At 70.6% G+C, this 114,755-nt stretch carries 97 protein-coding genes, 1 other RNA gene and 5 pseudogenes (1 of these 103 only partly in view); 48 read left to right on the forward strand and 55 right to left on the reverse strand.

Annotation, left to right across the window (positions count from 1 at the left end; translation table 11 throughout):
- Positions 1–265 (forward strand): aldo/keto reductase (locus ACFVV1_RS15865; RefSeq protein ID WP_389989784.1); only part of this gene is annotated, 265 nt, incomplete at its 5' end.
- 63 nt (positions 266–328) lie between these two features.
- Here the strand turns inward: ACFVV1_RS15865 and ACFVV1_RS15870 are convergent.
- A complete protein-coding gene (locus ACFVV1_RS15870; protein ID WP_389989785.1) occupies positions 329–1,798 on the reverse strand; it encodes a PHB depolymerase family esterase in 1,470 nt (489 codons plus the stop codon).
- A 374-nt stretch (positions 1,799–2,172) separates the two neighbouring features.
- Between ACFVV1_RS15870 and ACFVV1_RS15875 the strand changes: the two genes are divergently transcribed.
- Together ACFVV1_RS15875 and ACFVV1_RS15880 are read left to right on the forward strand one after the other, a co-directional pair.
- Complete coding sequence (locus tag ACFVV1_RS15875; protein WP_389989786.1) at positions 2,173–3,015, forward strand: 3-hydroxybutyrate dehydrogenase; 843 nt, start codon at positions 2,173–2,175, stop codon at positions 3,013–3,015.
- A 30-nt stretch (positions 3,016–3,045) separates the two neighbouring features.
- Entirely contained in the window at positions 3,046–5,025 is a 1,980-nt protein-coding gene (locus ACFVV1_RS15880) for a helix-turn-helix domain-containing protein (RefSeq protein WP_389989787.1), read from the forward strand.
- Between the two features lie 131 nt (positions 5,026–5,156).
- On the opposite strand, the gene ACFVV1_RS15885 is transcribed toward ACFVV1_RS15880, so the two are convergent.
- From ACFVV1_RS15885 to ACFVV1_RS15920, 8 genes are all read right to left on the reverse strand, one after another.
- Entirely contained in the window at positions 5,157–6,059 is a 903-nt protein-coding gene (locus ACFVV1_RS15885; protein WP_389989788.1) for an alpha/beta hydrolase, read from the reverse strand.
- Positions 6,056–7,201, reverse strand: coding sequence for a branched-chain amino acid ABC transporter permease (locus ACFVV1_RS15890; RefSeq protein WP_389989789.1), 1,146 nt, complete (start codon positions 7,199–7,201; stop codon positions 6,056–6,058). The genes ACFVV1_RS15885 and ACFVV1_RS15890 overlap by 4 nt, the downstream gene beginning before the upstream one ends.
- Positions 7,198–8,085 carry a branched-chain amino acid ABC transporter permease gene (locus ACFVV1_RS15895; RefSeq protein WP_389989790.1) on the reverse strand — a complete coding sequence of 296 codons (888 nt, stop codon included), beginning with the start codon at positions 8,083–8,085 and terminating at the stop codon, positions 7,198–7,200. The genes ACFVV1_RS15890 and ACFVV1_RS15895 overlap by 4 nt, the downstream gene beginning before the upstream one ends.
- Positions 8,085–8,828 carry an ABC transporter ATP-binding protein gene (locus ACFVV1_RS15900; protein ID WP_389989791.1) on the reverse strand — a complete coding sequence of 248 codons (744 nt, stop codon included), beginning with the start codon at positions 8,826–8,828 and terminating at the stop codon, positions 8,085–8,087. Before ACFVV1_RS15900 ends, ACFVV1_RS15895 begins: the two co-directional genes overlap by 1 nt.
- A complete protein-coding gene (locus ACFVV1_RS15905) occupies positions 8,825–9,625 on the reverse strand; it encodes an ABC transporter ATP-binding protein (RefSeq protein WP_389989792.1) in 801 nt (266 codons plus the stop codon). Before ACFVV1_RS15905 ends, ACFVV1_RS15900 begins: the two co-directional genes overlap by 4 nt.
- Before the next feature lie 3 nt (positions 9,626–9,628).
- Positions 9,629–10,876: a substrate-binding domain-containing protein gene (locus tag ACFVV1_RS15910; RefSeq protein WP_389989793.1), complete on the reverse strand. Its 1,248-nt coding sequence runs from the start codon at positions 10,874–10,876 to the stop codon at positions 9,629–9,631.
- A 200-nt stretch (positions 10,877–11,076) separates the two neighbouring features.
- A complete protein-coding gene (locus ACFVV1_RS15915; RefSeq protein WP_389989794.1) occupies positions 11,077–11,427 on the reverse strand; it encodes a DUF4190 domain-containing protein in 351 nt (116 codons plus the stop codon).
- A gap of 123 nt (positions 11,428–11,550) precedes the next feature.
- Positions 11,551–12,159, reverse strand: a complete 609-nt coding sequence (locus tag ACFVV1_RS15920) for a TetR family transcriptional regulator (RefSeq protein ID WP_389989795.1) — start codon at positions 12,157–12,159, stop codon at positions 11,551–11,553.
- Between the two features lie 229 nt (positions 12,160–12,388).
- On the opposite strand from ACFVV1_RS15920, the gene ACFVV1_RS15925 reads away from it, so the two are divergent.
- The 7 genes from ACFVV1_RS15925 (at position 12,389) to ACFVV1_RS15955 (ending at position 18,342) form a co-directional block, all read left to right on the forward strand.
- Positions 12,389–13,735, forward strand: a complete 1,347-nt coding sequence (locus tag ACFVV1_RS15925) for a glycosyltransferase family 4 protein (protein ID WP_389989796.1) — start codon at positions 12,389–12,391, stop codon at positions 13,733–13,735.
- A 66-nt stretch (positions 13,736–13,801) separates the two neighbouring features.
- Positions 13,802–14,557, forward strand: a complete 756-nt coding sequence (locus ACFVV1_RS15930; RefSeq protein WP_389989797.1) for a class I SAM-dependent methyltransferase — start codon at positions 13,802–13,804, stop codon at positions 14,555–14,557.
- Positions 14,554–15,627, forward strand: a complete 1,074-nt coding sequence (locus ACFVV1_RS15935; protein WP_389989798.1) for a prenyltransferase — start codon at positions 14,554–14,556, stop codon at positions 15,625–15,627. Before ACFVV1_RS15930 ends, ACFVV1_RS15935 begins: the two co-directional genes overlap by 4 nt.
- A gap of 150 nt (positions 15,628–15,777) precedes the next feature.
- Complete coding sequence (locus ACFVV1_RS15940; protein WP_389989917.1) at positions 15,778–16,329, forward strand: hypothetical protein; 552 nt, start codon at positions 15,778–15,780, stop codon at positions 16,327–16,329.
- 41 nt (positions 16,330–16,370) lie between these two features.
- A complete protein-coding gene (locus ACFVV1_RS15945) occupies positions 16,371–16,571 on the forward strand; it encodes a hypothetical protein (protein WP_389989926.1) in 201 nt (66 codons plus the stop codon).
- A 114-nt stretch (positions 16,572–16,685) separates the two neighbouring features.
- The gene (locus ACFVV1_RS15950; protein WP_389989799.1) at positions 16,686–17,759 is read left to right on the forward strand and encodes a PHP domain-containing protein; all 1,074 of its coding nucleotides are present in this window, start codon (positions 16,686–16,688) and stop codon (positions 17,757–17,759) included.
- Positions 17,760–17,763: 4 nt separating this feature from the next.
- A complete protein-coding gene (locus tag ACFVV1_RS15955) occupies positions 17,764–18,342 on the forward strand; it encodes a VOC family protein (protein ID WP_389989800.1) in 579 nt (192 codons plus the stop codon).
- On the opposite strand, the gene ACFVV1_RS15960 is transcribed toward ACFVV1_RS15955, so the two are convergent.
- From ACFVV1_RS15960 to ACFVV1_RS15975, 4 genes are all read right to left on the reverse strand, one after another.
- A complete protein-coding gene (locus ACFVV1_RS15960) occupies positions 18,335–19,342 on the reverse strand; it encodes an LLM class F420-dependent oxidoreductase (protein WP_389989918.1) in 1,008 nt (335 codons plus the stop codon). The two genes, ACFVV1_RS15955 and ACFVV1_RS15960, sit on opposite strands and share 8 nt — an antisense overlap.
- Before the next feature lie 122 nt (positions 19,343–19,464).
- Positions 19,465–20,286 (reverse strand): hypothetical protein, encoded by an 822-nt coding sequence (locus ACFVV1_RS15965; protein WP_389989801.1) that lies wholly within the window; start codon positions 20,284–20,286, stop codon positions 19,465–19,467.
- 192 nt (positions 20,287–20,478) lie between these two features.
- On the reverse strand, positions 20,479–21,420 hold the full coding sequence (locus ACFVV1_RS15970) for an N-acetylmuramoyl-L-alanine amidase (RefSeq protein ID WP_389989802.1): 942 nt from the start codon (positions 21,418–21,420) through the stop codon (positions 20,479–20,481).
- 79 nt (positions 21,421–21,499) lie between these two features.
- On the reverse strand, positions 21,500–22,156 hold the full coding sequence (locus ACFVV1_RS15975) for a class I SAM-dependent methyltransferase (protein ID WP_389989803.1): 657 nt from the start codon (positions 22,154–22,156) through the stop codon (positions 21,500–21,502).
- Between the two features lie 279 nt (positions 22,157–22,435).
- Here ACFVV1_RS15975 and ACFVV1_RS15980 point away from each other — a divergent pair, with 279 nt between their 5' ends.
- Both ACFVV1_RS15980 and ACFVV1_RS15985 read left to right on the forward strand, forming a co-directional pair.
- Positions 22,436–22,798 (forward strand): DUF6281 family protein, encoded by a 363-nt coding sequence (locus ACFVV1_RS15980; protein WP_389989804.1) that lies wholly within the window; start codon positions 22,436–22,438, stop codon positions 22,796–22,798.
- A gap of 571 nt (positions 22,799–23,369) precedes the next feature.
- Positions 23,370–23,837, forward strand: a complete 468-nt coding sequence (locus tag ACFVV1_RS15985) for a DUF2690 domain-containing protein (protein ID WP_389989805.1) — start codon at positions 23,370–23,372, stop codon at positions 23,835–23,837.
- A gap of 254 nt (positions 23,838–24,091) precedes the next feature.
- Here the strand turns inward: ACFVV1_RS15985 and ACFVV1_RS15990 are convergent, their stop codons facing one another.
- Complete coding sequence (locus ACFVV1_RS15990) at positions 24,092–24,361, reverse strand: type II toxin-antitoxin system Phd/YefM family antitoxin (RefSeq protein WP_389989806.1); 270 nt, start codon at positions 24,359–24,361, stop codon at positions 24,092–24,094.
- 380 nt (positions 24,362–24,741) lie between these two features.
- Here ACFVV1_RS15990 and ACFVV1_RS15995 point away from each other — a divergent pair, with 380 nt between their 5' ends.
- On the forward strand, positions 24,742–25,674 hold the full coding sequence (locus ACFVV1_RS15995) for a UTP--glucose-1-phosphate uridylyltransferase (RefSeq protein WP_389989807.1): 933 nt from the start codon (positions 24,742–24,744) through the stop codon (positions 25,672–25,674).
- A gap of 227 nt (positions 25,675–25,901) precedes the next feature.
- Here ACFVV1_RS15995 and ACFVV1_RS16000 read toward each other — a convergent pair whose 3' ends face one another.
- Entirely contained in the window at positions 25,902–26,915 is a 1,014-nt protein-coding gene (locus ACFVV1_RS16000; protein ID WP_389989808.1) for an ArsR/SmtB family transcription factor, read from the reverse strand.
- A gap of 276 nt (positions 26,916–27,191) precedes the next feature.
- Here ACFVV1_RS16000 and ACFVV1_RS16005 point away from each other — a divergent pair, with 276 nt between their 5' ends.
- Positions 27,192–27,761 (forward strand): hypothetical protein, encoded by a 570-nt coding sequence (locus ACFVV1_RS16005; RefSeq protein WP_389989809.1) that lies wholly within the window; start codon positions 27,192–27,194, stop codon positions 27,759–27,761.
- A 151-nt stretch (positions 27,762–27,912) separates the two neighbouring features.
- Here ACFVV1_RS16005 and ACFVV1_RS16010 read toward each other — a convergent pair whose 3' ends face one another.
- From ACFVV1_RS16010 to ACFVV1_RS16020, 3 genes are read right to left on the reverse strand one after another with little or no spacing between them, the layout of a single operon-like run.
- The gene (locus tag ACFVV1_RS16010) at positions 27,913–29,241 is read right to left on the reverse strand and encodes a M20/M25/M40 family metallo-hydrolase (protein ID WP_389989810.1); all 1,329 of its coding nucleotides are present in this window, start codon (positions 29,239–29,241) and stop codon (positions 27,913–27,915) included.
- A complete protein-coding gene (locus ACFVV1_RS16015) occupies positions 29,238–30,629 on the reverse strand; it encodes a cytosine permease (RefSeq protein WP_389989811.1) in 1,392 nt (463 codons plus the stop codon). The genes ACFVV1_RS16010 and ACFVV1_RS16015 overlap by 4 nt, the downstream gene beginning before the upstream one ends.
- A complete protein-coding gene (locus ACFVV1_RS16020; RefSeq protein WP_389989812.1) occupies positions 30,629–31,582 on the reverse strand; it encodes a DUF1177 domain-containing protein in 954 nt (317 codons plus the stop codon). Before ACFVV1_RS16020 ends, ACFVV1_RS16015 begins: the two co-directional genes overlap by 1 nt.
- 154 nt (positions 31,583–31,736) lie before the next feature.
- Between ACFVV1_RS16020 and ACFVV1_RS16025 the strand changes: the two genes are divergently transcribed.
- Positions 31,737–32,567: an IclR family transcriptional regulator gene (locus ACFVV1_RS16025; RefSeq protein ID WP_389989813.1), complete on the forward strand. Its 831-nt coding sequence runs from the start codon at positions 31,737–31,739 to the stop codon at positions 32,565–32,567.
- A 29-nt stretch (positions 32,568–32,596) separates the two neighbouring features.
- Positions 32,597–33,325 (forward strand): dipeptidase PepE, encoded by a 729-nt coding sequence (pepE, locus tag ACFVV1_RS16030; protein WP_389989919.1) that lies wholly within the window; start codon positions 32,597–32,599, stop codon positions 33,323–33,325.
- Here the strand turns inward: pepE and ACFVV1_RS16035 are convergent.
- Positions 33,288–35,084 carry an MFS transporter gene (locus tag ACFVV1_RS16035; RefSeq protein ID WP_389989814.1) on the reverse strand — a complete coding sequence of 599 codons (1,797 nt, stop codon included), beginning with the start codon at positions 35,082–35,084 and terminating at the stop codon, positions 33,288–33,290. The genes pepE and ACFVV1_RS16035 overlap by 38 nt on opposite strands.
- A 259-nt stretch (positions 35,085–35,343) precedes the next feature.
- Between ACFVV1_RS16035 and ACFVV1_RS16040 the strand changes: the two genes are divergently transcribed.
- The 3 genes from ACFVV1_RS16040 (at position 35,344) to ACFVV1_RS16050 (ending at position 40,457) form a co-directional block, all read left to right on the forward strand.
- A complete protein-coding gene (locus ACFVV1_RS16040) occupies positions 35,344–37,632 on the forward strand; it encodes an acyl-CoA dehydrogenase (protein ID WP_389989815.1) in 2,289 nt (762 codons plus the stop codon).
- A gap of 107 nt (positions 37,633–37,739) precedes the next feature.
- Positions 37,740–38,936, forward strand: a complete 1,197-nt coding sequence (locus ACFVV1_RS16045) for a lipid-transfer protein (protein WP_389989920.1) — start codon at positions 37,740–37,742, stop codon at positions 38,934–38,936.
- A gap of 90 nt (positions 38,937–39,026) precedes the next feature.
- Entirely contained in the window at positions 39,027–40,457 is a 1,431-nt protein-coding gene (locus ACFVV1_RS16050; RefSeq protein ID WP_389989816.1) for an MFS transporter, read from the forward strand.
- Between the two features lie 61 nt (positions 40,458–40,518).
- Here ACFVV1_RS16050 and ACFVV1_RS16055 read toward each other — a convergent pair whose 3' ends face one another.
- Complete coding sequence (locus ACFVV1_RS16055) at positions 40,519–41,157, reverse strand: response regulator (protein ID WP_389989817.1); 639 nt, start codon at positions 41,155–41,157, stop codon at positions 40,519–40,521.
- A gap of 212 nt (positions 41,158–41,369) precedes the next feature.
- On the opposite strand from ACFVV1_RS16055, the pseudogene ACFVV1_RS16060 reads away from it, so the two are divergent.
- A pseudogene (locus ACFVV1_RS16060) lies at positions 41,370–41,641 on the forward strand (zinc ribbon domain-containing protein); the annotation flags it as partial.
- A 104-nt stretch (positions 41,642–41,745) separates the two neighbouring features.
- Here the strand turns inward: ACFVV1_RS16060 and ACFVV1_RS16065 are convergent.
- The 3 genes from ACFVV1_RS16065 to ACFVV1_RS16075 all read right to left on the reverse strand — a co-directional run bounded on the left by ACFVV1_RS16065 (position 41,746) and on the right by ACFVV1_RS16075 (position 44,785).
- Complete coding sequence (locus ACFVV1_RS16065) at positions 41,746–42,981, reverse strand: sensor histidine kinase (protein WP_389989921.1); 1,236 nt, start codon at positions 42,979–42,981, stop codon at positions 41,746–41,748.
- A gap of 83 nt (positions 42,982–43,064) precedes the next feature.
- On the reverse strand, positions 43,065–43,787 hold the full coding sequence (locus ACFVV1_RS16070) for an ABC transporter permease (protein ID WP_389989818.1): 723 nt from the start codon (positions 43,785–43,787) through the stop codon (positions 43,065–43,067).
- Positions 43,787–44,785 (reverse strand): ABC transporter ATP-binding protein, encoded by a 999-nt coding sequence (locus ACFVV1_RS16075; protein WP_389989819.1) that lies wholly within the window; start codon positions 44,783–44,785, stop codon positions 43,787–43,789. Before ACFVV1_RS16075 ends, ACFVV1_RS16070 begins: the two co-directional genes overlap by 1 nt.
- 276 nt (positions 44,786–45,061) lie before the next feature.
- On the opposite strand from ACFVV1_RS16075, the gene ACFVV1_RS16080 reads away from it, so the two are divergent.
- From ACFVV1_RS16080 to ACFVV1_RS16090, 3 genes are all read left to right on the forward strand, one after another.
- Positions 45,062–45,940 carry a MaoC/PaaZ C-terminal domain-containing protein gene (locus tag ACFVV1_RS16080; protein ID WP_389989820.1) on the forward strand — a complete coding sequence of 293 codons (879 nt, stop codon included), beginning with the start codon at positions 45,062–45,064 and terminating at the stop codon, positions 45,938–45,940.
- 43 nt (positions 45,941–45,983) lie between these two features.
- On the forward strand, positions 45,984–47,060 hold the full coding sequence (locus ACFVV1_RS16085) for a Zn-dependent alcohol dehydrogenase (RefSeq protein ID WP_389989821.1): 1,077 nt from the start codon (positions 45,984–45,986) through the stop codon (positions 47,058–47,060).
- A 61-nt stretch (positions 47,061–47,121) separates the two neighbouring features.
- Positions 47,122–48,075, forward strand: a complete 954-nt coding sequence (locus tag ACFVV1_RS16090; protein WP_389989822.1) for a 3-oxoacyl-ACP reductase — start codon at positions 47,122–47,124, stop codon at positions 48,073–48,075.
- Between the two features lie 374 nt (positions 48,076–48,449).
- Here ACFVV1_RS16090 and ACFVV1_RS16095 read toward each other — a convergent pair whose 3' ends face one another.
- Positions 48,450–49,712 carry a hypothetical protein gene (locus tag ACFVV1_RS16095; RefSeq protein WP_389989823.1) on the reverse strand — a complete coding sequence of 421 codons (1,263 nt, stop codon included), beginning with the start codon at positions 49,710–49,712 and terminating at the stop codon, positions 48,450–48,452.
- Between the two features lie 199 nt (positions 49,713–49,911).
- Between ACFVV1_RS16095 and ACFVV1_RS16100 the strand changes: the two genes are divergently transcribed.
- From ACFVV1_RS16100 to ACFVV1_RS16115, 4 genes are all read left to right on the forward strand, one after another.
- On the forward strand, positions 49,912–50,949 hold the full coding sequence (locus ACFVV1_RS16100) for an ABC transporter substrate-binding protein (RefSeq protein WP_389989824.1): 1,038 nt from the start codon (positions 49,912–49,914) through the stop codon (positions 50,947–50,949).
- A gap of 85 nt (positions 50,950–51,034) precedes the next feature.
- Positions 51,035–51,877 (forward strand): Nif3-like dinuclear metal center hexameric protein, encoded by an 843-nt coding sequence (locus ACFVV1_RS16105; RefSeq protein ID WP_389989825.1) that lies wholly within the window; start codon positions 51,035–51,037, stop codon positions 51,875–51,877.
- The gene (locus tag ACFVV1_RS16110) at positions 51,874–52,617 is read left to right on the forward strand and encodes a zinc ribbon domain-containing protein (RefSeq protein WP_389989922.1); all 744 of its coding nucleotides are present in this window, start codon (positions 51,874–51,876) and stop codon (positions 52,615–52,617) included. Before ACFVV1_RS16105 ends, ACFVV1_RS16110 begins: the two co-directional genes overlap by 4 nt.
- Positions 52,617–53,888, forward strand: coding sequence for a bifunctional RNase H/acid phosphatase (locus tag ACFVV1_RS16115; RefSeq protein WP_389989826.1), 1,272 nt, complete (start codon positions 52,617–52,619; stop codon positions 53,886–53,888). Before ACFVV1_RS16110 ends, ACFVV1_RS16115 begins: the two co-directional genes overlap by 1 nt.
- 97 nt (positions 53,889–53,985) lie before the next feature.
- Here ACFVV1_RS16115 and eda read toward each other — a convergent pair whose 3' ends face one another.
- Together eda and yaaA are read right to left on the reverse strand one after the other, a co-directional pair.
- Positions 53,986–54,606, reverse strand: a complete 621-nt coding sequence (gene eda / locus ACFVV1_RS16120; protein ID WP_389989827.1) for a bifunctional 4-hydroxy-2-oxoglutarate aldolase/2-dehydro-3-deoxy-phosphogluconate aldolase — start codon at positions 54,604–54,606, stop codon at positions 53,986–53,988.
- A gap of 95 nt (positions 54,607–54,701) precedes the next feature.
- The gene (gene yaaA, locus ACFVV1_RS16125; protein ID WP_389989828.1) at positions 54,702–55,502 is read right to left on the reverse strand and encodes a peroxide stress protein YaaA; all 801 of its coding nucleotides are present in this window, start codon (positions 55,500–55,502) and stop codon (positions 54,702–54,704) included.
- A 177-nt stretch (positions 55,503–55,679) separates the two neighbouring features.
- Between yaaA and ACFVV1_RS16130 the strand changes: the two genes are divergently transcribed.
- Entirely contained in the window at positions 55,680–57,122 is a 1,443-nt protein-coding gene (locus tag ACFVV1_RS16130) for an RNB domain-containing ribonuclease (RefSeq protein WP_389989829.1), read from the forward strand.
- Here ACFVV1_RS16130 and ACFVV1_RS16135 read toward each other — a convergent pair.
- Positions 57,067–57,894 carry a hypothetical protein gene (locus tag ACFVV1_RS16135; RefSeq protein ID WP_389989830.1) on the reverse strand — a complete coding sequence of 276 codons (828 nt, stop codon included), beginning with the start codon at positions 57,892–57,894 and terminating at the stop codon, positions 57,067–57,069. The genes ACFVV1_RS16130 and ACFVV1_RS16135 overlap by 56 nt on opposite strands.
- Before the next feature lie 32 nt (positions 57,895–57,926).
- A complete protein-coding gene (locus tag ACFVV1_RS16140) occupies positions 57,927–58,667 on the reverse strand; it encodes a MerR family transcriptional regulator (protein WP_389989831.1) in 741 nt (246 codons plus the stop codon).
- 179 nt (positions 58,668–58,846) lie between these two features.
- Between ACFVV1_RS16140 and ACFVV1_RS16145 the strand changes: the two genes are divergently transcribed.
- Positions 58,847–59,416, forward strand: coding sequence for a Uma2 family endonuclease (locus tag ACFVV1_RS16145; RefSeq protein WP_389989923.1), 570 nt, complete (start codon positions 58,847–58,849; stop codon positions 59,414–59,416).
- A 66-nt stretch (positions 59,417–59,482) separates the two neighbouring features.
- Positions 59,483–59,884, forward strand: an RNA gene (gene rnpB, locus ACFVV1_RS16150) — RNase P RNA component class A.
- Between the two features lie 391 nt (positions 59,885–60,275).
- Here rnpB and ACFVV1_RS16155 read toward each other — a convergent pair.
- On the reverse strand, positions 60,276–60,512 hold the full coding sequence (locus ACFVV1_RS16155) for a hypothetical protein (RefSeq protein ID WP_389989832.1): 237 nt from the start codon (positions 60,510–60,512) through the stop codon (positions 60,276–60,278).
- A 236-nt stretch (positions 60,513–60,748) separates the two neighbouring features.
- Between ACFVV1_RS16155 and ACFVV1_RS16160 the strand changes: the two genes are divergently transcribed.
- The 3 genes and pseudogenes from ACFVV1_RS16160 to ACFVV1_RS16170 form a co-directional block, all read left to right on the forward strand.
- Positions 60,749–61,309 carry a hemerythrin domain-containing protein gene (locus tag ACFVV1_RS16160; RefSeq protein WP_389989833.1) on the forward strand — a complete coding sequence of 187 codons (561 nt, stop codon included), beginning with the start codon at positions 60,749–60,751 and terminating at the stop codon, positions 61,307–61,309.
- A 307-nt stretch (positions 61,310–61,616) separates the two neighbouring features.
- On the forward strand, positions 61,617–62,516 hold the full coding sequence (locus ACFVV1_RS16165; protein WP_389989834.1) for a metallophosphoesterase family protein: 900 nt from the start codon (positions 61,617–61,619) through the stop codon (positions 62,514–62,516).
- Positions 62,517–62,526: 10 nt separating this feature from the next.
- A pseudogene (locus tag ACFVV1_RS16170) lies at positions 62,527–62,619 on the forward strand (glycosyltransferase family 2 protein); the annotation flags it as partial.
- 62 nt (positions 62,620–62,681) lie between these two features.
- On the opposite strand, the gene ACFVV1_RS16175 reads toward ACFVV1_RS16170, so the two are convergent.
- Entirely contained in the window at positions 62,682–63,344 is a 663-nt protein-coding gene (locus ACFVV1_RS16175; protein ID WP_389989835.1) for a ScbR family autoregulator-binding transcription factor, read from the reverse strand.
- Positions 63,345–63,477: 133 nt separating this feature from the next.
- On the opposite strand from ACFVV1_RS16175, the gene ACFVV1_RS16180 reads away from it, so the two are divergent.
- Both ACFVV1_RS16180 and ACFVV1_RS16185 read left to right on the forward strand, forming a co-directional pair.
- Positions 63,478–64,509: a ScbA/BarX family gamma-butyrolactone biosynthesis protein gene (locus ACFVV1_RS16180; RefSeq protein WP_389989836.1), complete on the forward strand. Its 1,032-nt coding sequence runs from the start codon at positions 63,478–63,480 to the stop codon at positions 64,507–64,509.
- A complete protein-coding gene (locus ACFVV1_RS16185) occupies positions 64,506–65,444 on the forward strand; it encodes an NAD-dependent epimerase/dehydratase family protein (RefSeq protein WP_389989837.1) in 939 nt (312 codons plus the stop codon). The genes ACFVV1_RS16180 and ACFVV1_RS16185 overlap by 4 nt, the downstream gene beginning before the upstream one ends.
- 36 nt (positions 65,445–65,480) lie before the next feature.
- On the opposite strand, the gene ACFVV1_RS16190 is transcribed toward ACFVV1_RS16185, so the two are convergent.
- Positions 65,481–66,392, reverse strand: coding sequence for a PhzF family phenazine biosynthesis protein (locus tag ACFVV1_RS16190; protein ID WP_389989838.1), 912 nt, complete (start codon positions 66,390–66,392; stop codon positions 65,481–65,483).
- A 149-nt stretch (positions 66,393–66,541) separates the two neighbouring features.
- Positions 66,542–67,315, reverse strand: coding sequence for an SDR family oxidoreductase (locus ACFVV1_RS16195; protein ID WP_389989839.1), 774 nt, complete (start codon positions 67,313–67,315; stop codon positions 66,542–66,544).
- Between the two features lie 263 nt (positions 67,316–67,578).
- On the opposite strand from ACFVV1_RS16195, the gene ACFVV1_RS16200 reads away from it, so the two are divergent.
- On the forward strand, positions 67,579–69,207 hold the full coding sequence (locus tag ACFVV1_RS16200) for an alkaline phosphatase D family protein (protein ID WP_389989840.1): 1,629 nt from the start codon (positions 67,579–67,581) through the stop codon (positions 69,205–69,207).
- Between the two features lie 26 nt (positions 69,208–69,233).
- Here the strand turns inward: ACFVV1_RS16200 and ACFVV1_RS16205 are convergent, their stop codons facing one another.
- Positions 69,234–70,238, reverse strand: a complete 1,005-nt coding sequence (locus ACFVV1_RS16205; protein WP_389989841.1) for a Gfo/Idh/MocA family protein — start codon at positions 70,236–70,238, stop codon at positions 69,234–69,236.
- A gap of 85 nt (positions 70,239–70,323) precedes the next feature.
- Here ACFVV1_RS16205 and ACFVV1_RS16210 point away from each other — a divergent pair, with 85 nt between their 5' ends.
- Positions 70,324–71,646, forward strand: coding sequence for a multidrug effflux MFS transporter (locus tag ACFVV1_RS16210; RefSeq protein ID WP_389989842.1), 1,323 nt, complete (start codon positions 70,324–70,326; stop codon positions 71,644–71,646).
- 42 nt (positions 71,647–71,688) lie between these two features.
- Here ACFVV1_RS16210 and ACFVV1_RS16215 read toward each other — a convergent pair whose 3' ends face one another.
- Together ACFVV1_RS16215 and ACFVV1_RS16220 are read right to left on the reverse strand one after the other, a co-directional pair.
- The gene (locus tag ACFVV1_RS16215; protein WP_389989843.1) at positions 71,689–71,811 is read right to left on the reverse strand and encodes a hypothetical protein; all 123 of its coding nucleotides are present in this window, start codon (positions 71,809–71,811) and stop codon (positions 71,689–71,691) included.
- 66 nt (positions 71,812–71,877) lie between these two features.
- On the reverse strand, positions 71,878–73,185 hold the full coding sequence (locus ACFVV1_RS16220; RefSeq protein WP_389989844.1) for a hypothetical protein: 1,308 nt from the start codon (positions 73,183–73,185) through the stop codon (positions 71,878–71,880).
- Positions 73,186–73,326: 141 nt separating this feature from the next.
- Here ACFVV1_RS16220 and ACFVV1_RS16225 point away from each other — a divergent pair, with 141 nt between their 5' ends.
- Entirely contained in the window at positions 73,327–74,337 is a 1,011-nt protein-coding gene (locus ACFVV1_RS16225) for a small ribosomal subunit Rsm22 family protein (protein WP_389989845.1), read from the forward strand.
- A 50-nt stretch (positions 74,338–74,387) separates the two neighbouring features.
- Here the strand turns inward: ACFVV1_RS16225 and ddaH are convergent, their stop codons facing one another.
- Positions 74,388–75,203 carry a dimethylargininase gene (gene ddaH, locus ACFVV1_RS16230; protein WP_389989846.1) on the reverse strand — a complete coding sequence of 272 codons (816 nt, stop codon included), beginning with the start codon at positions 75,201–75,203 and terminating at the stop codon, positions 74,388–74,390.
- Between the two features lie 476 nt (positions 75,204–75,679).
- Between ddaH and ACFVV1_RS16235 the strand changes: the two genes are divergently transcribed.
- Complete coding sequence (locus ACFVV1_RS16235; protein ID WP_389989847.1) at positions 75,680–76,426, forward strand: bifunctional DNA primase/polymerase; 747 nt, start codon at positions 75,680–75,682, stop codon at positions 76,424–76,426.
- Positions 76,427–76,472: 46 nt separating this feature from the next.
- Here the strand turns inward: ACFVV1_RS16235 and ACFVV1_RS16240 are convergent, their stop codons facing one another.
- The 7 genes and pseudogenes from ACFVV1_RS16240 to map all read right to left on the reverse strand — a co-directional run bounded on the left by ACFVV1_RS16240 (position 76,473) and on the right by map (position 83,707).
- Complete coding sequence (locus tag ACFVV1_RS16240; protein WP_389989848.1) at positions 76,473–77,405, reverse strand: hypothetical protein; 933 nt, start codon at positions 77,403–77,405, stop codon at positions 76,473–76,475.
- Positions 77,338–78,309: an iron uptake transporter permease EfeU gene (gene efeU / locus ACFVV1_RS16245; RefSeq protein ID WP_389989849.1), complete on the reverse strand. Its 972-nt coding sequence runs from the start codon at positions 78,307–78,309 to the stop codon at positions 77,338–77,340. Before efeU ends, ACFVV1_RS16240 begins: the two co-directional genes overlap by 68 nt.
- A gap of 30 nt (positions 78,310–78,339) precedes the next feature.
- Entirely contained in the window at positions 78,340–79,617 is a 1,278-nt protein-coding gene (efeB, locus tag ACFVV1_RS16250; RefSeq protein WP_389989850.1) for an iron uptake transporter deferrochelatase/peroxidase subunit, read from the reverse strand.
- A 20-nt stretch (positions 79,618–79,637) separates the two neighbouring features.
- Positions 79,638–80,774, reverse strand: a complete 1,137-nt coding sequence (efeO, locus tag ACFVV1_RS16255) for an iron uptake system protein EfeO (protein WP_389989851.1) — start codon at positions 80,772–80,774, stop codon at positions 79,638–79,640.
- A gap of 289 nt (positions 80,775–81,063) precedes the next feature.
- Positions 81,064–81,339: pseudogene (locus ACFVV1_RS16260) on the reverse strand (ABC transporter substrate-binding protein); the annotation flags it as partial.
- Between the two features lie 15 nt (positions 81,340–81,354).
- Positions 81,355–82,587 carry an MFS transporter gene (locus ACFVV1_RS16265; protein ID WP_389989852.1) on the reverse strand — a complete coding sequence of 411 codons (1,233 nt, stop codon included), beginning with the start codon at positions 82,585–82,587 and terminating at the stop codon, positions 81,355–81,357.
- Positions 82,588–82,849: 262 nt separating this feature from the next.
- Positions 82,850–83,707: a type I methionyl aminopeptidase gene (gene map / locus ACFVV1_RS16270; RefSeq protein WP_389989853.1), complete on the reverse strand. Its 858-nt coding sequence runs from the start codon at positions 83,705–83,707 to the stop codon at positions 82,850–82,852.
- A 58-nt stretch (positions 83,708–83,765) separates the two neighbouring features.
- On the opposite strand from map, the gene ACFVV1_RS16275 reads away from it, so the two are divergent.
- A complete protein-coding gene (locus ACFVV1_RS16275) occupies positions 83,766–83,996 on the forward strand; it encodes a hypothetical protein (protein ID WP_266745821.1) in 231 nt (76 codons plus the stop codon).
- Between the two features lie 43 nt (positions 83,997–84,039).
- Here the strand turns inward: ACFVV1_RS16275 and ACFVV1_RS16280 are convergent.
- Together ACFVV1_RS16280 and ACFVV1_RS16285 are read right to left on the reverse strand one after the other, a co-directional pair.
- A pseudogene (locus tag ACFVV1_RS16280) lies at positions 84,040–85,345 on the reverse strand (MFS transporter).
- A 119-nt stretch (positions 85,346–85,464) separates the two neighbouring features.
- Positions 85,465–86,067: a hypothetical protein gene (locus ACFVV1_RS16285; RefSeq protein ID WP_389989854.1), complete on the reverse strand. Its 603-nt coding sequence runs from the start codon at positions 86,065–86,067 to the stop codon at positions 85,465–85,467.
- 141 nt (positions 86,068–86,208) lie between these two features.
- Between ACFVV1_RS16285 and npdG the strand changes: the two genes are divergently transcribed.
- Positions 86,209–86,919 carry an NADPH-dependent F420 reductase gene (npdG, locus tag ACFVV1_RS16290; RefSeq protein ID WP_389989855.1) on the forward strand — a complete coding sequence of 237 codons (711 nt, stop codon included), beginning with the start codon at positions 86,209–86,211 and terminating at the stop codon, positions 86,917–86,919.
- 110 nt (positions 86,920–87,029) lie between these two features.
- Entirely contained in the window at positions 87,030–87,206 is a 177-nt protein-coding gene (locus tag ACFVV1_RS16295) for a hypothetical protein (protein WP_389989856.1), read from the forward strand.
- Positions 87,207–87,214: 8 nt separating this feature from the next.
- On the opposite strand, the gene ACFVV1_RS16300 is transcribed toward ACFVV1_RS16295, so the two are convergent.
- Positions 87,215–88,012, reverse strand: coding sequence for a site-2 protease family protein (locus ACFVV1_RS16300; protein WP_389989857.1), 798 nt, complete (start codon positions 88,010–88,012; stop codon positions 87,215–87,217).
- 304 nt (positions 88,013–88,316) lie between these two features.
- Between ACFVV1_RS16300 and ACFVV1_RS16305 the strand changes: the two genes are divergently transcribed.
- Positions 88,317–91,721, forward strand: a complete 3,405-nt coding sequence (locus ACFVV1_RS16305; RefSeq protein ID WP_389989858.1) for a BTAD domain-containing putative transcriptional regulator — start codon at positions 88,317–88,319, stop codon at positions 91,719–91,721.
- A 154-nt stretch (positions 91,722–91,875) separates the two neighbouring features.
- On the opposite strand, the gene ACFVV1_RS16310 is transcribed toward ACFVV1_RS16305, so the two are convergent.
- The 3 genes from ACFVV1_RS16310 to panB form a co-directional block, all read right to left on the reverse strand.
- Positions 91,876–92,724, reverse strand: a complete 849-nt coding sequence (locus tag ACFVV1_RS16310) for an ABC transporter permease (RefSeq protein WP_389989859.1) — start codon at positions 92,722–92,724, stop codon at positions 91,876–91,878.
- Positions 92,721–93,743, reverse strand: coding sequence for an ATP-binding cassette domain-containing protein (locus ACFVV1_RS16315; RefSeq protein WP_389989924.1), 1,023 nt, complete (start codon positions 93,741–93,743; stop codon positions 92,721–92,723). The genes ACFVV1_RS16310 and ACFVV1_RS16315 overlap by 4 nt, the downstream gene beginning before the upstream one ends.
- Positions 93,744–93,885: 142 nt before the next feature.
- Positions 93,886–94,773: a 3-methyl-2-oxobutanoate hydroxymethyltransferase gene (gene panB / locus ACFVV1_RS16320; RefSeq protein WP_389989860.1), complete on the reverse strand. Its 888-nt coding sequence runs from the start codon at positions 94,771–94,773 to the stop codon at positions 93,886–93,888.
- A 187-nt stretch (positions 94,774–94,960) separates the two neighbouring features.
- On the opposite strand from panB, the pseudogene ACFVV1_RS16325 reads away from it, so the two are divergent.
- The 5 genes and pseudogenes from ACFVV1_RS16325 (at position 94,961) to ACFVV1_RS16345 (ending at position 108,190) form a co-directional block, all read left to right on the forward strand.
- A pseudogene (locus ACFVV1_RS16325) lies at positions 94,961–95,470 on the forward strand (TetR-like C-terminal domain-containing protein).
- 268 nt (positions 95,471–95,738) lie between these two features.
- Positions 95,739–96,770 (forward strand): endonuclease/exonuclease/phosphatase family protein, encoded by a 1,032-nt coding sequence (locus ACFVV1_RS16330; RefSeq protein ID WP_389989861.1) that lies wholly within the window; start codon positions 95,739–95,741, stop codon positions 96,768–96,770.
- Between the two features lie 570 nt (positions 96,771–97,340).
- Positions 97,341–100,967: a LamG-like jellyroll fold domain-containing protein gene (locus tag ACFVV1_RS16335; RefSeq protein WP_389989862.1), complete on the forward strand. Its 3,627-nt coding sequence runs from the start codon at positions 97,341–97,343 to the stop codon at positions 100,965–100,967.
- Between the two features lie 198 nt (positions 100,968–101,165).
- Positions 101,166–107,723, forward strand: a complete 6,558-nt coding sequence (locus ACFVV1_RS16340) for an RHS repeat-associated core domain-containing protein (protein WP_389989863.1) — start codon at positions 101,166–101,168, stop codon at positions 107,721–107,723.
- A gap of 65 nt (positions 107,724–107,788) precedes the next feature.
- Entirely contained in the window at positions 107,789–108,190 is a 402-nt protein-coding gene (locus ACFVV1_RS16345; protein ID WP_389989864.1) for a hypothetical protein, read from the forward strand.
- Positions 108,191–108,866: 676 nt separating this feature from the next.
- On the opposite strand, the gene ACFVV1_RS16350 is transcribed toward ACFVV1_RS16345, so the two are convergent.
- The 6 genes from ACFVV1_RS16350 to ACFVV1_RS16375 all read right to left on the reverse strand — a co-directional run.
- On the reverse strand, positions 108,867–110,621 hold the full coding sequence (locus ACFVV1_RS16350) for an NAD+ synthase (RefSeq protein WP_389989865.1): 1,755 nt from the start codon (positions 110,619–110,621) through the stop codon (positions 108,867–108,869).
- A gap of 77 nt (positions 110,622–110,698) precedes the next feature.
- Entirely contained in the window at positions 110,699–112,438 is a 1,740-nt protein-coding gene (locus ACFVV1_RS16355) for a multicopper oxidase family protein (protein WP_389989866.1), read from the reverse strand.
- Between the two features lie 64 nt (positions 112,439–112,502).
- On the reverse strand, positions 112,503–112,670 hold the full coding sequence (locus tag ACFVV1_RS16360; protein ID WP_389989867.1) for a hypothetical protein: 168 nt from the start codon (positions 112,668–112,670) through the stop codon (positions 112,503–112,505).
- A gap of 138 nt (positions 112,671–112,808) precedes the next feature.
- Positions 112,809–113,237: a CBS domain-containing protein gene (locus ACFVV1_RS16365; protein WP_389989868.1), complete on the reverse strand. Its 429-nt coding sequence runs from the start codon at positions 113,235–113,237 to the stop codon at positions 112,809–112,811.
- A 127-nt stretch (positions 113,238–113,364) separates the two neighbouring features.
- Positions 113,365–114,081: a DUF305 domain-containing protein gene (locus tag ACFVV1_RS16370; RefSeq protein WP_389989869.1), complete on the reverse strand. Its 717-nt coding sequence runs from the start codon at positions 114,079–114,081 to the stop codon at positions 113,365–113,367.
- Positions 114,082–114,086: 5 nt separating this feature from the next.
- Positions 114,087–114,755 carry the 3' portion of a DUF3105 domain-containing protein gene (locus tag ACFVV1_RS16375; RefSeq protein ID WP_389989870.1) on the reverse strand. It continues 9 nt past the right edge of the window, so the window shows 669 of its 678 coding nt (coding positions 10–678); its start codon lies off the right edge, out of view; the stop codon is at positions 114,087–114,089.

A 114,755-nucleotide genomic window follows, 5' to 3' on the forward strand; every position in this document is an offset into this window, starting at 1 on the left:
ACCGCTACACCGGAGACCAGCCGAGCTGAGCTCGGACAGCAACTCCGAGGGGCCCATGTCCGGATCGCATGGGCCCCGCCGCACGAAGGGCGGGACGGCACGCGAGGTCAGCCCGCAGCAGGTGTGTCTGGCCCGGGAGTTGGCCAAGTCCCCGGTAGTCGTCCCGATCCCGGGGTCGTCCCGGTCGGCCACCATTCGTGACTCGGCGGCAGCGGCCGACCTGACGCTCACCGATGCGGAGTTCGCCGAGCTCGACGCGGCCTGAAGGGGGTCCCGAGAATTCTGTGCAGAGGCCGAACGAGTAGCCCCTCGACGGACCGGACGCCGCTCAGGCCGCGCACCCGCTGTCCGTGATCACGAAATAGCCCGCCGGTGACTCCCGCAGTGTGTGGGTGACGAAGACGTTGTACAGGCCCATGTTCTCGTTCGAGCCGTTCGCGTACGTGTATCCGCCCGTGGTGTGCGCCCTCCCCGCCGTGACGTGCGCGTAGTTGGTCGCCGTGAAGCACTGGGCGGGTGTGCCGCCGGTCGTGGTCGCCGTCACCTGGGGCGAGGTCGTGCCGGGTGCGCCCGATCCGTCGACCGCTGTCACCGTGTACCGGTAGGCCGTACCGGCGGTGAGGCCCGTGTCGGTGTACGTCGTGGAGGTGGGGGAGGCGACCTTCGTACCGTTGCGGTGGACCGTGTACGAGGCCGCGCCCGGGACCGCGTTCCAGGACAGCGAGGCGCTGTTCGCCGTGACGGCGGTGACCCGCAGGCCGGACGGGGCGGGGAGTTGGCCGCCGCCGCCCGGTGTGCCCTGGTCCAGGCCCCAGAAGACGCCCGTGTAGTACGTCGAGCAGATGGTGTTCAGGAAGTACGCCGCCGTGCTCCCGCACTGGTCGGTGCCCGAGCCGGGGCTCACGGCGAGGCCGTGGCCCATGCCGGAGATGGAGTACGTCTCCACGGCGGGCTTCCCGGTGGCGTCGTTGTAGATGCTGCGGGTCGTGTTTCCGGGGAGGGTGTCCGTGGACGACGGGGTCTGGCCGATGCCCCAGACGTCCGTCCACTGGTCGCGCAGGGCCGTGGCGTTGGCGGGGTGCACGGTGTAGTCGGAGGTGCCCTGCCAGATCGCCACCCGGGGCCAGGGACCGGAGTATCCGGGATAGGAACCGCGTACCTTGTCGCCCCACTGCGCGGGCGTCAGCTTCTGCGGGCCCGTCTGGCAGCCGGACGCGGCCGACTGGCTCGTCGCGCATTGGGCGGGCAGGCCCGAGGCCACGGAGCCGCCCGCGAACACGTCCGGGTACGCGGCCAGCAGGTCGGCCGTCATCCCGCCGCCCGCCGACAGGCCGGTGACGTACACCCGGCGGGCGTCCGAGCCGTACTGCTGCTTCGCGTGCTCCACCATCTGCACGATCGAGGCGGCCTCGCCCTTGCCCCTGGTGTCCTCGGCCGGGTCGAACCAGCCGAAGCAGGACAGGGCGTTGTTGGCCGACGTGGTCTGCGGGAAGACCACGGCGAAGCCCCACAGATCGGCGTACTTCGGCCAGCCCGAATTGGCGTAGTAGGCGTCGGCGGTCTGCGTACAGCCGTGCAGGGCGATCACCAGCGGCGCGTTCGCGGGCAGACCCGCGGGGGCGTACTCGTACATCTGCAGATTGCCCGGGTTGGTGCCGAAACCGGTGACCTGCTCCAGGCCACCGGCGGCAGCGGCCGGCCGCGCCGCTGCCACGGTGCTCAGCGTCGCCGCGACGAGCGCGAGAGCGGCCGTGGACGCGACGCGCCGGAGCAGGCGTTGCAGGATCGATGGGCGCACGGGTGCCTCCCTGTACGGAACTGTTGGGGCAGTGCCGGGTGTGTGCGTTTGTGGTGAGTGCGCGGCGGACGCTATGAGGCCGGGCCTCCCGCGCCCATGGGCCTCGCGGACACTCCACCGTCCCGGCTGTGTGCCGCGCCGCTCTTGCGCTGGTTGACATGGAGTGCGCTCCAACACGCAGACAACCGAGCAGCGGGCGGCGCTCGACGCGGCCCACTGACGGCCCCGGACCCGGCGCCCCGATCGCCCAGGACGCGGCCCCCGGCGCCCCCCGGCGAGGGCCCGCACCATGTACGCCGCCACCATGCCGACGTACGACGGTGTGTGCACCGACCCCGTGTGACGTGGGCTCCGGCCTCCTTACGGTGACGACCATGGAGACTCCTCAGAGCCCGGATCACGGGCCCGCCCCGCACGCCGTCCCGGCCACCGTCCCGCCACCGACCGCCGGTCCCTCGCCGTCGCCCACGGACCGGCTCCTCGCCGGACGCACCGCCCTGGTCACGGGGGCGGCGAGCGGAATCGGGCGGGCCTGCGCACAGGCCCTGGCCGCCGCGGGAGCCCACGTCCACGTGGTGGACAAGGCCGCCGACGCCGCCGAGGACCTGGCCCGGGCGATCGGCGGGACGGCGTGGGTCCTCGATCTCTCCGTCCCCGACGCGGTCGACACGCTGCCCGCCGACGCGGACATCGTGGTCAACAACGCCGGGCTCCAGCACGTCGCCCCCGTGCACGCGTTTCCGCCGGACCGCTTCGCGCTGATCCAGCGGGTCATGGTGGAGGCCCCGTTCCGCATCTTGCGCCGGACCCTGCCGGGCATGTACGAACGCGGCTGGGGGCGCGTGGTCAACATCTCGTCCGTCCACGGTCTGCGGGCCAGCCCCTACAAATCGGCCTATGTGACGGCCAAGCACGCACTGGAGGGACTCAGCAAGGTGGTCGCGCTCGAAGCGGCGGAGCACGGGGTGACGAGCAACTGCGTCAACCCCGGGTACGTACGCACGCCCCTGGTCGAGAACCAGATCGCGGACCAGGCCCTTGCGCACGGCATTTCCGAGGAGGAGGTCGTGAGCCGGATCATGCTGGAACGCAGCGCGATCAAGCGCCTGATCGAACCCGACGAGGTCGCCGAGGCCGTGCTGTGGCTCTGCGGGCCGCGTACCGGGCACATCACCGGCACCTCCCTCTCCATGGACGGCGGCTGGACCGCCAACTGATCCCCCGCCCCCTACGAACGCCGGTCGCCCATGTCTGAACCGTCCGCCTCCGCCGCGCCCCATCTGCGGCGCCTCCTCGATCTGCTGGCCGACGACGCCCCCGCCGAGGCGCTGGGCGCCGTCTCCTCACAGGCGCGGGCCTCCGGCGTGCCCGCGGGCGATCTGGCGGAGGTGGAGCGGGCCACCGCCACCGCCCTGCGGATCAGGGGCGCCCTGCGCCAGCACCGGCGCCGCGAGCTCCAGCTCACCGCGCTCTTCGACACGGCGGGCGACCTGGCCGCATCCCGCGACCTGGACGACGTGCTGAATGCGATCGTCCGCCGCGCCAGGATGCTGCTCGGCACGGACACGGCGTATCTCACGCTCCCCGACGAGGAGGCGGGGGACACCTATATGCGGGTCACCGACGGGTCGGTGTCGGTGTCCTTTCAGCGCCTGCGGCTTGAGCTGGGCGAAGGGCTCGGCGGTCTGGTGGCGCAGACCGCGAGCCCGTACGCGACCCCCGACTACCGCACCGACGACCGCTTCCACCACACCCGCAACATCGACTCCGCGGTGCTGGACGACGGGCTCGTCGCCATCCTGGGCGTGCCCCTGCTCCTGGGCTCCAGCCGCGGCGGTACGGGAAAGGTCATCGGCGTCCTCTTCGCCGCCGACCGCGCGCCCCGCGTCTTCAGCCCCGACGAGGTCGCCCTGCTCTGCTCGCTCGCCGCACACGCCGCGATCGCCATCGACACCGCCCGCGCACTCGCCGACACCCGGTCCGCCCTGGACGAACTCGCCGAGACGAACGCCGAGCTGGCCGAGGCCAACGCGGCCGTACGGGCCCACTCGGCGGCCATGCAACGGGCCGAGGAGTCCCACGACCGGCTGACCGACCTGGTGCTGCGCGGCCGCGACGTCAAGGACGTCGCCGCGGCGGTCGCGGGGCTGCTGGACTCCCCGCTCACCATCCACGACCCCGGCGGGCGGCCCCTGGCGGCCGTCCGGCCCGACGGTGCGGACTTCGCCGCCGACAGCATGGACGCCGGGTGGCTGGCCGAGACCGCCGAGGAGTCCCGTACGGGAGCCCGCGCCGTGCACCGCGACGGGCGGGTGATCTGCGCCGTCCTCGCCGGGCAGGAACTCTTGGCCGGCCTGGTCCTGCACCGCCGGGCACCGCTCGACGACTCCGACCGGCGGCTGTTCGAGCGGGCCTCGGTGGTCACGGGTCTCCTGCTGCTGTTGCGGCGCACGGTCGCCGAGACCGAGAACCGGGTCCGCGGGGAGCTGATCAGCGACCTGCTCACCGACGCGGACCGCGACCCGGCCGGGCTCGCCGAACGCGGCCGGCGCCTCGGCGTCGACCTCGACCGCCCGCATCTGCTGCTGGTGGCCGAGAGCGGCATCCGGGAGCGGCTGGCCCCTGCCGCGATGCGCTATCTGTTCGGCGGTGACATCCACGGGGTGAGTGCCGAACACGCCGGGAACGTCGTGCTGTTGATCGATGCCGGTGACCCCGGTCCGGCCGCCGGTGAAGCGGCGCGCGCGGCGGCGGCACAGCTCGGGCAGCTGATCCAGGCCCCCGTCACCGTCGCCGCCACCGGACCGGCCCGCGGCGCCCGGGAGCTGGCCTCCGCGTACGGGGAGGCCGCCCGCTGCCTGCGCGCCATGCGGGTCCTGGGGCGTACGGGGGAAGGCGCGTGCGTCGAGGAACTCGGCTTTCTGGGCGTCGTGTTGGGCAACGCCCAGGACGTCGACGGCTTCGTCTCGGCGACGCTGGGGCCCTTGCTGGATTACGACGCGCAGCGCGGCACCCATCTCGTGCGGACGCTCGGCGCCTATTTCGGGTCCGGGGGCAGCCTCATCCGAGCCAAGGACGAACTCCACGTGCACGTCAACACGGTGGTGCAGCGGCTGGACCGGGTGCAGGTGCTGCTGGGGCGCGACTGGAACGAGCCCGGGCGGGCGCTGGAGCTGCAACTCGCGTTGCGGCTACATGCGTTGGCGGGCGGGCGGGAGGGGCGGTAGGGGCCGTCCGGCCGCTTGGGGTCGGGTTCCGCTGCCCGTGTCCTCAAGCGCCGGACGGCTGAAAAGATGTCCTCAAGCGCCGGACGGGCTGCGAAGGTGTTCTCAAGCGCCGGACGGCTGAAAAGGTGTCCTCAGTTGTCGGACGGGCCGGAGGCGCCGGACATCGTCAGCAAGTGGCCCACGATCTCGTTGCCGCCCGCTTCTCCCGTCAGCAGCGTGTAATGGTTGACGTCCCGTACCGGTACCGGTGTCACCCCGGTGCCCCCGAGCTCGGCCGCCGCCAGGCGGGTCTCGTCGTACAGGCCCTGCTCCTCGTTCATCAGGCCCCGCTGCGCCCACAGCAGCGTCGCCGGGACCGGTAGCTTCCGTACCGCCGTCAGCACCTCCTCGTCGAAGAGGTTGATGCCGTCGGCGCGTACGGCCTCGATCCGGCAGCTGGAGTGCATGGCGGGTTCGTCCCCGGTCAGATCGCGCTGGATGTACGCGTCCACCTCGGCCGACCAGACATCCGCGAACGCGGGGTGCGCCTGCCAGAAGGAGCGGTACGCGGCCCGGTCCGGGAAGGTCATCGACAGCCGGTCCATGGCCGGGCCGATCACGGCGGTCAGCAGCTCGTCCGGGGAGAGATGCGTGGGGGCGGGGAAGCCGATGCCGCCGTCGACCAGCAGCAGCGGCCCGAACCGTTCCGGGTGGCGTACGGCGGCCAGCGCCGTCACGAACGCGCCCATCGAATGGCCCGCCAGCACCACCCGGCCCAGGCCCAGGGCCTCCGTCAGCGCGGCGACGTCATCGGCGTGCTGGGCGATCCCGTACGGTCCCGGCAGGGCGGAACTCCCGGCCCTGCCGCGCAGATCCGGGGCGATCAGGGTGACGCGGCCGGCCAGCAGCCGGGCCACCGGACCCCAGGACAGCGCGTTGGCCGTGATGCCGTGCAGGGCAATGACGACCGGGGCGTCCGGCTCTCGGGCCGGCCACCTCAGTACCGCCAACTCGCCGCCGTTCACAGGGACCTGAATCTCTTCGTACGGAATCACGGCTGTCCGTTCTCCTTCCGGGCACGCTTCGGGGGTGTTTCGTCGGCGGCGCCGCGGCGCGGCACCAGCCGGGACGGCAGCCGGGCCAGGCCGCCGGGCAGCAGGTGTACCACGGCCACGAACAGCACGCCGAGCAGGAACAGCGGCTGGGACAGGGGCACCCGCAGCACCGCGGGCAGCTCGGCGACCGCGCCCGACCCGGCCAGATCGCCGAGCCGGTGATCGGCCCAGGTGTAGAGGATGCCGCCGACCATCGGGCCCCAGCGGGTGCCGGATCCGCCCAGTACCACCATCACCAGCAGGGAGAGGGTGAAGTCGGAGGTGGTCGTCTGCGGGGTCGAGCCGCCGGTGAGCAGCAGGTGGACGAGGCCGCCCAGCGCGGCCAGCGCACCCGCCAGGACGAACGCCGTCAGCTTGAAGCCGTACGGCTTCAACCCCAGCACCTCCACCCGGCGTTCGTTCTCCTTGATGCCCTCCCAGACCCGTCCGGTGGGGGAGCGGACCGCCCAGTGGACGACGGCGAGGGTGAGGACCAGATAGGCGAGCGCCACCCAGTAGAGGTTCGCGGTGTGCTCGATGCCCACGAGCCCCGACGGCAGCAGGTCGGCGGGGGCGGCCCGGCCCTCCTCGCCGCCGGTGAGACCGCCGGGGTTGCGGGAGACCAGGATCGAGCCCGCCTGGGCGAAGGCCAGCGTCACCATGGAGAAGCCGATCCCGGTGACCCGCAGGCTCACCGACCCCAGCACCAGAGCGAGCGCGATCCCGGCACAGAGGCCGAGCAGCACGGACACGGCGAAGGGGAGGCCCGCCTCCAGCAGGAACAGATTGGTGGCGTAGCTGCCCGCGGCGAAGTAGAGCGCATGCCCGAAGGAGAGCAGCCCGGTGCGGCCGAGCAGCAGGTCGTAACCGGTTGCCAGCGCCCCGAACAGCAGGCAGGTGGCGAGGAGTTGGAGACTTCCCGGGCTGCCGAGCGGGCCGTCCAGGAGGCCCGGCAGCGGCAGTGCGCTGTACGGCGCGACCGCGAGGATCAGCAGGGCTGCGGCGGGCCACCAGCGGCGCAGCAGCCGGGCGGTGTTCCCGGGGGACGGTGCGACCGTGGGTCCGTCGCCGGTGCGGTCGTGTGTCTCGGTGACGGTGCTCACGCGAGCCTCCCGGTCAGTCCGCGCGGCCGGACGAGCAGCAGCGCGGCGAGCAGGGCGACGACGGCCAGGTCGCCGAGGCCCGCTGCGGTGTAGTAGTTGGCGAACTGCTGGACCAGGCCGATGACGACCGACGCGGCGGCGGCGCCGGTCACCGAGCCCATGCCTCCGGTGACGACCACGACGAACGCGAAGATCAGCAGCGAGGTGCCCTGGCGGGGGTCGACCGAGCCGAAGTACAGGCCGCCGAGTGCCCCGCCGAGCGCGGCGGCGCAGCCGCCGATCGCGAAGACGAGCGTGAACGCCCTGCGCACGTCGATGCCGAGGGCGGTGACCATCGCCCGGTCCTCGACCCCGGCCCGTACCACCAGACCGTGCCGGGTACGGCCGAGGAAGAGCCGCAGTGCCACGAGTACGACGACCGCCGCCGCGACCAGTACCAGCCGGTTGACCGGCACCCGTGCGCCGAGCAGCCCGAAGGTGCCGGACAGGGCCTCGGGACCCGGGAAGGTCCGGGCGTCCGAGCCCCAGATCCCCGACAGCAGGGCCGGGACGGCGAGCCCCACCCCGACCGTGGCGAGGACCTGCTCGCGGGGCCGGGTGTAGAGCGGGCGGACGACGGCGAGCTCCAGCAGCACGGCGGCCGCGGTGCCCACCGCCGTGCCGAACAGCACCGCGAGGACGAAGCCCGCACCGCCCGGGCCGGCGCCGGGCAGATTCCCGGACGCCGCCCACCAGGTGCCGTACGCGCCGATGGAGAGCAGCGCCCCGTGCGCGAAGTTGAGCACGTCCATCAGTCCGAAGATCAGTGAGAGTCCCGAGGCGATCAGGAAGTAGAGCGCTCCCAGACCGAGTCCGGTCATGGTGAGCAGGACGACGGTGGACATCAGGAATCCGCCTCCACGGGGTGCGTAGTGAGCGGGCCGTGGCCCACGCCGAGCAGCCTGCGTGCCGCCTCCGCGTCGCCCAGCAGTCCGGCGGCCGGTCCTTGATGGGCCGTCAGGCCGTCGGCGAGCACCGCGCAGTGCTCGGCCAGGCGGCGTACGACGGCGAGGTTCTGCTCCACGAGCAGTACCGGCACCGCCTCGGCGGCCCGCTCCAGCACCTGGGCGACCTCGGTGACCACCTTGGGCGCCAGGCCCTTGGTGGGTTCGTCGGCGATGATCAGCCGGTTGCCGTTGAGAAGCGTGCGGCCGATGGCCACCATCTGCTGCTGCCCGCCGGACAGTGTCCCGGCCAACTGCCGCTCCCGGTGCTTGAGTTCGGGGAAAAGCTCATGGACGAGCGGATACGCGGGCTCGCCCGCGCCGCGCCGTTCCGCCAGGCGCAGATTCTCCGCGACGGTCAGTCCGGCGAAGATCCCCCGGTCCTCGGGGGCGTATCCGATGCCCAGCCGCACCACGGTGTGGGTGGGCATCGATACGGTCTCCTCGCCGTCCAGCCGCACGCTGCCGGTGCGCGGGACAAGGCCGAGGATGCCCCGTACGGTCGTGGTCTTCCCGGCGCCGTTGCGGCCGAGGAGCGCGGTCACCCCGTGCGGGGCGACGTCCAGGTCCACGCCGTGCAGGATGTGCCGGCCGCCGATCAGGACCCGCAGGTCCCGCACGGCGAGCAGAGGTTCTGTCGTCACAGCCCCTCCCCGAGGTAGGCCTGTTGCACGGTCGGGTCGGCCGTCACCGCGTCGGGGGTGTCCAGCGCCAGCAGCCGGCCGTGGTGCATCACGGCGAGCCGGTCGGCCAGGCCCAGCAGGACGTCCATGTGGTGCTCGACCATCAGGACGGTGCGCCCCTCGTCCCGGTGCAGGGTGCGGATCAGTTCGGTCAGCGCGGGCACCTCCTCCGCGCTCACCCCGGCCATCGGCTCGTCCAGCAGCATCAGCCGCGGCTCGCCCACCAGCAGCACCGCCAGCTCCAGCTTCCGCTTCTCGCCGTGCGACAGCTCGGACGCCGTCGCCCGGGCCCGGTGGCCGAGACCGGTGCGCTCCAGTACGCCGTCCACCTCGGCGGTGTACGGGGAGGCGCGCCGCCACAGCCGGTAGGAACCGCTCCCGGCCGCCTGCGCGGCGAGCCGGACGTGGTCGGCCACGGTCATCCCCGGCCAGAGACTGGACGTCTGGAACGTGCGGCCGATGCCGCGCCGCGCCCGTGCGTGCGCGGGGCGGTCCGTCATGTCCGTACCGTCGAGCGCGATCGTGCCCGACGTGGCCATGGTCAGCCCGCTGATCAGGTTGAACAGGGAAGTCTTGCCGGCTCCGTTGGGGCCGATGAAGGCGAGGAACTCGCCCTCGTGGACGCTCAGTGTGACGTCCTCGACGATCGTCGCTCCGCCGACACTCCAGCCGAGCCCCTCCAGTTGAAGCACCGGTGCGGTGGTCCGCGTCCTGTCCGGGCGCTCCGCGGTGGTGTCCGGTATGCCCGGTACGGCCATCGGTCAGCCCGCCGAGGGCTTGGCGGGCGGCGCCACCTCGTCCATCGGCTCGGTGCTCACCAGCTCCGGCACGGCACTTGGGCCCTTCCCCTTGAGCTTCGCGACGAACATCGGCTGCACCAGCGCGTGGTCCTCGGCACGGACCTGCTCCTTGCCCTTCACCCCGTCGAAGCTCCAGCCCTCCAGGGCCTTCACCATGGCGGCGGAATCGGTGGCGCCGCCCTCCTCGACGGCGCGCACGACCATCTGCGCCGCGGTGAAGCCGTCGGGGGTGAACAGGTCCGGAGTGCCGCCGGCCTCGGTGACGGAGTCGATCATGGACTTCTCCACGGCGTTGCCGCCGCCCGCGCCCGGGAAGTAGTGCGCCAGGAACGACACCTTGGAGCCGGCGTTCCCGAAGACCGGGTACGAGGCGGTTCCGGCGAGCCCCGTGACGACCTTGCTCGCCCCCAGCACGCCCTGCTGGTCCAGCGCCGTCCACAGCGCCGGTGCGGTGGAGCCGGCCCAGGCCACGAAGACGAGATCGGGCCCGCCCGCCTTGACCTGCCGGGCGAACGGGGTCAGGTCCGTGGCGCTGGGCGGAGCCAGTACGGAACCCACCTTCGCGCCCTTGGCGCCGAGGACGGCCTTCACCGCGGCGACGTTCGCCTGGCCGAAGGTGGAGTCCTGGGCCAGCACCGTGACCTTCTTGCCCTTGGCCTCGCCGAGCATCGCCCCGGCGGTGAGGATGTCCTGGTAGGACTGTCGGCCCGAGCGGAACGTGTAGTCGTTGATCCCGGTCACGGCGTCGGTGGCGGCCGGGCCGCTGATGTACAGCACCTTGTTCTGGGCGGCGAGCGGCGCCATCTGGAGGGCCACCCCGGAATCGGTGGTGCCGGCCAGCACCTTGTAGCCCTTGCCGATCAGGTTCTTGGCCGCGGCGACCGCCTTGCCCGGGTCGCCCGCGTCGTCCTGCTCGGTGACCTCGATACGGTGCCCGGCGACCTTGCCGGTGCCCTTCGTCGCGTAGTCCAGGCCCGCCATGAACCCGTCGCGGTACTGCTTCCCGTAGTCCGCGAGCAGCCCCGTACGGGAGTAGACCAGGCCCACCTTCACGCTCTGGTCCTTCGCGCCCTTCCCGGACGCGGAATCGTCCTCGCCGGCCTTTCCGGCGGCGGTGCACCCGGCCAGCAGGAGGCCGGCCGAGGCGAGCGTGACGACGGTGGCGAGGGATCTGTGGTGACGGACGGTGCCTGTGGCTCTGCGACGCATGATGACCGGCTCCTCGGCGTGTACCTGTGATGTCGACGAACCGTATGAACACCGTGCCGCCGTCGACATGGTGCAGGGCACCTCACCTGACGCCGGGCGCATGTGGGGGCCGCACATGGGCCGGGGCCGGGGATCGCGTCGTCCGGCCCCCGGGCCGCCCACGGCGCCGACGCGTCGGGGCCGTGGGCGGTGATGGCCCGTCACATGGCGGAGATCCCCTGCACGGTGGCCACGATCACGCCGAGGGCGGCGAACGCGATGCCGATGATGCCCATGACCATGCCGGCGGTGGCCATGCCGCGGCCGGCGCCCTCGCCCCGGTCGGCCATGCGCCGGGCCGAGATGCCGAGGCACAGCGCGATGATCGGCGGAATGATCGGGATCAGCAGCAGCCCGACGATGCCGAGCACCATCGAGGCCGTCGCCTTGCCGCTGGGCAGCGGGGTGCCGCCGGGGTACCCGTAGCCGGCCGGGGGCTGTACGCCGTAACCCGGTCCGCCCGGGACCTGTGTCCCCATCGCGCCGCCCGTACTGCCTGACTGGTCAGTCATGTCTTCCTCTCCATCGGTGCATGGTCATGACCATGTTAAGGAGAGGTTTGTGGCGCTTTCGAACAGGACGGTGAGAGATGTGTGATGAAAGGTCCTGGATCCGCCGCCGGGGCCGGACGGGTCCTACGCGTCCCGGGGTGCCGTCACGTCGATCAGCCGGCACACCGTCTCGATGTCTATCTTCACCTGGGCGATCGACGCCCGCCCCGACAGCCAGGTGATCAGCGCAGAGTGCCAGGTGTGCTCGATGACCCGGACCGCGGACAGCTGCTCCGGCGTCGGATGCTCCAGGCCCATCGCGTCCAGGATGATCGTCGTCGTGATCCGGGAGACGGTGTCCACCTCCGGGCTGACACTGCGGTCCGCGAAGGTCAGCGCCCGCACCATCGCGTCCGCCAGATGCGGTTCGCGCTGAAGCGCGCGGAACGTCCGCATCAGGGTTTCGGCGACCCGCTGTGCCGCGTCGTCCCCGGCCGGCGGGCGTTTGTGCAGCGTCGCGTGCAGGTGCTGGAGCTGGTCCTGCATGGTGGCGACCAGCAGATGGATCTTGGACGGGAAATAGCGGTACAGCGTGCCCAGGGCGACCTCGGCGGCCTCCGCGACCTCACGCATCTGCACCGCCTCGAACCCGCCCCGGCCGGCGAGCTGGGCGCTGGCGTGCAGGATGCGACGGCGACGGGCTTCCTGTCGTTCCGTCAGGGGCGGCGATGCCTGCTTGGCTTCCGCTGTCATGTGTCCCCATCCATGGCTTCTGTTCACAACCGGAGGGAGGCGCTCGGTCTCCCGGCGGCGCACAGCATGCCAGGGTGCCGGTCGTGGCGCGAATCACCCGGTCCGGCCGTTGCACCGACGCTACCTGCCGGTAGATTCGTAGCTCATTGAACGATCCAGTCTGAAACTTGTTCTAGATTAGCGTGAGCGGTTACGCTCCGGCGAACACGCAGTGAGAAGGGGGCCGAGTGTGACCGCTGAGGCCATAGAGACGGGCCCCCGCACGGGCAGCGACGCGTCGGGCAGCCCCGACGACCGTCCGTTGCGCATCGCACTCCTCACCTACAAGGGCAATCCTTTCTGCGGCGGCCAGGGCGTCTACGTACGCCACCTCGGCCGCGAGCTCGCCCGCCTCGGCCACAGCGTCGAGGTGATCGGCGCCCAGCCCTATCCGGTGCTCGACGAGGGCGTCCCGCTCACCGAGCTGCCGAGCCTGGACCTCTACCGCCAGCCCGACCCGTTCCGCACCCCGAAGCGTGCCGAGTACCGGGACTGGATCGACGCCGCCGAGGTCGCCACCATGTGGGCCGGCGGCTTCCCGGAACCGCTCACCTTCAGCCTCCGCGCCCGACGCCATCTCGCGGCCCGTCGCGGCGAGTTCGACGTCATCCACGACAACCAGACCCTCGGCTACGGCCTGTTGGCGGATCTCGGGGCCCCACTCGTCACCACGATCCACCACCCCATCACGGTCGACCGGCAGTTGGACCTGGACGCCGCCGCGACCCGCCGCCGACGCGCCTCCATACGCCGCTGGTACGCCTTCACCCGCATGCAGAAGCGCGTCGCGCGCCGGCTGCCCTCGGTGCTCACCGTCTCCGGCTCCTCCCAGCAGGAGATCGTCGACCATCTCGGGGTGCGCCAGGACCGTATCCACGTCGTGCACATCGGCGCGGACACCGACCTCTGGTCGCCCGACCCGTCGGTCGCCGAGATCCCCGGACGGATCGTCACCACCTCCAGCGCCGACGTTCCGCTCAAGGGCCTCGTCCACCTCGTCGAGGCGCTCGCCAAGCTCCGTACGGAGAACCCGCGGGCGCACCTCGTGGTCGTCGGCAAACGGGCCGAGGACGGACCGGTCGCGCAGGCCATCGAGCGGCACGGACTCCAGGACGCCGTCGAGTTCGTCAAGGGCATCAGCGACACCGAACTCGTCGACCTGGTGCGCGGCGCCCAGATCGCCTGCGTCCCCTCGCTGTACGAGGGCTTCTCGCTGCCGGCCGCCGAGGCCATGGCCACCGGCACGCCGGTCGTCGCCACCACCGGCGGCGCGATCCCCGAGGTCGCGGGCCCGGACGGCGAGACCTGCCTGGCCGTGCCGCCCGCCGACTCCGGGGCCCTGGCCGACGCGCTCGCCCGGCTGCTCGGCGACCCGGAACTGCGCGTCCGGCTCGGCGCGGCGGGCCGCGCCCGGGTGCTGTCCCGGTTCACCTGGAAGCAGGCCGCGATCGGTACCGCCGCCCTCTATCGCGAGGCGATCGCCGCCCGCGCGGCCACCACGCGCGCGGCCACCACGCGCTCCGGCGGCCGTCGTTGACACCGCCGTCCTCCCCCGTCGTCGTCTCCGCCAACTGATCCCCCTCGACCGCGAAAGCAGGCATTCGTGCTGACCGTGGACTTCACCCGCTTCCCGCTCGCCGCAGGTGACCGGGTGCTCGACCTGGGCTGCGGCGCCGGACGCCACGCCTTCGAGTGCTACCGGCGCGGCGCCCAGGTCGTGGCCCTCGACCGGAACGGCGAGGAGATCCGCGAGGTCGCGAAGTGGTTCGCCGCGATGAAGGAGGCCGGAGAGGCCCCCGAGGGCGCCACCGCCACCGCGATGGAGGGCGACGCGCTCAACCTGCCGTTCCCCGACGAGTCCTTCGACGTCGTGATCATCTCCGAGGTGATGGAGCACATTCCCGACGACAAGGGCGTGCTCGCCGAGATGGTCCGGGTCCTCAGGCCCGGCGGCCGGATCGCGATCACCGTGCCGCGCTACGGCCCCGAGAAGATCTGCTGGGCGCTCTCCGACGCCTACCACGAGGTCGAGGGCGGCCACATCCGCATCTACAAGGCCGACGAACTGCTCGGCAAGATCCGGGGCGCCGGCCTCAAGCCGTACGGCACCCACCACGCCCACGCCCTGCACGCGCCGTACTGGTGGCTCAAGTGCGCGTTCGGCGTCGACAACGACAAAGCGGTCCCGGTCCGCGCGTACCACAAGCTGCTCGTCTGGGACATCATGAAGAAGCCGATGGCCACCCGGGTCGCCGAGCAGCTGCTCAACCCCGTCGTCGGCAAGAGCTTCGTGGCGTACGCGACCAAGCCGCACCTGCCCGCGGCCGCCGCCGAGGACCTCTCCAGGGCCGAGGCGTGACCACTCCCGAGCAGACCGAACACCTCGTACTGCCCGGAGTCCTCACCGCCGAGCAGGCCACCGAGACCGTCGCCGCCCTCCTCGCCGCGCAGTGCGACGACGGTGCGCTGCCCTGGTTCCGCGGCCACCACCTCGACCCGTGGGACCACACCGAGGCCGCCATGGCCCTCGACGCCGCGGGCGAGCATGCCGCCGCGGAACGGGCGTACGAGTGGCTGGCCCGGCACCAGAACGAGGACGGCTCCTGGTACGCCGCCTACCACGACGGCGACCCGGAACGGCCGACCGACCGCGGGCTGGAGACCAACTTCTGCGCGTACGTGGCCGTCGGCGTCTGGCACCACTACCTCGCCACCGGCGACGACGCGTTCGTCGACCGGATGTGGCCGACCGTCTTCGCCGCCGTCGAATTCGTGCTGCGGCTCCAGCAGCCCGGCGGGCAGATCGGCTGGAAGCGCGAAGCCGACGGAACCCCCGTCGACGACGCGCTGCTGACCGGCTGCTCCTCCATCCACCAGGCGCTGCGCTGCGCACTCGCCCTCGCCGAACGACGCGAAGAGCCGCAGCCCGACTGGGAGTTGGCGACGGGCGCGCTGGCCCACGCGATCCGCAGTCACCCGGAACGCTTCCTCGACAAGAGCCGCTACTCCATGGACTGGTACTACCCGGTCCTCGGCGGCGCGCTCACCGGAGCGGCCGCCAAGGAGCGGATCGAGGAGGGCTGGGACCGCTTCGTGGTCCCCGGCCTCGGGGTGCGCTGCGTACTGCCCAACCCCTGGGTGACCGGCGGCGAGAGCTGCGAATTCGCCCTGACGCTCTGGGTGATGGGTGAGTCCGACCGGGCGCTGGAGATCCTCCAGTCCATCCAGCACCTGCGCGCCGAAGGCGGCATGTACTGGACGGGGTACGTCTTCGAGGGCAACCGGGCGTTCTGGCCGGAGGAGCTCACCACCTGGACCGCCGGCTCGCTGCTGCTCGCCGTGGCCGCGCTCGGCGGCGACGAGGCGACCACCGCCGTCTTCAGTGGCGAACACCTGCCGCACGGACTGGCACCGGACTGCTGCGGCTAGACCATGCCCCCGGGGTACCCGGACGGCGGCCCCGAGTGGCATACCGCTCGGGGCCGGGCGAGCCTTACCGAGAGTGCCGGTGTCCGTCACTCACCGTAGAGGTCGTCGTGATGTGTCCGGCCAGGGAGGCCCGCCGTGCCCAGTTCCGCCGTGACCGGTTCCGTACCGCTCCGCCGTCTGCTCGCCCCGCTGCTGCTGTCCTGCGCCGTACTGGTGAGCGCCACCGCGTGCGGCGGCGGTGAGAAGAACGGCGCGAGCAGCTCCGCGTCCCCGAGCGTCACGTCCTCGGCCCAGGCGCAGAAGTTCGCCAAGACCCGGTTCGTCGCCAACGCGGGGCTTGCGGCCGGTGCGACGTACCAGTGGATCGTGAAGCCGTACCGCGCGGGCACGTTCAGGAAGGGCGCGGACGGGCGGACGTTCGCCCTCGTCAAGGCCGGACTCGCGGGCGGCTTCGTCTACAGCCGGCTGAAGGCCGCGGCGGTCAACGCCAAGGGTGATCCGCTGCTGTCGAAGGCGGTCGCGCCGCTCACGGCGGGCATCGAATCGCTCAAGGGGCTCGGCAGCAAACTCCGCAAGGGAGAGGCGGGCGCAGGCGACATCGGCGCGTTCGAGAGCGTGATCAACAACATCAAGGACGCGGGTAGGAGCGCGGGCGCCGAGGTCAAGGACAAGGTGCCCACCACCTCGCAACTCGGCGGATGATCGATGGGGTCCCGGCTCTTGACCGAACCGGGGTGCGTGTCATGAGCGCACTCCGACACGACCGCCAGGACGGCTTCGCCCGGCGGCGCGCCCATGAGAAGGCGACCGTGGCGCTGCGGGGCCCGCTCACCGACGTCATGCTGGTCTTCGACCGGCGCCTCCCGGCGGACAGCGACCGGGTCGAGGTGCTGGGGGACGCGGAGCTGCTGGACCTCTGGCTGGAGCGCGCCGCGTTCGGCTGAGCCCCACCGGCTGCCGTGCGGGCGCCGGTCTCCCGTCCGCTGTGCGGGCGCGGCGGTGCTGAGCCAAGCTGGAATGGACAGCCCGTGTGTCCGGCGGCCCCCGTGGAGGTGCCGATGGAGCCAGTCCGCGCCCTGAAACGGATCGCCTTTCTGCTGGAACGCGGCGGGGCCGACACCTACCGCGTCCAGGCGTTCCGTACGGCCGCCGGCGCCGTCGCGGCGATGGCGGACGGCGAGACCGCACAGCGGGTGGCGGACGGCTCGCTGGAGTCGGTCGGGGGCATCGGGCCGAAGACCGCGCAGGTGATCCGCGAGGCGGTGGCCGGAGAAGTGCCCGGCTACCTGCAACGGCTGGAGGAGGAGACCGGCCCGCTCCCCGAGGGCGGCGAGCGCCTCCACGCCCTGCTGCGCGGCGACTGCCATCTCCACTCCGACTGGTCGGACGGCGGCAGCCCGATCGAGGAGATGGGCCGCACCGCGGTGGAACTGGGCCATGAGTGGGCGGTCCTCACCGACCACTCGCCCCGGCTGACCGTGGCGAACGGGCTCTCCCCGGAGCGGCTGCGCCACCAACTGGAGGTGATCGCCGAGCTCAACGCGGGCTGGGCGCCGTTCCGGCTGCTCACCGGCATCGAGTGCGACATCCTCCCCGACGGCTCCCTCGACCAGGAGGAGGAGCTGCTGGAGGAGCTGGACGTCGTGGTGGTCTCCGCACACTCCAAGCTGCGGATGGACCCCGCGCCGATGACCAGACGTCTGCTCGCGGCCGTACGCCATCCGCGGGCGAACATCCTCGGACACTGCACCGGGCGGCTGATCACCGGCCGGGGCCGCCCGGAATCACGCTTCGACGCGGACGAGGTCTTCGCCGCGTGCGCGGAGGCGGGCACGGCGGTCGAGATCAACAGCCGGCCCGAACGGCTCGACCCGCCCCGCCGGCTCCTGCGCCGCGCCGTCGACGCGGGCACCCTGTTCGCCATCGACACCGACGCCCACGCGCCGGGACAGCTCGACTGGCAGATCCACGGCTGCGCCCGCGCCGAGGAGTGCCACGTACCGGCGGAACGCGTCGTCACCACATGGCCGGCCGGCGAACTGCTGGCCTGGTCGAGCGGGGGCACGACCCCGGAGCGGGCCCGCTCCGGGGCGGACGGGGCGGTCGGCGCAGCCCCGGGACAGGAGCGGTGAAGCCATGACGGCCACAAGCGTGCGAGGCATCGACCACATCGGGGTCACCGTCCCTGATCTGGAGACCGCGACCCTCTTCCTCGTCCGGGCGTTCGGCGCCGAGGTGCTGTACGACGCCCTGCGCCGCCACGACGGGCCGCTCGGCGGACGGGACGTCGAGCGGCGGCTCGGCGTCCCCGCGGGCACCCAGCAGCTGGCGATCCGGATGCTGGCCCTCCCCGGCGACGGCCCGGGCATCGAGCTGTTCGAGTTCGAGGGCCCCAGCCGGGAACCCCCGGTGCTGCCCTGCGACTTCGGCTGGCAGCACGTGGCGCTCTACGCCGACGACCTGGACACGGCCGTACGGAACTGCGTCGAAGCGGGCGCCTCGCTGCTCGCCGAGGCACAGCCGCTGCCGGGCCCCGAGGCGGGGGAGCGCAACCGGTTCGCGTATCTGCGCACCCCGTGGGGCAGCACCCTGGAACTCCTGACCTACCCCGACCCCCAGCCCTGGGAGCGCACCGCCACACGACGACGCGTACGCCCCACCCCGGTCGCCACCCGGACCTGGCCGACGGACCCGGCCAGACCGGGTGCTAGCTGAGCTCCGCCAGGACCCGCAGGGTGTGCGGGTCCGGCGCCGTCACCAGCAGATCGGTCACCGGCCCCTTGCGCCACAACTCCAGCCGCTCCGCGATGCGTTGACGCGGACCGACGAGCGAGATCTCATCGGCGAACGCATCCGGCACGGCCAGCACCGCCTCCTCCTTGCGCCCTTCGAGGAAGAGCCGCTGGATCCGCCGCGCCTCCTCCTCGAAACCCATCCGCGCCATCAGATCGGCATGGAAGTTACGGGCCGCGTGCCCCATACCCCCGATGTAGAAGCCGAGCATCGCCTTCACCGGCAGCAGCCCCTCGGCCACATCGTCACAGACCCGCGCCCGCACCATCGGCGCGATCATGAATCCGTCGGGCAGGTCCGTGAGCGACGCCTCGTACACCTCGGTGCGCAGCGGCGACCAGTACAACGGCAGCCAGCCGTCGGCGATCCGCGTCGTCTGCGCGATGTTCTTCGGCCCCTCCGCCCCGAGCAGCACGGGCAGCCGGGCCCGCAGCGGATGGGTGATCGGCTTCAGCGGCTTGCCCAGACCGGTGCCGTCCGGACCGTTGTACGGATGCGAGTGGAAGCGCCCGTCCAGCTCCACGGGGGCCTCGCGGCCGAGCACCTGGCGGATGACGTCGACGTACTCGCGGGTCGCGGTCAGCGGGCTCCCCGGGAACGGCCGCCCGTACCAGCCCTCCACCACCTGTGGCCCGGACAGCCCCAGGCCGAGCATCATCCGGCCGCCGGAGAGATGGTCGAGGGTGAGGGCGTGCATGGCGGTCGCGGTCGGGGTACGCGCCGCCATCTGCGCGATGCCGGTGCCCAGCCGGATACGGGAGGTGTGCGCGGCGATCCAGGTCAGCGGGGTGAACGCGTCGGAGCCCCAGGCCTCCGCCGTCCACACCGACGCGTACCCCAGCGCCTCCGCCTCCTGGGCGAGCTCCAGATGGGCGGGGTCCGGGCCGCGGCCCCAGTAGCCGAGCGCGAGTCCGAGCCGCATTCCGCTGCCTCCCAGCACTTCTGACGCTACGTCAGTCATCTGATGCACGGACGGAGAGTACGACAGCGGCCCCCCGCCCGGAAGGGGCGAGAGGCCGCTGTTCGTACCGCCGGCGCGTGGACTCAGCCGCGCTGGATGCCCGTGGTGTCCTGGAGCACACCGCGACGGCCGTCCTGCGTCTGGGCGATGAGCGCCGAACCGCGCTGCTCCACCGCGAGGTACCAGGTGCCGGGCGCCAGTTCGGCGATCGGCGACGGCGAACCGTCCTCCCCGTACAGCGGGCGGGCCACCGGCACCGCGAACCAGAACGGCGTGAAGTCACCGGCCGGCGCACCGGCCGCCGGAGTCGCCTGGGCGTTCTGCGGCTCCGGCTGACCGGGCTGCGGCTGCGCACCGTACGGCTGCTGCTGACCCGGCTGCGCACCGTACGGCTGCTGCTGGGCGCCGGGGTAGCCATACCCCTGGCCCGGCTGCGGCTGACCGCCGTACGGCGGCTGCACGGCCTGCGGACGCGGGGCGCCCATCAGCGGCGCCTTGAGCGCGGGGACCAGCGGGGTGGCGACCGCGCCGCCCGCGAGCACGATGGCCGCGAGCAGGCCGAGGATCATGCCGGCGCCCGCGTCACTGGCGTCGATCGTCGTCCAGAACGCCGTCCACAGCGCGAAGACACAGAACGCGGCCCCGAACTGACCGAGATCGAGGCCGACGACCTTGCGGCTCGGCATGGAACGGCCCACAACGACCAGCGCCCCACCGATGATTCCGGCCAGGAAGACGCTCATGAGGACCCCGAGTGCGTCCCAGGCGTTCGGAGCGTTGTAGCTGGAGCAGTTGAGGCGCGCAGGGCAGTCGAAGCCGGAGAGGTCGAGGAAAGAGGCGACGAACAGCACCACCGCTGCTCCGATCACCACGCCGTCGCCTCGAGTGAGGGAGCGGATATTCACGTGAAGGTCCTTAGTCGGTCGTCTCGTCGGGGCGGTCTTCGCTGCCGCCTGTACGGGTACGGCGGGCACGGCACGAAGCGCGGGAGCGGCTCCCCATCGTACGGATGAATCTATCGTCTGACCGGGCGGGTCGTGCCCCTGCCCGAACGCTGGACGCACTTCCCCCCAATTTCGCCTCAGAACTACCGCGTTCTACCCCTTCAGGTAGCTACTGATGCCATCGGCAATGCCCTGCGCCGCCTTCTGGCGCCAGCCCTCGTTGGTGAGCAGGGCGGCATCCTTCGGATCACGCATATTGCCGCATTCGATGAACACTTTGGGCACGGTCGACAAATTCAGTCCGCCCAGATCCTTGCGGATGTCCAACCCGCTATTGGCGCCGACGTAATTGGAAGGCGCACTTCCGGTATCGCGGACGAAGAGACCGGCGATCCGGGTGCCGAGATCGCGCGACGGTTCGACGATCTTCGAAGTGTCCGCCTTCCCGCCCCGTACCAGCCCGGGAAGGATCACATGGAAGCCGCGGTTGCCGACCGCGGAACCGTCCGCGTGCACCGAGACCACCGCGTCGGCCTCGGCCTCGTTGCCGATCCGGGCACGCTCGTCGACACAGGGCCCGTACGGGCGGTCGTTGTCCTGCGTCAGCACGACGTTCGCGCCCTGCGCCCGCAGGAGCGTGCGCAGCCGGTGCGACACGTCGAGGGTGAACCGGGCTTCCGCGTAACCGGAGTTGGTCGACGTCCCGGTGGTGTCGCACTCCTTGTACGTGGTGCCGATGTCCACCTGGCGGTTGATCTCGCGGGTGTGCAGATGATTGTTCGGGTTGTGCCCGGGGTCGATGACGACGGTCTTCCCGGACAGCGGCCCGGTGGCCCGGCCGCCCGTGGACTTCGAGGGCTTCGCGGACGGGCCGGGGGAGGCGGACGTCCTCCCCGGCGCCGGAGCGCTCTTCGACGGCGAGGCCGACGGCGGCGCGGCGGAGGTACCACTGCCGCCCTGCCGGGGCCGGGCCTGCGCCCCGCCGCCGGCATCGCCCGCGCCGCAGCCCACGGCGGTCAGGCACACGGCTGCGAGCGCGGCGGCGAGCAGGGGCCGGCGGCGCTGGGTGGGGGGAACGCTCTCGTCGTACGGCACCCCGCGATGCTATCGGGGCGCCTTCGGCCGACCGGCCCGGACGCCCGCACCCGTGCCCGTGCCCCGTACCCGACCCGGCTCAGATCCCCGTTCCGGTACGCCGCAGCACCCGCAGCGAGTCCGTCACCGAGACCTCGGCGAACGCGCCGGAGGCCAGCGCCCGCAGATAGACCCGGTACGGGGCCTGGCCCCCGTGCGCGGGGTCCGGGAACACATCGTGGATCACCAGCAGCCCGCCCTCCGCGACATGCGGCGCCCAGCCCTCGTAATCACCGCTCGCATGCTCGTCGGTGTGACCGCCGTCGATGAAGACGAGACCGAGCTTCCCGCCCCACACGGCCGCGACCTGCACAGACCGTCCGACCAGTGCCACGACATGGTCTTCGAGACCTGCCGCGTGCAGGGTCCTGCGGAACGTCGGCAGCGTGTCCATCCGGCCGACCTCCGGATCCACCACGGTCGGGTCGTGGTACTCCCAGCCGGGCTGCTGCTCCTCGCTGCCACGATGATGGTCGACGGTGAGAGCCGTCACACCGGCCGCCCGCGCGGCGTCGGCGAGCAGGATGGTGGAGCGCCCGCAGTACGTCCCGACCTCAAGGACCGGCAGCCCCAGCGCGGCGGCCTCGACGGCGGCCCGGTACAGCGCGAGCCCCTCGACCACCGGCATGAAGCCCTTGGCGGCCCGGAAGGCGGCGAGAATCTCGGGCTCGGGCTCGACGACGGACTCGGCGGGCACGGGTTCCTCCTGGTGGGGACGGTTCTACGGGGCACGCGTTCGACGGCGCCCCATCGTGCCGTACGCCCCCGCCGACGGTATCGGCGGGGCGTCCTGGACGACGTGGAGGCGGCCGGTGGCTTCGGGGCGTGGGTGTGCTGGAGGAGCGGGAGACGGTCGCCCGGGTGCGGGCGGAGGAGCAAGGGAACCTGATCCGGGTTGCTGACGTCTACTGGGCGCGAAGGTGGTCGACCTGCCTGGGCAGGTTGCTCTTCGCCGCATCTACCGAGGGGGTAACGGATGAGTCCGACCGGACGAACCGCGGGCGCGCTGTTGGCGGCGGCCATGGTGATGTCAGCAGCCGCGTGCACGGCCGAAAGCGGTAGCGGTGGGGAGGAAACGGCTTCCTGCGTCAACCGGGTCACCTATCAGGACCGATCGTATCTGGACGTGGCGAACATGGACTTCACGGTCGGGAAGAAGCTCGGCGTTGCCACCAAACCACCCTGTGACGACACCGGCGGCCAGGACACGAACGCGGAGCCGGCCACGACGGAGACCGCCTACGAGGTGGACGGCATCTCTCCCGAGGCGGCCATCGCCATCGGGGACACACCCGAGGAAGCCACGTTCTTCGCCGCTTACGACTTCACCCACGATTGAGTTCAGGGTGTGCTGGAGCCCGTCGCGGGCTTTGGGACCGCACCGTCCGTCCGGACACGCTTCCGTCGGAAGCCGCTTCTCCCCATCGTGACGTCCTGCGCAGTGAGGTGGTGCTCACCGCCCTGGGACCCGCGTGCGCCGGCGCCTACTCGTTCTGGCGGCCGACTACCCAGTGGAGCAGGAACTGCACTTGGACGGCTGCGGCCTGACGGTCGTTCCCAGCTTCTTCGGGATTCACCGCTTGATAACGCCGGCCGGCCCCGAATTACCGCCCGTCTTGGTCTCCCCGGTCGCCCGCGGGCCGCTGTGGGCCCCGCAGAGCACGACCGGCGCCCCTGGTGGCCGCCGAGCGAGTGGGCTCCGCCGTGCTGCACACCCGCACTTCCCTGGGAACGGCCCTCATGCACGAGGGCTGAGCATCAACCAACCGGCGTTGCATGGGGTTTGCGCCGGGACGCAAAGGCTTCATCTCGGATAGGGGCTCGTCGTAGCGTCGGTGACCAAGCGGTTCCACCGGGGCGACGCGACGTCTCACAGGAACCATCGACACGCGAAAACAGGGGGAAGCACGATGCGTCTTACCAGAGCCACCTTCTCCGCGGCTGTACTTGCCACGGGACTCGTCTTCGCTGCCCTGCCCGCAACAGCCCATGCGGCATCTGCGGCTCCGCAGGGCGGCTGTTGGGGTTCCAGCTGCACGGGCAAAGACCCCGCTGCGTACTGCGCCGGGGACGCGTATACCGTTCACAGCGCCAGAATCGGCCAGACCGCCGGAGTCATCGAACTGCGCTACTCACCCTCGTGTGAGGCGGCTTGGGCCCGCATCACCGGGAAGAGGGACATCTATAACGCGGGCGCCCCCAAGGCGAAGGTCATCCGCAACGACGGCCGTACGTACTCTTGCGAGTACAGCCACACCAACGGGAACCAGACGAGCTGCTACACCAACATGGTCAACGACCACAACTTCACCTCTTACGCCTGGGGTTGGTTCGACAACGGTATCGTGGCCTACTCGGCACGGACCGCCTCCTACTAGCCGCTCCAGCACCGGTGGCAACGCGAGCCCGCCTTCCCAAGCGCACAGCCGGGGAGGGCGGGCTCGTTCCGTTGCCTAACGACTTGCCTCCCAATTGTTCGCGGGGTCGGCCGTGACATGACGACAGCAGCGCGGGTTCTTCAGCTGTTGACAAGAAGAGGGCAGGCGCTGATGCCACCTCGGCAGGGAGCTCCTCAGTCTCCACCCATCTGCGAAGAATCACGATGTCGGTGCCGAGCAGTCCCTGTTCGTACTCAGCGGGCATACGGGTCGTCCGGCGTCTGCTCGGCGGTGGCGTCCTGATCCGCCCGGAAGGCGTCCAGCGAGATATTGGAAGCGGTGCGGGACATGGCGGTGAACTTGCCGCGCGGGACGAACCGCCTGCGTCGGCGCAGCGGGATCAACTCGCCGATGCGGTGTCCGTCCCGCGTGACGGTGAAGGCCTGCCCGCCCTGGACGGCGTCCATGATTTCTTTGGACCTGTTACGCAGGTCGCGTTGCGTGATCTCCTGCTGCGCTGTCACGGCATCCACGGTAGGCGAGGTGCTAGGAAGTGCCACCAGATGGCACACCGGGACCTACGTGGGTGAGCCCGGGGCGGGGCGTCTGGAAGGGCTGCGAGCTGTGTACTTCTCAGCCTGCGAGCCCGTGCAGGAAGTCGGCGTGCACGCTCGGATTGTGGCTGAGGACCACGGAGTGGTGTGGGAGCGTCGTCGGCCGATCGGAACCTCGTGGCGGTCCTCGGCACGGCCGGCCGCCGTCCATGTCCCGGCCGGCCGGCCGAACGCGGCGACCGACGGACACGGCACGAACGGTTGTCGGCCCTCCGCGGCCGGGCGCATTGGTAGCGTCGGAGGATGCCGTGCCGGCCGGCACGGTGTGCCGTTCGACCGAGAGAGACCTGATGCCCCCGAGGATTCGCAGGGCTGTGATCCCCGCCGCCGGACTCGGCTCGCGGCTCCTGCCCCTGACCAAGGCCACCCCGAAGGAAATGCTGCCGGTCGGCGACAAGCCGGTGATCGAGCACACCGTGCGCGAACTGGTGGCGTCCGGCATCACGGACATCACCATCGTCGTCTCCGGTGGCAAGTCCCTGATTCAGGACCACTTCCGGCCCAACCCCGCCCTGGCCGAGCAGTTGCGCGCCGATGGCAAGACCGCCCATGCCGATGCCGTGGAGGAGGTCGCCGAACTGGCCCGCCAAGGGCACATCACCTACCTCGACCAGCACGGCCCGTACGGCAACGGCACCCCGGTGCTGAACGCGGCCCGCAATTTCGGCGACGAACCCATGTTGGTGCTCTGGCCGGACGACGTGTTCGTGGCCGACGTGCCCCGCGCCCAGCAGCTGATCCGCGCATATGAGGTGACCAACTGTCCGGTACTGGCCCTGATGCCGATGGACCCCGCCGACTCCCAGCGCTACGGCGTACCCGTGGTCAAGGAGGACCTGGACGACGGCCTGCTGCGCATCACCGGCCTGGTCGAAAAGCCCGAATCGGTCGACGCCCCCTCGGCGTATGCGGCCATCGGCGGCTACGTCATCACCCCCGGCATCATCGACGAACTGCGCGAGCAGACCAACCGCTGGTACGAGCACCGTGAAGGCGAGGTCTACCTGACGGACGCCATCAACGCCTACGCCGCATGCCGTGCGGTGTACGGGCAGGTCATCTCCGGTCGCTGGTACGACACCGGCAACCCGGCGGACTACCTCGTCGCCCAGATGGCTTTCGCCCTCGCGCACCCCGAGTACGGGCCCATCCTGCGCCGGCTCGCCCGCGAACTCGGCGATGGCGACCACCCCGTATCCGGTACGGACACCACCACGAGCTGATCAGCTTCGGTCTACATGCGTTCGCTGGGAGGCGGACAGCCTGCCTCCATGGTTTCGGGCGAGGGGGCCGAGGACATCGGCACGGATCTTGATGGTCAAGGTCGGCTTCCTGCACCGGGACTTCCATCCTGGCGACGTCCTTGCGGGAGGGGCCTTTGGTCGAAGATCGCGCCGCCCATCTCTACCGAGCCCGAGACGGTTCCGGTCGGCCCGGTCGGAACGCTCGTTCAGGGAGACTGCCCTTCCAGTAACGCGGTGCCCAGGGGAGTACGGGTGTGGAGTACGGATTGGCCGGAGCGTCGACTGGCGACGAGGCCGGCCTCGCGAAGGGCCGCCGCGTGGCGGCTGGCTGTGGGCAGCGAAAGGTGTAGTGCTTCCGCCAGCTGTGAGGTGTTCATGGCGCTGTCGAGCACATCGAGCGCGGCGGCCCGGCCCGTACCGATCAGACGGTCCAGGGCGGGGCGACCGGCCGGCCGGCCAGGCATGGTGTGCGGAGTCCGGGCGTGCCAGCCCAGTTGGCGGGTGACCGGATAACCGAGCGTCAGCGGCCGGTCCTTGGCCACGCTCGCCGTCGTTTGGAGGCTGAAGAAGGACGGAAGCAGCATCAGCGGCCGGCCGTCGACGTGGAAGCTGATGTCCTTGGGCAGGGAACAGTGCATGCTCAGCGTGTCCTCACGCCAGTCCAGATGCTGCGGCGGGTAGCTGCTGATCAGACCTTCCACGCCGCTCTCCGCAAGGACATTCGCACGCAGCTCACGCTCTGCTGCGAACGCCTCCTGAAGGGGGCCGGTGTAGGGAGCGACGGCGATACTGTGATAGCGGCTCAGTAGATCACCGAGCCGCTTCATCATGTTCGGATCGCCGTCGGCGACGTTGCGACACCAGTCCGGAAGGCGTTTTGTGCCATGCCGCATCACATTCATCTGAGCCTGCAGGGTGCTGCGCGGTGTCGACATGAGCAGGTCCAGGCCCGTTTCCAGCTCGACGGGTTCGTCCCCGGGGACGAGGAAGTCCGGCGAGTAGTTGTTGAGGGGATACAGGCAGGTCAGAGCGTGGACGGCGTCGGTCAGTCCTGCTTGAGCGAGGGCTCTGCGGACGGTCTGGCGCCATGGGGCGAAGTGCAAAGCCGCCTCGCCGCTCTGCAGCGCGAGAAGGCTGAAGTAGATCTCCCAGAGCGGATGAGGCCGCGGCGCCACGCGTAGTCGGGTCAGGTCCTGGTTCGTGAGATGGAACCGCAGCAACAGTGCCCTCCCTCGTCTAGCTCTGCGCTGAAGACGAAGGCATAGGTTCGCCCGGTTCCCGGTGGACCTTTGCAGCAGCAGGAAAAGGTTGGCGGCACCGCTTCGAGAGCGCCCATCATCACAGCGTCGGGAGCCGCTAGCCTCGCCCGGGCGGCTCCCAAGCGACACAGGCGAGAACGCGTGAGAAAGCACGTGAGCAGCGGCATTGCCGCAGTAGCCCAAGAGCACCGTGATGCGCACGCACGCTCACGGACCGGAAGACAACGGGGGGATTTCATGAGGAAGTACCGCACGGCCAGGATCAGTTCTGCTTCGCTGCTCCTCGCGGCGGGCGCGCTCGGGGCGACCGGCCTGCCGGCCGCCGCTGACACGGCCCCGTCCGGGGCCGAGCAGACCCGCACCGCCGCCGGGAAGTCGCAGGCCGCCAAGGGGTTCTGCACTTCTCCCTCCGTCTGGGAGATCTTCCTTGACACTGGCAAATGGAGGCATCACAAGGGCCGGTCCACCATCCTCATGACCGGGGCCCGCTTCGACGAGGAGGCCAAGGGCTGGGCCGAAGACATCGCGACGGGCGACAGGGTCGAGGTCCAGCGCAGCTACATGACGTTCGAGATGAAGCGCAAGCATTGGTATCCCTCAAAGGAAACGATCGAGGCGGGCGGCGGCTACCGGAGCTGCGGCAAGAAGGCGAGCTGGTCGGACGCGAACCTGCGTGACTCGATGGTGACGCCCACCGTGCAGTTGCAGATCCCGGGCACGGGCAGGAGCTACGCCGTGCGTTCCTGCGTCTTCCCCGTAGAGGGGGGCAAGAAGGGCTGCACGAAGTGGTACGTAGACCACAAGTAATCGCTGCGGCCTCTCGGGCCGGTGCTCGTAGTCGCGCACCGGGCGGCGGTACAGCATCAAGATGCCGTACGCCCCCGCCGACGGCATCGGCGGGGGCGTACGTGGGGTGAGCCCGGGTCGGGGCGTCCCCGGCGGGGCTGCGACGTGGAGGTCAGCAGCTCTGCCAGAGCCGGGTCATGACGCGGACGCCGAAGCGCAGGCCCTCCAGCGGGACGCGTTCGTCCACGCCGTGGAAGAGGCGGCCGTAGTCCAGGTCGTGCGGGAGCTTGAGGCCCTTGAAGCCGAAGCAGCGGATGCCGAGGTGGGTGAAGGCCTTGGCGTCGGTGCCGCCGGGGTTGCAGTACGGGACCGGGTGGCCGTCCGGGTCCTCGGCGCGTACGGCCTCGCACATGGCGTCGACCAGCGGGCCGTCGAACGTCGTCTCCAGCGCGATGTCGTGGTTGACCCACTCGCGGGTGACCGAGGGGAGGAGGAGCTCGTCGATCGTGTCGATCAACTCCTGCTCGTGGCCCGGGAGGAAGCGGCCGTCCACCCGGGCGGTCGCCTTTCCGGGGATGACGTTGGTCTGGTAACCGGCGTCGAACATGGTGGGGTTCGCCGAGTTGCGGAGCACCACCTGCATGAAGTCGGAGACCGGGCCCAGCCGGGCGAGGCTGCCCTCGATGTCGTTCTCGTCGAACTCGACACCGTAGAGGCGGGCCGCCTCTACGAGCAGGGCGCGGACCGGTGCGATCAGGCGGATCGGGAAGGTCGCGCGGCCGATGCGGGTCAGCGACTCGGCGAGGTCGGTGACGGCGTTCTCGTCGTTGGGGGACGAGCCGTGGCCGGCCCGGCCGGTGGCGGTGAGCTCCATCCAGGCCATGCCGCGCTGGGCGTTCTCGATCGGGTAGAGGCGACGGGTGTCGTCGAGGGCGAAGGAGAAGCCGCCGCCCTCGCCGATCGCCTCGGTGACCCCGGCGAAGAGCTCCGGGCGGTGCTCGACCAGCCAGTGGGCGCCGAACTTCCCGCCCGCCTCCTCGTCGGCGAGGAAGGCGAGGACCAGATCGCGCGACGGCCTGGTGCCGGTACGGGCGAAGTGGCGGGCGGTGGCCAGCACGACGGCCACGGTGTCCTTCATGTCGATCGCGCCGCGGCCCCAGAGGTAGCCGTCCCGGATCTCGCCGGAGAACGGCGGGACCTGCCACTCGGAGGCGTCGGCGGGGACCACGTCCAGATGGCCGTGGACGAGGAGGGCGCCGCGCTCCGGGTCGCTGCCCGCGATCCGGGCGATGACATTGGCGCGGCCCGGCGCGGACTCGACCAGTTCCGAGTCGATGCCCGCCTCGGCGAGTCGGCCCACCACCCACTCGGCGCTCGCGCGCTCGTCGCTGGTGGGGTTGGAGGTGTCGAACCTGATCAGTTCGGCGCAGAGTTCGATGACCTCGTCCTGGGCCTCGTCGGAGGCCGGGACGAAGGAGGTGGTGGGGTCGGGGGTGGTCATGCTGCTCCCACAGGGGTTGTCGCGCGGGCGGCGGGGGCGGCGGCGTCGTCCTCGTCGTCCAGGGTGGAGGTGCCGTACGGCTTCACCCAGCCCAGCAGGCCGAGGACGCTGTACAGGATGAAGGCGGTGGCCAGCGAGTTCAGGGCCGGGATACCGCCGTCGTAGAACTTGCCGACGCAGAACGCCGCGATCCAGATGGCGATGGACATCGGCACCCAGGTCGGCGAGGACTTCGGCAGCGTCTCGGACTCCCGGGTGTCGTCCAGCGGCTTGCGCATCCGCTTCACGACCCAGTACTCGGCCACGATGATGCCGCCGATCGGCGGGATCGCGACGCCGAGGACGGAGAGGAACTCGGTGAAGTGGGTCATGATCCCGACCGCGGACAGGACCGTGCCCGCGATGCCGAGGACGATTGTGACAGCGCCGCGGTGCAGCCGCTTGCCGAAGACGACCTGGAAGAAGTTGACGACGCCGAGCGAGGAGCCGTACAGGTTCCAGTCGTTGATCTTCGCGGTGGACATCAGGACGACGACGACGCCGAAGGCACCGGAGGTGGAGAGCACGATGTGCGAGACCTCGTTGCTCTTGACCAGGTGGCCCAGGAGCACACCGGTCATGCCGACGATGTACTCGGAGAGGATCATCGACGAGGCGCTCTGCAGGAAGACGTGCGAGCCCTTCCGGTTGTACCGGGTCATCTCCGGGGCCACGATCGCACCGGTCATGAAACCGCCCGCGATGGCGGTGGCCGCGACGGCGAGCGGAATCGTCTCGCCAGGGGCCGGCGAATGGATCAGGTCGCCGAGGGAGTGGTCCTTCAGCGTCGAGACGATCGACCAGGCGACCATCGCGAAGAAGAGCGGGGTCACGATCTTGGCGAAGACGGCCATGTACTTGAAGCCGAAGATCACCAGGGCGGTGATGGCGATGCCCGCCAGTACGCACCACATCCAGGACGGGCCGCCGACCAGCGCCGAGACGCTGTTGCCGAAGATCGTGTTCTGGACGCCGAACCAGCCGACGAGGCTGACCGCGATGACGAAGCTGACCAGCGCGGAGCCGTTGCGGCCGAAGCCGACCCAGCGGGTCAGCATCGGGGTCGCCAGACCCTCGCGCATTCCGGCCAGACCGATCGCGAAGATCACGATCTCCAGGATCACCGCGCCGAGCGTGAAGGCGAGGAAGGCGTCCCCGAAGGTCATGCCGACACCGATGGTGGCGCCGAGGGTGAACTGCGAGATCGAGCCGGACTGGGCCAGCCACTGGAGCAGCATGGACCAGAATCCGAAGCGCTTGTCGCGCGGGACGCGGGAGAGCGCGTAGTCGTCGCTGCCGATGCTCTTGGCCTCGGGGGCCACGGCCTCGGCCTGCGGGGCGGCTGCCATCAGGACTCCTGGGGGGTACGGCCGAAGGTCTGCAGGTGAGCCAGCGACCCGTAGCGGTTGACGAGGTTGCCGAACTCCACCGCGTCGTGGAAGTCCAGGTGGCCGCTGCCGTAGGCCTTGGCGACCTCCACGGCGTAGCGGGCGGCGGACGCGATGTCGCTCTCGTGGCTCGCGCCCGTACCGCAGCCCGGCACCGCGGCGGCCGAGGTGATGGCCAGGCCGACGACCGGGGCGGCCGTCGCGGTGGAGGGCTGCAGGATCGAATTGATGTGGTGTGCACCGTTACCGTACGGGGTGATGTCCTGCGTGGTCACCGGGTACGTGACCAACGGCTCACCCGTCACCACGGCCAGCAGCTCGCCGAGCTGCTCGCTGACCCGGAGCACCCAGCCCTCCTTGACGGTGGGCGACAAGGCGAGGCCCTTGTGATTGATGATTCGGTTGCCCTTGGTGGTGTCGATGGAGAGCACGGCCTCCATCTCGCCGGTCACCTCGTGGCGGTTCATGGTGGCGATGTCCACGGGCGAGCCCATGAACGGCACCGGGTCGTGCGGCTCGGTCGGCGCGTTCGGGCAGATGTGGGTGGCGACGACGACGTCACCGGGCAGCACATCGCCGCGGCGGCGCATGTCGAGCAGCTTCGCGGCGGTGGCGAGGGCGGAGACCGCGCCGTCGGCGTCGGAGACCATGCCGGTCACCCCGGGCCGGGCGCCGATGCCGCCGAGCCGGCCCACCACGCCCAGTGTGCGGGCGCCGCCCCCGGACGTACGCCCTTGGGCGCCCGGGATGCGGACCATCACGAAGTCCGTCGAGCCCTGCTCGCCGGCGACCGTGGTGACCTGCGCGGACGAACCCTCGGCACCGCTGACGGAGTCGAGGTACTCGGCGACCGTCTTGCCATTGACCTGGGGATCGTCCAGCAGATCGACGATGTCCAGCACGTACTTCAACATGGGGCCCTACTTTCTCGCTCATCCGGGCACCCGGGCCGAGGCGCTCGAGGGGGGAAGCGCGGGGCGGGGTGCTGAGGCAACATTCGGGATCCGATAGCGTTGAACGCAACTGTTTCCCGTTATTTGCAATTCAGGTCTGAATGGTGAGATGACGATGGCGGACTTCGATCTGGACCGGCGCACCCCCGCCGGCGCCCTGCAAACCGTCGACCGGGCGCTCCTCGTGCTGCTCGCCTTCGAGCGGACCCGGCCCGACTGGGGCGTCACCGAGGTCGCCGAGGAGTTCGGCTGGGACACCTCGGTGGCCCAGCGGCTGCTCGCCACCCTGGCCGGGCGCGGCTTCCTGGTCTCCGACCCGGCCACCCGCCGCTACCGCATCGGCCCCGCCGTGCTGCGCCTGGGCAGGCTCTGGGAGCGTTCCGGATCGCTGGAGCTGCTGGCCGGGCCGGTGCTGGAGGAGCTGCGCCGGGTCACCGGCGACACCGTCCTGTTCTGTCTGCCGGACAGCTTCCACATGCGGTGCGTCGCCGCGGAGGAGGGGGAGGCCGGGCCGCTGCGCTACTACCCCCTGGTCGGCGAGCTCTACCCGGCGCACGCCGGGGCGACGAGTAAGTCGTACTACGCGTATCTGCCCGACGAGCAGCGCCACCGGCTCTTCCGGGGCCGCCCGATGGCCCGCTTCACCGACCGGACCGTCACCGACCCGGACCGGCTGGAGGAGGAGTTCCTCAAGGTCCGCGCCCAGGGATACGCCTGGACGGTCGGCGAGTACGACACCGGCATCGCGACCGTCGCCGTACCGGTCTTCCTCGGGCGCGAACCGTACGGGAGCCTCAGCCTCGGCGGGGCCGAAGAGCTCTTCCGCGGAGCTCCGGAGGACCGGCTCGACGCCCTGCGCCACGCGGCCCAGCTGCTGGAGAAGCGTCTCACCCAGCCTCCGCAGCGCCCGAAGCCGCGCGCCCGCCGCTCCCGCACCACCACCTGATGATCCAGAACAGAACCAAGAGGAACCCCGTGAATCTGCTGCTGCTCTCCAACTCCACCCAGTACGGCCGCGGTTATCTGGAACACGCCCTCGACACCGTCACCGCGTTCCTGCCCGCCGGTGCCCGGCTGGCCTTCGTGCCGTACGCGCTCGCCGACTACACCGCGTACACCGCACGCGTCCGCGATGCCCTCGCGCCGTCCGGCATCACCGTCCGCGGGGTCCACGAGAACGCCGACCCGGTCGCCGAACTCGCCGCGTCCGAAGCCGTGTTCATCGGCGGCGGCAACTCCTTCCGGCTGCTGAGCGCCCTGTACCGGACCGGTCTGCGGGACGCCGTGACCGAAGCGGTGCGGGGCGGACTTCCGTACATGGGAGCCAGCGCCGGTACGAACATGGCTGCGCCCACCCTCCGTACCACCAACGACATGCCCATCGTGCAGCCGCCGTCCTTCGAGACGCTCGGCCTCGTCCCGTTCCAGATCAACCCGCACTATCTGGACCCGGACCCGGAGAGCACCCACAAGGGCGAGACCCGCGAGGAGCGGCTCACCGAGTTCCTGGAGGAGAACGACGTGCCGGTCCTCGGCCTGCGCGAAGGGTCATGGCTGCGGGTCAACGGCCGCCAGGCCCGGGTGCAGGGCGCCCGCCCCGCCCGGCTGTTCACCCGCGGCGCGCGGCCGCAGGAGCTGCCGGCCGGGTCGGACGTCTCTCATCTGCTCACGACGACACCGCGGTTCGACGCTCCGGTGCGCTGACCGCCAGCACCAGATCGGCGTCGACCGGCAGCCCGCTGCCGGGGTAGGCCGCGGGGTAGGCGCGCGGCGCGTATCCGGCGGCCGATCCGGCCAGCACGTAGGCGCCGCCGGACGGGGCGGCCAGCATGTAGTGGCCGTCCTCGTCCGCCACGGTGAGCCCGGCCTGCCGGCCCCGGCGGTCGATCAGCGTGACGTTGGCGCGGGCCACCGGCGTACCGTCCGCGTCCAGCACCCGGCCGCGGAAGCCGCCCGAACCGGTGACGGGGCGGGACGGGGAGAGTGCGGGGGCCGACGCGTCGTCCTCGCTGCTCGCCAGCAGCGCCGGGCGCATCGCCTCGCGCTGCGACGGCAGGAACGCGGCCAGCACCAGCCCGACCACCACCGCGCCCGTCGCGATCCCGAACGAGATGCGGAACCCCTCCATCGACGGCAGCGGCACCCCGCCCGTCCGCACCGAGGTGTTCGCCAGCACCATGCCGATCACGGCGCTCGACACCGACGTACCGATCGACCGCATCAGGGTGTTCAGGCCGTTGGCCGCACCGGTCTCGGACGGATCGACGGCCCCGGTGATCAGCGCGGGCAGCGAGGAGTACGCGAGTCCGATACCGGCCCCGAGCACCACCGCGATCACCACGGTCTGCCAGGCGGCACTCATCAGCCCGAGCCCCGCCCCGTAACCGATCGCCATGATCAGCATGCCGAGCATCAGCGACACCTTGGGGCCCCGGCGGGCGGACAGCCGGGCGTACAGCGGGGCGACGAACATCATCGTCAGACCGAGCGGCGCCACGCACAGCCCCGCGACCACCATCGACCGGCCGAGTCCGTACCCCGTCGACGCCGGCAGCTGGAGCAGCTGCGGCAGGACCAGCGAGACGGCGTAGAACGCGACCCCGACCATGATCGAGGCGAGGTTGGTGAGCAGCACCACGCGCCGGGCGGTGGTCCGCAGATCGACCAGCGGCGCCGGGCTGCGCAGCTCGAAGAGGCCCCAGAGGACGAGAATCACCAGGGCGGCGGCGATCAGACCGAGCGTGGTTCCCGAGGTCCAGCCCCAGTCACTGCCCTTGGTGATGGGCAGCAGCAGACAGACCAGCCCGAGCGAGAGCCCGAGTGCGCCGGTGAGGTCGAAACGGCCGGGGGCGCGCAGTGTGGTCTCGGGGACGACGAGGACGGTGAGCGCCATCGACAGCACACCGAGACCGGCCGCGCCGAAGAACAGGGTGTGCCAGTCGGAGTGCTGGGCGACCAGCGCGGCGGCGGGCAGCGCGAGTCCGCCGCCCACCCCGATCGACGAACTCATCAGCGCCATCGCCGAGCCGAGCTTCTCGCGCGGCAGCTCGTCACGCATGATGCCGATGCCCAGCGGGATGGCGCCCATGGCGAAGCCCTGGAGCGCGCGCCCCACGATCATGACGACGAGATCGTCGGTGAACGCGCATATCAGTGAACCGATCACCATCACGGCGAGACTGGCGAGCAGCATCTTCCGCTTGCCGTAGAGATCGCCGAGCCGCCCCATGATCGGTGTCGCGACGGCCCCCGCCAGCAGGGTCGCGGTCATCACCCAGGTGGCGTTGGACGGATCGGTGCGCAGAAGGGCGGGCAGATCCTTGATGACGGGGACGAGCAGGGTCTGCATCACCGCGACGGTGATGCCCGCGAAGGCGAGCACGGGGACGACCCCGCCGCCCGCCTTGCGCGGCCGCGGATCGGGGAGTTCCCCGGCGTGCTGTCCGTTCGTCGTCTGTGGCATACGTGTGGCCTCCGGGCGGCGTGATCGAGGGTCTGAAAGGGCGTGCGGATGAGGCGGCGGGCAGCACCGACCGCCAAGTGCGTGCACGGTGAAACCTTTCGCATGTCCGAGGTATTCCGGTGAACGAGGTACGAACGGGGGCACAACCGCGCACTCGGCCCGGAGCGAGTGGCGATCCGACCGCTATCTGACCTTCCGTCAGAATGGAACGTGTTCTACTCTTGCGCCGTTCCAGTGGCTGCGACCGGCGAGGATCCGCATGGGCATCGGAATCACCGAAGAGCAGAGGGAGTTGGCGCAGGCCGTACGGGGGTGGCTGGCGCGCGCCGTACCGCCGGAGGAGATACGCAAGCTCCTCGACACGGACGCCCCCGGGACCCCCGGCGTGCGCCCCGGGTACTGGGACGGGCTCGCCGAACAGGGTCTCCTCGCCATCCATCTGCCCGAGGAGTACGGGGGCGGGGGCGGCCAACTCCTCGATCTGGCCGTGGTCCTGGAGGAGGCGGGCCGGGCCGCGCTTCCCGGCCCGTATCTCGCGAGCGTCCTCGCCTCCGCCGTACTGCACGCGGCGGGCGCGGGCGAACCGACGAGAGAACCGGCAGGCGAACCGGCAAGCGAACCGGTACGTGAACCGGCAAGCGAACCGGTACGTGAACCGGCAGGCGAACCGGTACGTGAACCGGTGCGTGATCTGGTTCGCGGCCTCGCCGCCGGCGCACGCATCGGCGCCGTCGCGCTCGGCCCCGGCACCCTCACCGCCGTCGAGCACGGCGACGGCCATCTGCTCGACGGCACCGCCCCGCCCGTCCTCTCCGGCGCCGGCGCCGACCTCCTCCTGCTCTCCGCCGAATCGGCCACCGGCACCCTCTGGTTCGCCGTCGACGCCGACGCCGAAGGGCTGACCGCCCGCCCGCACCGCAGCGCCGACCCGACCCGCCCCACGGCCGAGATCCGCGCCGAGGGCGTACTCGTCCCCGCGGAACGCGTCGTACGGACCGACACCGCGCGCGTCCGCGACCTCGCCGCCGTCCTCTTCTCCGCCGAGGCGTGCGGAACCGCGGCCAAGGCGCTGCACACCGCAGCCGAACACGCCAAGGTCCGCGAGCAGTTCGGCCGCCCCATCGGGCAGTTCCAGGGCATCAAGCACCTCTGCGCCGACATGCTCGTACGGGTCGAGCGGGCCCGCGCGCTGGTGTGGGACGCGGCCCGCGCCGCCGAAGGGGAGGAGGCCCCGGACGTACGCTCCATGGTCGCCGCCCTCGCCGCGGCGGACGCCCTCGACGCCGCGTACGGCTGCGCCAAGGACTGCATCCAGATCCTCGGCGGCATCGGCTTCACCTGGGAGCACGACGCCCACCTGTATCTGCGCCGGGCCCTGGTGGCCCGGCAGTTGCTGGGGGCCGGTGACGCCCACCGGCTGCGGGCGGTCCGGCTGGCCGAGGGCGGCGCGCGCCGCGAACTCGCCCTCGAACTTCCCGCCGGGGCCGCGGCGTACCGGGCCGAGGCGCGCGAGGCCGTAGCCGTCGCCCGCGGCCTCGGCCCGAAGGCCGCCCGCCGCGCGCTCGCGCCGACCGGCTACGCCGCGCCGTACCTCCCCGCCCCCTACGGACTGGGCGCCGGACCTGTTCAACAACTCGCCGTACAACAGGAGTTGAAGGAACAGGGTATAAAGCTGAGCGATCTCGGGATCGCCACCTGGGTCGTCCCCTCGCTCATCGCCCACGGCACGGCAGCGCAGCAGGACCGCTATCTGCTGCCCACCCTGCGCGGCGAGCTCCTCTGGTGCCAGCTGTTCTCCGAGCCCGGCGCGGGCTCCGACCTCGCCTCGCTCCGGACGAGGGCGGAGCGGACCGACGAAGGCTGGCGGATCAACGGACAGAAGGTGTGGACGAGTGCCGCCCAGTGGGCCGACCACGGAATCCTGCTGGCCAGGACCGACCCGGACGCCCCCAAGCACCGGGGGATCGGCTACTTCCTCGTCGACATGAAGAACACCGAGGGCATCGACATCCGCCCGCTGAAGGAGATCACCGGCGACTCCCTCTTCAACGAGGTGTACTTCGACGACGTCCTGCTGCCCGCCGACGCCGTCGTCGGCGAGATCGACGACGGCTGGCGGGTCGCCCGCAACACTCTCGGCAACGAACGCGTCCACATGGCCGACCAGATGACCTTCGACACCGGCCTGGAGGCCCTGATCGCACGCTCCGGCGAACTCGACGGCACGTACCGGGCCCGGATCGGAGCACTCGCGGCCGAGGCCCACGCTCTCGCCTGCATCGGACTGCGGACCACCCTGCAACAGGTCTCGGGACTCGAACCGGGCGCGGGAGCCTCCGTACGCAAGCTCGTCCAGACCATCCACCAGCAGAAGGTCGCCGAACTGACCCTCGAACTCCTCGGCCCGGCCGGCGCGGTCGGCGAAGGGGCGGGGGAGCGGGCCCTGCACGGCTTCCTGATGTCCCGCTGTCTGACCATCGCGGGCGGCACCACCCAGGTTCAGCTCAATGTCGTCGCCGAGCGCATCCTCGGTCTCCCGCGCGATTGAACGGAAGGGACTTGCCCATGAAGCCCATGAAGTCTGTGAGGCCGACGAAGCCAACGAAGCCGACGAAGCCAACGAAGCCGACGAAGACGATGAAACCGATGAAGCTCATGAAGGCGTACATCGTCGGTGTCGGAATGACGAAGTTCGAGAAGCCCGAGACCCGCGACTGGCAGTACTGGGACATGGCGAAGGAGGCCGGGACGGCGGCGCTCGCCGATGCCTCCCTCGCGTACGAGCAGATCCAGCAGGCCGTCGTCGGCTACTGCTTCCAGGCATCCACCGCCGGCCAGCGTGCCGTGTACGAACTCGGACTGACCGGAGTGCCCGTCTACAACGTCAACAACAACTGCGCCACCGGCTCCACCGCGCTGATGACGGCCCGGCAGTTCGTCGAGGGCGGCGGCAGCGACTGCGTCCTCGCGCTCGGCTTCGAGAAGATGACGCGCGGCGCGCTCGGCGGCGGTGGTGCCGACGGCGGTGCGTCGGACTTCAGGACATCGCCGGTGGCCCGGCACTACGGGATCATGGCCGCCGCCCACGGTTTCGAGATGAGCCCGCCCACCGCCCAGATATTCGGCAACGCGGCCCGCGAGCACATGGAACGCTACGGGACGACCGAGGCGCAGCTCGCCGCGGTCGGCGCCAAGAACCACCGGCACTCGGTGAACAACCCGTACGCCCAGTTCCAGGACCCGTACACGGTCGAGGAGATCCTCGCCGCGAAGACCATCCACCGCCCGCTGACCAAACTCCAGTGCTCACCCACCTCCGACGGGGCGGCCGCCGCCGTCGTCGTATCGGAACGCTTCGTCGAGGAGCATGGTCTGGGCGACCGGGCCGTCGAGATCGTCGCCCAGGCCATGACCACCGACACCGGCGACTCCTTCGCCTCCGGTGCCTGCGTCGACGCCGTGGGACAGCCGATGTCACGCGCCGCCGCCCGGCAGGTGTACGAGGCCTCGGGGCTGTCGGCCGCCGACCTCGACGTCATCGAGCTGCACGACTGCTTCTCCATCAACGAACTCCTCACCTACGAGGCGCTCGGCCTGTGCGGCGAGGGGGAGTCCGGCAAGCTCGTCGAGTCGGGGGCCACCACGTACGGCGGCCGGTGGGTGGTCAACCCGTCCGGCGGGCTGATCTCCAAGGGACACCCGCTCGGCGCCACCGGAATCGCCCAGGCCGCGGAACTGACCTGGCAGCTCAGGGGCCAGGCGCAGGGCCGGCAGGTGAAGGACGCCCGGGTCGGCCTCGCGCACAACATCGGGCTCGGCGGGGCGGCGGTGGTGACGTTGCTGCGGCGTTAGCGGGGAGCTCGACGCGCGTCGTGCTACGTCGCCGGACCGGGCCCGGGTCGGCCCGAATACCGATGTACGGGGCGCAGGGCGGCTGCGAGTATGACGGTCATGGTTGACCTGACGACGCCCGTACCCCTGCAACAACGGCACAGGACCCGCACCTGGGCGGCGGTGCTCGCCGCCTGTGTCGGACAGTTCCTCGTCGTGCTCGATGTATCCGTCGTCAATGTCGCCCTGCCGTCCATGCGTTCCGACCTCGGGATGACCGCGGCCGGACTGCAATGGGTACTCAACGCCTACTCGATCGCGTTCGCCGGATTCATGCTGCTCGGCGGGCGTGCCGCCGACATCTACGGCCGCAAGCGGATGTTCCTCATAGGCCTCGGCCTGTTCACCGCGGCCTCCCTGGCCGGCGGCCTCGCCCAGGAGGGCTGGCAGTTGCTGGCCGCCCGCGCCGCGCAGGGGCTCGGTGCCGCCGTGCTCGCCCCCGCCACCCTCACCCTTCTCACCACCGCCGTTCCCGAGGGCCCGGCCAGGACGAAGGCGATCGGCACCTGGATGGCCGTCGGCGCGGGCGGCGGAGCGGCCGGCGGGCTGATCGGCGGGGCGCTCACCGATCTGCTGTCCTGGCGCTGGGTCCTGCTGATCAATGTGCCGGTCGGTGTGCTCGTCCTGACCGGCGCGGCGGTCTGGCTCGCCGAGGGCCGGGCGGGCGACCGGCGGCGGATCGACTTCGTCGGCGCGGTCCTCGTCACGGCGGGCCTCGCGTCCGTCGCGTACGGCATCGTGCAGACCGAGGAGTCGGGCTGGACCGCGGCGGCGACCCTGGTGCCGCTGCTCGGCGGGGTGGCCCTGCTGGGCGTCTTCGTGGCGGTGGAGGCCCGGACGGCGGAGCCGCTGATGCCGCTCAGGGTGCTCGGGTCGCGGGCGGTGACGTCGGCCAACGCGGCGATGTTCTTGATCGGTTCGGCGACGTTCTCGATGTGGTATTTCATGACCGTGTACGCCCAGAGCGTGCTGGGCTACACCCCGCTGGAGGCCGGACTCGCCCTGATGCCCACGTCGTTGGCCGTCGTCCTCGGCTCGAAGTGTGCGCCCCGCGTGATGTCCGTGACCGGCGCGAAGAACCTGGCCCTCATCGGTACGGTGATCGCCGCCGCGGGCTTCGGCTGGCAGTCCACGATGGGCGCCGACGGTTCGTATCTCACTTCGGTCTGCCTGCCCGGCGTCCTGATGATGGCCGGTACGGGTCTGGCGGCGACTCCGCTCGCCTCGCTGGCCATCACCGGCGCGGCCCCCGGCGAAGCCGGTCTGGTCTCCGGCCTCGTCAATACCTCCCGCACGATGGGCGGTGCGCTCGGTCTGGCCGCGCTCTCCACCGTCGCGGCGGCACGCACTGCGGGCGGCACCGGACCGGAGGAGCTCACGGTCGGGTACGCGCTGGCGTTCCGGACGGCCGGCACGGTACTGCTGGGCGGACTGCTGCTGATGGCGCTGTGGCTGCCGCGCCACCGGTCGGTTCAGCGCTGAGGGGTATGGGGCCGGTCAGGGGCCGGTACGCGCGCAGCGTCGGCCGGTGAGGGAGCCGCCCTCAGAGCCACCCCTGCTGCCGCGCCGCCCGGACCGCCTCCATGCGGTTGCGGGTGCCCGTCTTCCCGATGGCCGACGACAGATAGTTCCGCACCGTCGACTCGGACAGATGCAGCTTCGCCGCGATGTCGGCGACCGTCGCCCCGTCCACGGAGGCGTTCAGCGCGTCCCGTTCCCGCGCGGTCAGCGGACTCGGCCCGGCGCTGAGCGCTGCGGCGGCCAGCACCGGGTCGATCACCGTCTCGCCCCTGAGCACCCGGCGGATCGCGGTGGCGAGTTCCTCGACGGGACCGTCCTTGACCAGGAACCCCGCGGCCCCGGCCTCCATGGCCCGGCGCAGATAGCCGGGCCGGCCGAACGTGGTGAGGATCAGCACCCGGCAGTCCGGCACCTCCTCGCGCAGTTCGGCGGCGGCGTCCAGACCGCTGCGGCCCGGGAGTTCGATGTCCAGCAGTGCCACATCGGGGCGGGACAGCAGGGCGGCGTTCACGATCTCGTCCCCGGCGGCCACCTGCGCGACGACCTCGATGTCCGGCTCCAGACCGAGCAGCAGGGCCAGCGCACCGCGCATCATGCCCTGGTCCTCGGCGAGGAGGACACGTACACACTTCGAGGGCCGCCCGCCGGGCATGTCTGTCATACGGTCAGCGTCTCAGACCGGGCACCCGCGCGAGCGTCCGCCACGTCCCGGCAGCCGGGCCACCCGACGGCGACTCGTCCTGCCGCCGCCCGCGTGATCCGTACCAGCTGCTCTTCGGACTTCTCTCACCAGTACATGAGGTCCACCACGCAGGAGCAGTGCGGATCACTGCCGTCCACGGCCATCCGCTCCTCCTCCGTGATCAAGGACGGATCGCGGTCGACCGTTTCTTCCCCTCCTCCAAGCTGTGCTTTGTCTGCGGCACCTTGCAGGACAAGATGCCGCTGCACGTCCGTACCTGGACGTGTGCCTGCGGTACGACCCACGACCGGGACGTGAACGCCGCACGCAACCTGCTGGCCGCCGGACGGGCGGTGTCGGCCTGTGGAGCTGGTGCAAGACCTCAACGGAGAACTCCCGGCGGACGGGCCGGACGAGGCCGCTTCCGGCGATGAAACAGGAAGTCTCACGGCGCGAGCCGTAAGAATCTCCCTCCTTCAGGAGGGAGAGCGTCAAGAGGTGAAGAGGCGTGTCTTCTTGGGGAGAAGCACACGAACGGACTGCGCCGCACGGTGTTCCAGGTCCGGTTCACCATTCTCGCCGGAGAGACAGGTCCGTGGCATCGCCGGAAGCGGCCTCGTCCGGCCCGTCCGCCGGGAGTTCCGCCGTGAGGACGAAGCCGCCCTGCGGCCCCGGGCCCGCCCGCAGCGAGCCGCCCGTCGCGGCGAGGCGCTCGGTGAGGCCGGTCAGTCCGGTGCCGCCGATGCCGGGCGTGGCCGGTGCGTCGGGGTCGGGGCCGTGGCCGTCGTCCGTGACCGTCAGCCGGACCCGTTCGGCGTTGCCGTCGACCACGAACGAGCAGGTGGTGGCGTGGGAGTGGCGTACGACGTTGGTGACGGCCTCCCGCACCACCCAGCCCAGCAGCGCCTCCGTCTGCGGGGCGAGCGGCGGTCCCGAGCGGCGGAGCACCGGCTCGATCCCGGCGGCGGTCAGCGCGGACCGGGCCCGGTCCAGTTCGGTCGCGAGGCTCCCCTCCCGGTAGCCGGTGACGGCCTCCCGGATCTCGGTGAGGGCCTGGCGGCCGACGGACTCGATGTCGGCGACCTGGGTGAGCGCCGCGTCCATGTCGCGCGGCGCGAGCCGGCGCGCGGCCTCCGACTTGACCACGATCACGGAGAGGGTGTGGCCCAGCAGGTCGTGCAGATCCCGGGAGAACCGCAGCCGCTCCTTCTCGACGGCGGTACGGGCCAACTCCTGCCGGGTGGTCCGCAGTTCCATCACGGTCTCCGCGAGGGTGAGGATCGCGGCCGTCACCGCACCCGAGATGAACGTGCCGTAGCCGATGGTCCACGGGTCCGAGCCGCCGTTGCCGCGCCACACCGCGACGAGGGTGGCGACCACGGCCAGCGAGAGCAGACCGGCGGCGAGCTGCCGGTGGCGCAGGACGGTGCCGCAGGCCAGCGAGAGCAGCGGGAAGAACAGCAGCCAACTGCCGCCGTAGCCGATCGCCAGCGCGAACGTCACGGTGGCCGTTGCGGCGAGCAGCCAGTACGTGACCGGGCTTTCGCGCTTCTTCTTGTCGAAGCCGCGGAACACCACGGAGATGTAGAGGGAGTTGAAGGTGAGCAGCCCGAGGCCGCCGAGCCAGGGGTTGGCGGCCTCTCCCTGGAAGAGGTTGGAGAAGGCGCCCATGCCCATCAGCAGCCAGGGCAGCAGGGTGTACGGTCCGGGCGGTCCCGGGCGCTGGTCGCGGCGACACCTGCGCCGGTCCCGCCACCTACCCGCGCGGGCACCCGTCCCCGGGTCCGTCCGCTTCCTGGGCATGTCCACTTCTGTCACACAGCCCTCTCCTGTCGCACAGTCCCTTCCTGTCACCCAGCCCACTCCTGGCACACGGTCCTCTCCTGTCAGACGGTCTTCGCGGACCGACGGTACGAGATCACGGCGTACGTACCGAACAGCAGGAGCCATGCGCAGAGAACCGCGATCGTTCCGGTGCCGGGCGCGTGCCCGTCGGTGGTCGCCCAGCCCAGGTCCGCGAACCGGTTGGCGGGGGTGAACCTGCCGATGGAGCGCAGCCATTCGGGCAGCAGCTCCAGCGGGAACCACAGCCCGCCGACGATCGCGAAGCCCATCAGGCAGGCCACGTTGACCACCCCGGTGCCCTGCGGGGTGAGCCGGTAGCCGTTGCCGAGGCCGAGCAGCGTGAACGGCAGCGCGCCGATCCACAGCAGCAGCGCCAGCGCGATCCACTGCCAGGCGTCCAGCCGTACCCCGTTGAGCAGTCCACCGGCCAGCAGCACCGTCAGGATCGTCGGCAGGACGGTCACCGAACCGCTGATGGCCCGCCCCACGACCGCCTGTGAAGGCGCGAGCGGGGTGACCCGCAGCTGCTGGAGCCAGCCGAGCGTCTTGTCGGAGGCGACCCCCGTACCGATCGACATGGCGGAGCCCAGTGCCCCGTACGCGGCCATGCCGACCATCGAGGCGGTCTTCCAGCCGTCGACGCCGTCGCCCCCGCCGATGTTGGTGAAGAGCAGGTACATCATCACCGGCATCCCGGTCCCGAAGATCAGGAAGAAACCGTCGCGCAGGGTCCGGCGGATTTCGAGCACGATGTAGCGGTACATCACACGGTCTCCTCTTCGGATTCGGACTCGGATTCGGAACCGGAGCCGGACTCGTACTCGGACTCGGACTCGGTTACGGGTACTGCGGTGGCCGGTGAGGTCAGGGAGAGGAACGCGTCCTCCAGCGTGGCCCGGGAGACCTGGAGGTCACGGATCGCGCCCAGCCGGGCCAGCTCCATGACGGTGGCGTCCGAGTCGTCCGTGTGCAGCAGCGCCCGGTCCCCGGACACCTCGACGGTCACGACCCCGGGCAGCAGCTCCAGGCCCCCGGCCGGCCGGCCCGCCAGGTCGAAGGAGACGAGACTGCTGCCGGCCGAGCCCCTGATCGTGTCGCCGCTGCCGTCCGCGACGACCCGCCCCCGGTCGACGACGACGATCCGGTCGGCGTTCTCGTCGGCCTCCTCCAGGTAGTGGGTGGAGAAGAGGACGGTGTTGCCGCGCCGGGCGTAGGCCCGCATCGAGTCCCAGAACGTCCGGCGCGCCTCCACGTCCAGAGCGGCGGTCGGCTCGTCCAGGACGATCAGCTCCGGGTTGCCTGCCAGCGCGACGGCGAAGCGGACGCGCTGGGTCTGGCCGCCGGAGAGCTTGTCGATGCGCCGGTTCGCGTACGCGGAGACGCCCGCCAGGGAGAGCGCCTCGGCCACCGGCATCGGCCGCGGGTAGGTCGAGGCGACGAAGGCGATCAGCTCGCGGACGGTCACCCGCTGGATGGGCCGCCCGTCCTGGAGCATCGCGCCGACCAGACCGGCCCGGACCGCCTGCCCAGCGGTCCGGCCCAGCACCCGCACACGGCCGGAGTCCGGCTCGTTCAGCCCCAGCAGAAGGCCGATGGCCGTGGACTTGCCCGCGCCGTTGCGGCCGAGCAGGGCCACGGTCTCGCCGCGGCCGATGGACAGATCGATCCCGTCCACGGCCCGTACGGTCCGCCCCGCCCTGCCGAAGGTCTTGACCACCGCGGTGAGGACCACCGCGTCCGGACTCCCCGTTGTCTGCTTCATGACCACGACGCTACGGAGGGTGCCCGGCACCCCGGCAGAGGCGTGTGTACGGACTTCGCCATGACATATGTCATGGCCGGGGGTCCGACCCAACACCTGATCTGACGCCACGTCAGCAACGGTCTTCACAACGGCTGGGTGCTGCGTTATACATGGGGTCATCGGCTAGAACGCGTTCTAGAACGGGCGTGGCGGCCGGTCCCGCACGACCTCGGTGCGGCCGACGGTGCGGACGGCCGCGCCGAGGTCTTCCCACCATCAAGGAGCAGCTTCCCCATGCCCATTGATGCCGAAAAGGCTGTCGCCGCCGAACCCCGGTCCACCCGGATCAGCTGGGACCACAAGGACGTCCAGCTCTACCACCTGGGGATCGGCGCGGGCGCCGATCCGGACCGGGCCGACCCGGCCACCGACCCCGGAGAGCTGCGCTACACCCTGGAGTCCCGGCTCCAGGTGCTGCCCTCCTTCGCCACCGTCGCGGGTGCGGGTGCGGGCGTGGGTGCCGTCGGCGGCCTCTCCTCGCCGGGCATCGACGTCGACCTCGCCGACGTCCTGCACGGCGCGCAGAGCGTACGGGTGCACCGGCCGATCCCCGTGAAGGGCAGCGCCGTACAGACCTCGAAGGTCGCCGCGGTGTACGACAAGGGCAAGGCGGCCGTACTGGTGCTGCGTACCGACGCCGCCGACGACGAGGGCCCGCTGTGGACCAGCGACGCCCAGATCTTCGTCCGGGGCGAGGGCGGTTTCGGGGGTGAACGCGGCCCGTCCGAGCGGATGGTCCATCCCGCCGTCGCGCCCAACCACATCGTGGAGCGTCCGATCCGCCCGGACCAGGCGCTGCTGTACCGCCTCTCCGGGGACTGGAACCCGCTCCACGCCGACCCCGAGTTCGCCGGGCTCGCCGGCTTCGACCGGCCGATCCTGCACGGGCTGTGCACCTACGGCATGACACTCAAGGCCGTCACCGACACGGTGCTCGGTGGCGATGTGACCCGTATCCGCTCCTACCGCACCCGGTTCACCGGGGTCGTCTTCCCCGGCGAGACCCTCCGCATCGAGATGTGGACCGGCGGGAACGAGGTACGGGTCGAGGTGAGAGCCGTGGAACGGGACAACGCCATGGTCCTCGGTGACACCTTCGTCGAACACTCCTGAACCAACTCCAAGAGGTCCACAGGCCCATGAGGGGAGCCGCACCATGCGCGCAGCCGTACTGCACGAGATCGGTCAGGACAAACTGGAAGTCCTCGACGACGTCGAGGCGGTGGGCTTCGGCCCCGGCAAGGCCAGGCTCCGCATCCGGGCCACCGGACTGTGTCACTCCGACGTCTCCGCGATGAGCGGCGTGCTGCCGCAGCCCGCCCCGTTCATCCCGGGGCACGAGGGCGCGGGCGAGGTCCTGGACGTCGGCGACGGCGTCACCGGGCTGAGCCCGGGGGACCGGGTGCTGGTCTGCTGGCTGCCCGCGTGCGGGGCGTGTCCGTCCTGCAAACGCGGCCAGACCCAGCTCTGCCTGGCCGGTTTCATGAACGCGGGCACGCCCAACTTCAAGCGCCCCGGCGGCGATGTCTTCGGCTTCGCGGGCACCGGCACCTTCACCGAGGAGGTCGTCGTCGGCGCGGGCTGCGCCGTGCCGATCCCCGACGACGTGCCGTTCGAGATCGCCGCGCTGATCGGCTGCGGGGTGACCACCGGGCTCGGCGCGGCCATCAACACCGCGCAGGTGGAGGCCGGTTCGTCGGTCGCCGTGATCGGCTGCGGCGGGGTCGGCATTTCCACCATCCAGGGCGCCAGGGTGCAGGGCGCCGCGCAGATCGTGGCCGTGGACCCGGTCGCGTCCCGGCGCGAGGCGGCCCTGCGGTTCGGTGCGACGGAGGCGGTCTCGCCCGATGAACTCGCCGACGCCAAGCAGCGGATCACCGCGGGCGAGGGCTTCGACTACGTCTTCGAGGTCGTCGGCAAGTCGGCCACCGCCCGCACGGCGTACGAGAACACCCGGCGCGGCGGCACCCTCTGCGTCGTCGGCGCGGGCGCCATGGACGACAACTTCCAGGTCAACATGTTCGAGCTGTTCTTCGACGAGAAGCGGATCCTGCCCTCCATGTACGGGGGAGGGGACGTGCTCCGCTCGTACGAACGGGCCATCGCGCTCTGGCGGGCCGGCCGCATCGACCTCGAATCGATGATCACCCACCGGGTGCGGCTCGACGGCATCAACGACGCCCTCGACCAGATGAGGACCGGCGAGTCGCTGCGCACCTGCATCGAACTCTGACGGCCTCACCCGTGCCCCCTGATCCCTCCTGTGATCCCTCCTGAGAGGCTCCGAGATTCCGATGTCACTTCCCCTGTCGCGTCCCCTGGACGGCATGTCCGCGATCGTCACGGGCGCGGGCCGCGGCCTCGGACGCGCCGAAGCGCTGGAACTGGCGGGGCTCGGCGCGTCCGTCGTCGTCAACGACTACGGGCAGCCGGGCCGCGACGGCTCCGGCGAGGCGTCCGCGACCCCCGCCGAGGAGGTCGCCGCGGAGATCCGGGCGGCGGGCGGCCGGGCGGTCGCGCACCTCGGCGACGTCTCCGACCACGAGCAGGCCCGCGGCCTGGTGCAGCTGGCCGTCGACACGTACGGAAAGCTCGACATCCTGGTCAACAACGCGGGCATCCTGCGCGACCGGATGGTGTTCTCGATGACCGAGGACGAATGGGACTCCGTCATCAAGGTCCACCTCAAGGGCCACTTCAACACCACCCACTTCGCCGCGTCCCACTGGCGCGCCCGCTCCAAGGAGTCCGGCGGCCCGGTCTACGGCCGGATCGTCAACACCTCCTCCGAGGCGTTCCTGGCCGGCTCGGCGGGCCAGCCGAACTACGCGGCGGCCAAGGGCGGCATCGTCGGCCTCACCACCTCCACGGCCCTGGCCCTGGCCAAGTACGGCGTGACCGCCAACGCCATCTGCCCACGGGCCCGCACCCGGATGACCGAGGACGTCTTCGCCGGCTTCCAGGAACCGGCGGACGGACGGCTCGACGCGCTCGCCCCCGAGCACGTCTCGCCGCTGGTCGGCTACCTGGCCTCCCCGGCGGCCGCCAAGGTCAACGGGCAACTGCTCGTCGTGCACGGCGGGATGGTCGCGATCGTCGAACGCCCCAGGGTGGCGGCGAAGTTCGACTCGTCGAAGGAGACGTTCTCCTTCGACGAACTGGACGAGCTGATCTCCCCTTACTACGAGGACCGCCCGCCGAACGAGACGTTCGCCGCGGCAGAGGTGCTCGGCCTGAAACGGGGCTGACCGCAAGGGACACGGGTGGGCCCCGGCAGCCGACCGGCTGCCGGGGCCCACCCGTCCCTCGTCGATGTTCCGCGCGGTCAGGCCGCCCGGTTGTCCCCTTCGTGGGGGCGTCGGTGACGGCCGTGCGGCTGTGCTGCCGTGTCGTCCGTCGCGACACCCCCTCGGTGCTTTCCGGAGCCACCGGCTTCGGCCCGTTCCGCGTCCGCCCCCGGCGGACGCGTCTGGGTCGTGTCGGTTCGGGCTTCAGACATGTGGGAAGTCACCCCGTTGTGATCGCTTACGTGTGTGTCACCAGGGCCGATCACGCCACCGCAACACGGCACGGTCACCAACGGCGACCGCGGAGAACGGCTGCGCAGCCCAGGCCCAGGATTTTAGCCAGGCACCACGCGCCCCATGAGAGGCGCCTGCCCCAGCGGAATCGGCTTGCACACCGGAAGAGGCGCAGCGGCAGCGGACGGTTGCATACCGCTTTCCGCGGCCGGATCCGCCGACGGCCGCGCACCGCGTTCCCCGTCCACCGGTGCCTCCAGCAGTGCCACCCCGCACGCCACGTTCTCGTTGGCGTACGGAAGTCTGAGTACGCCGTCCCGGGTCCACACCCCGCGACCGGCCTGCCACCCCTCGGGGGCGGCGAGTTGATACAAGCGGCGCCCCGCCGGCCGCCACACCCCGAGCCAGCTGCCCGCCGCCCCGTCGATCCGCAGGGCCACCGCACAGCTCTCCGGCATCAGCATCTGCCCCGGCTGTACGGCGAACGGCGTCACCGCGACATCCGCCGGGCGCAGACACTCCGGGAAACGCACCGGCAGACAGCTGCCCAGCACCCCCCACCCGAGCCGGTCGTGCCCCGGCGCGTCCGAGCGGATCAGCAGCAGACCGCTGTCCACGTCGGCGAGCAGCAGCCGGTCGTCGCTCCCCGGCGCGATCTGCAGCAGCGGTGTCACCTCGCCGCCCCGCTCCAGGTCCACGGCGACCGCCTTGACCGGCCCCCCACCCGGCAGCTCCCGGTCCAGGGCCAGCAGCCGCCCCGCCCGGTCCAGCCAGACCCCGCCGGAGCAGCGCCCCGGCACCTCGGCGACCTGCTCAGGACCGAAGGCGCCGCCCGCCACCAGCCAGACGGCGGTGGAGCGCGCACCGACCGACAGGGCGTACGCGCATCGGCCGTCCGGCGACGGCGGCAGCAGGGTCAGATCCGCGCATCCGACGGCGCCGAGCGGCAGTTCACCGGTGCCGGGGCCGGTCGGATAGAGCAACGAGAACGCATGCCGGTCCGCGACCCGGCGCCGGATCAGTACGCGTCCGTCGGCCAGCGGCAGCACGTCCGAGTCCGGCTCCTCCGGCTGGTCGAGGGGGAGCGGCACGGCGTACGGCTCGTGCCCGTCGAGCGTCCAGCGCTCCACGAACCACGCCTGCCCGCCCTCGTCCGACGGCTCGCCCGCCACGCCGATGTCGCGGCGGGCGAGCCGGGCCGCGTACGAACCGTCCGCCGCGATCGTGAAGACGGGCGGGGCGAGGGCCGCCCGGTCCGGGGCACCCGGTTCGCCCGGCGCATCCGGCTCGTAGCCCCCCAGGACCGCGTCTCCGGCATCCCCGGCCGCCCCCACGGTCTCGTTCGCGATAGCGCAGGCAGTCATCGACTGGTCACCTCCGGCAACCGAAGCTAGTTTTCGCACTTCCTGCCGAACAACACGAGACCGGTCGCTTCACACATAAGGATGGTGATGCCTGGATTCGCCTGAGATCGAGGGGGTGCCTGTGCTGGACATGAAAGCGGATGGGTAAGGTTAGGCAGTCCTAAGCAGTCTTGGTGTGACCTTCGATCTGGAGCAAGTGATGTCCCTTCGTCGCCGCGGTACCGCCGCAGTCGGCCTGGCAGCGGCCGCCGCCCTTTCCCTCTCGGCCTGCGGGAGCGATGACGCAGGCTCGGGCGGCTCGGCCAAGTCCGGCGGCGACAAGAAGGCGGCCGTCGCGACGGGCGGCAAGGACTTCGGCGACGCCGCGAAGAAGACGGCGGCGTACGGGACGGACGCCGAGGCCGGCCAGTTCCCCCGTACCCTCACCCACGCCATGGGCAAGACGGAGATCAAGTCCGCCCCCGAGCGCGTCGTCGTGCTGGACGTCGGCGAGTTCGACAACGTCGTCTCGCTGGGTGTGAAGCCGGTCGGCTACGCCCCCTCCGAGGGCGACGCGGCCATCCCCTCGTACCTGAAGAAGGACGCGGGCAACCCCAAGAACGTCGGCACGATCAACAACCTCAATCTCGAAGCCATCGCCGGCCTGAAGCCCGACCTGATCCTCGGCAGCCAGCTCCGCGCCGCCGACAAGTACGACGCCCTCTCCAAGATCGCGCCGACCGTGTTCTCCATCCGCCCGGGCTTCACCTGGAAGGAGAACTACCTCCTCAACGCGGCGGCGCTGGACAAGACCGCCAAGGCGAAGAGCGAGCTGGACGCCTACGAGGTGAAGGCGAAGAAGCTCGGCGAGGACATCGGCCCGGACAAGCCGACCATCTCCATGGTCCGCTACCTCCCGGACCGGATCCGCCTCTACGCCAAGGCGTCCTTCATCGGCACCATCCTTGAGGACGTCGGCCTGCCGCGGCCCAAGAACCAGCAGATCGACGACCTCGCCGCGGAGATCAGCCCGGAGAAGATCGACGAGGCCGACGCCGACTGGATCTTCACCGGCGTCTACGGCGACGTGAAGGCCACCAAGCGCGACACCACCCAGTCCAACCCGCTGTGGAAGAACCTCAAGGCGGTCAAGGACGGCCGGGCCAAGGACGTCTCCGACGAGACCTGGTACCTCGGCCTCGGTGTCACGGCCGCGAATCTGGTCCTCGACGACCTCCGCGCCGACCTCGTGAAGTAACGATTCATTCGCACGCCGTGGCTCGTCCCTACGGGTCGCGGAAGCCATGGGCGACGGGGCACGAAGGGCAGGTAGCCTTTTCCTTGTGCCCCGTCTGTCCGAAGTCCTCTCCGAGCTCGACGCTCTCTGGCCGCCCGAGCGGGCCGAGGGCTGGGACGCGGTCGGTACCGTCTGCGGAGACCCCGCCTCGCACGTCGACCGGGTCCTCTTCGCCGTCGACCCCGTCCACGAGATCGTCGACGAGGCGCTCGGACTCGGCGCCCAGCTGGTCGTCACCCACCACCCGCTCTATCTGCGGGGTACGACGACGGTCGCGGCCGACACCTTCAAGGGCCGGGTCGTGCACACCCTCATCAGGCACGACGTCGCGCTGCACGTCGCCCACACCAACGCCGACACCGCCGACCCGGGCGTCTCCGACGCCCTCGCCGGTGCGCTCGACCTACGCGTCGAGGGGCCCCTCGTCCCGGATCCCACCGACCCCAAGGGCCGTCGCGGCCTCGGCCGGATCTGTGCGCTCGACCATCCCGAGAACCTGGCCGACTTCGCCGCCCGCGCCGCCGCCCGGCTGCCCGCCACCGCGCAGGGCATCCGGCTCGCGGGCGACCCCGCGGCGACGGTGCGCACCGTCGCGGTCAGCGGCGGCTCCGGCGACAGCCTCTTCGACGCGGTGCGCGCCGCGGGCGTCGACGCCTTCCTCACCGCCGACCTGCGCCACCACCCGGCCTCCGAAGCCATCCAGCACTCCCCGCTGGGCCTGATCGACGCCGCGCACTGGGCCACCGAGTGGCCCTGGTGCGAACAGGCCGCAGCGCAGCTCGACGCGATTTCCGACCGCCACGGATGGGGCCTGCGGGTTCATGTCTCGAAGCAGGTCACCGACCCCTGGACCACCACCACCCACCACTCTTCTGGAGCCCCCAACTGAACGCCGCGCACGCCGACCAGATCCGACTCCTCGATGTCCAGGCTCTCGACGTTCGTCTGTCGCAGCTTGCGCACCGCCGCAAGTCGCTGCCCGAGCACGCCGAGATCGACTCGCTCACCAGCGACCTCGCGCAGCTGCGCGACCTGCTGGTCGCCTCGCAGACGGAGGAGAGCGACACCGCCCGCGAGCAGACCAAGGCGGAGCAGGACGTCGACCAGGTGCGCCAGCGCGCCGCCCGTGACCAGCAGCGCCTCGACTCGGGTGCGGTCACCTCGCCGAAGGACCTGGAGAGCCTCCAGCGCGAGATCGCCTCGCTGGCCAAGCGCCAGGGCGACCTGGAGGACGTCGTCCTCGAAGTGATGGAGCGCCGCGAGTCCGCTCAGGAACGCGTCACCGAGCTGTCCGACCGGGTCTCCGCGGTCCAGGCCAAGGCCGACGACGCGATCGCCCGTCGCGACGCCGCGACCAAGGAGCTCGACGAGGAGGCCGCGACCGTCACCAGGGAGCGCGAGCTCGTCGCCGGTTCCGTCCCCGCGGACCTGCTGAAGCTGTACGACAAGCTCCGCGTCCAGCAGGGCGGGGTCGGTGCGGCCCGCCTCTACCAGCGCCGCTGCGAGGGCTGCCGTCTCGAACTGAACATCACCGAGGTCAACGATGTGAAGGCGGCCTCCCCGGACACCGTCCTGCGCTGCGAGAACTGCCGCCGCATCCTGGTCCGTACGGCGGAGTCGGGCCTGTAATGACCCAGCCGCGCCAGCTCGTCATCGAGGCCGACGGCGGTTCCCGGGGCAACCCCGGGCCCGCCGGTTACGGTGCGGTCGTCATCGACCCGGTGACGGGGGAGACCCTTGCCGAGGCCGCCGAGTACATCGGCGTCGCGACGAACAACGTCGCCGAGTACAAGGGCCTCATCGCCGGCCTGAAGGCGGCGAAGGCGCTGCTGCCGGACGCCTCGGCGGACGGCGCGCTCCGGGTGCGGGTCCGGATGGACTCCAAGCTGGTCGTGGAACAGATGTCGGGCCGCTGGAAGATCAAGCACCCCGACATGAAGCCGCTCGCGGCGGAGGCCGCCAGGATCCTGCCGGCCTCCGTCGTCACGTACGAGTGGATCCCGCGCGAGCAGAACAAGCACGCGGACCGGCTCGCCAACGAGGCGATGGACGCGGGCAAGCGCGGCAGGCAGTGGGAGCCGTCGTCGTCGACGGCCGCCCTCGACACCCCCCGTCCCTCGACGACCGCCGTCCTGCCGCCGGTGTCCGGCCCGCCCGGTGACGCGGCGGCGGGCGCGGCGAAGGCCCGCGCGGCGATGTCCGCCCGCCCGGGAGCGGGTACGGGCACGGCATCCACGGCCGCGCCCCAGGTGGGCTGGGCCGCGGCGCCCGATCTCGGGGCGCCCGCCACCTTCGTACTGCTCCGGCACGGCGAGACGGCCCTCACCCCCGAGAAGCGTTTCTCGGGCAGTGGCGGCAGCGACCCCGAACTCTCGGCGACCGGCCGTGACCAGGCCGAACGCATCGCCCGGTCGCTGGCCGCCCGTGGCACGATCGAGGAGATCGTCAGCTCCCCGCTGCGCCGTTGCCGCGAAACGGCGGCCGCGGTGGCGGCCCGGCTGGGTCTGGAGGTCCGGATCGAGGACGGCCTGCGCGAGACGGACTTCGGCGCCTGGGAGGGGCTGACGTTCGCCGAGGTGCGCGAGCGTTACGGCCCCGACCTGGACGCCTGGCTCGCCTCGGCGAAGGCGGCCCCCACCGGCGGCGGCGAGAGCTTCGCCGAGGTCGCCCGCCGCGTCGCGGCCACCCGCGACCGCCTCACCGCCCGCTACGCGGGCCGCACGGTTCTCCTGGTCACCCATGTGACGCCGATCAAGACCCTGGTCCGGCTGGCGCTCGGCGCCCCGCCGGAAGCCATGTTCCGGATGGAACTCTCGGCGGCCTCGGTGTCCGCGGTCGCGTACTACTCGGACGGGAACGTGTCACTCAGGCTGCTGAATGACACGTCGCATCTGAGGTAGGGGGCGACACCGGGGGCCCGGAACCGCCGCGTCCGGCAGTTGACGGACAGCTCGTCATGCCTGGGCCCCCTGCCACCTGCCGCCCGTCCCTGCCCCGTCAGCCGCGCAGCGCCGCGGCCTCGCGCGCCAGCCGCTCCACCCGCGCCCAGTCCTTTGCCGCCACCGCGTCCGCCGGGACCATCCAACTGCCGCCCACGCAGCCGACGTTGGGCAGAGCCAGGTAGGACGGTGCGGACGCGAGGGAGATACCGCCCGTCGGGCAGAACCGGGCCTGCGGCAGCGGCGAGGAGAGCGCCTTCAGATACGCCGTGCCGCCCGCCGCCTCGGCCGGGAAGAACTTCATCTCGGTGACCCCGCGCTCCAGCAGCGCCACCACCTCGGACGTCGTCGAGACGCCCGGCAGGAACGGCACCCCCGATGCCTTCATCGCGTCCAGCAGCGTCTCCGTCCAGCCGGGGCTCACCAGGAACCGGGCGCCCGCGGCGACGGTGTCGGACACGTTCCGCACGGAGATCACCGTGCCCGCGCCGACCACCGCGTCCGGCACCTCGGCCGCGATCGCCCTGATCGCGTCCAGTGCCGCGGCGGTGCGCAGCGTCACCTCGATGGCCGGGAGCCCGCCCGCGACCAGGGCCCGGGCGAGCGGCACCGCGTCGGCGGCATCCTCCAGGACGACAACGGGCACGACGGGAGCAAGGTCCAGCACAGAGGAGGTCATGCGCTCATCTTGCCGCGCGCACAACACGATACGCAACGACCGTTGCGTATGTTGCAACGCACTGTGGTGTGCTGCGACGGATCGAATCCTCCGGCTCAGTGGATCTCGGTCACCACGACATCCAGCGACCACGCCCGCCCGGCCCGCGCGGGGGCCTCGGCCTCCACCACGTACCCGAGCTCCCGCAAGGTCTCCACCAGCTCCGCGGGCCCCTTCGGCCGGGCGCCCGCCAGCAGCAGATCGCGGACCATCCGCCCCTTCGTCGCCTTGTTGAAGTGGCTGACCACGGAACGTTTCTCGACCCCGTCCACCATCTGGGCATGCAGCACCCGCACGCTCGCCGTGCGCTCCGCCACCTCACCCTTCGGCTTCCAGGCCGCGGTGTACGCGGACGACCGCAGGTCCAGGACCAGCCCGTCCCCGGCCGCCTCCGGCAAGGCCGCCGCCATCGGGCCGCGCCAGTACGCCCCGAGCGCGCCCAGCCCCGGCAGCTTCACTCCCATCGAGCAGCGGTACGAAGGAATCCGGTCGCCCACCCGCACGGCGCCCCACAGCCCGGAGAAGACCAGCAACGACTTTCCGGCCCGCCGCCTGGCCGCCGCGTCCAGCGAAGCCAGATCCAGGGCGTCGTACAGCACTCCCGTGTAGATCTCCCCGGCCGGACGCGTCCCCGCCGTCCGCAGCTCGACGTTCTTCGCGATCTCGCCGCGCAGCCCCTCGCTCAGCCCGAGTACCTCACGAGCCTTCTCCTCGTCCGCCGTGCACAGCTCGACCAGCTCGTCGAGGACCGCGGCCCGCGCCGCGGTCAGCCCCGGCAGCGACAGCGACTCCGCCTTCAGGGGTGCTCCGCGCCCCGACGCGGCCTTTCCTTCGGAGGGCGGCAACAGCACGAGCACGGCGGTTCTCCTTCGTACGTACGCACAGGCAGACGGGCCGAGAAGGCCCGCGCACCAGCGTACGGGGGCCACCGGCACCGCACCGGGGCCGTCCCGGCGGACCGGGGCCGGACAGCAGCCCCACGTCCTGCCGCCACCCGGGATGCCGCCCGGCCCGCCCCGCCATACGCTCGGTGCATGCCCCGCCGCCATCTCCACATGACCGGGCCGGCCGACACCCCGCTGAGGGCGGCCCTGCGCAAGCTGCGCACCGAACTCGGCGTGCCCGACGGCTTCCCGCCCGATGTCCTCGCCGAGGCGGCACAGGCGGCGAGCACCCCGGCGGTGTCGGCCCACAGGGACGCGACGGACCTGCCGTTCTTCACCATCGACCCGCCCGCGTCGACCGACCTCGACCAGGCCATGCACCTCGAACGCCGCCGCCACGGCTTCCGTGTGCACTACGCCATCGCCGACGTCGCCGCCTTCGTACGCCCCGGCGGCGCACTCGACACCGAGGCCCACCGCCGGGTGACGACCCTCTACTTCCCCGACGGGCAGGTGCCGCTCCACCCCACCTCGCTCTCCCAGGACGCGGCCAGCCTCCTCCCCGGCCGGACCCGCCCCGCCCTGCTCTGGCAGATCGACCTCGACGCCGAGGGCGGCACCGTCGCCACCTCGGTACGCCGGGCCCTCGTCCGCAGCCGCGCCAAACTCGACTACGCGGGCGTCCAGCGGCAGATCGAAACGGGCACCGCCGAAGAGCCCCTGGCCCTGCTCCGGGACATCGGACGGCTCCGCGAGGAACAGGAGGTCGCCCGCGGCGGAATCTCCCTCAACGTGCCCGAGCAGGAGATCGTCGCGCGCGACGGCACGTACGGCCTGGACTACCGCGCCCCGCTGCCCGCCGACGGCTGGAACGCCCAGATCTCCCTGCTGACCGGCATGGCCGCCGCCCACCTCATGACGCAGACCGGCACCGGCATCCTGCGGACCCTCCCGGTCGCCCCGGACGGCGCCGTGGCCCGGCTCCGGCGCTCGGCCGAGGCGCTGCACATCGACTGGCCGCACCATGTCCCGTACGCCGAGGTCGTCCGCTCCCTCGACCCGAGGAGGACCACCCACGCCGCGTTCCTCCAGGAGTGCACCACCCTCCTGCGCGGCGCCGGCTACACCGTCTTCGCACACGGCGAACTCCCCACCCCCGCCGTCCACGCCGCCGTCGCCGACCTCTACACCCACTGCACCGCCCCGCTGCGCCGCCTCGTCGACCGGTACGCGGCCGAACTGTGCGTCGCCGCCGTCGCGGAACAGGACCCGCCCGAATGGGTCCTCGCCGCGCTGCCCGGCCTGCCGAAGGAGATGGCGGACGGAACCAGGCGCGCCAACACGGTGGAACGCGAATGCGTCGACGTGGTCGAGGCCGCGCTCCTCACGGACCGGATCGGTGAGGTCTTCGACGCGTACGTGATCGACGTGTCGGAGCAGGAGCCGACCACGGGCACCGTCCGCATCGACGACCCGGCCGTCGTCGCCCGCGTCGAGGGCGGCACGGCGAAGCTCCCCCTGGGGGAGCGACTGCCGGTCAGGCTCGCCCGGGCGGATCCTGGCTCGGCGAAGGTCCTCTTCGCCCCCGCGTGAGCGCGGCCACGACGGCACCCGGATCATCCGCGTGGAACCGCACCGTCCGCGCCCGCCCGCGCTTCCCGAGCGGCCGCACGAAGCCCACCGGAGAAACCAGCTCCACCGTCACCGTCGTCTGGCCGCCCACGACGAGGTCCAGCACCCCGTCCGCCCCCGCCCGCGCCCACCCGCCCTCCGGATATCGCCGCTCGACCCGCACCCCGGCGACCGCCCCGGCCGGAACCCGCAGGTCGAACAGGGCGCCGTAGCGAATCCGCAACGACCCGTCGGCGTCCACCACATGCGGCCTGGTCACACACGCGGCATGGAGGGCGAGCACCAGGACCACCCCGTACACATCGATGACGAGCAGCACCATGTGCACGACCGGCCACGGGACCAGCAGCGCCAGCATCACCGTCTCGACCAGAGCGACGAAGGCCAGGCCGTACATCATCGCGGTCTGCGGCCCGGTGTACGGGAAGGCAAGGGCGCCCTCCGGCACGGCATGACGCCGCCGCAGCACCCACAACCCGAGACTGTGCAGACCGCGCACCTCATGCGCGAGGAGGCGGCGCACCTTCTCGGGCACGACGGTACGGAGCGCCGCGCCCATCGCCTCCCGCCGCCCGGCACCCGCGCGCCGGCCCACGAGCCAGAGCCGCCACAGGACCACCCCCTCGAACCCGAGCGCGGCGACCACCAGGGCCTCGGCACCGAGCAGAACCGCACCCGGTATCCGGACCCCCGCCGGCAGGCAGCCGCCCAGACCCAACTCGACAGCCGGCACAGCCCCCACGGCATACCGCGCAATCCGCACCCTCATCCTGTTCCCCTCTCCGCCACGCGTGCCGTCAGGGCCGCCATCACCCGGCGCACCACCTCGGCCTGCGCGGGCGCGTAGTCGTCGAGCAGTGCCTGACCGAACCCCGTCAGGACCGGCCCGCCGGGGATGGCCGCCAGCACCTCGTCCGGCACGGCGGCGGCCAGATCGGCGGCGAGCGGAGCGACCCGCGGATCGTCCACGGGCGCCGCAGCCAATGCGTCCAGCCGCTCGTACAGCGCGTGCACGGCCGGGTCCTCGGCCAGGGGCCGCAGCGCGGCGTAGACCTCACTGCCGACACCCGTCGTGTCCAGCAGCACCAGGTGCTCGCGGTCCTTGGCGGCCATCGGGGAGCCGGTGGCCGGAGCCGTGCCCAGCAGTTCGGCCAGCGCGGGCGACACGGGCTCATCGGCGCTCACCGGGCCGTCCAGCAACCGGGCCAGCCGACGCCGCCGCTCCCGGATCTCGTTCTCCTTCCGGGCCAGATCCGCATCCAACTCGACGAGCACTTCGACGAGTTCGTGCCCGGCGTCATCGGCGAGGACGTCCCGTACCTCGTCCAGACCGAGCCCGAGCTCGGTGAGCCGCCGGATCCGGGCCAGCACCACGGCGTCGCGCACGCTGTAGGCGCGGTAGCCGTTGGCCCGGCGCCCGGGCTCGGGAAGCAGCCCGATGTGGTGGTAGTGCCGGATCGCCCGCGAGGTGACCCCGACGAGCGCGGCGATCTCTCCGATGCGCATGAGTCCAGTAGAAACGTTGACGCAACGGCAGGGTCAAGCGCTCATCGCACCCGTCCGCATCCGACAACTCCGCACCCCCCTGTGCCACGATCGAGGGAAGTACTCCCATCTCACGGACGGCGGATCCATCGATGTCCCAATCTGGCGAGCGACCGAGGAAGGGGGGTGACATGACTGCCATGGCACACGAACCGCTCACGCAGGCGGACGTCCTGCTGGAGGGCTTCCTGGCGCTGGATACGCCGGAGGGCTTCCGGGCCGAGCTGATCGAGGGGGAGATTGTCGTGACGCCGCCGCCGGACGGGGACCACGAGGACTACATCAGCCTGATTCTGAAACAAGTGATCAGGCTCGCCCGGACCGACATGGACTTTTCCGGGAACAAGGGGCTGAGGCTGACGAGTGGCGGACGCTGTCCCAAGAACCACGTCATTCCCGACGGCACCTTCGCCCCCACCGAACTGCGTCTGTACCGGGGAGCCGAACCCTGGATGCCGTGTGAGGGGGTGGCCCTCGTCGTCGAGGTGACCTCGACCAAGCCCCGGGCCGACCGCACGGACAAGCGCCACTGCTACGCCCGCGGACCCATCCCGCTCTACCTCCTGGTCGACCGTGAGCAGTCCTCGGTGACGCTGTTCAGCGAGCCGGAAGGCGACGACTACCGCCAGCACTGCACGATCCCGTTCGGCAAGCCGCTCACCCTTCCGGCTCCCTTCGCCTTCGATCTGGAGACCGAGGAATTCATCTGAGCCCGCCCGTCCGACGGCCCCGTCCGGCGCCCTCGGCCAGGCGGGTAGCATGGTCGGCACGGCAGACGAGCCGGGCGGACGGCCGCGTGGGGATCTTCGGATCTCCCCGAGGAACGTCCGGGCTCCACAGGGCAGGGTGATGGCTAACGGCCACCCGGGGTGACCCGCGGGACAGTGCCACAGAAAACAGACCGCCGGGGACTTCGGTCCTCGGTAAGGGTGAAACGGTGGTGTAAGAGACCACCAGCGCCTGAGGTGACTCGGGCGGCTAGGTAAACCCCACCCGGAGCAAGGTCAAGAGGGGCCGTCGCGAGACGGCCCTGCGCGAATGTTCGAGGGCGGCCCGCCCGAGTTCGCGGGTAGACCGCACGAGGCCGGCAGCAATGCCGGTCCTAGATGGATGGCCGTCTCCCCGGCCGCCGCGAGGCGACCGGGCGACAGAACCCGGCGTACAGCCCGACTCGTCTGCCGCCATCTGCGGATTGCTCTTCGAAAGGGCCTCTGACCTGCGTCGGAGGCCCTTTCTGGTCTTTCAGCAGCTTGCTGCTTCAGGTGACGAAAAGTCCCTCAGGAGTCCCTCGTGCGGCCACCTGCAAACGCGGCTTCGGCTACCACGTCATAGCGCGCCGCTACCGGCTGATCCAGCCCCTCGGCTCCGCGGCATGGGACGGGTCCGGAAGGCGTACGACGGACGGCTCGTCGAGCCGGAGCCTCCCGTGGAACCGCCGCTCCCGCTGCCGCCGCTCGTGGAACTGGAGCCCCGGTGCTGGACCGCCGCACCGGCACCACCACCCCGTACCCGTCCACCTCGTCCGGCGCCATCACGCGGGCCGGCTCGTACTCCGACGCGGGACGGCTCTCAGCGCAGCCGCCAGTGAAATTTTCCGCCGCCCACCCACCGGATCACTTCCGGGTCGTCGAGATCGTGGACCGTGATGCCCGCGACCGCGGCGACGGAAAGCACGTCCGTCATCGATGTTGCCTCGGCGACGACCTCCCCGTCGATCTCCACAAGACGGAAGGGCGGATCACCGGGCTGCACTTTCAGCACAGTGATCCGAGGCGTTGAGACACGGGGGCTCGCACTTTCGGTCATGCCTGGATGTTCCACGTCGACGTCGGCAGTATGCCCGGCGGCAGGGCCGCACGGTCCTAGATCACTCGGCTGAGCGAAGACGGCGCCCCCGCGCGCCCCGGGCGCGGATGGGCCGGAGAGGTGAGTGCGGGGTCTGTCGTCGCGTGCTCAGCGCAGGATGTCCGTCCCCGACCTGTTGGGTGGTGCCCGCACCCCGCGCCGCGGGACAACGAACCCGACCCGAGAAAGGGACTGTCATGGCACACGGCGGCAACGTGATCGCTGAGTTCACGGCTGATCATCGTGAGCTGGAGGAGATCTTCGCCCGGATCGAGGCGCAACCGGTCGATCACCCGCAGCGGCGTGTGCTGGCGAACCGGCTGACGGCGGAGCTGGTGCGGCACTCGGTGGCCGAGGAGATGCACCTCTATCCGGCGGTTCGCGAACACGTCCGCGACGGGGAGGGGCTGGCCGACAAGGAACTCGCCGAACACGTCAAGATCGAGCGGCTGCTCAGGGACCTCGAAGAGCTGCACGTCCATGATCCGCGGTTCAACGACATCGTCGCGAAGCTGAGACTGGAGGTCGCTTCCCACGTACGGGAGGAGGAAAAGGAACTGTTCCCGAAGCTCGCGGCGTCCTGTTCCCCCGAGAAGCTGGACGAGCTGGGCCGGCTGGCCCGCCACGCCAAGCAAACCCTCACCCGTCCGCACCCCACCGTCCCGGACATCCCGCCGGCCCATGAGCTGCTCGTGCCCGGCGCAGGACTGGTGGACCGGGTACGTGACCTGGTGCACGGCCGCAGAACCACGGACTGACCGACGGGACGAAGGTCCTCGTCGTGGGCCGGCAGCCCCAGCCGCCGCAACCGATGGAAGTGACCGCCGGCCTTCCCGGAGCCGACACGTACCTTCACAGACGCGGAGCACTTGCCGGCGTCCGCCGCCTGATCCAGGAGTCCGCAGAGCGACAGGGCCTCCCCACGGCCGACCCGCGCCGGAGTCGACTGCCGCAGTAGCCACCGCAGGACGTGCACGGTGCGCACCCGTTCCGAGCGGAGGCTGATGTGCCGGGCCCGGTCATGGGGCACCATCTTGTCCAGTCACTCCTCGGGAAAGGTCCTCCATGTCCGATCGCGCCTATGGAAACCGTGGGTCTCTGCTCGCGGTGAGCGACCTTCACGTCGGGATGGCGGACAACCGCCGCATCATCGAGTCGCTGCGCCCCGGTTCGGACGAGGACTGGCTCATCGTCGCCGGTGATGTCGCGGAGCAGATCGAGGACGTGGAGTGGGCACTGCGACTGCTCGCGGGCCGTTGGTCCCGCGTCATCTGGACCCCCGGGAACCACGAACTGTGGACGACCAAGGACGACCCGGTCCAACTGCGGGGCCAGGAACGGTACGAGCGTCTGGTCGAGCTGTGCCGGAAACTCGGGGTGTCCACCCCGCAGGACCCGTACCCGCTGTGGCCCGGTCCCGAAGGACCGGTGGCCGTCGCGCCCGTGTTCCTGCTGTACGACTACAGCTTCCGGGCCCCGGGCACGACGACCAAGGAGGAGTCCCTGGCGTACGCGTACGAGACGGGGGTGGTGTGCACCGACGAGTTCCTGCTGCACCCCGACCCGTACCCGAGCCGTGACGCCTGGTGCCGGGCGCGGGTGGCGGAGACGGAGCGGCGCCTCGCCGCACACGATCCGGAGATTCCGCTGGTCATCGCCGGTCACTGGCCCCTGGTCCGGGAACCGATGGCCGTCCTGACGTATCCCGAGTTCGCCCAGTGGTGCGGTACGGAGCTCACCGCCGACTGGCACCGGCGCTTCAATGTGGCGGCCATGGTCTACGGCCATCTGCACATTCCCCGTACGACCTGGTACGACGGGGTGCGCTTCGAGGAGGTCTCCATCGGCTACCCCAGGGAATGGCACAAGCGGGGCCACCCCAAGGGGCTGCTGCGGCGGATCCTGCCGTCCGACGGGGACGGCAGCACCGGGCCGGTGCCCGCCGGCGATGGCTCAGCACGTTGATCACGTCATCGAGGGAGTGCGGACGCGGTGCGGTCCGCGCAAGCCGATGAAGTGGCGCACGGTGTGGCGGACGAGCCGGTCGGGCCGTCCGCCGATCCTCTGAACGGCTGCCGCCCGGAGCCCAGTCGTCTGCCCGGTGGTCGGGGCGCGGCCCCGTCCCGCCGGTCAGCGGGGTGCGCCGGCCTGGCTGGGGACCGATTCGAGAGTGCCGAACAGACGCTTGCCCCGGTCCTCGGCCATGTCGAGAGTGGCCAGCACGGACGGGGTCGAGATGCTCGGCAGTACGTAGTGCAGAAGTACCGAGATCCGTCGGCCCAAGTCCTCCCGCTTGCACAGGGCTTGGGACATCACCTGAATGCCGGAGAAGGAGCCTGCCAGCATTTCGGCGGTCTCGCGGGGGTCGACGTGAGGCAGCAGTTCGCCCTGGTTCTTCGCGGCGACCAGCAGGTGTTCGAGCCGGTCTATCCAGGCACGGAACGGGGTGCCCCGGTCGAGTCCTTCCACCGCCTGGTCCATGGCCAGTCCGACGCTGGCACGTACCAGCGGCTCATGGCGGAGCCGGTGGGCGAGCAGCATGCCCTGATCGACGAGCTCCTGAAGCTTCGTCAGTTGAGGAGGGAGCGGATCGCTGTCCAGCTGTACATCCATCACCCCGAGTGCCAGGTCTTCCTTGGAGGTGAAATGGAAGTAGAGCGCACCTTTTGTCACGCCGGCCCGCGCAAGGATTTCGCTGATGGTGGCACTGCTGTAGCCGCGTTCATCGAAAACGGCGGCGGCCGCCACCAGGATCGACCGTCGAGTCTGGATCGCGCGCGCCTGCTGTGCCATCAGCTACGAGTCTCTCTCGGTCGTGGCGTGGTCAGCGCCACTGGGATATGGCTGGATAGGAAAACCGGACTGTCAGTATCTTACTGCGGGGGCGGCCTGCCCTCCCGGTATGGATCCTCTGGGAGGAACTTTCATGGTTCAGCTCACCTCGCACAGCGCTTCGGCCGCCGTCGAAGGCGTCGGGGCCGCAGATTTAACCGAATGCTCCGGAGCCGGCGGTACGGCGCCGGAGGGAAGACAGCCGGAGGCGGACTTCCTGGGACAGCTGGTCCACCGGACCGACGCCGAGGACATCTTTCCCACCGGCTGGACCCGGCAGACCGAGACCCAGTTCTCGGTATCGGCCCGTTGGCCGCAGACGCACCGCTTCTTCGCGCCGGTATCGGGCCGTCACCAGGATCCGCTGCTGATCGCGGAGACCATGCGGCAGACGACGATGCTCCTGGGCCATGCGGCGTTCGGTGTCCCGATGGGCGATCAGTTCGTGATGTGGGAGCTGGCATACGTCTCCGAGCCCGACCAGCTGCTCCTGGGCGAGGGGCCCTGGGACATCACGGTGGATGTGTCCTGCTCCCGGATCCGGCGGGGCGCCCGGAGCATCAACTCCATGCATGTCGAGCTGCTCCTGCACCGCCTCGGCACCGTCCTCGCCAGCGGCGGCGGCCGGATCAGCTGCACCTCGGCCAAGGCGTACCGCAGGGTGCGGGACGGGCGGCAGGACATGATCGGCGCCCCGATACCCCTCCTGCCCGCCGTCGCACCGGCCGTGGTGGGCAGGACCGATGAACGCGACGTCGTACTGGCGCCGGGCCCGCGGCACAACGTCTGGCGGCTGCGGCTCGACACCCGGCATCCGACGCTGTTCGCCCGGCCCAACGACCATGTGCCGGGCATTCTGCTGCTGGAGGCGGCCCGTCAGGCGGCCTTCGCCGTCACCCCCGGCCATGGCTTCCTCCCCACGTCGGTGAAGACCGACTTCCTCCAGTACGTGGAACTCGACCGCCCCTGCTGGATCGAGGCCCGGCCCGTCCCGGCCGGCGACCCCGCGACGACCGGGGTGCACGTCTGTGCGACACAGGACGACCGGCCGGTCTTCGCCTGCACCCTGGAATCCCCGGGCCCACAGCAGGACGCGGCGAACGAACGGCAGGCCGGACAGTCATGACACCGCGCGTACTCATCACCGGCACGACCGGCTTCATCGGCAGCCACGTGGTGGCCGCGGCCCGGACCACCCCGGGCCTCCGGCTGCGCCTGATGACCCACCGGACCGCCCTCCCCGCATCCGCCGGACCACCCGGCGCCGAGACGGTGTACGGGGACCTCGCCGACCCGGCGACGCTGCGCGGCAGCTGCGAGGGCATCGACGCGCTGATCCACTGCGCCTCCTGGCTCGGCGGCGACGAACCGACCGCGCGGTCCGTGAATGATCAAGGTACTCGGGCTCTGACCGAAGAGGCGGCCCGCTGCGGGGTCACCCGCATCGTGTACCTGAGCACGGCATCCGTCTACGGCCGGGGCCCGTTCACCGGGCTGCGGCCCGGACAGGCCGAGCCCGCCCCGGCCTCGGCCACCAGCCTGACCCGCGCCGCCGCCGAGCAGCACATCCTCGCGGCCGGTGGCGTCGTCGTGCGCCCGCACCTCGTGTACGGGGCCGGAGACCGCTGGGCCGTGCCCGGGCTGGTCGGTCTGCTCCGGCAGCTCTCGGCCGTGCCGGCCGGGTGCGGGGCGCGGCACTCGATGATCGACGTACAGGCGCTGGGGCGGGCGCTGCTGAGCGCGGCGCTGTCCCCGAAGGAACCGGCCGGGGTCTACCACGTCAACCACCCCGAACCGGTGAGCTCTTCGCAGCTGCTGTCCACCGTCGTCGACGAGCTGCGGCTGCCCTGGGGAGGAACCGGCATCGACGTGGACGCGGCCCGTGCGCGGCTCGCCGGAGTGCCGTACGCGCTGCACCACCTCGGCATGCTCGCCGTGGACCACTGGTTCACCGACGAACGGGTCGGCCAGGACTTCGACTGGGAGCCGGGCGACGGCTTCACGACCGCCTTCGCCCGGCACGCCCCGTGGTACCGCCGGCACCTCGGCCTGAGCCCCTGACGGCCCCGGCCGCCGGCCGCCCCCGGCGCCGTCGCGTCAGGCCTCGATCCGGGTACCCGTACCGCTCACCCGGACCCGGGCATCGCCCGCCCGGAACTCGACCGTGAGTGTGCCGGGGCGGCCCAAGTCCTCGCCCTGGTGGAGGGTGAGGACGGCGGTGTCCGGGACGAGGCCCAGCGCGCGCAGATAGGCGCCGAAGGCGGCCGCCGCCGCGCCCGTGGCGGGGTCCTCCACCACGCCGCCGACCGGGAACGGGTCGCGGACGTGGAAGACGGCCGGCGATGCCCGCCACACCAGTTGCAGGGTGGTCAGGTCCAGCCGGTGCATCAGGGCTTCGAGGCGCGCGAAGTCGTAACCGAGGTCGGCGAGTCGCTCTCGGGTCGCGGCGGCCAGCACGAGGTGGCGGGCGCCCGCGTACGCGATCCGGGGCGGCAGGGCCGGGTCGAGATCGCCGGCCGGCCAGTCCAGGGCGGCCAGCGCCTCCGCCAGGTCGTCCGGGGCGATGTCCGTCACGTTCGGTTCGACGCTGGTGAGCGTGGCGCGGAGCTCGCCGCCCTCCCGGGTGACGGTGACCGGGACCGTACCCGCGCGGGTGCTGAACACCAGATCCCCGGGGCCGTCGCGCTCGGCGAGCGCGACGGCCGTCGCCACGGTGGCGTGGCCGCAGAACGGGACTTCGGCCTTCGGGCTGAAGTAGCGGATCGTGTACCCGCGGGCGGCCGACGGCCCTTCGCCGCCCGGCAGCTCACCACCCGGCCGTTCTTCGGCCGGCTCGGTCCGTCCGGTCAGGAACGCCGATTCGCTGTATCCCAGCTCCGCCGCGACGGCGAGCATCGCCGCGTCGTCGAGACCGGACGCGTCAAGGACGACACCGGCCGGATTGCCGCCCTCCGGGTCGGCGGAGAAGGCGGTGTAACGCAGGATCCCGGTACCTGAATTCTGGCTCATGCCGCAGGTCAACCCTGCCGCGGGCCGGGGCATTCCCCGCGAGGCCGGATTCCCGGCCCGGCCGGATTCACGGAGGCGCGCAAGTCGGCCGTGCCGTGGTCGTTCGGGCGGCAACCGCCCACGCCGGCTGCCGGTTCGGGACGTACCCGTCAGCCGCGCCCCACGTACGGCATCGCCGTCGCCAGGACCGTCGCGAACTGCATGTTCGCCTCCAGGGGCAGCTCCGCCATGTGGAGCACCGTCCGGGCCACATCCGCGGCCGCCATCACCGGCTCCACCGCCAGCCGGCCATCGGCCTGAAGGACGCCCGTCCGCATCTGTTCGGTCATGTCCGTGGCCGCGTTGCCGATGTCGATCTGCCCGCAGGCGATCCGGTACGGACGGCCGTCCAGCGACAGCGACTTCGTCAGGCCCGTCATGGCGTGCTTGGTCGTGGTGTAGGCGACCGAGTGCGGGCGCGGCGCGTGGGCGGAGATCGAGCCGTTGTTGATGATCCGGCCGCCCTGCGGGTCCTGTTCCTTCATCAGCCGGTATGCCGCCTGCGCGCACAGGAACGCGCCCGTCACGTTCACGTCCACCACCGAGCGCCAGTCCTCCACCGAGAGGTCCTCGACGGGCACGGAACGCGGGCCGAACGTACCCGCGTTGTTGAAGAGCAGGTCCAGGCGGCCGAAGCACTCCCGTACCGAGGAGAAGAGCGCGTCCACGTCCCCGGGGCGTGAGACATCGGCGGGGACGGTGATCACCCGGGCGCTCTCCCCGGCCAGCGCGGCGGTCACGGCGAGGGGTTCCGGGCGTCGGCCCGCGAGCGCCACCGACCAGCCCGCGCCGGTCAGGGCGAGCGCCACCGCACGGCCGATCCCGGAGCCCGCGCCCGTCACGACCGCCGCCTTCGAGTCGGAATTCAACAGTTTGTTGCTCATGGGGCCGCAGCGTACGCCTTCCCGTCCGGCAGGGCGCGTGGGGTCGCACGGGGTCAAGAGGGCGTATGCGGCGGCGGGTTCACGTCACGGAGGGCCAGTCTTGATGATCATGGTCTTCGTCGCGTATGCGCACTTTGCCGTGGGCATCCATTCCCGCTGTACTCCTCATCCGTGCGACGCCCGAGCGACGCGAACACGACAGCCGCTCGATGCGCCGGCCCGGTGCACTGCCGCGAGTACACCACCAGTCAGGGGAGGGACAGATGACGCACTCATCGCACCAGCAGGAGCTGCGCGACGCCGCCAGGTACCTCGGACGCCGCCGCTTCCTCACCGTCACCGGCGCCGCCGCCGCGCTCGCCTTCTCGGTCAACCTGCCGGCTGCGGGCACCGCGAGCGCCGCCGAGCTGGACGCCCGGAAGATCGGCGAAGACCCGTTCACCCTCGGCGTCGCCTCCGGCGACCCGCTGCCCGACTCGGTCCTGCTGTGGACGAGACTCGCGCCCCGCCCGTACGAGAGCGGCAGCGGACTGCCCCGGGCCCGGGTCCAGGTTCGCTGGGAACTCGCCCGCGACGAGCGCTTCTCCCGCATCGTCCGGCGCGGATCGGCCACCGCCCACCCGGAGTTCGACCACAGCGTCCACGCCGAGATCAAGGGCCTCGAAGCGGACCGCGTCTTCTACTACCGCTTCCGCACCGGGAACTGGACCAGCCCCACCGGCCGGACCCGCACCGCGCCCGCCCGGGGTGCCCGCAACAGCGCGCTGAGCCTGGCCGCCGTCTCCTGCCAGGCCTACCACGACGGCTACTTCACCGCGTACAAGCACCTCGCCCAGGAAGACGTCGACGTCGTCTTCCACCTCGGTGACTACCTCTACGAGTACGCCGTCAGCGCGACCGGCGGAGCCCGTAACGACACCAGTCGCACGCTCCCCGCCCACTTCAACCGGGAGACGGTCACGCTGGAGGACTACCGGCTGCGCTACGGCCTCTACAAGTCCGACCCCGACCTGCGCGCCGCCCACGCCGCGCACCCCTTTGTCGTCACCTGGGACGACCACGAGACCGAGAACAACTACGCGGGCGAGACCCCCGAGAACGACGTACCGCCGGAGGAATTCCTGCTGCGGCGCGCCGCCGCGTACCGGGCGTACTGGGAGAACCAGCCGCTGCGCACCCCGCAGCGGCCGGCCGGCCCGGACATGAAGCTCTACCGGCGCCTGCACTTCGGCCGCCTCGCCCAGTTCGACATCCTCGACACCCGCCAGTACCGCAGCGACCAGGCGTACGGCGACGGCTGGCAGAGGCCCGGACCGAAGTCCGAGGACCCCTCGCGCACCCTCACCGGAGCCACCCAGGAGCGCTGGCTGCTCGACGGCTGGCGCGCCTCGTACGCCACCTGGAACGTCGTACCGCAGCAGGTCACCTTCGCCCAGCGGCGCGACGTCCCCACCGACGCCTTCAAGCTCTCGATGGACGCCTGGGACGGCTACCCCGCCTCCCGGGACCGGGTCCTGAAGGGAGCCGAGGCCGCCGGGATCGACAACCTGATGGTGCTGACCGGCGATGTGCACGTCGGCTACGGCTTCGACCTGAAGCGGGACTTCGACGACCCGGCCTCCCGCACCGTCGGCACGGAGATCGTCGCCACCTCCGTCACCAGCGGCAAGAACGGCTCGGACAAGCCGGCCAGCTGGAACAACCAGATGCAGGCCAACCCGCACATGAAGTTCTTCAACGGCCGTCGGGGATACGCCGTCATCACGCTGGGCGCGCAGCGGGCGCGCGCCGACTACCGGACGGTGTCCGCCGTCACCACGCCCGGCGCGCCCCTCGCGACGGCCGGATCGTTCGTCACGGAGGTGGGGAACCAGGGCCTCACGCCCGCGTAAGGCCCCGCCCCACGGACGGGCGCCGGTCAGCCGAGGTCGTCGGCCGGGTAACGGACGCCGATGCGGTCACGTACCGCGTCGAGCGTCCGCATCACGGCGAGGGAACCGTCCAGCGGCACCAGCGGCGACTCCGTCTCGCCCGCCCGCAGCGCCCGCGCCACCTCGGCCTGCTCGAACTGCATCCCGCGCAGCCCCTCGCCCGCCGCCCCCGCGGTGAACTCCTCCGGGTCGCGCCCCGGCCGGTGCAGCACGAACCGCTCCGGGTAGAAGAAGCCGTGCGGGAAGTCGATCCGCCCCTTCGTCCCGGTGACCGTCGCGGTCACCGGGGTGTCCCCGACGAGCGAACAGTTCAGCAGCGCCGAGGCGCCCGCCCCCGACCAGCTCAGCAGCATGGCCGTGTTCAGGTCGACGCCTTCCGGGGAGAGCAGCGCGTCGGCCTGCACCCGGTCCGGCTCGCCCAGCAGCAACTGCGCGAACGACACCGGATAGACCCCGAGGTCCAGCAGCGCGCCGCCGCCCAGCGCCGGATCGCGCAGCCGGTGCTCGGGACCGAAGTCGCCCGCGAACCCGAAGTCGGCCTGCACGGTGCGGATATCGCCGATGGCGCCGTCCCGCACCAGCTCCGTCATGCGCCGGACGACCGGGTTGCAGTACGTCCACATGGCCTCCATCAGGAAGAGGCCGCGGTCCCGGGCGAGCTTCACCAGCTCTTCCGCCTCCCGCGCGTTGAGCGTGAACGCCTTCTCGCACAGCACGTGCTTTCCGGCCTCCAGACAGAGCGCGGCCGCCTCCCGGTGCGCCGAGTGCGGCGTCGCCACGTACACCACATCGACCTCGTCGTCGGCGGCGAGCTCCGCCCAGCTGCCGTACGCCCGGGGTATCCCGAACCGCTGCGCGAACGCCTTCGCCGAGGCATCCGTACGGGAGGCGACGGCCACCACCTCCGCGTCCGGCATCGCCCGCAGATCCTCGGTGAACGTCGCGGCGATACCGCCGGTCGCCAGCACTCCCCAACGCACTGCCCTGCTCATGCCTGTCATGCCTGCTCCCCAATGGTCTCGACCAGTCCGGCAGAGCTGAGAGCATAGATGCGGATTCAACGACATGGAGATGAGAATGCCGGAGAGCGGCGCAAGCCGGGCCCAGCAGGAACGTACACACATACCGACCACCGGGACCGGGACCGAGGAGCCCGCCGCCACCGGCACACCTCCCGGAAACCCGGCCGCCACCGAAGCGGCCCGGCGCACCGGACTCCTCGTCACTCTGGTTCTCGGCGGCCTCACCGCACTGCCGCCGCTCTCCATGGACATGTACCTCCCGGCGCTTCCCGCGGTCACCGAGTCCCTGCACGCCCCCGCCGCGACCGTCCAGCTCACCCTCACCGCCTGCCTCACCGGCATGGCGCTCGGCCAGGTCGTCGTCGGACCGATGAGCGACCGGTGGGGGAGACGCCGGCCGCTGCTCCTCGGCATGATCATCTACGTCGTCGCCACCGCGATCTGCGTCTTCGCCCCCACCGCGGAACTCCTCATCGGCTTCCGTCTCCTGCAGGGCCTGGCCGGTGCGGCGGGGATCGTCATCGCCCGCGCCGTGGTGCGCGACATGTACGACGGCATGGAGATGGCCAGGTTCTTCTCCACGCTGATGCTGATCTCCGGCGTCGCACCGATCGTCGCGCCGCTGATCGGCGGACAGGTGCTGCGGTTCACCGACTGGCGGGGGATCTTCGCCGTCCTCACCGTCGTCGGCGTGCTGCTCACCCTGATCGTCTGGAGGTGGCTGCACGAGACCCTGCCGCCGCAGGACCGGCACACCGGCGGCGTCGGCGACGCGCTGCGCACCATGCGCGGGCTGCTCGCCGACCGGGTCTTCACCGGCTACATGATCGCGGGCAGCCTCGCCTTCGCCGCCCTCTTCGCGTACGTGAGCGCCTCGCCGTTCGTCGTGCAGGAGATCTACGGGGCCTCGCCGCAGACCTTCAGCCTGCTCTTCGGCATCAACTCGGTCGGCCTGATCATCGTGGGCCAGATCAACGGCAAGGTGCTGGTCGGCCGGATCAGCCTGGACAAGGCGCTCGCCTTCGGCCTCTCGGTCATCGTGCTGGCCGCGGCCGCGCTGCTGCTGATGACGACCGGGGTCTTCGGGGACGTGGGCCTGGTCCCGGTCGCGGCCGGGCTCTTCGTGCTGATGTCCGCGATGGGGCTCGCGATGCCGAACACGAACGCGCAGGCCCTGATGCGTACGAAGCACGCCGCCGGGTCCGCGTCCGCGCTGATCGGCACGTCGTCGTTCCTGATCGGCGCCGTCGCCTCGCCGCTCGTCGGGATCGCGGGCGAGGGGACGGCCGTGCCGATGGCCGTCGTCCAACTGGTGTGCGCGGTGGGCGCGATGGCCTGCTTCCTGGGGCTGTGCAGGCCCTGGCGGCGGACGTCGTGAACCGGGTTCTGCGACGGGGGGACGCCGGGACCCGGGGCCGGTTCAGCCCCAGGTCCTGCCGCTGATCAGGTCCGGCCCGAACCAGCGGGAGACGACGGCGGCGAGCGCCGGTACCGGGCCCGCTCCCGACGCGTGTTCGAAGGTGTGGACCGCACAGGTCCGCACCGGGTGCACCGGCCCGCCGGGGTACCCGCAGTCGTCCGCGGACAGCGGCCGGTGCTGCGGGCATTCCTAGTGCGCGCTCGGGTAGCCGATCAGATGCGGGCGGTCCTTCTCGTCCGTCCAGCGGAACAGGCCGACGCCGCCCGACGTCACCGCGCCCGGAATCCGCTGGTTCGACGGCAGGGCGCCCGTCGTGCCGCTCCTGACCGCCACCGCGACGGGAGTGCCGCCGCCGGCCAGCACGTCCGCCGCGTTGCGTGCGTTCGCCGCGCCGTACGCGATGCCCTCGTCGTTCACCGACGCCAGCGTCAGCGGCTTCGTGCCGTCCGCCCCCTCGAAGCAGAAGCCCCGCTTCGTCAGCAGGTCGAAGGCGAGCGGCCCGGCCACCAGGAAGTTGCCCGAGGGCGCGGCGACGAGCTGCGGGTACTGGCCGGGCTTTATCGCGGGCTTGCTGCACTCCACCGAGGCGAGCGGCTTGCCCGTCTCCAGATCGTGCACCGTCCACAGGTCATGGGTGGTGGCGCGCTTCGCGCCCTTGGCGAGCTGCCACTTCGCCAGTATCAGGCCCGGGAGCACCGACGTCGGAATCCCGCTGAGCCGGTCGGTGCCCTTGGGCGCGACATCGCGGCTGAACCAGCCGCCCTGCACCCAGAACTCCTTGGCCCCGCTGACCAGCAGGCCCTTCTGCGTCAGCCCGCGGACCTCGGTGAGCTGCTTGCAGGTCGTGCAGCCCTTCGGGTACTTGAGCGCGGGGGCGGTGACCTGCGACACCCGGCCGGTCATCGGGTCGACGACCGCACTGTTCGTCCGGCCGTCACTGATGAGGATGCCGGGGCCGGTGGCGGAGACCGTGGGCACGGAGCTCCACGGCACCTCGACACGCCGCCGGGAGCCGTCCTGCACGTCGTAGAAGTCCAGCGAGACGATCGTGTCGGCGGGGGTCAGCGCGTTCTCGCCGACCTTTCCGTACGACCACGTCACGTAGTACTCGTGGTCGTCCACGGTGACCAGGAGGAGCCTGGGGAAGTGCCGCGCCGACGGGGGCCGCCAGCTCTCCCCGTGCCAGCCGGCCTCCCCGGTCTCCGAGTCGATGGTCCGCAGCTGGTACCTGGTGTCCGAGACCCGCACGAGGTAGGCGAGACCGCCCGTCGTCCGGGACAGCGCGTAGTCGGGCGAGGTGCCGATGAGCTCCCAGCCGCGCTTCGTGGCGAACACGGAGGGGACGGTGAGCCGGGTCACCGGGACCGAGGCCTTCTCCGCCTGCTTCTTCGGCTTGCCGGCGCTCTTCTCACCGCCCGCGCAGGTGGCCAGCAGAAGGAGCATGGCCAGCACGAGCACTCCGCCGACCAGAACCAGGCGCACGATCTTCTGTCTCATGGCTTCCCTCGATGGGCGATCCCGACCTCGCGGCGGTCAGCGTAGCAACTGGCGCAAGGGTCACGGCAGTTCACCTGCCCTGCTGTTCGCCGCCGGTGCCGGGCCGGAAGCGGGCGGGCAGCTTCCGCCTACAATTTTCCGGTGAACGCCACCCTCCCCACCGCGGAAGCCCTGCGCACGGCGCTGGCCGGACTGCTCGACGGGCTGCCGCGCAAGCAGGCCGCCCAGGCCGTCGACCGGCTCATCGCCAACTACCGGGGGGCCACCCCCACGGACGCCCCGGTGCTCCGCGACCGTTCCGACGTCGCCGCCTACGCCGCGTACCGGATGCCCGCGACCTTCGAAGCGGTACGGTCCGCCCTCGCCGCGCTCCAGGACGCCGCCCCGGACTGGGTGCCCGCCACGCACACCGACATCGGCGGCGGCACCGGAGCGGCGAGCTGGGCCGTGGCCGGGGCCTGGGAGGGGCCGCGGACGACCGTCCTGGACTGGGCCGAGCCCGCTCTCGCCCTGGGCCGCGAGCTGGCCGGGATCTCCGGCATCCCCGCCCTGCGCGCCGCCGAGTGGCGCCGGGCCCGGATCGGCGCGGGCCTCGAACTCGCGCCCACGGACCTGATCACCGTCTCCTACGTACTCAACGAGCTGACGGCGGACGTCCGTGCCGCGCTCGTCGACACCGCGGCGGCCGCCGCACAGGCGGTCGTGGTCGTCGAGCCCGGCACCCCCGACGGCTACGCCCGGATCATCGAGGCCCGCGACCGGCTGATCGCCGCCGGGCTGAAGGTCGCCGCGCCCTGCCCGCACAGCGACGCCTGCCCCATCGAGCCGGGCACGGACTGGTGCCACTTCTCGGCCCGGGTCAGCCGCTCCTCGCTGCACCGGCAGGTCAAGGGCGGCTCGTTGCCGTACGAGGACGAGAAGTTCAGCTACGTCGTGGCGACCCGCTTCGACACGGAGCCCGTCCGGGCGCGCGTCACCCGCAAGCCGCAGATCCGCAAGGGGCAGGTGCTGCTCGACCTGTGCACCCGTGACGAGGCCCTGCGGCGCTCCACGGTCACCAAGCGGCACGGCGAGCTGTACCGGGCCGCCCGGGACATCGCGTGGGGCGACGAGTGGCCGCCGCCCCACCCGCCGAGTCCGCCCGGGGACTGAGGACCGAGGACGGAGGACGGAGGACGGAGCGGCAGCCGGCCGGGCCGCCGCTATCCGCGCAGCTCCTGTGTGCAGCACTTCACACTGCCGCCGCCCTTCAGCAGCTCACCCAGATCCATCGGCACCGGCTCGAAGCCACGCGCCCGCAACGGATCGAACAGCCCCGTGGCGGCCTGCGGCAGCAGCACATGGAGCCCGTCGCTCACCGCGTTCAGACCGAGCGCCGCGGCGTCCGCCTCCCCGGCGATCAGCGCGTCGGGGAAGAGCCGCGCCAGCACCGACCGGCTCCCCGGCGAGAACGCCCCCGGGTAGTACATGATCTCGTCGCCCGCCTCGTCGAGCACGGACAGGGCCGTGTCCAGGTGGTAGTAGCGCGGGTCGACCAGATCGAGCCCGATCACCGGGCGCCCGAAGAACTCCTGCGCCTCGTCGTGCGAGAGCGGGCTGGACCGGAAGCCCCGCCCGGCCAGGAGGTACGACGCGGTGACGGCGAAGTCGCCCTCGCCCTCGTTGACGTGGTCCGGCTCATGGATCTCGGTGAAGCCGTTGGCCCGGAACCACTCGCGATGGGCCCCGGCCTCCGCGTACCGCTCCCGGTACGCGAACCGGGCACCCAGCACCCGGCCGTCGATGACGGTGGCGCCGTTGGCGGCGAAGACCATGTCGGGCAGCTCGGGCCGGGGCGTGAGCAGCTCCACGGTGTGCCCGAGGGCGCGGTAGCGGTCCCGCAGGTCCTCCCACTGGGCCTGGGCCAGGGGGAGATCCACGGGCTTGCCGGGGTCCATCCAGGGGTTGATGGAGTACGTCACCCTGAAGTGGGCCGGAGCGCACATCAGGTAACGGCGGGGTGTGGCTTCACGAGGCAATGAAGGCTCCTCACGAATGCGGGCAGGGGTGGCCTGCGGGGGGGCTTCGCACGGGTGTGTGCGTGAGCCCATGGTCCGCTCTCCGGGGTCGGTTGCGCAGTGATCCGATCGGGTGGTTCCACACGGTGATGAGCCGAGGCACATCGACGCGTGTCACTGCTGGATCGACCGGCATGGCGGAGAGCCGCCACCTGACCCCCAGCCGTCGCAGCGAGCGCTCGCGCCGCGCGATCCACGACCGTGGCGCCCGCCCGGCCCTCGACGCCGCTGTCCGGGCCACCGTCGACGAGCCGACCGGCCCCGCCTTCGAGGCACCGCCCCCCGCAGTCCTGAGACGCACCCCTCATTTCATGACAAGAAGTGGCATAGTGCCCAGCTCGTGGCGCTGTCTCGCGTACCCCGCTTCGGGACTCCGGCCACCCGAGGCGCAGGATGGTGGGACCATGGGCAGGGGCAACGTAGAGGTAAGGGGATAGATGGGCGCCGATTTCGGCCGTTATCGCGGCTCAGAGAGCAAATTTTCCCAATGGCTTCGCCGCCGACCCAAACCGCAGCAGAGCGAGGTCGACGACACCGCCCGGGAGGCGCTGCTCCTGGCTGTCGCCGAAGCCGGAATGCCGATCGCGCCCGCCGCCCATCCGGTCGGCTTCCGATGTTCGTGCGAACGCATCGGTTGTCCCACCCCCGCCCGGCACCCCATCTCCTTCGCCTGGCAGACGCAGTCCACCACCGACCGCGCCCAGATCGAGCGCTGGGCCCGCAGCCAGCCGCAGGCCAACTTCATCACCGCGACCGGCATGATCCACGACGTTCTCGACGTGCCGCTGTCCGCGGGCGGCCAGGCACTGGAGCGGCTCCTCGCCGCGGGCATCGACGTCGGCCCCGTCGCCCGGTCCGGCGACGCCCGGATGCTCTTCTTCACCGCCACCCGCGGTACGCCCGAGGACGAGGACGAGTGGTGGCCGTGCGAGCTGGACTGCCACCCCGAGACCATGGACGAGCATCCGGGACTGCGGTGGCACTGCCGCGGCAGCTACGTACTCCTGCCGCCGGCCAGGCTTCCCGGTGAGCTGGACGTGCGGTGGGTGCGGGGGCCGGAGAACCCGCTGCCCGATCCGCTGACACTGCTGGAGACGCTCACCGACGCGTGCGCGCAGTACGCGGACGCGTCGGACCAGAGCGATCTCGACCACGATTCGGTGGCGTGGCCGCTGAGCCGTTGAACCGGTGACGGGTGACGGGGCAGCTCGGTGAGTCCGGCCGCCCCGGTCACGAGCCCTTGGCCGCCGTCAGGCCCGGCAGCCGGTTCAGCACGACCACCTTGCCGTCCTTCACGCCCTTCTTCGGGACGTACACCAGCTGGCTGGAGATCCGCTCCTTGGTGAGGGTGGACTTCATCTCGCCGGTCATCAGCGCCTCCACATCCGGGTTGAGCGGCGGACGCAGCCCCGCCGCCGCCGTCTGCCGTTCGAAGTGCTTGCTGCTGAAGAAGACCAGCGCCCCGCCGTCCTCCGTCGCCAGGCCGAGCGGCGCGAACGTACCGCTGTCCAGCGGCCGGTCGATGTACTGGTACGAGAAGCCCGCCCGCCGGGTCGTGCGGCGCGCCTCCCGCCAGCCCGACGTGGCGCTGCTGGGAGCGAAGACGTCCGGGGCGCCCTTCTGCAGGTAGTCCGTGTACCGGGTGCTCAAGTCCTCCGGTGCCACGGCCAGTTCCGCGCTGTCCGCGGCCACCGGCTCGGCGCTGCCGCCGCCGTCCTTCGCGAGGGCGGGCAGCATGGACGGTGCGACGACCGACAGATAGGCGGTCTTCCACCCCGCGCCGGGCCCGGACTTGACGAAGACGAGCAGCCAGCGGGTGTCCAGCTTTCCGCCGTCCTCGTCGCGGTTGGAGTCGGTGTCCGCGAGGAACCAGCGCGGCCAGCCGGCCTTCTTCGGGATGACGTACCGGGCGTCGGCCAGCTCCAGCGGCCGGTGATTCGCGTTGCCGTCCGGATTGTTCTTCTGCCGTGCCTTCAGCCCGGCCTGGTTGATCGCGCCGAGCGGGCCGGTGACCCGGTCCGCGTCCAGAGCCGGGTCGTAGGCCTTGTCCGCCGCGTTGTACGCGGTGGTGAAGTCCTTCAGGGCCTGTGCGGCCTCAGACCTGGTTGCCGCCGGCACCACTTCCAGCTCGCCGTGCACCGTCACGCACCCGCTCGCCGTCATGGACAGCACCGTCGCCGTCGCGAGCCCCGTCGCCAGCCGAATCGGCCTCAGACTTCTCATCCGCTGCTTTCCGCGCCTTCTGATCCGTCGTCCTCTCTGACCGTCCGAACCCTACCGGGGCGAGGAACAGCGCGAGAGTGGGGATCAGGTACAGCGCCCACACCGTGATCTGGAGAACGGTCGGGTCGGGCTGGAAGTTGAACGTGCCCTTCAGCAGCGTGCCGTACCAGCTGTCCGGCGGAATCGTGGCGCTGATGTCGAACGCCTGGTTGTGGATGCCGCCCAGGAACTCGGCCTCCTGCAGGTCGTGGACGCCGTACGCGAGCACACCCGCGGCGACGACCACCAGCATCCCGCCGGTCCAGGTGAAGAACTTCGACAGGTTGATCTTCAGCGCACCCCGGTAGAACAGCCAGCCCAGGACGACGGCGGCCGCGATCCCGAGGAACGCACCGATCATCGGGTGCCAGCCGTCGTCCGCCGCGTGCACCGCACGCCACACGAACAGCGAGGTCTCCAGGCCCTCCCGGCCCACCGCGAGGAGTGCCGTGGCGACCAGCGCGCCGGTCCCCATCGCGAGTGCCGCGTCGAGCTTCCCGTGCAGCTCCGTCTTCAGATGCCGCGCGGTGCGCCGCATCCAGAACACCATCCAGGTGACCAGACCGACCGAGACGATCGACAGCGAACCGCCGAGCGCCTCCTGGGCCTTGAACGTCATCTCCTGCGAGCCGAATTCGAGGCCGGCGCCGAACGCCAGGCTGACGACGATCGCGATACCGACACCGATCCAGATCGGCACCAGTTTGTTCTTGTTGCCGGTCTTCACCAGATAGGCGATGAGGATGCAGACGACCAGGCTGGCCTCAAGGCCCTCGCGCAGGCCGATCAGGAAGTTGCTGAACACGTTTCGGTTCTCCTTTTCTGCTTCGGCCCGTTACGAGAACAGCGCCCGGCCCCACCAGTCGTCCTTGTCACGGACGCCCGGCGGGACGGCGAAGTGCGCCGAACCCACGTGCTGGATGTACTCGTTGAGTGCGTCGTGCGCCGCGAGGCGGCGCTGCAGCGGAATGAATGCCTTGCGGACATCGCGCTGGTAGGCGAGGAAGAACAGCCCGGCGTCGAGCCGGCCGAGACCGTCCGTGCCGTCGGTGAAGGAGTAGCCGCGGCGCAGGATCGTCGCGCCGCCGTTGCTGTCCGGGTGGGCGAGCCGCACATGCGCGGTCGGCAGCATCGCCTTCAGGAACGGTTCGTCGCGCTCCTTGGACTTGCCGACCGCGGCGCCCTCGCCCTTGTCGCGGCCGAAGACGTCCTCCTGCTCCTGGAGCGGGGCGCGGTCCCAGGTCTCGATGTGCATCCGGATGCGCCGGGCCACCAGGTACGAACCCCCGGTCATCCAGCCCGCGTTGTCCTTCTCGCCCACCCACACGTGCTTGTCCAGGGCGGCGGTGTCGGTGCCGGAGATGTTCCGGGTGCCGTCCTTGAAGCCCATCATGTTGCGCGGGGTCTGGGCGTCGGGCGTCGTCGAGGACGTCTTGCCGAAGCCCAGCTGGGACCAGCGGATCGCGGTGCGGCCCATGCCGATCCTGGCCAGGTTGCGGATGGCGTGCACCGCGACCTGCGGGTCGTCCGCGCAGGCCTGGACGCAGAGGTCGCCGCCGCTGCGGGCCGCGTCGAGGTTGTCGCCGGGGAACTTCGGCAGATCGACGAGCGCCTCGGGACGCTTGTCCTCCAGGCCGAAGCGGCCCTTGGCGAAGAGCGAGGGGCCGAAGCCGATGGTGAGTGTGAGCCGGGACGGCTTGAGCCCCAGTGCCTCACCCGTGTCGTCCGGCGGGGCCTCGGCGAGACCGCCGTACGCGCCGTCGCCTACCGCGTGACCGGCCGTCATCCGCTCGGCCGCCCGGGTCCACTCCTTGAGCAGCAAGACCAGTTCGGCGCGGTCCTTCGTCGTCACGTCGAACGCGGCGAAGTGCAGCCTGTCCTGTACGGCGGTGGCGATACCGGCCTGGTGCGCACCGTGGAACGGCACGGCCGCCCCGCTGTCCGCGGCCGGCACCGGGTCGCTCCCCGGACGCACCGCGGCGACCGCGCCTCCGCCCGCGACGGCGCCGAGCGCCAGCCCGGCACCGCCCCAGCCGAGCAGCGCCCGGCGGGACGGGGCGGGGCCGCCGGAGGCCGCCGCGGTTTCGGTGGTGTCCTGCTTCTGATCGGACATGACCGGTCCCTCCCCGCCCGTTACTTCGTCACCGCGGCGGCGAGCCGGGACAGCGGCTCGGCCAGCGCGTTGACCGCGTCCGACAGCTCCTTGCGGTCGGCCTTGCCGACCTTCTCGTACGAGGTGAACTCGTAGGAGCTCTTGTCCTTGCGGTACTTGTCCAGCAGCGTGTTCAGCGCCGCGAACTGCTTGTCCAGGGACGCCGTCAGCGCCGGGTCGTTCTTCGAGGCGACCGGCTTCAGCAGCTCGTAGGACTTCTCCGCGCCCTCGACGTTGCCCTTGAAGTCGATCAGGTCGGTGTGGCTGTAGCGCTCCTCCTCGCCGGTGACCTTGCCGGTCGCGACCTCGTCGAGGAGTTCCTTGGCACCGTTGGCCATCGAGGTCGGGGTGATGTCCGCCGTGCCGACCCGCTTCTGCCAGTCGAGCAGGTCCTTGTAGAGGACCGGCGCGAGGGCCTTCTCCTCGGCGCCGAGCTTCTTGTCGTGCCACAGCGCCTTCTCGAGGCGGTGCCAGCCGGTCCACTTCTGATCGCCCTCCAGGCCGTCCTCGCGGAGGTCGACCTTCGGGTCGATGTCACCGAACGACTCGGCGACCGGCTCGGTGCGCTCCCAGCCGAGCCGGGAGTCCGCGTAGATCTTCTTGGCGGCCTCGATGTCACCGGCTGCGACGGCGTCCGTGAACTTCTTGGCCTTCGGCAGCGTCTCGTCGGCCTGGGCCTGGACGTAGGTGCGGTACTCGGCGACGGCCTTGTCCATCTCGGGGCTGCGCTTGGCCGCGTTGCCGCCGGTGACCTCGATCTTCTGCCGGATGCCGTGGCCCTTCATGCCGGGCTTGCAGGCGATCTCGTACGAACCGGCCTTGATCTCGGCCGTGATGGTGGCCTTGGTGCCGGGCCCGATGTTCTCGCGCTCGGCGACGATGCGGTCGTCCGGGAACAGGACGTAGACCTCGGTGACCTTCGAGCCCTTGTTCTGCACGGCCATTTCGACATGACCGGCGGGCAGCTTCTTCTTCGAGACCTCGCAGGAGTCGTCCTTCGCGACGATCTGCAGGGCCCCTTCGCCCTTGCCGTCGCTCTTCTGTGCGCAGCCCGTGACGGCGGTCAGGGCTGCCACCGTGGCGGCAGCGGTGACGACGGAGAAACGAACGGCTCGCATACGGGCTCCACAGAAGATGAAGGAGAAGCAGAGAACTGGACAAAGACGGTCGGACGAAGGCAGGTGAGGCAGACCTAACTTAACCGAGGCTTACCTGACCGGTACCCACCCGTGCAGTGATTCACCTCTCATCTCGGCGGTGTGGGGACGGGGTGATCACGAATTTCCCATGGGGGCCCCAGGGGAAGGTCAAGTAACGGTCAAGTCTCTCTCGCCGGAACGACGAGGGAGGCTCGCGGATCCGGGGCGGCTGTGGTGGCCGGCCGGGTGCGTTCCTCGTACGAGGTGGTCACTTGGCAGCCCCGTCCATCGGGTAGAGCTGCGCGATCAGTTCGCTCAGCCACCCGGTCCGTGCACGGCCCGTGGTTCAGCAGTACGCCGTCGTCGATGTGGAGACCATCCGCCGGTCCGTCCCGGCCGGGGTTTCGGCGACGCCCGGGATCTTCACCGGGCGGTCGACGCCGCCCACCGATTCGAGCCCCTTGCCCTTCACCAGGGTGGCGTCGGGGGCGGCCTTGGTGAGGGCCTCGCTGGTGATGGCGGTGAAGTTCTTCTTCAGCCCGGACCCCGGCGGCCCGCCTCACGCCTCCTCCCCAGGCGTGAGGTTCAAGAAGGGCGGTGACATCAGCGTCATGAGGCCCCCCGCGGCGAGTACGGCGGCGCACACCATCGCCGCGGTGAAGGCACTCCTGATGTCGGCGAGTTGACCCAGAAGGTTCATGGTGAGCACCAGCGCGAGGCTCTGCACCAGAGTGATGACCGCCTGGACCCTGGAGAGGTGGGTCTCCGGGCTCGCCCCCAGCATCAGCGGACCGAGATGAGTGACGAAGACGCCGAGGCCGATGCCGAAGAGGACCGCCGCCGCCACCGCCAGGTATGCCTGGTGCGCGGCAGCGAGCGAGGCGACTCCGAGCGCCATCGGTGCGACGCTCAGCGCGGCGGCCCGGCCCGGATGCCGCAATGCACCCCAGCGTGCCACCATCAGCGCGATGGTCAGGGCGCCGAGCGCCTGACCGCCCAGAACGAATCCGGCGGCCTGAGCGCCCCACTCGTTCTCACGCGCGATGAGGGGGACGAGCAGGGAGGTGACAGGTATCGCGAAGCCCGCGACCATACCGGTGAGGAGCAGCGCAGGACGAAGCACCGGGTGGCGGAGCGAGAAGGACACGCCCTGGGCTGCCTCGCGCAGGATGTTCGTCCGTTCGGGAGACTGTCCGACATCGAAACGCGGGCGAATGAGCAGCACCACCACAACGGCGAAGACGAAGGTGAGGCCGTCGAACAGGGCTGCGGCGCCCAAGCCGCCGAGGGTGACCAGCGCGCCGCCGAGTGAACCGCCGACCAGTGAGATCAGTTGGGTACCGCTCTGGTTGAGACCGACCGCACGGTCGAGACCGTCCCTTCCCACCAGTCGTCTGGGCATCGAGCCCGACACCGGCAGGTAGAAGGCGTCGATCGTGCCTATGACCACTCCTGCCGCCAGGAGCAGCCAGAGCGGCGAGCCCATGAAGAAGGCCGCCACCGCCACAAGCACTGCCATCACGAGCATCGCCGAGTCGCCGGCGATCAGGATGCGCCGTGCGGACAGCCGGTCGGCAACTGCCCCGCCCACCAGAAGCAGCAGTGTCCGCGGAAGCGTCACGGCGGTCAGCACCAGCCCCGCAGCCCCACCACCGTGTGCAGTGGCTGCCCACCCCAGCGCGAAGAACATCGCGGCATCGCCAAGTTGGGAAGTGAGCGCCCCACTCAACCAGAATAGATAGTCTTTCGGCAGCTTTGCGCGTGTCTGCATACGGTCATCGAAGGTGGTCACGCGGCGCACAGTAGCGGCGCTGACCCGGCAGCGCCTCAAGGTTGATCTTGGTGGTGGGCGGAGTGTCAGTCGGGGCACTGGCCGACCGGGAGAACCGGCCCTCCTGCCGACCTGAGCGGGAACACCTCGCCCAACTCCCGGAACACCGCCGGGTTCCGCCTCCGTGCGGCGCGACGGGGGAGCAGCGAGGGAGCACGCGCAAGCGGCCGCCCGGAGGCGGCCGCTTGCGGAGGGAGCTGTCTGCGTGGCCACGGGAGCGTGGTTACGGGAGCGTCAGGATCTCGGCGCCCGTCTCCGTCACCACCAGCGTGTGCTCGAACTGGGCGGTGCGCCTGCGGTCCTTCGTCACCACGGTCCAGCCGTCGTCCCACATGTCGTACTCATGGGTGCCCAGCGTCAGCATCGGCTCGATGGTGAACGTCATGCCGGGCTGCATCACGGTGGTCGCGTGCGGGCTGTCGTAGTGCGGAATGATCAGGCCGGAGTGGAACGAGGAACTGATCCCGTGCCCGGTGAAGTCCCGCACCACCCCGTACCCGAAGCGCTTCGCGTACGACTCGATGACCCGCCCGATCACATTGACCTGCCGCCCGGGCCGGACCGCCTTGATGGCCCGGTTCAGCGACTCCTCGGTGCGCTCCACGAGCAGCCGCGACTCCTCGTCCACGTCACCGCAGAGATACGTGGCGTTGTTGTCGCCGTGCACACCGTTGATGTACGCCGTGACGTCGAGGTTCACGATGTCGCCGTCGCGCAGCACCGTGGAGTCCGGAATGCCGTGGCAGATCACCTCGTTGAGCGAGGAGCAGAGCGACTTGGGGAATCCGCGGTAGCCGAGCGTCGACGGGTAGGCGCCGTGATCGCACATGAACTCGTGGGCGACCCGGTCGAGTTCGTCCGTCGTGACGCCCGGGGCGATGTGCTTGGCGGCCTCCGCCATCGCTTGCGCGGCGATTCGCCCCGCGATGCGCATGCGCTCGACGGTGTCGGCGTCCTGGATCTCCGGACCCGTGTACGGGGTGGGGGCCGGCTTGCCCACGTATTCGGGGCGCCGGATGTTTCCGGGCACGGAACGGATGGGAGTGATCTCCCCGGGTACGAGCAGCGACTGGCCAGACATGTCAGCGAGTCTAACCAGCGTGCGTGGGGCAGCATGGCCCCGAGGGAAGGAGCCGGAGATGGCCCTGTTCAAGAAGCGCACGGTCGGCAAACCGGGCGAGTGGTACTACTGCCTGCAGCACCAGAAGGTCGAGGAGGGCCCCGAGTGCCCGGCCAAGGACCGCTTCGGACCGTACGCCTCCCCCGAGGAGGCGCGGCACGCGATGGAGACGGCGCAGGAGCGGAATCTCGAGTGGGAGACGGACCCGAAATGGCACGACCGGGACACGCCGCCGGACCCGGAGGCGTGAGAGGGGGCCCCGTCCGGGGGCCCCGCCCCCGGACCCCCGCTCCTCAAACGCCGGAGGGGCTGGACTCTCTGGCCGCGCGCCTGCGTACCGCGTCCTCGTCCGTCTCGGAGTCGTACGTCAGCAGCTTCGGCAGCGCCGCGGTGAGCAGCGCGACCGAGGCCACGCACGCCACACCGCCGCTCCAGATCGCGGAGCGGGTCCCCGTCCAGCCCGCCATCGCGCCGGCCCGCACCTGACCCAGCTGCGGGCCGACGCTGTACGAGAGCACCTCGATGCCCGCGAGCCGGCCCCGCAGCTCCTCCGGGATGGTCTGGTTCCAGATCGTGGAGCGGCCGAGACCGCTGAGCATGTCGCCCGCGCCCGCCACCGCCAGGCAGACCAGCACCAGCCACACATCGCTGAACCACCCGGCAGCCGCGATCGCCAGCCCCCAGGCCGCCGCCCCGAACACCACGAACAGTCCGTGCCGCCGTACCCGTGACGTCCAGCCGCTGGTCAGGCCGAGGACCAGCGACCCGACCGACCCCGCCGCGTACATCAGGCCCAGCGACCACTCGGCATCCAGCTCGTCCGCGAGGAACGGGAAGATCGTGTTCGGGAAGGCGAAGAACATCGCCGCCAGATCGACCGCGTACGTCCCCAGCAGCACCGGGCGGCTCCAGGCATACCTCGCCCCCTCGACAATGCCGCGCAGCGACGGCTTCCGGCTGTCCAGGGCGGGCGGCGCGGGCGTCAGCCGCAGACATAGGAGCACCGAGACGGCGAACGTGACCACCGTGACCGTGTACGCCGTGGCGTGCCCGGCGTAGGCCACCACGAGTCCCGCCACCGCCGGGCCGGTGATCGCGCCGAACTGCCAGCGCAACGAGTTCAGCGCGGCGGCAGCGGTCAGCTGGTCGTGCGGCACGATCCGGGCCATCAGGGAGTCCAGCGCGGGCCGCTGGAGCCCGGCGAGCGCGGAGACCCCGCCCGCCACCAGGTAGAGCGGCCAGAGCATCGGGTCGGGCAGCGCGGCGTTCACCAGGAGTACGAGGGCCAGCAGCCCCAGCCCCGCCTCGGTGCCCAGGATCACCTTGCGGCGGTCCGCGGAGTCCGCGAGGGCCCCGCCGTACAGACCGAAGACCACCAGCGGCACCAGCTCGACCGCGCCCATCGCACCGACGGCCAGCGGTGAACCCGTCAGCTCCTTGATCTGGAGCGGCAGCGCGAATCAGTGCCATGAAGCTGCCGAAGTACGTCACCAGACCCTGGATCCACAGCAGCCGGAAGTCGGCCGACGAACGCAGGGGTGAGAGGTCGGGCAGCAGGGCGGAGAGCCGGCCCGCCGCCGGGGAGGGAGCTGAGGTCACGAGGGGTCATGGTCCGGCGCCGTACGTGCTCTCTGCAACAGATTTTCCTGGCGGCGGGGAGCCCCGGAGAAGCCGGTGGCCGGGGAGTGCGGCGGCTCCCGTCGTGGTACCCGGGACGCTCACCAGCGGGCCGGTGGCGGGGCCGTCAGCTGGTCGGCGAGCCGGGACAGCCGGTCCCGGAAGCGGCGGTTCCCGCGCGGCGCCGGGGCGCTGTTCTCGCCGGCCGCCGCGCTCACCAGATGCTGCACGGTGTCCAGGTCGACGTCGTCGGTGCCGGTCACCGCGAGCGTCTCGTGGGCGAGCCCCCGCACCTCCGGATCGCCGCCGTCCAGCGAGAGGACCGTCGCCCCGGCCCGGCGGGCGTCGTGCACCCGCTCCAGCAGCCCGGCACCGGGCCGCTCCGGGGCCACGAGCAGCAGCGTCTCGCCCCGCCCGGCCGCCTCGACCCGGCCCAGACCGACGGCCAGATGCGCCGGGTCGCCCGGCTCGACCCGGTGGCGTACCAGGGTGGGCGCCAGCTCCGGCAGCCCGGACCAGGTGGACTCGTCGACCAGATGGGCCGCCAGATGCCACGGCTCGTACGCCGCCGTCCCCACCAGCAGCAGCCCGCCGCCGTGCGGGACGACGGACGACCTGAGCGCCCCGGCGAACCGCCGGGCCGCGGCGGGCCACTCGGTCCCGGCGAGCACTTCACGCAGCAGGGCGACGCGTACGGCATCCATGGCCCGGCATCCTGCCGCAGGAGCACCGCCCGGCACCGGAGAACGGCTCCGAACCAGCCGAACGGGGCCGTCGCGGAGCGACGGATACCGCAGTGGGACTGGACCGGCTCCCCGTCCGTGGCGGGCAGTAATGTCGCAGCCATGACTACGAATGACAGTGGCAGCGCCGCCAAGCCCCCCGCCAAGGACCCCTGGGACCTCCCCGATGTCTCCGGGCTGACGGTCGGCGTGCTCGGGGGCACCGGGCCGCAGGGCCGCGGGCTCGCCTACCGGTTCGCCCGCGCCGGGCAGAAGGTGATCATCGGCTCCCGTGCCGCCGACCGCGCACAGACCGCCGCCGACGAGCTGGGCCACGGCATCGAGGGCGCCGACAACGCGGAGTGCGCGCGGCGCAGCGACGTCGTGATCGTCGCCGTGCCGTGGGAAGGCCACGCCAAGACCCTGGAGTCGCTGCGCGACGAACTCACGGGCAAGCTCGTCATCGACTGCGTCAACCCGCTCGGCTTCGACAAGAAGGGCGCCTACGCCCTGAAGCCCGAGGAGGGCAGCGCCGCCGAGCAGGCCGCCGCCCTGCTGCCGGAGTCCCGGGTCACCGCGGCCTTCCACCACCTCTCGGCGGTGCTGCTGCAGGACGAGGCCATCGAGGAGATCGACACCGATGTGCTGGTGCTCGGCGAGGCCCGCGCCGACACCGACCTCGTACAGGCACTGGCGGGCCGGATTCCCGGCATGCGCGGCATCTTCGCCGGGCGGCTGCGCAATGCCCACCAGGTCGAGTCACTGGTCGCCAACCTGATCTCCGTCAACCGCCGCTACAAGGCGCACGCCGGTCTGCGTACCACCGACGTCTGAGGGGCCCTTCGGCGCCCGAGGGCGTTCCCGGCGCACCCTGCGGCGAGCGGAAAGGGGCATGAGGGACACTGGACGGGACCATGCATCACCCCGGACAGGAGCCACTCCTCATGCCCCGCCTCGCTCTCTACGCCATCGCCGTCTGCGTCCTGGCCGTGGTCGCGGCCGTGATCTCGTTCGTCCAGGGCAGCGGCTTGCTCGGGATCCTCTGGGTGCTGCTGGCCGGGCTCTCGTCCAACATGGCGTGGTTCTACCTGCGCCGGCAGCGCGTACGGTCCGCCGGCTGAGCGGTGGATCAGAGGCCGGCCGCGCAGACCGGGTCGGCCGACCGCCAGAAGCGGTAGGTGTCGAAACCGCAGTACGTCGTGAAGTCGCTGACGCCCAGTGCCTGCAACAGGGAATGGATCGCGTCGAAGAACACGTGGTTGACCTCGGGAATCCACAGGATGCCGAAGACCGCGATCAGCCCGAACGGGGCGAACGGCTCGACCTGCCGTCGGATCCGGTACGAGAGCCAGGGCTCGATCACGCCGTAGCCGTCCAGCCCCGGCACCGGGACGAAGTTGAGGATCGCCGCGGTGACCTGGAGCAGTGCCAGGAAACCCAGCGCGTACTGGAAGACGACCGGGACGCCGTCCAGCGCGTGCAGCCAGAACGGTGCCGTGCAGACGAACGCGAACAGCACATTCATCAGCGGGCCCGCCGCAGAGATCAGGCTGTGCCTCCAGCGCCCGCTGATCCGGCCCCGTTCGATGAAGACCGCACCGCCGGGCAGACCGATACCGCCCATGATCACGAACAGCACCGGCAGCACGATGCTCAGCAGAGCATGGGTGTATTTCAAGGGATTCAGGGTCAGATAACCCTTCGATCCGATGGAGATGTCCCCGCTGTGCAGCGCGGTACGGGCATGCGCGTACTCGTGCAGACAGAGCGACACCACCCAGGCCGCTGTCACGAAGAGGAAGACCGCGACCCCGGGCTGCTGTGCGAAATCCGTCCACACCGCCCAGCCCGACACCGCCATCACGGCGAGGATCCCGAGGAAGACCGGGCTGATCCGCCGGTCGCTGCGGGCGCTTGCGGTGGTCATCGGCGAACTCCTGGTGGCTGGCCGGAAGAGGGACGGGGCGGTGCGCGGCGAGAGCGACCGTACAGGCGACACGTCACAAACGTCTCGCGTCGGGGCGGTGGTTCCGTAAAGGGTGGGGCCATGACGAACGACCCCGGCACACAGCGCACACCGCGCACACAGCGCGTACCTGACACACCGCGCACACCGTGCACACCGCGCGTACCGCACACACAGCGCGTACCGCACACACCGCGCACGCGGCGCACACGGGTGCGGACGTACGTATGTCCACTTCCCGATACCGGTCGCGGAGAATAGGCGCGTGCGCTACTGCATCCTCGGCACCACCCAGGTACTCCGCGACGACGGCACGGCCGTCGCGCTCGGCGGGGCGCGGCTGCGCGCCCTGCTCACCGTCCTCGCCCTGCGCCCCGGCCGCACCGTCCCGGCCGCCGTGCTCGTCGACGAGGTGTGGGACGGCGACCCGCCGGCCGACGCGGTGGGCGCTCTGCAGGCGCTCGTCGGACGGCTGCGGCGGGCCCTCGGCCATGTGGCGGTCGCCTCGGCGGAGAGCGGCTACAAGCTCGCTGCCGAGCCGGACGCGGTCGATCTGTACCGCTTCGAGCGGCTCGCGGGGGAGGGGGCGCGGGCGCTGGAGGAGGGCGACGCGGCGAAGGCCGTGACCGTGTTCGACGGCGCGCTCGCCCTGTGGCGCGGACCGGCCCTGGCCGATCTGCCCGACCGCGGCGCTCTGGCGGCCCGCTGGGCGACCCGGCGCCTGGACGCCCGCCGCGGCCGGCTCGCCGCGGCCCTCGCGCTCGGCCGGGCGAACGAGGCCCTGCCCGAACTGGCCGCCCTCTGCGCCGAGCACCCGATCGACGAACCGCTCCAGGCCCTGCGGCTGCGGGCACTGCGCGACGCCGGGCGTACGGCGCAGGCGCTGGCCGCGTACGACGAGGTGCGCACCGTGCTCGCCGACCGGCTCGGCACCGACCCCGGACCCGAACTGCGCGCCCTGCACGCCGAGTTGCTCAGCCCGGAACCGGCGGGTCCGGCGGGTCCGCCGGGTGGGGTGGCCCCGGCGGTCGGGGCCGCTGAGGCCACGGAGACCGCCCCGGCCACCCCCGCCACCACGACAACACCTTCCACAACTGCCTACCTGCACCGGCCCCGCACCGCCCCGGCGCAGGGAAACCTCAGGGCCAGGCTCACCAGCTTCGTCGGGCGCGAGGGGGACATCGACGCCCTGCGCGAGGACCTCGCGCACGCCCGGCTGGTCACCCTCCTGGGCCCCGGCGGCGCGGGCAAGACCCGGCTCTCCCAGGAGGCCGCCGAATCCGTCGCCCCCGCCTGGCCGGACGGTGTCTGGCTGGCCGAACTCGCCCCCGTCGACGACCCCGAGGCCGTACCGGAGGCCGTGCTGACCGCCGTCGGCGCCCGCGAGACCGTGCTGCGCGGAGCGGGCGCCGAGGAGCTCCGGGTCGCCGAAGGGAACGCGGGCGACCCCCTCGTACGCCTCACCGAGCACTGCTCCCGGCGCCGCATGCTGCTGCTCCTGGACAACTGCGAACACCTCGTCGGGGCCGCCGCCGCCCTCGCGGACCATCTGCTCGCCCACTGTCCGGAACTCACCGTGCTCGCGACCAGCCGTGAACCCCTCGGGGTGCCGGGCGAGTTCGTCCGCCCCGTCGACCCGCTGCCCGGCCCGATGGCGCTCCGACTGCTCGCCGACCGCGGCGCCGCCGCGCGGCCCGGCTTCCGGATCGACGCCGACGAGGAGACCGCGGCCGCCGCCACCGAGATCTGCCGCCGCCTCGACGGACTGCCGCTCGCCATCGAACTCGCCGCCGCCCGGCTGCGGATGCTCACCCCGCGCCAGATCGCCGACCGGCTCGACGACCGGTTCCGCCTGCTGACCAGCGGGGCCCGTACCGTACTGCCCCGACAGCAGACCCTGCGCGCCGTCGTCGACTGGTCCTGGGACCTTCTCGACGCCGCCGAACGGGCCGTCCTGCGCCGCTTGTCGGTCTTCGCGGGCGGCTGCACCCTGGCCGCCGCCGAGGCCGTCTGTGCCGACGGGCCGCAGGACGCGCGCGAGGTCGCCGGGCTGCTCGGCTCGCTCGTCGACAAGTCCCTCGTCGTCGCCGCGCCCGCCGACGACGGCGAGATGCGCTACCGGCTGCTGGAGACCGTCGGTGAATACGCCGCCGAACACCTCGACGGGGCCGGGGAGCGGGACACCGTGGAGCGCCGCCACCTGGTGTACTTCCGGGAGCTGGCCCGTACCACAGACCCCGAACTGCGCGGCGCCGGACAGCGGTCCGCCATCGACCTCCTCCAGCGCGAGTACGAGAACATCCGCACCGCACTGCGCCGTGCCGTCGCCGCCCGCGACGAGCAGGAGGCGCTCTGCATGGTGCTGTCGCTGTGCTGGTACTGGCAGATGCGCGATCTGCGCACCGACGCCCTGCAGTGGGCCGACGCGACCGCCGCGCTGGGCCCCGACCCCTTCGCGCCGCCCGCCGAGCCCGCGCCGTCCCTCCACGAACGCTGCACCGACGCGCCGCCGCCCATGTCGCCCGACCTGCTCCAGGAGGCGCGGCGCCAGGTCGCCCTGGTCCAGCTGGTCAGCATGGACCACTCCAAGAACGTGTGGGCCGACAAGAAGGGCATGGCCCGGCTGCGCGTCATCGCGGACACCTACCGGGCGGGCCAGCCGCAGACCTGCCGCACTCCCGCGTCGCTCTGGTTCTTCGCGGTCATGCTCACCGGTGAGCCCGGTGATCTGCGGGAGCTGCTGGACGAAACGGTCCGCGCCAGTCGCGAGTACGGCTACGAGTGGGAGCTGGCCGGGGCCCTCCAGATGCGGGCGAACGTGCTGGCCAACCGGGCCGAATGGGCGGGCGACGCGCGGACGGACGCGGACGAGAGCCTGGAGATCTTCAGCCGGCTCGGCGACGACTGGGGCGTCGCCGAAGCGCTCTCCTCCCGGGGCGAGGCCAACGAGAAACGGGGCGACTACGCCCGCGCGGCCGACGACTTCCGGGCGGCCATCGGCTACGCGGAGCGGCTCGGCGCCCAGTCCCAGGTGGCGGTCCTGCGTGCCAGATACGCGTCCGTCCTCACCGAAACGGGCCGGGGCGACGAGGGCGAGAAGATCCTCCGCGAGGTGATCGCCGAGGAGCACGGGACGGGGCACGAGGCGAGGCCCATCGCCCGGCTCCAGCTCGCGCTGTGGCTGGGCCGCAGTGGCCGTACGAGCGAGGCGCGCGGTCAACTCACCTTGTTGCGCGAGGAGTTCCGCTCCGAGACCATGGCGATCTTCGAAGGGTTCGTGATGGGCGGGCTGGCCTGGCTGGACAACGAGGACGGACTGTACGCCGAGGCACTGCCCCGGGGCCTGGAAGCGCTGGCGCGGTCCCACGACCGGCTGTCGCAGATGGTGGCACCCCAGATGTCCGTCATCCATCTCGTCACCCTGGCGCGGGCGCTGGCCGGAATCGGCGGCGAGCGACGGGCCACGCTCGCGGCCCGGCTGCTGGGGGCCGGCCGGGCACTGCTGCCCCGGGGGCATGTGCCGACGTCGATGGAGCGGCACGACTACGCCAGGGCGGAGGAACTGGCCGTCGCCGCCCTCGGCCGGGCCGCCTACGACGCCGCGTACGCCGAGGGCGGCGGCCTCACCCTGGAGGAGGCCACCGCCCTCGTCGACGCGTACCGGGAGTGAACGGCTGCCCGGACCACCGGCCTACCGCGTACGTACCGGCGCCGACCTCCGGCCGGCCGCGTACCGACACCGGCACGGGCACGGGCACGGGCACCGGCACCGACCTCCGGCCGGCCGCGTACCGTACCGGCACCGACCGGCGTCGGACCGCGTCTCAGGACTTCTTGCGGAACTTGGCGACCGCGAGCGGCGCCGCCACCGCGGTGATCACCGCGGCCCAGCCGAGCGTCACCCACACCGAGTGGGCGACCGGGCCGCCCATCATCAGACCGCGCACCGCGTCCGCCAGATTGGACAGCGGGTTGTAATCGGTGAACGTCTGGAGCCAGCCGGGCATCGTCTTGGTCGGGGCGAAGATCGAGGAGCCGAACTGGAGCGGCATCAGCACGAGCATCCCCATTCCCTGAACCGCCTGGGCCGTTTTCATGGCCAGCCCGAGCAGGATGAAGATCCACATGATGGCGGCGCTGAACACCGCCGACAGCGCGACCGCCTCGATCAGTCCGAACACCGAGGTCTGCAGCTCCATGCCGAGCATGAAGCCCATGCCCAGCAGGATCAGCGTGGCGACCATCATCCGGCCGAGCTCGACCGAGATCTTCGCGATGAGGACCGAGGAACGGGCGATCGGCATCGTCCGGAACCGGTCCATGACTCCCTTGCGGAAGTCGTCGTTGACACCGGTGCCGACCGCCATGGCGATGTTCATGCCCATCATCGCCATCAGACCGGGGACCAGATAGTTCAGATAGTCCTGCCGGTCGCCGCCCATGCTGCCGCCGACCGAACCGCCGAACACGTACACGAACAGCAGGGTGAAGACGATCGGCATCAGGAGTACGTCGAACATCGACTCCGGATCCTTCTTGATCTGGAGGACATTGCGCCGCGCCAGCGCCCCGATGTGCCGCAGATTGGCGCGCAGTCCGATCCGGCCCTCGTCGTGGAGGGCCTTCGCCGGTGCGGTCTCGGCGGGGGCGGGCGTCAGAGTCGCTGTGCTCATGCCGCGACCTCCTCGGGGATCGATGCGGCGGCGGAAGCGGACTTCTCGCCGGTGATGGCCAGGAAGACCTCGTCCAGGCTGGGCAGCGCGGTGGCGACATGCGCCAGCGAGAAGCCCCGGGTGCCGAGCAGGCCGATGACGGCGGTCAACTGCTCGTCGCTGAGGATCGGTACGTACAGGAGTCCCTCGTCCGGGACGGCCTGCGCGCCCGAGACCCCGTCCAGACCGGCCTCCCGGATCGCCTGCGCCATCGCGGGCAGTTGCGCCGGGTCCGACGGCCGGATCTGCAGGGTGCGGCCGCCCACCTTGGCCTTCAGCTCGTTCACCCCGCCGCGGGCGATGATCTTGCCCTTGTCGATGACGGTCAGCTCGTTGGCGAGCTGCTCGGCCTCTTCCATGTACTGGGTGGTGAGCAGCACGGTCGCCCCCTCCGCGACCATTCGCTGCACCTCGTCCCAGACCTCGTTACGGGTCCGGGGGTCGAGCCCCGTCGTCGGCTCGTCCAGATAGAGGACGGCCGGGCTGCCGATCATGGAGGCGGCCAGGTCGAGCCGGCGCCGCATGCCGCCGGAGTAGTCCATCGCGGCACGCCGGGCCGCGTCGGTGAGCGAGAACCGCTCCAGGAGTTCGTCGGCCCGGGACCGGGCGGTCTTGCGCGGCAGGTCGAGCAGCCGCCCGATCATGTAGAGGTTCTCCCAGCCGGAGAGCTTCTCGTCGACCGAGGCGTACTGCCCGGTCAGACCGATGGTGCGACGCAGCTGCCGGGGCTGCTTCACCACGTCGTAGCCCGCCACGGTGGCGCGTCCGGCGTCGGGGAGGACCAGGGTGGACAGGCAGCGTACGAGCGTGGTCTTGCCGGCGCCGTTGGGGCCGAGCACACCGAGCACGGTGCCCTCGCGGACATCGAGGTCCACGCCGTCCAGAGCCTTGGTCGAGCCGTAGTGCTTGACCAGCCCCCGGACCTCGACGGCGTTCGTGCCGCTCCTGGGGTTCTTGTCGATTCGCGTCATGCCCACCATGGGACCAGACGCCACCGACAGTCCACCGACAACGGGCCGACAACGGGCCGACAGCCCGCCGATGGGGGATGTCGGCGGGCTGTCGGTGGTGCGGGCAGTGGTCCGTGCCGGGGCCGGTACGGCTGATCCGGCCCCGAGGGGATCAGTGGAAGGTGTGCTCGGGGGCCGGGAAGCTGCCGCCCACGACCTCCTCCGCGAACTCCTTCGCCGCGTCACCCAGCACCTGGCGCAGGTTCGCGTACTGCTTGGTGAAGCGCGGCACCTTGCCGCCGGTCAGCCCGACCATGTCGGTGTGGACCAGCACCTGGGCGTCCGTGTCGGGTCCGGCGCCGATGCCGATGGTCGGGATGTGCAGGGTGCGGGTGACCTCGGCGGCCAGCTCGGCCGGCACGAGCTCCAGGACGACGGCGAACGCGCCCGCGTCCTGCACGGCCTTGGCGTCGCGCAGCATCTGCTGGGCGGCCTCCTCGCCCCGGCCCTGCACCCGGTAGCCCATCGCGTTGACGGACTGCGGGGTCAGACCGATGTGGGCCATGACCGGAATGCCGGCGTCGACCAGCAGCCGGATCTGCTCGTGGCTGCGCTCACCGCCCTCCAGCTTGACCGCACCGACACCGGACTCCTTGACCAGTCGGGTGGCGTTGCGCAGGGCCTGGACGGGCCCCTCCTGGTACGCCCCGAAGGGCAGGTCGCCGACGATCAGGGCGCGCTTGGTGCCCCGTACGACAGCGGCGGAGAGGATGGCGATCTCGTCCATCGTGACGGGCACGGTGGTTTCGTAACCGAGGTGGCAGTTGCCCATGGAGTCGCCGACGAGCATGACCGGGATACCGGCCTCGTCGAAGACGGACGCGGTCATCGCGTCATAGGCGGTGAGCATGGGCCACTTCTCGCCGCGCTCGGTGGCGGCGGCGATGTCATGGATGGAGATACGGCGGGTGCTCTTGCCTCCGTACAGCGCCTTGCTGCTGTCGGTGGGGGCACCCGCGGGGGATGCGGCGGACTTGTTCTGCGCAGCCTGCAGCGACATTGCCAACGGCTCCTTCGTCATCTCGAGGCGCCCTGTCGGCGTCCCCGGACCGGTTCCATGGTGGCATCCCGCGGCCGTCCACGGGAAGTGGGCCCGCGCACGTAGGTGACGTCGGTATTGCGGACAAGCTGGACCCGGCGGGCGCCCCGCTGGTCGCCGTGGCACCGCTGCCATCGGCGAGCATCGAATGGCGGGCGGCGGACGGTGCGGCGAGAGGTGGATCCACGTGCAGGCAGAGGTAGCGGCGCAGAACCGGAATTGCCCGGTCCGGGGTGCGGAACCGCGGAGGGGCCAGCCGCGCAGGGCGGCGGCCGAGCGGGCGATCCTGGACGCCGTCGTCGAACTGCTGGAGCAGCAGCTCGAGTCGTTGCGCCGGCGCGGCCTCGCCCAGCGCTCCTCCGTCCTGCTCCACAACGTCTTCGCGCAGATGAAGAGCCCCCCAAGCTGTGGACCGAGTACCACTGCACCGTCATCGCGCCCCGCCGCGTCGCCATGCTGGCCGCCGTGCGGCGGGCGGTCGACGCGGGCGAGCTGCGCAAAGACCTGGACGTGGAACTGATGGACGACCTGCTTCCTGGGGCCCATGCTCGTACGCACCATCCACCGCCCCGACGCGCCGCTGCCCGAGGACCTCGCGGACCGCATCATCCAGGCCCTGGCGGAGGGCCTCGCCCCCGGGCCCGCCACGGACGGCTGATCCGCAGGCCTCACCGCGGCGGCCGACCGACCGGGTTCATCGTGATGGCTGACCGACCGGGCTCACCGCCGAAGGCCGACCCGACCGGACCCGCCCGAGTGTGATCTTTCTGTCACAAGCCCCGCAGACCGCTCCCGGCCGGAACCCGCCGGACCCCGTCCGTCGTCCTCGTGGCAGTACAGCCGTCGTGGACGGCGGGAATCGCGCCGCCCATCGCCTAGGGTCGAGGGCGCGGCGACACGCAAGGCAAGGCAGTGAGGACAGCGCGATGGTGCAGGCGTACGGACCGGATACCGGGAACGACCGTGCGGAGTCGCAGAGCGCCGGGCCCGGATCCCGCTTCCGGGACCTGCTCGACAGACGGATCCGTGACAAGGGCATCTGGCGGCGCGGAATCGTCCTCGCCTTCTGCGCGGTCCTCCTCACCCTCGTGATGGTCTTCCACGCGGAGATCCCGAACATCATCGGCAACCTGGGCAGCCTCTCCGAGACGTTCCTCCCGTGGATCGGCGTGTTCGTCCCGCTGCTGCTGATCCTGGGCCTGGTACGCCGCTCGGCGACCGCGCTGATCGCCCTGCTGCTGCCGCTCGTGGTCTGGCTCAATCTTTTCGGCGGGCTGATGCTCTCCGACAAGTCGGGCAGCGGCGGGGACCTGACCGTGGCCACCCACAACGTCAACGCCGACAACCCCGACCCCACGGGCACCGCCCGGCAGGTCGCGGGCTCGGGCGCCGACATCATCGCCCTGGAGGAGCTGCCGAGCGACCAGGTGTCGACGTACAAGGCGGCGCTCGCCGACCGCTTCCCGTACCACTCGGTGCAGGGGACCGTCGGCCTGTGGAGCAAGTACCCGATGAGCAGCACCCGGCCGGTCGACATCAAGATGGGCTGGACCCGGGCGATGCGCTCCACGGTGACGACACCCAAGGGCGAGGTCGCCGTCTACGTGGCCCACCTGCCGTCCGTACGCGTCAAGCTGCACGCCGGATTCACCGCCAACCAGCGCGACGACAGCGCCGACGCCCTGGGCGAGGCCATCGCCGACGAACGGCTCGGCAAGGTGATCCTGCTCGGTGACCTCAACGGCACGATGAACGACCGCGCGCTCAACGCGGTCACCTCTCAGATGCGGTCCACCCAGGGCGCGGCCGGCGACGGCTTCGGCTTCAGCTGGCCGGCCTCGTTCCCGATGGCACGGATCGACCAGATCATGGTGAAGGGCGTCGAACCGATGTCGTCGTGGACGCTCCCGAGGACGGACAGCGACCACCTTCCGATCGCCGCGCGCGTGGAGCTGTGACGTAACGGTCCGGCTCCAGTGGGCTCGGACCGTCTGCGGAATCAGACCAAAAGGTATGTCGCCGGTGGTGCGTTCAGAGCGTGACGCAGGCCGGGTGGACTGTGTACTGCGTGACATGGCTGACGCCCGCCGGCGGCAAGTGCGGCGGTTCAACGTGCGCGCCGGCAGGTGCCCCATCCCCATGGGGGTGTGATGTGCGTCACTCCATCCTCAAGGTGAGGGAGGGTGACGGGCTGAATGTAAACCGGTTGGCTCTATTCCGTTTACTTGTGGAGACTTGGTGGAATTGGGGCACCTTGTCACGCGGCTACGCCCGGTCGATGTCGGAGAGGTGTCTACGCAAGGTGAGTGGCGGGCGGTCTTGTGGGGTGAGGTCATTCGGGGCATGCGTGTCAATTCCCAAGCTCCAGGCCCCTGTTGGGGGCGCGTTCGTGAACTGCCGCTATTGACGCCGGGAGTTGGAGTGCCGTTGACTCCATCCCCGCTTGTAACGGTCGTGTGACTCTGGGGTGGGGACTTGTGGAGTTCAGTGCGGGATTTCGGCATGTCCGAAGATGGCGTTTGGGTGGCGTGGCGGTGGCTGCCGCGCTGTCGCTGCTTGTGTTGCCGGTGCCGGAGAGTCACGCGGTCACCGCTGCGTCCGACTCTGCCGGGCTGAGCGAGGGTGGGCGGGCTCTGGCGGAGGCGCAGGCCTCGGGCAGTCGTGTGGAGGTGGTCGGGGAGCGTTCGGAGCGGACGACGGTGTTCGCGAATCCCGACGGTTTCACGTTCACTCTTGAGCAGTCCGTCGTTCCCGTGAGAGTGGCCAAGGGGGAGGGCGATTGGCAGGCGCCGGATGCCACGCTGGAGCGTCGGCCGGACGGGTCCGTGGGTCCGAAGGCCGCGGCGGTGGACATGGTGTTCTCCGGTGGTGGTGACGGTGCGCTCGTGAAGCTGTCCGAGCGGGGGCGGTCGCTCGAGCTGGACTGGCCGACGAAACTTCCGGCACCTCGGATCGATGGTTCGAGCGCGGTCTATGGCGATGTGCTGCCGGATGTGGATCTGATGGTCACGGCGACCGTGGAGAGTTTCCAGCAGGTGCTGGTGGTCAAGACTCCCGAGGCGGCGGCTGCTGCGGAGTTGAAGAAGCTGTCGTTCGGGCTGAAGACGAAGGGGCTTGAGGTCCGTACGGGTGCTGCCGGGAACCTCACCGCGGTGGATGGGAACGGGCAGACGGTCTTCCGTGCGCCGCCGGCCCGGATGTGGGATTCGGCGGGTGCGGCGGCCGCGAGCCCGCCCGTGTCAGTCAAGGGCGGTGCGGTGCGGTCCGCGGTCGAGGATCCGGCCGTAGCGGGCGATGCTGCGGAGGTGTCGTCGTCCGGTACGGGTATCGAGCCGGGCCAGGGGGACAACGTCACCCGCATCGATGTGGAGGTCGCGAAGGATGCCCTCGCTGTCGTTCCGGACGCCGACATGTTGGCGAAGACCGACGAGAAGGCGTTTCCGCTGTTCATCGATCCGACGGTGACGTGGGGGGAGTCGGAGCGGACGCTGCTGCGCTCGGACGGGTATGAGTCCTACGGGTGGGGCAACGATGACGACGGCAAGGGCAGGGGTGTCGGCAAGTGTGGTACCTGGAACGGGTATTACTGCGGGCCGGGGTACGTGCAGCGGCTGTATTTCGAGTTCTCCCCGGCGAGCCTGAAGGGCAAGCAGGTTCTGGACGTGACGTTCCGGCTGACGGAGCCGTGGGCGTTCCAGTGCGATCCGCGGTGGGTGGATCTGGTCCGTACGAACAATATTTCGTCGTCCACGACGTGGTCGTCGAGGCCGAAGGATCTGGATCTGATGGTGGACCGGCATGTGTCTGCCGGGCGGGGTTCGTTGTGTGATCCGGATTCGCCTGACGCTCCGATCGAGTTCAGGGACAACCCGGAGGAGACGAACGAGAATCTGACGCCGACGGTCCGTGATTTCGCTGCGGGGAAGTTCTCGCGGCTGACGCTGATGCTCAAGGCGCATGACGAGGGTGACACCGGGGCGTGGAAGCGGTTCAGGAACGACGCGGTGCTGGCGGTGGATTTCGTCGGGCTGCCGGCCAAGCCGACCGGTATCGGGTTGGTGACCGGTTCGGGCACGGTGTGTGAGACGAAGGAGTCCGATCCGGCGGTTGTTTCCGATCCCACTCCGACACTGACGTCGACTCCGCAGACGGCGTCCGGGGGTGAGAAGGAAGCGCAGTTGCGGGTGGCGATGGACGTGGACAAGAAGGCGGCCGACGGGACGTGGTCGAACGCGTTCGCTGAGATGGAGCGTCCGACGAGTGGTTATGTCGGTGACAACGTGAAGCTCTCGGCGTCGGCTCCGGCTCTCGTGGAGGGCCCGTTGTACCGGTACCGGTCGTGGACGCGTTCGTATTACAACGGGGGGAAGAGTCAGTTGCCGGGTCCGTCGAATGCCTCGACGACCGGTTGGTGTTACTTCAAGGTTGATCCGACTGCTCCGAAGGCCCCGAAGATCGCTTTCGGTACCACGTACACGGAGTGCACCACCAATGCGTGTGCGCCCGGTGGTGGTCCGGGAGTGAAGGATACGTTCACGTTTTCCGCTGCGGCGGGTGACAGCAATGTGGCGTATCAGTACCGGCTTTCGCAGGATGCTGCGTGGTCGGCGGAGCGTCCTGGTGCGACGGTCAAGGAACCGATCACGCCGTCGAAGCCGGGAACGTTCCGGTTGTATGTGCGGGCGAAGGACACGGTCGGCCGGTGGGGTGCGCAGAATCTGGTGGACTTCCTTGTCGCGGCGGGTGAGGGACCGGTCGGGCGGTGGCATTTCGACGAGGCGGACGGGGATGCCAAGGACGCCGCCACGGCTGACGGTGCCGACGATGCCACCCTTGCCACAGGGGCGGTGCGGGACGACCGCGGTCGCCGCGGGCTGATCACACGCGACGCGTCGGGTGATCCGTTGCCGGCCCCGGTCACGGACAAGGGGCTGTCGTTGAACGGCACCACCGGGTATGCGGCGACCAAGGGGCCCGCTCTGGAGACCCGGTCCGCGTACACGGTCTCCAGTTGGGTGCGGCTGGGCAGCAAGGCGTCCCCTGCGATCGTCCTGTCGCAGGACGGCGCGCATTACAGCCCCTTCATCATCTATTACCACCAGCAGCTTGACACCTGGTGTTTCGGCACCAAGGACAAGGACGAGGCCACGGGCAACGTCTACTTCGGGGTCTGCGGGCGTCAGCCGGCACAGCTCAACGCGTGGACACATGTGGCGGGCAGCTATGACCCCGCCACTCAGGAAGTGGTGTTCTACGTCAACGGTGTTTTGCAGGGCAAGAGGATCAACGCGGGTACCTGGCAGGCGGCGGGCGCTCTGCAGATCGGCCGCTACAAGTGGGCCGACACCTACCAGTACTACTTCCCCGGCAGCATCGACGAGGTCGCGGTGTGGCAGCGGGTCCTGTCGTCGGACGAGGTCGTCGACGAGGCGAGACTGCTGACGGCCTCGGGGTACGCGGCCACGGAGCTCGTCGCGGACTGGTTGCCGTCGCGGGGCAGCGGTTCCACGATCGGTGACACGACCTCCGGTTACGGGCGTGATCTGACGCTGAGCGGTGGCGCGTCGGTGGTCGGCGAGGAACTGGTTCTGGACGGTGTGGACGACGCGGCCACGGCGACGGCTCCGCTGGTGGACGACACGGGTTCGTTCACGGTGACCACTTTGGTGTCGCTGGACGAGGCGAAGCTGGCCGCGAAGCCGGTCGGCTACGTCGGACAGGTCCTCGGCCAGCGGACGGCCGACGGTTCGGCGTGGGGGCTGTGGTTCGAGGTCACGGGCCATAAGACCGTGCTGGACGAGGAAACGCTGGAGGAGAGGCAGGTACCGGTCGGGTTCTGGCGCTTCGGGCGGCTGAACGCGGACGGCACGTCCACCTCGGTGGTGTCGGACGAGGAAGCGGCGATCGACTCACCCGTGCGCCTGACCGGCATCTTCGACGCGCAGGACGCGACGGTTTCGCTCCGGGTGGGCTACGTGCTCAACGGCGAGCCGAAGACGTTCACGGCAAAGGCCGGCTCGGGCGAGTTCGCCATCGGCAAGGGGCTCAACGGCGGGGCATGGAAGTACTTCCTGCCCGGCCGCATCGCCGAAGTCCGGGTCTGGGCCGGAGCGATAGTGAGTCAGGAACAGGCCGAGGACCTGGTGAGCGACTAGCGGAAGCCGGGGCGGTCACGACAACGCCGTGCCGCCCCGGCCCGGCTCCCGGCGGCCATTCCGTTGAGGAAATGCCGCGATGACAGACCTCTTCTCAGACATGACTCTTTCGGGTGGGGACAGACGATCATGGCGTTTGGCATAGGCACGTCACGCAGGTTGCTGAGGGTAGTTCAACGCCCGGAGAGCCGTCTCCTGATGGCCTCCCTGGCTCTGGCGCTGACGGTGCCCCTGGGCCTGACTCCGGTGGCCGCGGCACAGTCGGGCGGCCTGGGACGTCCTGAACTGCCCGAGCAGAGGGTCAGCAAGGTCGACAAGGTCACCGGCCTGGGCGCACAAGCGGCCCGAGCCCGGGTGGCGAAGGACCACGAGGCCAACACCGCGCAGGCGAAGAGGGCCAGGAAGGAACAACAGGTCACCTGGCCCGGTCCCGGCACCGCGAAGGTCACGCTCGAACCCGCCGGCCGGGCCGAGGCGAAGCCCGGTGGTCTGCCGCTGACAGTCGCCCCTTCCCGCGCGAAGGGCAGTGCCCCGGGGATCACCGACGTCAAGGTGACCACTCTGGACCGGAAGACCACTGACAGGCTCGGGATCACGGGTGTGGTCCTCACTGCCGAAGCGGACCGGCAGGGCCGGGCCGAAGTGAGCGTCGACTACAGCTCCTTCGCCTCCGCGGTCGGCGGCGGTTGGTCAGGGAGGCTGCGCCTGGTGCAGCTGCCGGACTGTGCGCTGACGACTCCGGAGAAGGGGGAGTGCCGTACCCAGACTCCGCTGGATTCGCGGAATGACGCGAAGAAGCGCACGGTCACCGCTCAGGTTCCCCTCACCGGGAGTTCTGCCGAGCCTGCGGCGGTCCGGCCCGACCGGGCCGCCGCGGGTACGCAGGTTCTCGCGCTCACCGCGACGGCGGCCGGCGCCGGTGAGTCCCCCAAGGGCAGCGGCGACTACAGCGCCACCGGACTGTCGGAGTCCTCCTCATGGCAGGCGGGCGCGAGTTCGGGCGCCTTCGGCTGGTCGTACGGATTCGGTCTGCCGCCCGCAGCCGCCGGCTCCGCCCCGTCCTTGGCGCTCTCCTACGACTCGGGGAGCATCGACGGGCGAACGGCGACGACGAACAACCAGGGCACCTCGGTCGGTGAAGGCTTCTCGATGACCGAGTCGTACATCGAGCGCACCTACGGCAGCTGTGACGACGACGGGCATGACGATGTCTTCGAACAGTGCTGGAAGTACGACAACGCGCGCCTGGTGCTGAACGGCACGGCGTCCCGCCTGGTCAAGGATGACGCGTCCGGCGAGTGGAGGCTCGAAGGAGACGACGCCTCGCAGGTGACGAGGTCAACAGGCGCGGACAACGGGGACAACGACGGTGAGCACTGGACCGTCGTCCAGGGAGACGGCACGAAGTACGTGTTCGGCCTCGACAAACTCGACGGCGCGGGTACCGAGCGCACCAACTCCACCTGGACCGTGCCCGTATACGGTGACGACAGCGGGGAGCCCGGCTACGACAAGGGCAGCTCGTTCGAGAACCGTTCGCTCACGCAGGCGTGGCGGTGGAACCTGGACTACACGGTCGACACTCACGGCAACGCCGCGACGTACTGGTACTCCAAGGATTCGAACTACTACAAGAAGAGCGAAGCGACCAAAGCCGAAACGCCCTACACCCGCGGCGGGTACCTGAAGGAAATCAAGTACGGACTGCGCAAGGACGCACTGTTCACCGACGACGCGGACGCCAGGGTCACCCTCGACTACGCCGAGCGCTGCACCGCATCGGACTGCTCCAGCCTGAACAAGGACACCTCCGACAACTGGCCGGACGTTCCCTTCGACGCGATCTGCGCCAAGGATGCCGACGAGTGCCTGGCGGAGGGTCCCTCGTTCTTCTCCCGTAAGCGACTGACCGGTGTCAGCACCTTCTCCTGGTCGGCCGCTGCGAAGAAGTACGAGCCGGTGGACTCCTGGGACTTCACTCAGGAGTTCCTGGACGGCGGGGACATCGGGGACACGTCCGATCAGGTCCTGACCCTGAAGTCGATCAAGCGCACCGGCCTGACCGGCACTGCCATCGACCTCGACCCCGTGTCCTTCACGTATCAGATGCGGCCGAACCGGGTGGACGGCACCGACGACATCCTGCCGCTGACCAGGCCGCGCATATCGACCATCACTTCCGAGACCGGTGCGATCACCACGGTGACGCTGTCGAGCCCCGAATGCACGCGCAGCCAGGTCATCGGGTCGGAAGAGGACTCCAACACCCGCTCCTGCTATCCGCAGTTCTGGAACATCAACGGCGCCGCGGAGGCGTCGGTCGACTGGTTCCAGAAGTACCGGGTTCTGGCAGTCACCGTTTCCGATCCCGCGGGCCAGAACGACACGGTCGAGAACGAGTACGCGTACAGCGGTGCCGCCTGGCATTACAACGACGAGCCGTTCACGCCCAAGGAGGAGCGGACCTGGTCCGATTGGCGCGGCTATCGTCAGGTCACCGTCTACAGCGGGGCGAAGGACACCACGCGCTCCAAGACGGTTTCGGTGTACCTGCAAGGCATGGACGGAGACAAGAAGAAGGACGGCACCACCCGCGCCGTCACGGTTCCCGCCCTGACCACTCCGGTGCTCGGCATCCCGGAATTCAAGGACGCCGACCAGTACGCCGGCCAGCTGCGGCAGAGTGTCACCTACGACGGTGCCACTCCCATCTCGGCCGCCATGAACGTCCCATGGTCCAAGGAGACCGCTCGCCAGGCCGCACCGGGCGCGGGCGACCACGTGGCGCGCTACGTCCGTACCGGAGCGTCGACGAATTACACCTACCTGACCGTGCCGAAGACCTGGCGCTCCACAGGCACCGCCAGTTCCTTCGACGACTACGGCATGCCCAAGACCACCTCCGACCACGGAGACATGGCGAAGTCCGGAGACGAGACCTGCACGCGCTACTGGTACGCCCGCAACGACGCGGCCGGGCTGACCGGCCTCGTTTCCCGTACCCGCACGGTGGCCAAGACCTGCACGGTCACCGAGGCCGCCCTCAGTCTTCCCACGAACAGTGACACACGCGGTGACGTACTGTCCGACACCGCAACGGTCTACGACACCGCCACCGTCACCGGCTGGGCACCGGACCAGAAGCCGACCAAGGGAGCCATCACCTGGACGGGCCGCGCCATCGGGTACCCGGCCACGGCGACCGGCGGCGAGCGCAATCCCACCGGCTGGCAGAGGATCGCCGCGACGACCTATGACACCCTTGGCCGGCCGAGGACCGTCACCGACGTCCAGAACAATGTGTCCGACACCGCGTACACACCCACGGATGCGGGTCCGCTGACCAAGACGGTCCTCACCAACGCCAAGGGCCACAAGGTGGTCGCCTTCCTCGATCCGCGCCGTGGCCTTCCCGAGCGCACCTATGACGCCAACTTGAACAAGACGGAACAGGCATACGACGGCCTGGGACGGCTGACGGACGTCTGGGCGCCCAACCGCATCCGTGGCAGCCAGAGCCCCAATTCCACTTTTGCCTATCACCTGAGCAGGACCAAGCCGTCCTCGGTGGCCACGTCGACCATCAAGGCCGACGGCGAAACGTACAACACCAGCTACGCGGTGTACGACGCGCTGCTGAGACCCCTTCAGACCCAGTCCCCGACCCCGCTCGGCGGGCGACTGCTGACCGACACCCGCTACGACAGCCGTGGCATGGCGTACGAAACGTACGCTGACATCTTCGACGACAAGTCCACCCCGCAAGGGGACTACACCCGGGCCGAATACGGCGAGGCGCCTACGCAGAACGAGACGGTGTTCGACGGCGCCGGACGGCCGACGGCGAACACCCTCTACGCCTTCGGCGTCAAGAAGTGGACCACCGCGACGAGCTACACCGGTGATTCGACGGCCACCTCCGCGGTGCAGGGCGGAACCGCGACCCGCACCATCACCGACCCACGCGGACGCGCCGTGGAGATGCGTGAGTACGCCGGTCAGAAGCCGGACGACACGGGCTTCGGCAGCACACTCGGAGTCCCGTACACCTACACCAGAACCGCCTACACGCCGGACGGCCAGCGGAGCCTGATCACCAGTGGCCAGGACGGCTCGCAGTGGGGTTACACCTACGACCTCTTCGGCCGGCAGGTGAGCGCGGAAGACCCGGACGCGGGGCGGAGCGTGACCGCGTACAACAACCTCGATCAGGCCGTGCAGGTGACGGATCGCGAGAGATCCGTTCTGACCAGCTACGACCAGCTCGGCCGCGTCGACAGCACCTGGGCGGGCGAGAAGACCGACGCCAACCTGCTGACCAGCCGCGAGTACGACACCGTCGCAAAGGGGCAGCTGAGCTCCTCCACCCGCTACACCGGTGGTCTGAACGGAGCTCGGTACACGAAGGCCGTCACCGTCTACGACAGCCTCAACCGCGCCACCGACACCCGGATCCAACTCCCGGACTCCGACCCGCTGGTGAAGGCCGGTGTGCCGGCCACCCTGGACTTCTCCAGCTATTACCGCATCGACGGAACACTGCAGAACAGCACCGAGCCCGCGGTCGGGGGTCTGGCCAAGGAAACCGTCGAGCGACGGTACAACGGTCTCGGCCAGACAACCTCCGTCGTCGGAGCCACCGGCTACCTCCAGGCCGTCGACTACTCCGCCCTCGGTCAGGTGCAGCAACTGGCGCTGGGCACCGGCGGTACCGGCGCCAAGAACGCCTACATCACGAACACCTACGAAGAAGGAACGGGCCGGCTCACCCGCAGTCATGTCACGGACCAGACCCACCCGTACATGCTCCAGGACCTCAACTACACCCAGGACGACGCCGGGAACATGATGTCGATCTCCGACGGCGCCACCCTCGGAGGCACGGGCAAGGCAGACAACCAGTGCTTCGTCTACGACGCCCACCGGCGCCTCACCGAAGCCTGGACCCCGCAGACCGCGGACTGCGCCGAAACCGGCCGCACCACGGCCAACATCAGCGGCGCCGCGCCCTACTGGACCGGTTACAGCTACACCGCATCGGGGCAGCGCGACACGGAGACGGCCCACGCCACTTCGGTGAACGCGTCGACAGCCGAGACCAAGTACGAGTACGGCACCGCGAAGGGCCAGCCCCACCCCCTGAGCAGGACCATGGGCGCGAGGACCAGCACCTACAGCTACGACGACACTGGCAACACCACCAAGCGACCCGGCGTCCAGGCCGCCCAGACCCTGGTCTGGGACAGTGAGGGCAATCTCAGCGGTACTACGGAACCCGCGGTCGGGTCGAAACCGGCCCTCGACACCGGTTACCTCTACGACGCCGACGGCGAACTCCTGGTCCGCCGGGCAGCCGTCGACGGTGACACGGTCCTCTACCTCGGTTCGACCGAAATTCGCCTCACCACGAAGGGGGCCACCAAGTCCCTTTCCGGAACCCGCTACTACAGTGCCGTCGGCCAGACCCTCGCCGTCCGAACGGCCACCGCCGGAACCACGGGCACCAAGCTCAGCTTCCTCGTGGCCGACCATCACGGCACATCCAGCCTCGCCATCGAGGCCGGCACACAGGCGGTCACGAAGCGCTACAGCACCCCCTTCGGGGCGCCCAGGGGCGACGGACCGACGACCGACTGGCCCGATGACAAGGCGTTTCTCGGCAAGCCCTCCGATGTCACCACGGGCCTCACGCACATCGGCGCCCGGGAGTACGACACAGGAATCGGTCAGTTCATCAGCGTCGACCCCGTCCTGAGCATCGAACAGCACCAGTCGCTCAACGGCTACACCTACGCCAACCAGAGCCCCGCCACCTACAGCGACCCGACGGGCCTCGCGTGCTACGGCGGCAACCACTCCGCCAGCTGCAACCCCACCGGCCAGGGAGGCAACGCCCCTCCTCCCCCTCCTACAGGTTGCTACGCGGGCAACATGTCCGCCAGCTGTGACGGCTACAGCGGCAACAACATGGGTACCGGTGGCCACGGCGGTGGTACGGCAAGGGGAACGAATGCTACTGGCGGAACGGCGTCTGCAGGCGGCAGAGGGTTGATGGGACCCTCCGACCCAGGAAACAGTGACATTTGGAACTACCAATGGTCACCGAGTGGCGCAATGTGGACCAATTTCACTGAGCTCTCGTCCGAACAGCGGAGACTCAAGTCTGCGATGTGCATGTCTGACCCCATATTGCTTGCGTGCACCGCGTCGGTCGACAGCACGGGGAGCGCGAATATCACCGTGCAGACTGCTCTCGTCATGTGGATGTCAGGCATGGCCTCGGAGAAGATGGTGTATGGGGACGGGAGTATCATTGCCGGACTCATGGCGAGGACGCCTGAAGCGCAGAGCGCCCGTACAGTTGCGGTGCGAAAGTGGCTGAAATCTGGAGATTCCGACCTCGGATCGGTCGGTGACCCGTATTCACTCGGATCGATGTCCAAAATGGCGGTCGCGAAGCAAGTCACCCGTGATATCGGTAGTGTCGCGGGAGGGCTTCAGGATCCGAACTCTGTGAAGGTCTTGCTCGGATCCTTCCAGATAACAGGTAAAGTACTTGCCTCGTCCAAGCGTGGAGTGCAGGTGAGGTTCACGGTCGACGAGGACTCTACGATTTCATCGGCTGCTCACATAGTGACCGGGTACGGCACCGCCGCGAGCAAGGCCGTGTCGAGGTTCGACGGCGGAATCGCTGGAGCGATGCATCCTGTGAACCAGGTTGTGACGTGGCGCGAGACCTTTGTCTACGGGCCATGAAAAGGAGAAGGTTGTCTGTGTGCCGCGGCAGATCGAATGCTCGTTTCAAGCGACGCGCTTTGTCCGTGTGGCTGCTCGGCCTATTGCTCTCCGTCTCCGCCATGGGATGTGGTGAAAACCAGGGTGAACTGAAGAAAGCAAGTCGTGTGGTCGACGGCGATCTGTTCGGTCACTGGGAGAGTCGGAGCGGGTCTTCTCTCGTCCTGCGGGCGGACGGAAAATTTTCCGCGAAAAGTCTCCACACCGACTACGTGGAAGGTGCGGGCATAAAGGTCGTCTCCGAAGAAACGGTAGAAGGTGCCGGGGCATGGACTCTCGGGGACTACGGGGCCGGACCCGAAGTGGACCTGAGATTTGTTGGTGGCGGAAGCGTGACGCTGCGCGTGGCCACCCTTGACGGGGACAAGGTCATCTGGGCGTGGGTGGGTGACGGTGACCAATCCGTTTTGGAAAAGCAGGATTCATGAAAATGGCCTGCCTCGTCGCGCCTTGCGCCGCCTCGGCTACGGTATTCGGTCCTTGCCTGCAAAGGCTTTGACGTTGCCACGGTATTGGGTGGTGGGGATGTCCGATGAGGAGAGCACAGTGCTGTTGCGTTCAGTGCCTCACCCCCGGTCGGTGCGGCTCCAGCCACCACGACCGCGGCGACGGCCGGGGCCATCATGGCCGTCGATATGCACAGGTTCTCCAGGCCACCGGGTTGCGCCCGGCCGTCGGTGCGTCGGAACCCTCTTGATCAGCAGGGGGACATGGCCGGCCACATGCCTGAACAGGCGAGGCCCAGATACACGAGCAGGCCTCGGATTCGGGTATGCGGAGGGAGGGCCCTCGGTATGGTGACGGTCACACCGACGACGCAAGGAGCGTCCGTGACGGGTCGGAAGGAAGCCCGCTCCCGTCCTGCGGTGGAGCCCGTTCGTGCCATGGGGTGGAGCCCGCTCCACCCCATGGCCGGGCCCCGCCGTCCCGGGATACGCACCGTGGCTTGCGCGCGGGCGGCCGACGGCGCGTGTGGCGGACAGCGGGCGGCCGACGGATCAGGCGCCGACCGGCCGCGGGGCCGGCCGACGCCAGGGCCCGCCGACCGCCACCGGGCCGACCGGCCACCGCTTCGACCGGCCGCCGGGTCCGCCACCCCGACGCTCACCCCGACTCGCGCCACCGATTGGTGATCGGCAGCCGCCGGTCCTTGCCGAAGCCCTTCGGGGAGATCTTCGTGCCCGGCGGGTACTGCCGCCGCTTGTACTCCGCCGTGTCCACCATCCGCAGCGTCTTCGCCACCAGCGCCGCGTCGAACCCGGCCGCGACGATCTCGTCCAGCCCCTGGTCCCGGTCCACGTACAGCTCCAGGATCCGGTCCAGTACGTCGTAGTCGGGCAGCGAGTCCGTGTCGACCTGTCCCGGGCGCAGCTCGGCGCTGGGCGGCTTGGTGATGGACGCCTCCGGGATCGGCGGGGTCTGCCCGCGCTCCTCGGCGGCGCGGTTGCGCCACTTCGCGAGGCGGAAGATCGACGTCTTGTAGACGTCCTTGATCGGCCCGTACGCCCCGACCGAGTCGCCGTACAGCGTCGAGTAGCCGACCGCCAGCTCGGACTTGTTGCCCGGGGCGAGGACGATCTGGCCCTCCTGGTTGGAGACGGCCATCAGCATCGTGCCGCGCAGCCGCGACTGGAGGTTCTCCTCGGCGAGGCCGGTGAGCCCCAGCGAGCCCATGTACGCGTCGAACATCGGCTCGATCGGTACGGTGCGGAAGTTCAGCCCGGTACGGCGGGCCAGCTCGGCCGCGTCGCCCTTGGAGTGGTCCGAGGAGTACTTCGACGGCATCGAGATGCCGTACACGTTCTGCGCCCCCAGCGCGTCGCAGGCGATGGCCGCGACCAGCGCCGAGTCGATCCCGCCGGAGAGCCCGACCAGCACACTGCTGAAGCCGTTCTTGGCGGCGTACGCGCGCAGGCCCACGACCAGCGCCGAGTACAGCTCCTCGTCGTCGTCGAGCCGCTCCGCGTAACCGCCGGCCAGCTCCGCCTCGTACGCCGCCAGGGGCTCCTCGGAGAGCACCACGCGGTCGATCCGCAGCCCGTCGTTCACGACACCGGACGGGGCCACGGCCGAGGCGGCCGGCAGGTCCAGGTCGAGTACGACGCAGCCCTCGGCGAACTGCGGGGCGCGGGCGATCACTTCGCCGTCCCGGTCGACGACGATCGAGTCGCCGTCGAAGACCAGCTCGTCCTGACCGCCGATCATCGCCAGGTACGCGGTGGTGCAGCCGGCCTCCTGGGCGCGCTTGCGGACCAGTTCGAGCCGGGTGTCGTCCTTGTCCCGCTCGTACGGCGAGGCGTTGATCGACAGCAGCAGCCCGGCACCGGCCGCCCGCGCGGCCGGCACCCGGCCGCCGTCCTGCCAGAGGTCCTCGCAGATCGCGAGTGCCACGTCGACGCCGTGGACCCGGACGACCGGCATCGAGTCGCCCGGTACGAAGTACCGGAACTCGTCGAACACGCCGTAATTGGGGAGGTGGTGCTTGGCGAAGGTCAGCGCGACCTGCCCGCGGTGCAGCACCGCGGCCGCGTTCTGCGGGGCGCCGGCGGGCTGTCCGTAGCGCGGCTGGGCCGTCCCGGAACGGTCGAGGAAGCCGACGACGACCGGCAGCTCCCCGAAGCCCTCCGCGTCGAGACGGGCGGCGAGCGCGCGCAGCGCCTGACGCGAGGCCTCGACGAAGGACGGCCGCAGGGCCAGGTCCTCGACGGGATAGCCGGTCAGCATCATCTCGGGGAACGCCACCAGATGGGCGCCCTGTTCGGCGGAGTGCCGGGTCCAGTGGACGATCGCCTCGGCGTTGCCGGGGAGATCACCGACGGTCGAGTCGATCTGATTCAGTGCGAGGCGTAGTTGAGGCACGCGGCCCAGTGTAATCGTCTGACTGACGCGATGTCCTGGCGGGCCGCGCGATCGCCCGGCCGCCCGCCAGGAACGGGTCAGCGGCGGTAGCCGAGCACCGTCATCATGCCCACGTCCGAGTGGTAGATGTTGTGGCAGTGGAGCATCCACAGACCCGGGTTGTCCGCGTTGAACTCGACGGCCAGTGAGCTGTGCGGCCGGACGATCGCGGTGTCCTTGCGCGCCCACACGCCCTGGCCCCGCCGGGAGGCCCGGTGCTCCGGCCCGGCCTGTCCCACCAGGCCGAACGAGTGCCCGTGCAGATGGATGGGGTGCCACATCGACGTGACGTTGTAGAACTCCAGCCTGACCCGCTCGCCCGCCCTGACCGGATGGCGCTGTCCGGGGTCGTACGGCTTGCGGTCGAAGGCCCAGTCGTACGCGCGCATGCTGCCGGTCAGCTTGAACCGCAAGGTCCGGTCGGCCTTGCGGACGGACAGTGCCACGGATTCGTCCGGCGACAGGTCGAACGCCTCCACCAGCTTTCCGTCCAGCTCCTTCGGGCGTACGGAGGCGGTGGGCGCCGTGCCCTTTCCGGTACGGAGCAGGGCCAGCGCCGACGCCCGCTTGCCCTCCGCGAGCGCGGTCAGCGGGAACACCCCGTCCCCGGCGGTCACCACCACGTCGTACCGCTCGCCCATGCCCAGCAGCAGGGCGTCCGTCGTGGTGTGCCGGACGGGGTAGCCGTCGGTGTGCGTGATCGTCATCCGGTGACCGCCGAGCGCGACACGGAAAGCGGTGTCCCCGCCCGCGTTGATGATGCGCAGCCGGATACGGTCGCCGGGCTTGGCGGTGAAGGACGTGGGGGACTTCGGTGCGCGGCCGTTGATCAGGTAGTAGGGGTAGTCGACATTGCCCCCGTGGCTTTCGAGCAGTTCGCTGTAGGAATCCTTCATGATCCGCGAGGGGCCGGAGCGCCTTTTGGCGGTTTTGGGGGGCCTGGGGTGCTTGAGGCCCTCGGGGTCTCTGGGGGACCCGCCGTGCCCGCTGCCTCCCGGATCGCTCTTGTCGTCCATCCCGCCGTGGCCCGAACCGCCGTGGTCCATGCCGCCCCTGCCCCCGCTGAGCTCGTCGAGCACCTCGTCGGGCGTGGAGCCGTCCACCCCGTCGACCCAGTCGTCGAGGACGACGACCCACTCCTTGTCGTACGTGAGCGGCTCCTTCGGGTCCTCGACGATCAGTGGCGCGTACAGCCCGCGGTCCTGCTGGACGCCCGTGTGCGGATGGAACCAGTACGTCCCCGGGTGCGGCACCTTGAAGCGGTACGCGAATTCCGCGCCCGGCTTGATGGCCTTCTGGGTCAGGTCGGGTACGCCGTCCATGTCGTTGCGCACGTTGAGCCCGTGCCAGTGCAGGGTGGTCGCCGCCGGAAGGTGGTTGGCGAAGTTGAGCGCGAGGACGTCGCCCACCGAGACCCGCAGCTCCCGGCCCGGCAGCCGGTCTTCGTAGGCCCAGGAGCCGACGACGAGCCCGCCGCCCAGATCGAGGCGGGACGGGGTGGCCGTGAGGTCGATCTTCCGTACGGGGCCCGAGGCCCGCCTGGCCTCGGCCGCCGCGACCTCCTCCCCTTGGGGGGAGACGAATTCGCCCCTGGACTTGCGGCGGGGAGCGGTCCCGTGGTTCGCACCGCCGGCGTTCGGGCTGCCGGAGTTCGTACCGCCGGACTTCGTACCGCTGCGGCCCGTGTCGGAATCGCCGGAGCAGGACGCCAGAACCGCCGTACCGGCAGTGGCGAAAGCGGCGCCGAGTACGGCGCGTCGGGTGGGTGGAGTGCGCATGACGGAGAGCACCTCGGGGTGTTGTCGGTATTTCGGTCTGCTGGGGGAGGGGGAGGCGCCCCTCCTATATGCGCAGCACCGACAACAGGGCACGACTCGTCCGGCCCGGCCGGGACCCCGGCCCCGGCACCGGCGACACCCGCGCGCCACCCCCGAGGAGATGGGCGATCCCGATGAGCAGCACGACGAACAAGAACAACTGTCCGTACGTCGCACATCTACCCAGAGTCATGTCGAGCACCCTACCCTCGCTGGGTATGGGGCGCGCGCGGAAACGTATCTGCGCAGCTCTACGGGGCGCACAGGGCAGCGGCCCGGTACCCCTCGTGCACGGGGTACCGGGCCATTGAGCCGGGCGTTCGCGAGCCGGTCAGCTGCTGGGGGCGTAGACCTTCTCCACCCAGCCGGCGATCTGCTCGTCGGTGAGGTGCTGCGCCAGATCGGCTTCGCTGATCATGCCGACCAGTTTCTTGTTCTCGACCACCGGAAGCCGGCGGATCCGATGGGTCTGCATCTCCTCCAGAACCATCTCCACGTCCGCGCCCGAGTCGATCCAGCGAGGGGTGCCGTGGGCGAGGTCGCCCGCGGTCATCTTCGACGGATCGTGCCCCCTCGCCACACAGCCGATCACGATGTCGCGGTCCGTGAGGATGCCGATCATCCGGTCCTGCTCGCCTTCGGCGGAGATGGGCAGCGCGCCCACCTTGTGGTCGCGCATCAGCTGTGCGGCGCGGTCGAGTGTCTCGTGTGCGGGGATCCAGGTGGCCCCGGTGTGCATGATGTCCTTGGCGGTGGTCATGAGGGATTCCTCCTGCGTGCCGGTGGGCATGCTGTACGACCCCGAGCGAACCCATCGTCATGGGCCCGTTCGGCGTACGCGACCGCTATCACCCGTTCGGGTGCATGTGCGGCTCGGCGGGAATCTTTCAGGACCGGGGCTTCGCCTCTCGTGCCGCCAGCATGCCGGCCATCACGTCCAGCTCGGACCGCTGCGCCTCGACCATTCCCCGGGCGAGGCGCTTCTCCACCTTCACCGTGCACAGCCGGGCGCAGCCGCGGGCCATGCCGATGCCGCCCTTGTGGTGGTCGGTCATCAGCTGGAGGTACAGGACCTCGGCCTTCCTGCCGCTCGCCGCGCGGAGCCGGCCCAGCTCGGTCCTGGTGGCCATGCCGGGCATCAGGGAGCCGTCATGGGCCTGGTACGGGGACCCCGGCCCCGTCGTCCCGCCCATGCCGTCCATGTCGTGGCCCTCGTGCCCGCCCGCCATCCAGGCCATCGGCTCCTGCCCGGCGGCGGCCTTCGGCAGCTCCCACAGGTCCAGCCAGCCGAGCATCATGCCCCGCTGGTTGGCCTGCGTATTGGCGATGTCGTACGCGAGGCGGCGTACCTCCTCGTCCCGCGTACGGTCACGCACGAGGAACGACATCTCCACTGCCTGCTGATGGTGGACCGCCATGTCGCGGGCGAAACCGGCGTCCGCGGAATCCACCGCGGGCGTGCGCGGGGCGGGCGCCGCGACACGGCCGGTGCCGTCGTCCCCGCCGTCGCCCTGCGCGGAGGCGACCGTCGCCACCCCCGCGAACAGCAGTGCGAGCCCGACGGCGGAGCCCGCCACCCACCGGATGCGCCGGTCGCGTGTCACCGCCGTCACTGGGCCCCCAGTCCGCCCGTGCACGCCGCACCCGGCTCGGGTGTCTGCGGCCCCTGCACGAACTTGGCGAAGAACAGGTCGACCCGCGGGTCGTCGGCGCCGTCCACCGTCACCTGATTGCCCCAGGCGCTCAGCATGATCGTCCCGGCCTGGCCCTCGTACGGGCTCATCAGCGTGTACGGCGTCCTGCCGACCCGCTCGGCGAGCTTCGCCACATCGGCGTCCGAGGCCTTGTCCGTGTATGTCACCCACACCGATCCGTGCTCCAGCGAGTGCACGGCGTTCACGTCGGGGACCGCCTTCTTGTACACCTCGCCGTCGCAGTTCATCCATACGGGGTTGTGGTCACCGCCGACCGGGGGCTTCATCGGGTACGTGACCGGCGTGGTGACGTGGTTGCGGGTCAGCTTCTTCGCGTCCCACGTCTTCAGCCCGGCGATAGGCCCGTCGGCCGACTTCTTCGGGTCGGTCCCGGGCGCCTTGGCGTCCTGCGCCTGAGCGTCCCGCTTCTTCTCCGAGGCCTCGGACTTGTCCAGCACCAGGTACGAGCCGAAACCGACCAGACCCGCGACGACGAGGACGCTCAGGCTTATGGCCAGGACACGGTTGCGGCGCTCGCGCGCGCGGTCGGTGTTGCGCATGTGCTCTATGCGGGTCCTGCGGTC

The sequence above is a fragment of the Streptomyces sp. NPDC058092 genome (assembly GCF_042884935.1).
Classification (GTDB): domain Bacteria; phylum Actinomycetota; class Actinomycetes; order Streptomycetales; family Streptomycetaceae; genus Streptomyces.

Bases quoted from the DNA above. Each gene is read 5' to 3' on its own strand.
- npdG (WP_389989855.1), top strand. From the start codon at position 86,209: ATGACTACGAATGACAGTGGCAGCGCCGCCAAGCCCCCCGCCAAGGAC.
- ACFVV1_RS15910 (WP_389989793.1), bottom strand. From the start codon at position 10,876: ATGCGTCGCAGAGCCACAGGCACCGTCCGTCACCACAGATCCCTCGCC.
- ACFVV1_RS16300 (WP_389989857.1), bottom strand. From the start codon at position 88,012: ATGACCACCGCAAGCGCCCGCAGCGACCGGCGGATCAGCCCGGTCTTC.
- ACFVV1_RS16070 (WP_389989818.1), bottom strand. From the start codon at position 43,787: ATGTACCGCTACATCGTGCTCGAAATCCGCCGGACCCTGCGCGACGGT.
- ACFVV1_RS16210 (WP_389989842.1), top strand. From the start codon at position 70,324: ATGCCGGAGAGCGGCGCAAGCCGGGCCCAGCAGGAACGTACACACATA.
- ACFVV1_RS16310 (WP_389989859.1), bottom strand. From the start codon at position 92,724: ATGAGCACAGCGACTCTGACGCCCGCCCCCGCCGAGACCGCACCGGCG.
- ACFVV1_RS15985 (WP_389989805.1), top strand. From the start codon at position 23,370: ATGCGTCTTACCAGAGCCACCTTCTCCGCGGCTGTACTTGCCACGGGA.
- ACFVV1_RS16155 (WP_389989832.1), bottom strand. From the start codon at position 60,512: ATGACCGAAAGTGCGAGCCCCCGTGTCTCAACGCCTCGGATCACTGTG.
- ACFVV1_RS16085 (WP_389989821.1), top strand. From the start codon at position 45,984: ATGCGCGCAGCCGTACTGCACGAGATCGGTCAGGACAAACTGGAAGTC.
- ACFVV1_RS16145 (WP_389989923.1), top strand. From the start codon at position 58,847: ATGGCACACGAACCGCTCACGCAGGCGGACGTCCTGCTGGAGGGCTTC.
- ACFVV1_RS16040 (WP_389989815.1), top strand. From the start codon at position 35,344: ATGGGCATCGGAATCACCGAAGAGCAGAGGGAGTTGGCGCAGGCCGTA.
- map (WP_389989853.1), bottom strand. From the start codon at position 83,707: ATGTCTGGCCAGTCGCTGCTCGTACCCGGGGAGATCACTCCCATCCGT.
- ACFVV1_RS15960 (WP_389989918.1), bottom strand. From the start codon at position 19,342: ATGCGGCTCGGACTCGCGCTCGGCTACTGGGGCCGCGGCCCGGACCCC.
- ACFVV1_RS16190 (WP_389989838.1), bottom strand. From the start codon at position 66,392: ATGAGCCAGAATTCAGGTACCGGGATCCTGCGTTACACCGCCTTCTCC.
- ACFVV1_RS16130 (WP_389989829.1), top strand. From the start codon at position 55,680: ATGCCCCGCCGCCATCTCCACATGACCGGGCCGGCCGACACCCCGCTG.
- ACFVV1_RS16175 (WP_389989835.1), bottom strand. From the start codon at position 63,344: ATGGCACAGCAGGCGCGCGCGATCCAGACTCGACGGTCGATCCTGGTG.
- ACFVV1_RS15915 (WP_389989794.1), bottom strand. From the start codon at position 11,427: ATGACTGACCAGTCAGGCAGTACGGGCGGCGCGATGGGGACACAGGTC.
- ACFVV1_RS16185 (WP_389989837.1), top strand. From the start codon at position 64,506: ATGACACCGCGCGTACTCATCACCGGCACGACCGGCTTCATCGGCAGC.
- ACFVV1_RS16115 (WP_389989826.1), top strand. From the start codon at position 52,617: ATGACCCAGCCGCGCCAGCTCGTCATCGAGGCCGACGGCGGTTCCCGG.
- ACFVV1_RS15955 (WP_389989800.1), top strand. From the start codon at position 17,764: ATGACGGCCACAAGCGTGCGAGGCATCGACCACATCGGGGTCACCGTC.
- ACFVV1_RS16330 (WP_389989861.1), top strand. From the start codon at position 95,739: ATGGTGCAGGCGTACGGACCGGATACCGGGAACGACCGTGCGGAGTCG.
- ACFVV1_RS15995 (WP_389989807.1), top strand. From the start codon at position 24,742: ATGCCCCCGAGGATTCGCAGGGCTGTGATCCCCGCCGCCGGACTCGGC.
- ACFVV1_RS16065 (WP_389989921.1), bottom strand. From the start codon at position 42,981: ATGCCCAGGAAGCGGACGGACCCGGGGACGGGTGCCCGCGCGGGTAGG.
- ACFVV1_RS16295 (WP_389989856.1), top strand. From the start codon at position 87,030: ATGCCCCGCCTCGCTCTCTACGCCATCGCCGTCTGCGTCCTGGCCGTG.
- ACFVV1_RS16095 (WP_389989823.1), bottom strand. From the start codon at position 49,712: ATGACTGCCTGCGCTATCGCGAACGAGACCGTGGGGGCGGCCGGGGAT.
- ACFVV1_RS15980 (WP_389989804.1), top strand. From the start codon at position 22,436: ATGAGTCCGACCGGACGAACCGCGGGCGCGCTGTTGGCGGCGGCCATG.
- ACFVV1_RS15875 (WP_389989786.1), top strand. From the start codon at position 2,173: ATGGAGACTCCTCAGAGCCCGGATCACGGGCCCGCCCCGCACGCCGTC.
- ACFVV1_RS16315 (WP_389989924.1), bottom strand. From the start codon at position 93,743: ATGGTGGGCATGACGCGAATCGACAAGAACCCCAGGAGCGGCACGAAC.
- ACFVV1_RS16055 (WP_389989817.1), bottom strand. From the start codon at position 41,157: ATGACAGACATGCCCGGCGGGCGGCCCTCGAAGTGTGTACGTGTCCTC.
- ACFVV1_RS15880 (WP_389989787.1), top strand. From the start codon at position 3,046: ATGTCTGAACCGTCCGCCTCCGCCGCGCCCCATCTGCGGCGCCTCCTC.
- ACFVV1_RS15905 (WP_389989792.1), bottom strand. From the start codon at position 9,625: ATGGCCGTACCGGGCATACCGGACACCACCGCGGAGCGCCCGGACAGG.
- ACFVV1_RS16285 (WP_389989854.1), bottom strand. From the start codon at position 86,067: ATGGATGCCGTACGCGTCGCCCTGCTGCGTGAAGTGCTCGCCGGGACC.
- ACFVV1_RS16195 (WP_389989839.1), bottom strand. From the start codon at position 67,315: ATGAGCAACAAACTGTTGAATTCCGACTCGAAGGCGGCGGTCGTGACG.
- panB (WP_389989860.1), bottom strand. From the start codon at position 94,773: ATGTCGCTGCAGGCTGCGCAGAACAAGTCCGCCGCATCCCCCGCGGGT.
- ACFVV1_RS16275 (WP_266745821.1), top strand. From the start codon at position 83,766: ATGGCCCTGTTCAAGAAGCGCACGGTCGGCAAACCGGGCGAGTGGTAC.
- ACFVV1_RS16355 (WP_389989866.1), bottom strand. From the start codon at position 112,438: ATGCGCACTCCACCCACCCGACGCGCCGTACTCGGCGCCGCTTTCGCC.
- ACFVV1_RS16160 (WP_389989833.1), top strand. From the start codon at position 60,749: ATGGCACACGGCGGCAACGTGATCGCTGAGTTCACGGCTGATCATCGT.
- ACFVV1_RS16010 (WP_389989810.1), bottom strand. From the start codon at position 29,241: ATGACCACCCCCGACCCCACCACCTCCTTCGTCCCGGCCTCCGACGAG.
- ACFVV1_RS16025 (WP_389989813.1), top strand. From the start codon at position 31,737: ATGGCGGACTTCGATCTGGACCGGCGCACCCCCGCCGGCGCCCTGCAA.
- ACFVV1_RS16360 (WP_389989867.1), bottom strand. From the start codon at position 112,670: ATGACTCTGGGTAGATGTGCGACGTACGGACAGTTGTTCTTGTTCGTC.
- ACFVV1_RS15950 (WP_389989799.1), top strand. From the start codon at position 16,686: ATGGAGCCAGTCCGCGCCCTGAAACGGATCGCCTTTCTGCTGGAACGC.
- ACFVV1_RS16365 (WP_389989868.1), bottom strand. From the start codon at position 113,237: ATGACCACCGCCAAGGACATCATGCACACCGGGGCCACCTGGATCCCC.
- ACFVV1_RS16100 (WP_389989824.1), top strand. From the start codon at position 49,912: ATGTCCCTTCGTCGCCGCGGTACCGCCGCAGTCGGCCTGGCAGCGGCC.
- ACFVV1_RS16200 (WP_389989840.1), top strand. From the start codon at position 67,579: ATGACGCACTCATCGCACCAGCAGGAGCTGCGCGACGCCGCCAGGTAC.
- ACFVV1_RS16020 (WP_389989812.1), bottom strand. From the start codon at position 31,582: ATGTTGAAGTACGTGCTGGACATCGTCGATCTGCTGGACGATCCCCAG.
- ACFVV1_RS16050 (WP_389989816.1), top strand. From the start codon at position 39,027: ATGACGGTCATGGTTGACCTGACGACGCCCGTACCCCTGCAACAACGG.
- eda (WP_389989827.1), bottom strand. From the start codon at position 54,606: ATGACCTCCTCTGTGCTGGACCTTGCTCCCGTCGTGCCCGTTGTCGTC.
- efeB (WP_389989850.1), bottom strand. From the start codon at position 79,617: ATGTCCGATCAGAAGCAGGACACCACCGAAACCGCGGCGGCCTCCGGC.
- ACFVV1_RS16080 (WP_389989820.1), top strand. From the start codon at position 45,062: ATGCCCATTGATGCCGAAAAGGCTGTCGCCGCCGAACCCCGGTCCACC.
- ACFVV1_RS16005 (WP_389989809.1), top strand. From the start codon at position 27,192: ATGAGGAAGTACCGCACGGCCAGGATCAGTTCTGCTTCGCTGCTCCTC.
- ACFVV1_RS16235 (WP_389989847.1), top strand. From the start codon at position 75,680: ATGGGCGCCGATTTCGGCCGTTATCGCGGCTCAGAGAGCAAATTTTCC.
- ACFVV1_RS15945 (WP_389989926.1), top strand. From the start codon at position 16,371: ATGAGCGCACTCCGACACGACCGCCAGGACGGCTTCGCCCGGCGGCGC.
- ACFVV1_RS16165 (WP_389989834.1), top strand. From the start codon at position 61,617: ATGTCCGATCGCGCCTATGGAAACCGTGGGTCTCTGCTCGCGGTGAGC.
- ACFVV1_RS16045 (WP_389989920.1), top strand. From the start codon at position 37,740: ATGAAGGCGTACATCGTCGGTGTCGGAATGACGAAGTTCGAGAAGCCC.
- ACFVV1_RS16090 (WP_389989822.1), top strand. From the start codon at position 47,122: ATGTCACTTCCCCTGTCGCGTCCCCTGGACGGCATGTCCGCGATCGTC.
- ACFVV1_RS16015 (WP_389989811.1), bottom strand. From the start codon at position 30,629: ATGGCAGCCGCCCCGCAGGCCGAGGCCGTGGCCCCCGAGGCCAAGAGC.
- ACFVV1_RS16180 (WP_389989836.1), top strand. From the start codon at position 63,478: ATGGTTCAGCTCACCTCGCACAGCGCTTCGGCCGCCGTCGAAGGCGTC.
- ACFVV1_RS16075 (WP_389989819.1), bottom strand. From the start codon at position 44,785: ATGAAGCAGACAACGGGGAGTCCGGACGCGGTGGTCCTCACCGCGGTG.
- efeO (WP_389989851.1), bottom strand. From the start codon at position 80,774: ATGCGAGCCGTTCGTTTCTCCGTCGTCACCGCTGCCGCCACGGTGGCA.
- ACFVV1_RS15895 (WP_389989790.1), bottom strand. From the start codon at position 8,085: ATGTCCACCGTCGTCCTGCTCACCATGACCGGACTCGGTCTGGGAGCG.
- ACFVV1_RS16140 (WP_389989831.1), bottom strand. From the start codon at position 58,667: ATGCGCATCGGAGAGATCGCCGCGCTCGTCGGGGTCACCTCGCGGGCG.
- ACFVV1_RS15920 (WP_389989795.1), bottom strand. From the start codon at position 12,159: ATGACAGCGGAAGCCAAGCAGGCATCGCCGCCCCTGACGGAACGACAG.
- ACFVV1_RS16340 (WP_389989863.1), top strand. From the start codon at position 101,166: ATGGCCTCCCTGGCTCTGGCGCTGACGGTGCCCCTGGGCCTGACTCCG.
- ACFVV1_RS16220 (WP_389989844.1), bottom strand. From the start codon at position 73,185: ATGAGACAGAAGATCGTGCGCCTGGTTCTGGTCGGCGGAGTGCTCGTG.
- ACFVV1_RS16205 (WP_389989841.1), bottom strand. From the start codon at position 70,238: ATGAGCAGGGCAGTGCGTTGGGGAGTGCTGGCGACCGGCGGTATCGCC.
- ACFVV1_RS16035 (WP_389989814.1), bottom strand. From the start codon at position 35,084: ATGCCACAGACGACGAACGGACAGCACGCCGGGGAACTCCCCGATCCG.
- ACFVV1_RS16240 (WP_389989848.1), bottom strand. From the start codon at position 77,405: ATGACGGCGAGCGGGTGCGTGACGGTGCACGGCGAGCTGGAAGTGGTG.